The following is a 115343-nucleotide window of genomic DNA, read 5'->3' as shown; positions in this document are numbered from 1 at the left end:
ACCCGCTTCGGAGCCAAGGACGCCAAGGACGCCAGCTGCTTGGCGACCAGCACGGGATGGCGCCCCGGCAGAATCGCGACCGAGGTGCCGACTTTCAGACGGCTGGTGCGGGCCAGCGCGAACGCCATCCCCACCGTCGGATCCACGGCCGGCGCGAAGACCAGTTCGGAGAACCACAGCGAATCGACCCGCGCGGCCTCGAGCCGATCCACCAGCGCCGCCAGATCTTCCGGATCGGCCGCCGAACCCGTACCCACCCCGAACCGGATCTTCACCTCGCCATTGCTCACAAGCCTGCACAACAGCCGCATCGGGATCGATATTTCGGCCGAGTCCGGCGCCTTCACCCGCGGCGGGTGATCCGGTTGCGCCCTGCCCGGCGGCACAATCGGTCGGATGAGGACTTCGTCGCGGTCGCGCTGTGCCCGCATGCTGGGCGTGCTCCTCGCGGTATGGGCCGGGGTCTGGTCGGCGCCGTCGGCCGGTGCGCAGGCCGCGCCCGATTCACCGCTGTGCGCCTGGCGGTTCATGTCGAACAGCACGGTGCTCAATGTGGCGTTTCCGGATGCCAACGCCACCTACTGGGTGCTGCCGTATGCGCTCGGTCCGGGCGACTCCATCGAATTGTCGGGCAGCTACCCCGCCGCGCGCTACTTCTCGCTCAATACCTACGGCACGAACTTCGATACCGCGGATACGTTGCGGGACAACCAGATTGCCCCCGATCCGGGCAGCGCCAATCCGTTCGCCGCACCGACGGCCGCGCCGGATACGCAGCGGCGCTGGCACGCTCGACTGGTCACCGGCGCAGCAGACCACGGCCGCAACGAAATTCGGGCGTTGCCCGCCGCGCAGAGCGCGCCCATCGGATTCCTGATCATCCGGGTCTATGTGCCGACCGACCCGACTTCGGCCGGCGGTGGGGTACCACTGCCCGATGCGACGCTGACCGTCGCCGGCGCGACCGTCACCAGGCAACCGTGCAGCCGGGTCTTCGACCCCAGCGCCTATCCCGGCCCCCTCGCTCAGGCCGCGACCGCCGGATTCGACCAGGTCATCGCCGGGGCCGCGGCGGGCGCGTTCCCGGGCAACGTGCCCGAGGCCACGTTCGTGAATCCGGCGAGCACCTCGGGGCTGTTCCCGAACGGCGACAACAAATACCTCGGGGCGGGCCTCACCTATCAGCCGGGCCGCCTGGTCGTGGTGCGCGGCAAGGCGCCGGATTTCCCGGATTCGCGAGCCGGACAGCCTCCGACCGACCCGGCTCAGCAGGTCCGATATTGGTCGATGTGCCAGAACGACCTGGTGACGCCCTATCCGGTCGTGGCCTGCGCGGCCGACTTCCAGACCCGGCTCGACGCCGACGGCTACTACACCTACGTCGTCGCGGCGCCGGAAGACCTACCGGCACACATGGATTCGAGTGTCACCGTGCTGCCCTGGGGCAGCACGCAGGTGGCGAAGAAGGTTCTCTTCCTGCGGAACATGCTGCCGAGCGAGAGCTTCTACCCGCAATCGATCCAGGCCTCACAGGACCGCGGCGGCGATCCGGCCACCACGATGGGCCCCTATTATCCGGTGGCCACCTACTGCACCACCGCCGTATTCGCCGCCACCGGAGCGGCCGGATGCTTCGGAGCGGGCCGCTGAATCGCCGGTCTCAGTTCTTGTCGTCGAGGCTGTCCAAGGTGGTCAGGATCGCCTCGACCGGGATGCGGCCGGCGGCGACGGTTTCGGCGCCGTTGCGCCGCAGAGCCACCGACAGTGGTGCGGCCCAGGTGTTTTCGTAGATCAGAACGGCGGCCGAACGCCCGGGGTGCAGCGCGGCGCCCGCCTCCCGCAGATCACCGTCGTCGAGTACACCCGTCGTCTCCTCGGCGAACAAGGCCACGCTCGCTTCGCACTCGAGCCCGATATCGGCGATATCGATGCCGGTCAGCGACCCGTCGCCCTCTTTCCGGAGGAACGCCAGATTCAGCACGCGGATGATGCCGCGGCCGACCAGATCGCGCAGCACCGGCAGGGCCGAGCCGTCCGGGGGGCGGCCCGCGGGGAATTCGATGACGAGATAGTCGATCGGACCCATCTCATCGATACCGGCAGCACTGGTCATCCGAGCACCTCATCCCTGGCCGGATCACCGGCGTGATTCGGCGAGACAGCAGCTGACGCCACGCGGTAAACGACGACCAGATCGGCCACCGGCGTGACACCTAATGATTCGAAGCCGGGCCGCTCGCGGATAAACCGGAATCTATTCCTGCACGCAAGCCGGTCGGACACGGTGTCTCATACGCGTCCCGAATCGCAAGTCCGGCCGGTGAATCCGCCGGGCGGACGCCGCCCGTTCACCCGGCTCGGCGACACCACGGAATTTCGCTCACGGTGAGTCTGGATGGTGGCAAAGCGCGTGTGGCGGCGAAGAATTCGCGTGACCGCGGTGTGGAAGGGGTAGTGGTGACGACGTCGGTGCCTGTGCGACTCGAGCACGCCGAAGACATACATCCGGGCGTCGACGTGCCGCTGCTCCGCGACGCCGTGCTGGCCGAGCGCACGCTGTGGACACCGGCCGAACTACACGAGCTCACCGCGGTGGTGGCGAGCGCACTGGCGACACCGCTGCTGGATATCGTGCGGTTCGACACCTCGCGGCGCTGGTGGACCCGGCTCGCGCTGACGATGGGCGTGGAACTGTGGCTGCTGTCGTGGGCGCCCGGGCAGGGCACCGAACCGCACGACCACGGGGGCGCGTCGGGGTCGTTCACCGTCTCGATCGGCGAACTGGACGAGGACTACCGCTACCCCACCGGCCCGGTACGCTCGGCCGGGCGCCGGGCCGGCGACACGATCGCATTCGGGCCCGAACGCGCCCACCAGCTGCACAACCGCAGCGCCCGGCCGGCCACCACGGTGCACGCCTGCTCGCCACCGCTGCGACCGGTCCGCGAATACCGGTCGCTGCGCGATTTCACCGGTGTGTGACCATGCCGGTAGCCCCCATCGCCCGATCGCCGAGGAGTGACGGTATGAGCGCCGAGGATCTGCTCGCACAGGCACGCGCCGGATTGAACCGCGTCGAGCCCGTCACCGCCGCGCACCGGTTGGCCGAGGGCGCGCTCGTGGTCGATATCCGCCCGCACGCCGACCGCCTCGCCGAGGGGGAGATCCCCGGCGCGGTCGTCGTCGAACGGATCGTGCTGGAATGGCGGCTCGACCCCGGCGGTTCGCATCGGCTCCCGGATCTGACGCCCGACACCGAGGTGATCATCGTCTGCAACGAGGGCTACGCCTCCAGCCTGGCCGCCGCCGACGCACAGCGTCTCGGACTGGCTCGCGCCACCGATCTGGTCGGCGGGTTCCGGGCGTGGAAGGCGGCCGGCCTGCCCGTGGCTCCCGGCGGCACCCCCGCCGTTCCGTAGCACCACCGACCGCCACCCGCCTCCCCGTACGGTTGCCACGACAACCACACGTCCGCAGCGCCGCGTCTACCTCCCGGTTCCCGGAATTCTTACACCTGCAAACGATCTGGCTGAGAATGTAGAGGGGCAAACGGAATTACGAGGAGTGCGATGACCAGGTGTGCGCATTATGTCGGAAGTGTTCCAGCCGAGTTGATGACCGGGGATGCTGCGGTGCTGCAGTGGTTCGCCGACCGCAGTGCGGGCCATCCCGTGACCGGACTGCCCTGTGACCTGGATCCGGACTGGATCCTCGACTACCTCCGCCGGCGCAGAGAGCACGAGGACGTCTTCGATGTCGTCCGCACCGGCGATTACTCCGACTACAGCGATTTCCCGAGCTACGGCCTTCGCCCGGGGGCGAAGCTGGAACCGCGGCACGTGGCGATGGACCGGCTCGAGCGCATCGGCGCCGTGGTAGCCGCCTTCGACGAGGTGCGTGCCGGGCGGCCCGAACTGGACGGGACGAGATTGCAACTGAGCCAACCCAATCCGCTGGATCTGGCGATGTTCGTCTTCGCCGGTGCGGCGGTGTCGAACGGCTTCCCGCTCGGCCCGGCACTGCGCCGCTCCGATCTCATCGTGGCCGCGCTGCGGCATCTTCCGGTCTTCACCGAGGCCGCACTGCAAGAGATCGCGGAGGTGAACGCGCGCTACGGCGATCGCGTGGTCTGGCAGGTCGAATCACCGTTCGCGCTGCTGGGCATGGTCAAGGCCGACCAGCTGGGCGCGAAATGGGCGGCGGCGCCGCTGCTGGCTCGCCAGCTGGCCGGGGTACTCACCGGCATACACGAGATCGGGGCACAGGCGGTGGTCCACCTGTGCTACGGCGATTACCAGCACAAGGCGCTGCTCAGCCCGCGTTCGCTGGCGCCAGCGGTCACCCTGCTGAAGCACACCGCACGCCGGCTGCGCGCAGCCGGCACTCCCCTTCCGGCAGTGCACATTCCGTGTGCGTTCGGTGCCGAACCCGCGCCCCAGGACGCCGCGTTCTACGCACCCCTGCGCCGGCTGGACCCGGACTGGAACGTCATCGCGGGGGTGGTGTCACCGGATTCCGCCGACGACAGCGCACACGCCCTGCGACTGTTCGAGCAGGCGGCCGGTCGTACCGCGTTCGGTGTCGCGACCGCATGCGGTCTCGGCCGCTGCAGTGTTGCGGACGCCCAGCGGGCTGCCGAGACGACCGCGGCACTGACCGCGGAGACGACCACCGGATAGCGCCCACGGCAGGAGTCGCGGTGCCTGCGTCAGTGCGCTGACGCAGGCACCGCGGCCTCGCGTGGACGCCCGTCGGCTCGCCGGCATACCGCAATGTCGTTCGGCCCCAAGGATTCTCCCGCACATGCCCGGCGACCAGGGCATACCCCGAAGGAGTCGTCGGAATCCGGCGGATGCCACGCGGGAACCGGACAAAGGCCTTACTCTGATTGAGTCGGTGGAAGTGGGGTGATGCCGGACGTGACCAACCGGGACTGCAAACCCGCATCGGTCCGTCGTCACCGTCTCTACCGCTTTGCTCGCCGAAAACGGCACTCACGTAACGCAACGTCGCGTCCCCTGTCGTGACCCTAGCCGCGCATCACAGACAGCGGCATTTTCGTACCCCTATCAGCTATCTTCTAGCTACGCACTGTCGGTATGAGCTTGCATCGAAACTTACTGTTTCCCTTGATGATTCAAGTACTACTGATAAACTGATTCCCCGTGCGCCGAGTTCGAGTTAACAAGCGGCTACGGAGGTTTCGGAGTTTGTCGTAGGGCATGCCATCCGGACTCGGTCCGGCAGCCGATCAGGCGCACCGTCCGTTCGTACGCAGTTCCAGGGAGTTGCTATGGGGAACAACGAAATTCCGCGCGTTCTGGTGGTAGGCGGCGGCCCAGCGGGGTCGACCGCAGCCGCACTGCTCGCACGGTCCGGAGTGCAGGTGACCCTCCTGGAGCGGGATACGTTCCCGCGCTACCACATCGGAGAATCACTGCTGGCCTCGTGCCTGTCCACGCTGCGGGTTTCCGGCGCCTACGACAGGGTCGCCGCGCACGGCTTCCAGATCAAACGCGGCGGCTACTTCCAATGGCAGAACGACACCTGGCTGCTGGACTGGTCCAAGCTCGTCGATGCCGAGGCATGGTCCTGGCAGGTCGACCGGGCCACCTTCGACGACCTCCTGCTGCGCAATGCCGCCGACCAGGGCGCGGAGGTCATCGAACAGGCGACCGTCAAGAACATCCTGTTCGACGGTGAGCGTCCGACCGCGGCGGAATGGGTCAAGGCCGGCGACGACACCGTCCACACCGCCGAGTTCGATTTCCTCGTCGACGCCACCGGCCGAGACGGGTTGCTGGCCAAGCACTTCGGCATGCGTCGCCAACATCCGGCCTTCCGCAACGTGGCGATCTGGTCCTACTGGAAGGGCGCACACCTGCACCCGGACAGCCCGGAGGGCGCGATCAACGTGGTGTCGACCCAGGAGGGCGGCTGGTTCTGGAACATTCCGCTCGCCGACGGCCGTACCAGCGTCGGCTATGTGATCTCGGCGCGGCTGGCTGCGGAGAAGCTGCGCGCGCACGATTCGCGCCAGTCGTACTACCTGGAGACCATCCGGGAGAGCAAGCCGATGTGCGAGATGCTCGAGGGTGCCGAGCAGATCGCCGATGTGCGGGCCGAACAGGACTACTCCTACGTCGCCGACCGGTTCTGCGGCCCCGGCTACGTCCTCGTCGGCGACGCCGCGTGCTTCCTGGATCCGTTGCTGTCCACCGGAGTTCACCTGGCGACCTATTCCGGGCTCGTGTCCGCGGCGGCGATCGCGACCACACTGCGCGGTGAGATGTCCGAAACCGATGCGCTGGCGTACTACGAGTACACCTACCGCCGCGGCTACACCCGCTTCCTCTCGCTGGTCTCACGGATGTACGAGCACTACATCGGCTCCGAGGAATACTTCGCGCACGCGCACAAGCTCACCGACGTCCACGACGGCGATTCGCCCGAGCAGTCGTTCACCCGGATCATGGCCGGCCTGACCGATGTCAGCGAGACCACGGGCGATCAGGACCGCACCGGCACCGAGGTCATCGTCTCCGAGGCGGAGCGCCTGCACACCGCCCCGGAGACCGACGGGGTCAACATCAAGTACATGGGCGGCCTGGATATGTCGCCGGTCTGGGACCACTGGCGCGATCCGCTGTCCGACACCACGATGGGCGAGATTCGCATCACCACGGAACCGGTGTTCGGCCTGACCACCCGCCCGCGCTCCGACGCCGAGCGCGAGGCCATGACTCTCCCGGTCCAACCGCCCCGCAAGGGTGCCGGCGCCGCTCTCTAGCGGTGACGTCACCAGGACTCCCGGTGCGAACCGAGACGTGGAGTCGACAGTGACCGTCACAGGATCCGTCCCCGGCCCGCTGAGCGAACCCACGCCCAGCGGGCCGGGCCCCCGGACGAACCCGGCCACGCAGATCGAGCGATTCCACCACCCCACGACCCGAACCCTGCTGTCGGGCACCGGCTTCACGACCACGGCGCTCGAACACATCCTCGAGACGACGCTGAGCGTGCACGTCCTGCGCCAGCAGCAGGTTCCGCCCCGAACACTGCCCACATTCATCGTCGACGAACTCCGGCTGCAGGATGCCGACGGCGCGCTGGTCCGGCGCTCCCGCCTGGTCACCCCCGCGCTGGCTACCGTCTCGCTCAATTACGTAGTGGCCGTGCCACAATCGGCTGCCGCCAGCGGAATCGACGATGTCCGGATGCCGATCGGCCACGGCTTGCTCACCCGCGGCCTGCCCCAGCACCGCCGCCTGCTCTGGGCGGGCATCAGGCGGTGGCCGGACGGCCGGCCCAGTGCGTCCAGGGCGTACATCATGACGCTCGGCCGCCGCCCCGTGTGCTACATCCGCGAAGTCTTCCATCCCGCGGTCGTCCCGCCCGCACACACGACGGGTCCGCTGCCGGAACCGGCTCTGCCGGATGATGTTTTCGAGGAGAACTGAGTGCCTGCTCCCACCATCACGGTCCTACTCGACTTGGTTCTCATCATGGCGGCCGCGCACCTGCTCGGATGGCTGGCCGAAAAAATCGGGCAGCCACCGGTCATCGGTGAGATCGCCGCCGGGATCCTCGCCGGTCCCACCGTCATCGGACACCACCTGTCCGCCACCCTGTTTCCCGAAGCCGGACGCTCGTATCTGACGCTGCTCGCCAATATCGGTGTGGCAGTGTTCATGTTCGTCGCCGGACTGGAACTCGATCGGGAGATATTCCGCGGCGCCCGGCGCTCGATCCCCGCGGTTTCCGCGGCGGCCTACGCGATTCCCTTCGCACTGGGCAGCGCGGTCGCGATCACCGTCCTGGCACGTCACACCACCGGCAATCGGTTGCACTTCGCGCTGTTCGTCGGCTGCGCGATGGCCGTGACCGCTTTTCCGGTACTGGCCCGAATCCTGCACGACCGCAATCTCGTTCGCACCGAGATCGGACAGCTCAGCCTGGCCTGCGCGGCGCTGGTCGACGTCGTAGCGTGGTCGGTCCTCGCCGTCGTCCTCGCCCTCGCGCACCCCGGTGGTGTCCAGTGGCGGCTCGTTCTGCTCCTACCGCTGGTCGGTCTGCTGTGGTGGTTCATCCGACCGTTGCTGGCCCGGATCTCGGAATCCGGTACCCAGCAGACGATGATCGTGCTCGGCGTGGGTGGGGCGCTCGGGCTCGCCGCGATCACCGAATGGATCGGATTGCATCTGATCTTCGGCGCTTTCGCCTTCGGTGTCATATTCCCGCGCGAACGCCGCCGGACGGTCGAGGCCGGTGTGCGAATCCTGTGCATCCTGCTGATGCCCGGCTTCTTCGTGATCGCCGGGCTGGCCGTGGATCTCGGCTCGGTCGACGCGACATCGATCGGCGAACTGATCGCGGTCATCGGGGTCGCGGTGGTGGGCAAAGTCGGCAGCGTCTATCTCGCAGGGCGGTTGACCGGGATGCAGTCGCGAGCGGCCGCCGCGGTGGCAGCGCTGCTCAACACCCGAGGTCTGACCGAGCTGGTGATTCTGAACGTGGGCCTGACCACCGGTCTCATCGGCACCCAGTTGTATTCACTGCTGGTGATAATGGCCCTGGTGACCACCGCGTCGACGGCGCCGATGCTCCGTCTGCTCGGCATATCTCGCGGCGACCGACCGTCCCGTCCGCCGCACGCACCGGACTCGGAGCGCGATCCGGACCTGGGCGCCGTGGCCGCGGCGGCGGCGCCCGATATGAGCGGAAAGCACTGACCCACAAGCACATCCGATCGACTCCGGATGCGGGTGGCGGCACCCTGCTCCCACGTTCGCAGACACCGTCGCCGCGTCGCTGCTATGTTGCTTGCGTGGGCGAACCGCCAGGCACCGTGAGCGCGACATGTGCCGCGCCCGCCGAGCTGTCGTCGAATTCCTGTTCCACCCGTCTGGAGTCCCGTCTTTGACCACACCACAGTCACCCCTTCCCGAGCCCTACACCACGGCGACCGGAATATGTCCCGTCCAGCACGGCTCGCCCTTCGATGCCGACGACGACCGATTCCCGATGTACACAGTCGAATTCGTCGCCGATCCACATGCCGCCTATCGAGAGATGCGACGGCAGTACCCCTCCCTCGTTCCCGTCGAGCTCGCCCCCGGTGTGCCTGCCACCCTGGTCATCGACTATGCCGTCGCGGTTCGCATTCTCAACGACCCGGACCACTTTCCCTCCGATCCGCGCACCTGGCAGAAAACCATTCCGCAGGATTCACCGGTGCGCCCGATGATGGAGTGGTATCCGGCGGCCCGGTACAACACCGGTGCGCCGCACGCCCGTTACCGCGCTCCGTCGGTCGCCGCGATCGACCACATCGACCTCCACAGCGTGCCCGCGATCGTGGAAAGGGTTGCCGTTCCGCTGGTCAACTCCTTCTGTGAGCAGGGATCCGCCGATCTCGTCATGCAGTACTCGTTCCCGCTGGTCCTCGAGGTCCTCAACCGGATGGTCGGCTGCCCGGCCGACATCGGGACCCGCGTCGCCAACGGCATGGCCGCCCGGTTCGACACCGTCAGAGGTCAACAGGGCATGGACATGCTCAAGGAAGCGCTGATGGAACTGATCGCGTTCCGGCGCGAGCAGCCGGGCGACGACGTCACCTCGCACCTGGCTCATCACCCGAACGGCCTCAACGACGTCGAGGTGTTCGCCCAGCTGATGTCCTTCTACGGCGCGGGCTTCGAGGCCCAGCGCAATCTCATCAACAACGCGCTGATGCTCATCCTCACCGATGAGCGATTCCGGTTCGGCGACATCCTCGGCCGCAACCTGTCCACCACCGACGCCCTCGACGAAATCCTGTTCAACGACCCGCCGATGGCCAACTTCTGCACCACCTATCCACGGCAGCCGATCATGATCGACGGTGTGTGGCTGCCCGCCGATCAGCCGGTCCTGATCAGCCTCGCGGCGTGCAACAACGATCCGAAGATCCGCGGCGAAGCCTCGAGCAGTATCGGCAACCGTTCGCATCTGGCCTGGAGCACCGGCCCGCACAGCTGCCCCGCCAAATCGGTGGCCTACCTGACGGTCCAGAACGCCATCGACCAGCTCTTCGACGCGCTGCCGGAAATTCAGTTGGCCGTCCCGGCCGCACAACTGGAATGGCGGCCCGGCCCGTTCCACCGGGCCCTGACCTCGTTGCCGGTCGTCTTCCCCAAATCGCCGCCCCTGCCCGTGATGTAGCCACCCTCATCGCCCGGCCCGGGCGACCGCCGCGACGGTCGCCGGGTCGGGTGGCGCCGTACGGGCGATTGCCAATAGTGGGACGCCCCGCAGGGCAAGACCTGTTGAGCTTGAACTCATTTGGTGGTTTCAACAGCGCACAGTGCCGCGCCGAGCTGTCGCGGCACGGCGTCTACGCCCCCATCACCGATCTCGGGCCGGTCGACCACTGCGGTGGCAATTGCCGTGATCGTCCGGGAGCGGCGACGAGTGGTTGTGCTCATACCCTGATCCCATCGGACCCGGAGCAGCCGAACAATCACTCGCAGGTGTGACAACCGAGGCCGGACTCACCGCGGGTACGACATCGCGACCGGTGCCGCCCCGATGGTAAAAGCCGTGGATCTCACCCGTGGGTACGGTGATCCGCAACCGGAGCGGCGACATCGGAATGTCGCGTGTGACGGGACAACTCAGAAGCAGTAGGGGAATTTGCACGTGGACGGATCGTTGGGGCCGAAGATCGCGGCTATCAGGCCGTTGATCAACACGTCTGCGACGCCCGACCCGGTGCTGATTGCGATGTCCTGTGCGCCGGCAACCGACGGGGCGGCGACCTCCGGCTGTGTTGCCCCGGCGGCGGCTGTCATCGGGGTGGTGAGGAGGATGCCTGCCGTGACTGCCAGCATCGTCTTTCGAGTAATCATGGGATCCTTCGTTCGAATGTCGGGTGATGCGGGGTCAAGGGAGTGACCTGAGGAGGGCCGCTCCCAGACGGTTCGCTTCGGCGCAGGGTTCGCCTTCGCCGGTCTGGACGCGTGCATTGCGCACGGCGAGCACGATGCTGCCGAAAGCGGCCGGCGTTCCGGTGTAGCAACCCAGCTTGTTCGTGTCCTGCACCGCGCGAAACACGACCGCGTCTCGGCCGTAGTACTGAGTCCTGCGCACGTCGTTGTACTTACCGGAGGCGAGCTGATCGTCCAGGGCTTTATCGGAGGCGGTGACGACCAGTTCGTAGGACTGATCGGCGGATTGCCACTTGCATACGCGCGCGGCCGGGTTCCCGGCGTCGGCCACACGGGTCTTGGAGGACGTGTCCACACCGGCCGCGCTGAGCGCGGATTCCGACAGCGAACACGCGTCCCACACGGACTCGGTGATGGGAGCCGTTGTGGTGGAAGGGTTTCCCATTGCGATGGTGGGGGCCGTCTTGAGAGGGTTGCCAACTGCGGTGGTGGGGGGTGCGGTGTTCACCGCCGTGCCGCAGGCTGCGAGCAGCATCACGGCTCCACATGCTATTGACGCGAGACGGCTCCCGGGCCCGCCCCAACGCCCCTTTGGGAGTGGACGAACCTTCCACGTTCTCGGACTTGCGGTCTGCTCGTCGGACGATCCTTCAACTCCGGTAGCTGACCCAACTGCCCCCAAAAGGTGGGGGTGTTTCAGGGGCTGCGAGATGATCGCTTCCCGGCCGTAAGCGAACGGCGTAGGCCGGGCGGACCAGCCCTGCCGATTTTTGTCGGTGCCTGCCGGCAAAGCCGAATCCTTTCCGTGGCAATCGTTTCCTGGAGCGGCTGGCCCGGTCAGTGCGGAAGCCCGTTGGGAAAGCAGACAGGCCGCCAGATCGTTCCGCAGGCGAGGTTGTTCAGATCGGCCGAACCACTGGCAATTCCGCTGTTTGCGTTGGCCTGCGTCTCGCTCGCCTGGGGTCCGATCGGTGTCTCGGCCTGCGCGGGAGCGATAGACACCAGAACGGCACCAGTCAATAGCGCAGCAGGGACGACCGCGCGATGTACTCGAAACATTTCAGCCCATTTTCTCACGTGGGATCCGGTCAAGGAGATGACCTTGATGACGTATCGAGCGGTCGGCCCCTCTCCGTTAACGCATCCAAACGACTTGCGTCACAGTTGGATCGGTGTGCCGTCAGGTGAGTTGGACGAGTCACCCGAGTTCTGGATCGGGTTCGGTCAGCAGACGCCGGCACTTGACCGTGCAGGAGGATTCGAATGAAGCAGTCCAGATTCGTGCTGCCGGTACTCGGACCCGGCGCGGGCGTCACGCAAGGCGGCGGCACCGCGCCGACCAACGAGCGGGCCGTGTTCACCGCGGTGGTGTTCGTACCGGCCAGTGGGTGTGCGTGGCGGATGCTGCCGCCATCGTTCATCGACTGGTCGCGCGCGGTGATCGACGCGGGGCCCGTCGTTTCCCAGATCTTTCCCAAATTTTCCCACGCACCAGAACTGGCGCTGAACGTCGACCGAGCGGTCCGCCGCGAGACGCCGGGGGCAGCGGGTACCGTCGCGTTCGCCTGTGCTGGTCGGTTCGATTTATCAGGGAAGTTGTGAGCGCGGCCGGGCACTCTGCTATGTTCTCTGCACGCCCAGATGGCACCGGCCGGTGTAGTTTAGTGGTAGAACATCAGCTTCCCAAGCTGAGAGTGCGGGTTCGATTCCCGTCACCGGCTCTCTTTCTCTCTCCCCCGCGATACCGTCCATCGGCTGCGCGATACCGCCTGCGGGCTCACGAACGAAATCCTTTGTCGCCCATAAACATCGGCCACCGGCGAACAACCGGCGGCCGATGTCCCTCGTCCGGGGTCGTCAGCTGACGCCGAGGTTGATACCGAACGCCAACTCGATCCACCGCAGGGCGGCGGTGAACGCCGGGTACCACCTACCGCGGAGACCGAAACGAAGGGTTCGTACCGGGTCGATTCCGGCGGAGAGGTTAGGCGGGGCGAATCGTGGCTACCCCTCCGGAGGTGCCGGGTGCCGTGGACGACTGCCGGCCGGGTTGATCGGCCGGTCCACGGCACGTGACTGTCGCACCGACCGTGACCTGTGACGACGGCGGAAGGAAACCGGACAGATGCTCATGCTCACGCCCACTGCCATCGAGGCCGTTCGCACCATCACCTCCGCGGACGGAATGCCCGACGATGCCGGATTGCGCATCTCCTCGAACGACGGCGCCGAGACGCTGCAGCTCGCAGTAGCCGCGGGGCCGTCGGAGCAGGACCAGGTGCTCAACGCGGAAGGCCCGCGCGTCTTCCTCGACGAGCAGGTCGTCGACTTCCTCGACGACAAGATCCTCGACACCGGGCTGGGCCCGGACGGGCAGGGCACCTTCGTGCTCGCCCAGCAGGACCCGAACACCGCGGGGCGCTAGGCCGACGCCGATTCGGCTTCCGCGGCCGAATCGGCGCCCTCCCCCGCCGACTGCCGGACCGAGCTAGTCCGGCCAGATCGGCGTGCGCTTGTTCAGAAAGGCATCCATACCCTCGCGGGCGCCCGGCAGCTGGGATGCGGCGGCCATGACCTCGAGCGCGATCGCGTAGGCGTCGTCCTCCGGGCGGTCCAGCTGGGCGTACAGCGTGCGCTTGCCCAGCGCCTTACTGGCCCGGCTGCCCCGGGTCGCCCTGGTGAGCAGCTCGGCGACTGCCCGGTCGAGATCGGCGTCGGGGACGGCTCGGTTGATCAGCCCCCAGTCGGCGGCGGTGTGGGCATCGATCGGGTCCCCGGTGAGGGCGAGTTCCATCAGGCGTTTGCGGCCGATCGCCCTCGCCACGGGAACGGCCGGAGTGTGGCAGAACCAGCCGCCCTTGCCGCCCGGGAGGGCGAAGCCGGCCGATTCGGCGGCGACGGCCAGATCGCAGGAGGCGACCAGCTGGCATCCGGCTGCCGTGGCGAGGCCGTGAACGCGCGCGACAACGACCTGGGGCACGGATTCGATGGTCGACATGACCTCGGTGCACAAGGTCAGCAGATCGCGCACGCCGAGCAGGTCACGGGCGGCGACATCGGCGAAATCGTGCCCGGCGGAGAAGACGGGACCGTTCGCGGCCAGAACGATCCCGCTCGCATCGCTGCCGCCCGCCCAGCGAAACGCGGACAGCAGCTCCCCGAGATGATCGGCCGAGAGCGCATTGCGCCGGTCCGGCCTGTTCATGGTGATCCGAACGGTCTCACCGTTGCGCTCGACGAGCAGGTACTGGTACTCCGCTGTAGCCATATCCCCACGGTAGATCGGTCCGGCCGCGGTGGGGCCTGCGAACCGGTCGAGCGCCCGGTGATCGTGCCGTGGATCTACTGCGGGGCCGCGACGCAGGTCGTGGCGATCTTCTGGGTCGCCGCACGCGCCTTGTCGGAGTCCTCCTTGCTCAGGCCACCCATCGAGCCGTCGGTCACCTGGGCATTGCTGCCGGGCTTGGTCATCTTGCGCAGGCCGTCCTGCGAAATGCCTTCGTCCACATAGAGTTTGGCGGCGCAATCGGCGAGTTTCGCATCCTTGAGGCCGCTGGACTGCAGAGATTTCGACAGGTCGGCCTGGGTGATGGTCGGCTCCGAATCCTTGTCGGAACCGCACGCACCCAGAAGCGGCAGGGCGATGCAGACGGCGGCGATCAGCGAAATCCTCAACTGTTCCTCAATTCTCAGGCGTATCAGCTATGGCGCGTTCCGGTGGAACCGGACACGAACCGCGCAGGTGATACTGCCGCATCACGCGGCCGGACAACAGTCCGAGTCCTGCGAACACGGAGCGTTCACAACGGCGCCGCTCACGGATCCATCGGCCGCGATTGCGGCGACCTCTGTTGGCGTAACGCCAATGATTGCTAGGGTGTCCCCGTTCCTCGTCGGCGTCCGATCTCGGTGCGGGAGTTTCGAAATGATGTTGAACCATCACCGGGTCGGCACCGGTGAACCGCTGGTCCTGATCCACGGCGTCGGCAGTCGCTGGCAGGTGTGGGAACCGGTCATCGACACGCTGGCGGCCCACTTCGACGTGATCGCGGTCGACCTTCCCGGTTTCGGCGGGTCCGACCCGCTACCGCACACCACGGTGGACACCCTCACCGACGCTCTGCACGCGTTCCTCACCGAACAGGGCCTGGAACGACCCCACCTTGCCGGCAATTCGATGGGCGGTCTGATCGCGCTGAACCTCGGCGCGCGCGGTGTGGCGAGTTCGGTGACCGCGTATTCACCGATCGGCTTCTGGTCCGATGCCGGGCGCATCTGGTGTCAGCAGGCGCTGGGCCGCGCGGCCACCCTGGGCCGGGGACTGCGCGCGCAACTGCCCGCCATCCTCGGCACACCGGCCGGGCGGACCGCCTTCCTGAGCATCGTCTTCGGCCGGCCGTGGGCGCTGGACACCCGGACCGCGGTCGAGACCGTGGACGGCGTTCTCGATGCCCCCGGATTCCGTTCGGCCCTGGCCTCTTTCGACCAGGCGCGGCTGCGCGACGGTGGCCGCCTGGCTCGCATCCCGGTCACGATCGCCTGGGGCAACCGCGACATTCTGCTCACCTATCGGACCCAGAGCCGGCGGGCGCGGCAATGGCTTCCCCAGGCCCGGCACATCACCCTGGCGGGCAGCGGCCACACCCCGTTCTACGACGACCCGGCCGGTTGCGCGAAGATAATCCTCGAGCAGGTGCCTACCGGCGGGTAACCGCGGGGGCCGACCCCGATCAGCACGGAGTGAGCGATGAGCGACGTATCCCTGACCTTCGACGGTGATCGTGCCTACGTCGAACTCGACCGGCCCGACAAACACAACGGGCTCACCATCGACATGTTGAACGATCTCGTCCGGGTGGCGCGGGTGATCGGAAAGCGCGACGAGATTCGCGCCGTGATCCTCGCCGGCAATGGGCCCAGTTTCTCCAGTGGTCTCGATATCGCGAAGGCAACCGGCGACCCGCTGAGTATCGTGCGCAATTTCCTGCCCCTACCGTGGCTGGGCACCAATGCTTTCCAGGAGGCGTGCTGGGCGTGGCGGCGGCTGCCGCAGCCGGTGATCGCGGCGGTGCACGGCCATTGTTTCGGCGGCGGATTGCAATTGGCCCTGGCCGCCGATTTCCGTTTCGCCACACCGGATTCCGATTTCGCCGTGATGGAAGTCGCGCACGGCCTCGTTCCGGATATGTCGGGCGCGGTCACGCTGTCGCGCCTGATCGGCGCGGACAAAGCCCTCCTGCTGACCATGACCGCCGATCCCGTCGACGCCGCCTATGCCGCACGAATCGGACTGATCACCGAGGTGAGCGAGGATCCGCGCGCCGAAGCCGAGAAATTGGCCGATCGCATCGCGGCCCGCCCGGCACCCGCCGTCGCCGCCGCCAAACAATTGTTCGAGCGCACCTGGCACGCGGGCACCCGCCGCACCCTGGGAATCGAACGGGCGACGCAGATACCACTCCTGGTCCGGCAAGCGCTCGGCCGTCGGTAGATTCGACAAAGGGACACACCGCCGACCCGGGATTTACCCGAAAACGCGAGAAGGAAACCCATTTATCTGCGATTCGCTGTTAGCATTTGCACACTTTGCCAGCGAAGCCGGTGAACGGGGGCGCATCGGCGAGAACGGGAAGGGCTGCATTTGTCCAAGACCGTATCCGTCCTGCTGTCCGCGTTAGCGGGCGCCTCGGCCGTGCTTCTGACCGTGACCGCGCCGGCGGCCGCCAACCCGAATGCCATCAATCCGATTCCGGTTCTCAACGGCACCACCGGATTACCGAATCTGGTCGGGCGTTCGCGAGCGATATTCCAGGTCACCGGAATGGCCAGCCCGAACGCCACCGAGAACTACAACGTCCTCGGCACCGACCTGGGAATCATGTGGGACAACGGTCGCGGCGAGATGCTCACCGCCTTCGGCGATACCGCCGGCGTGGGGCTGCCGAATCTGCTGGCCGGCAGTTTCTGGGCGTGGCGCAGCAATATCCTGGTGCGCAGTCACACCCAGGATCCCTCGGGCGGCATCTATTTCGACAGCGCCGTGCGCGACGTGTTCGGCCAGGCGCGGGATCTGATCCCCAGTCCCAAGATTCCGTTCATCGAGATCAGCCGCATCCCGACGGCGGGAATCTCGGTGAACGGCGTGCAGTACATGAGCCTGATGTCGGTGAAGAGCTGGGACGACGTCGGCCAGTGGACCACCAACTTCTCGGGTCTGGCCGCCTCCGCCGACAACGGGGAAACATGGGCCGACCTCGATTTCACCCGCCGGCCCGACGAGGGCGGCAATGCCAACTTCCAGATGAACGCCTTCGTGAAGAGCGGCGGCTGGGTGTACGAATACGGCACGCCGTCGGGCCGCAATCACTTCGCCTACCTCGCGCGCGTGCGGGAGAACGACATCCAGAATCTCGCCGAATACGAGTACTGGGACGGCGGGGCGTGGCGTAAGAACGATGTGAACGCCGCCCGCCCGATCACCGGCGGGGTCGGCGAGATGTCGGTGATGTGGAACGACTACCTCGGGCAATTCGTCATGCTGACCACCGATCCGTGGAATTCGGTGGTGATGCGCCGGGCGCCTTCCCCGGAAGGACCGTGGAGTCCGCCGGAGGTGCTGATCGATACACGTGAATTGCCCACCGCGTACGCCCCCTCGATCTTCCCGTACCAGACCGGGCGCGATCTGTATTTCCTCACCACGGTGCACAGTCAGTACAACGTCGTTCTCATGCGCACGACGCTGTAGATCGCCTCGGATACCCGGCGCCCGGCCCCGTTGCACTCGGCCGGGCGTCGCGCTGTAGCTGGCTAGACTCGCCCCATGGACGCCGCCGAGTGGGACGAGCGCTACGCGCAGAGCGAGTTGGTGTGGGGTGCACCGCCGAACGCGACGGTGGTGGAACACATCTTCGGTCTGGAGCGGCGCATTCGGCTGGTGCCCGATGCGCCCGGTGAAGCGCCACCCGAACTGCCGCGCGCCCTGGACCTGGCGTGTGGGGAGGGACGGCACGCGCTCTGGCTGGCCACGCACGGCTGGCAGGTGCGAGCGGTCGACTTCTCCCAGGTGGGCATCGACAAGGGCCGCACGGTCGCCTCGCGGCTGTCACGTTCGGTGCGCAGCAGGATCGATTGGGAATGCGCGGACGTCACCGATCTGGCCGGTGCGGGGATCGACGGCCCGTTCGAACTGATTCTCGCCGTCTACATTCATCTGCCCGCCGACCAGCGGCGCAGCCTGTTGCTCGCGGCGGCCGAGCGGCTGAGCCCGGGCGGCACCCTCCTCGTCCTCGGCCACGACACCACCAATATCGCCGACGGTTACGGCGGACCGCAGGATCCGGCGATCCTGTTCACTCCCGACGACGTGGTGGCGGATCTCGCTGCGGCAGAACATATTCGGATCGACACGGCGCAGCGGGTGCTGCGCGAAACCGAGGGACGCGACGCCATCGACGCCCTCGTGGTGGCCACCGCGATCGTGCCCGATCTGGAGGAGCAAGCGACGGCCACCCCGGACGCGTGATCCGGGGTGGCGACGCCTCACAGTCCGGCGCTGCCGGTGGGTAGCGGCGCCGGTCCGTGGGACTGTGCGGGCGGATCCGTCCGATCGTCACCGAATCGGTCGCGGCCGAACCGGTCACGGCCGAACCGGTCGTATCCGAACCGGTCGTATCCGAACCGGTCGTAACCGAGCGAGTCGTATCCGGACCGGTCGAAGCCCGAGCGGTCACGGCCGAACCGGTCGTATCCGGACGGGTCGAAGCCCGAGCGGTCGCGCCCGAATCGGTCGACACCCTGGGCGTTGAACCCGTCGGAGCCGAAGCCGTCGGCGCTGCACGGCGGGGCGGCGCCACACGGAACGCTCGCCTGCGCGGCACCCGCTCCGGCGACGGCGATACCGGCCGCTGCGAGGACAGCCAGTGCGAAACCGGGCGCGGGACGACGAGCGGCGCGAATCGGGCCTGCGATCATGGATCTGTCTCCTCTCGAAATCCCGACCACAGCCGAAATTACCTCCGCCACGGCGGCCCGGCATCGGGGTATTCCCGGAGATGGAACCTGAGATTCGATGATCCACAGGCCTTTTCGCACCGATCAATCCATGTCCGCCCATCGCCGCAGCCACGGCTCCACCGTCCGGGCGATGAGATCGAAGCCACTGCGAAACGAATGGGGCTGGCCCGGAATCACTTTCACCTCGGCCGCATCGGCGGAGTCCGGAATTCCGAAGGGATCGCGTTCACCGTTGATCACCACCACATCGGTGTGCGCGGACGCCGCCAACAGCTCCTCGCGCCGCGTCTTCTCCGGCTTACCGGGCGGATGCAGCGGAAACGACAGCGCCAGCACACCTGTGGCGTCGGCTTCGACGGCGGTCCGGCAGGCGACCCGGGCGCCGTTGCTGCGCCCGCCCTGGATCAGCGGTATCCCGGGCGCCCGCTCGCGCAGGGCCGAGACGATCTCCAACCACGCCGCATCCTGCACGGTCGCCGAACCGGGCGCCCGCCGACCGGCGACCCGGTACGGCTGAATCACCCGCGCGACCACCCCGCCCAGCGCTACCGCGCGATCGCGGACTGCCAGCAGATCCCCGGCCTCCACCCCGCCGCCGGAACCGTGGGTGAGCAGCAGCAGAAACCGATCGCCGGCATCCCGGTCGATCTCCACCTCGGCGTCCCCCGCAGCTGTCTCGATGCGCACGGTGTCCACGGTAATCCCCGCTCAGCCAGGGCCTGCGACGCACCGGAAGCCGATATGACTCATCCCGGTGTCGATCATCTGCGGGCGACGCGCGGCGGGCCGGTACCGGCGGCAGTAGCTGTCGGCGCAGAGAAACGAACCGCCCTTGATCACCTTGCGCGGCACCCGGAACTGCGGTTGGCGCGGGTCGAAACTCCGCTCCTGATCCCCACCCCGCGGATTCCGCGGGACGCAGCATCCGCCGCCGCCCGGATGGCGCTCGGCGTACCAATCGTCGGTCCATTCCCACACGTTGCCGGCCATATCGAACAGGCCGTAGTCGTTGGGCGGATAGGAACCGACGGCAGCCGTGTGTCCGTAACCGCGGTTAGGACGCCAAGGGAAGTCGCCGTGCCAGTAGTTCGCGAGGCGTCGGTCTCCGGATTCCCCCTCCTCGCCCCAGGTGAATTCGGCGCCCTCCACACCGCCGCGGGCCGCTGCCTCCCACTGCGCCTCGGTCGGCAGCGCCCGGCCCATCCATGTCGCGTAGGCGGCGGCGTCCTCGTACGCGATATGCACTACCGGATGATCGGGCCGGTCGGCGATCGACGACCCGGGCCCCTCGGGATGCCGCCACGAGGCGCCGGGCGTCCAGCGCCACCACAGGTTCAGATGTCGCAGGTCGACCGGGCCGGCGGTCCGGGTGAACACCATCGAGCCGGGTTGCAGATTCTCGACCGGCGCTCCCGGAAAGTCGGCGGGATCGAGCGGACGCTCGGCGACGGTGCGGTACCCGGTGTCGGCGACGAACCGTTCGTACTGGCTGTTGGTGACCTGCCGAGTTTCGATGGCGAAGGCGTCCACGGCCACTCGATGGGCGGGCCGTTCCTCCGGATAGTGGCGGTCCGAACCCATCGTGAAGGTCTGTGCGGGTATCTGCCGCACGTCGGTGGCGGTCGAAATATTCACGGGCCGTTCCTACGAATCGGATGTGAAGATCTGCGCCCAGTCATTTTTCATGCTGACCACCGTCCAGTCGTTGCGACGCGCGTGCTCGAGCGCATTCTCGGCGCCGGCGACGTAGTCGAATTCCCGGTCCGCGTCGTCGTGCAGGATGAGCATGCGCAACGACGGCGCGCCCGCGAGTTCGGAGAACGACAGCATGGGCAGATCGCCGTTGGAATTGCCGACCGACAGAATGGGACGGCGGCCGATCCGGCTCCAGATTCGGACCGGTTTCTCCGGCCCGTCGTCGAAGAAATCCATCGCGGATTTGTAGAGCAGGTCGCTGCGGCCTTCCCGTTCCCGATAGGTCAACCCGAGCGCACTGCCGATCACCCGCTCCGGCGGCACCCCGTAGAGATCCCCCGCGACCGGGCGCAGGAAATCCCGATCACCACCGGAAGCGATGTAGGTGGTGAATTCGCTGTCGCGCAAATACCACAGCAGTTCGACCATCGGAGCGAAACCGCAGCCGTGATACGGGCGGCCGAGGGTCGGGTGGTCGGCATGGGAGAAGAATGCCGCCACCCGCGCGTCGTAATCCTCGACACTGATCTCACCGAACGCGCGAGTTACCGCGCCCATCAACAACTTCAGATCGGCGTCGTCACCGTGGTAGTGCTTGACCATCGCCGTGCCGAGCCACTGCAGGTCCTGCTCGTAGGCCGCGCGCCACGGCTGTTGCGTGCGCAATTGCGGTTCCTGCTCGGCCATTTCGGCCAGTCGCCGGATGGTGAAGTCGAGCTGAATCGGCATCGGCTTCTCACACCACAGGGTGCCGTCGTTGTCGAATACCGCTATCCGCGCGGACGGTTCGACATAGTCGGGCCCGTCCCTATCGGTGACGCGAGCGACGAAATCGACGATGGCCGAGGTGGTTTCACCGTCGTTCCATGATTCCAGCGACACCGCCATGGTCAGTCCCGGGCGAGGAAGTCGTGCAGTTTGGCGACCGCCTGGTTGATGGTGAAGGTGGCCGGTTCCTGGCGCGGCGGAAATTCCTTGAACGTGTCGAGGAACGCCGTCGCGATGGCCGTCCCGTAGAAGGCGATGTAGTCGTGGTCGAGGAACCAGTCCCAATAGGTGTTGGAGGTGACGTCGGCTCGCTCGAACGGGTCGGTGCGCAGATTGAACAGTTTCGGCACACGCAGCGGGGTGAAGGGTTCGGCCCAGATTCCGAGCGTGCCCTGCTTGCGCTGCTCCATGAACACGATCTTCCAATTCTCGAACCGGATTCCGAGCACATCGCAGTCGTCGGAGAAATAGACCATGCCACGCCGCGGGCTGTGTTCGACCTCGCCGGTGAGGTACGGCAACAGGTTGTAGCCGTCGATGTGGACCTTGAAAGTCTTGTCCCCCACCGCATGTCCCTGTTCCAGCTTGTCGACGATATCGGGTTCGCCGGCCGCGGCGAGCAGCGTCGGCAGCCAATCATGGTGCTGCACTATGTCGTTGGAGATGGAACGGGCGGCGATGTGGCCCGGCCAGCGGATCACCTGCGGCACCCGGAACGCACCCTCCCAGTTGGTGTCCTTCTCGCTGCGGAACGGGGTGGTCGCGCCGTCGGGCCAGGTGTTGGCGTGCGGGCCGTTGTCGGTGCTGTAGATGACGATCGTGTTGTCGGCCAGGCCGAGTTCGTCGAGGGCATCGAGCACGCGGCCCACATTGCGGTCGTGGTCGATCATCGTGTCGTGGTACGGCGACTGCCAGAACCCCGCCTGCCCCACACTTTCCAGCTTGGTGTGCGTGCGCAGATGCATGTGCGTGAAGTTCAGCCAGACGAAGAACGGCGTGCCCGCCCGCTGCTGACGGGTGAGGAAGTCGACGCAGGCCTCGGCCACATCCTCGTCGATCGTCTCCATCCGCTTCTTGGTCAGCGGCCCGGTGTCCTCGATGCGTTGTTTGCCGACGCGCCCGAAGCGCGGGTCCTCGGTGGGGTCGTCCTCGTCGGTCGCCCACGAGTGCAGCACCCCGCGCGGGCGTTGCAGGTCGTACAGCCGCGGGTAGGCGTCCTTGTGCGGATAGTCCGGCAGCTCGGGTTCCTCCTCCGCGTTCAGGTGGTAGAGGTTGCCGAAGAACTCGTCGAACCCGCGCACCGTCGGCAGGAATTTGTTGAGGTCGCCGAGGTGATTCTTGCCGAACTGCCCGGTCGCGTAACCGAGCGGTTTCAGCAGTTCGGCGATGGTCGGATCCTCGGGAGACAGACCGATGCCCGCGCCGGGCACTCCGACCTTGCTCATCCCGGTGCGGTAGACGCTCTGCCCGGTGATGAAGGAGGCCCGCCCGGCCGTACAGCTCTGTTCGCCGTAGGAGTCGGTGAACCGCATGCCTTCCTCGGCGAGCCGGTCGATATTGGGCGTGCGATAGCCCATCAAGCCGTCGCTGTAGCAGCTGAGATTGGTGATACCGATGTCGTCACCCCAGATGACCAGGATGTTCGGCTTCGAATCCGGCACAGCGGCCTCCTTCGGCGCAGGTGAACTACCCTGCCGAAACCCTGCCCGCGACCACCCGCGGGCACCTCACCCGCGACGGGTGATTGCGGTGAGCCGGCGACTGCGTGTTCATCTCGTCACATCGCCCGGTCAGCGCTTTCCAAGCCCATTACCCATCGGTAATATACGCTGTAAGTTACCCGCGAGTAGAAGGCGGATATTCCGTTCGACTACCCGGTGTGGAGACACATGGGCGGGAACGGCACACACCGACCCGCACCGACTCAACGGAGAGTGAGTAACAGAGATGGGCCATTACAAGAGCAACGTCCGCGACCTGGAGTTCAACCTCTTCGAGGTGCTGGGCATCGGCTCGGTGCTGGATTCCGGCGCCTACGGTGACCTGGACACCGACACGGTCAAGAACATCATCGACGAGGTACGCCGCCTGGCCGAGGGCCCGGTCGCCGAGTCCTTCGCCGACGCCGACCGCAACCCGCCGGTGTTCGACCCCAACACCCACAGCGTCTCTATTCCGGAGTCGTTCAAGAAGTCCTTCAAGGCCTACGAAGAGGCCGGCTGGAACAAGGTCGGCCTGAACGAGGAGCTGGGCGGCCTGCCCGCGCCGCGTTCGGTGGTCTGGGCCCTCAACGAGATGATCCTGGGCTCGAACCCGGCCGTCGCGATGTACGCCGCCGGTGGCCCGTTCGGCCAGATCTTCTGGAACAACGCCACCGACGAACAGAAGAAGTGGGCCGAGATCGCCGTCGAGCGCAACTGGGGCGCCACCATGGTGCTGACCGAGCCCGACGCCGGCTCCGATGTGGGCGCCGGCCGCACCAAGGCCATCCAGCAGGAGGACGGCTCCTGGCACATCGAGGGTGTCAAGCGGTTCATCACCTCCGGTGACTCCGACGACATGTTCGAGAACATCTTCCACCTGGTGCTGGCCCGCCCCGAGGGCGCCGGCCCGGGCACCAAGGGCCTGTCGCTGTTCTTCGTGCCGGAGTTCCACTTCGACTTCGAGAACCTGACCCTGGGCGAGCGCAACGGCGTATTCGTCACCAACGTCGAGCACAAGATGGGCCTGAAGGTCTCGGCCACCTGTGAGGTCACCTTCGGTGGCCACGGCGTCCCGGCCAAGGGCTGGCTCGTCGGCGAGGTCCACAACGGCATCGCGCAGATGTTCGACGTGATCGAGAACGCCCGAATGATGGTGGGCACCAAGGCGATCGCGACCCTGTCGACCGGTTACCTGAACGCGCTGGACTACGCCAAGCAGCGTGTGCAGGGTGCGGATCTGACTCAGATGACCGACAAGACCGCTCCGCGCGTCACCATCACCCACCACCCGGACGTGCGCCGCTCGCTGATGATGCAGAAGGCCTACGCCGAGGGCCTGCGCGCGATCTACCTCTACACCGCCGCCCACCAGAACGAGGACATCGCTCAGCTGGTCTCCGGTGCCGACAAGGACCTCGCGTTCCGCGTCAACGACCTGCTGCTGCCGATCGTCAAGGGTGTCGGCTCCGAGCGGGCCTACCAGTACCTGACCGATTCGCTGCAGACCTTCGGTGGTTCCGGCTTCCTGCAGGACTACCCGATCGAGCAGTACATCCGCGACGCGAAGATCGACTCGCTGTACGAGGGCACCACCGCCATCCAGGCGCAGGACTTCTTCTTCCGCAAGATCGCTCGCGATCGCGGCGTGGCGCTGGCCCACGTGGCCGGCCAGGTGCAGAAGTTCATCGAGTCCGAGGCCGGCAACGGCCGCCTGAAGGGCGAGCGCAAGCTGCTGGCCACCGCGCTCGAGGATGTACAGGCCATGGCCGCCACCCTGACCGGTCACCTGATGGGTGCGCAGGAGGACGCCAAGGAGCTGTACAAGGTCGGCCTGGGTTCGGTCCGCTTCCTGATGGCGGTGGGCGACCTGCTGATCGGCTGGCAGCTGCTGCGTCAGGCCGAGGTCGCCATCAAGGCCCTCGACAGCGGCGCCACCGGTTCCGACGAAGCCTTCTACAACGGCAAGGTCGCCGTGGCTCAGTTCTTCGCCCGCAACGTGCTGCCGGAGCTGACCTCCACCCGCACCGTGCTGTCCAACCTGGACAACGACGTGATGGAGCTCGACGAAGCGGCCTTCTGATCGCCTCCTCGTCCACCACGTGAACACAGCGGCCCCGCCTCCCGCCTTCGGGAGGCGGGGCCGCTGCCGTTCCGGGTCCCGAATGCGAAGGGGCTCCGGGTCCCGAATGCGAAGGCCCGGGCAGCGATCCGGACGGCACGCCCGGACCGCCGGTCCTGCACCGGAATCGAGACCGGGTAATAATGTCGGCACTGGAGTGCCCCGGGGTCTGGTGCGCCATACATAAACCGAGACAACCGAGACAACGCCGTGCCGCGCCGATGTGACGAGAGTTTCGTCGGCATGTAGCACGCCGTCCGCCGAGGGCAGGCACAATACCCACGGCGCGACTCATGGAAGGAAATTCGGAATATGAGACGACTGTCCGCACTGGCGGGAGCTTGCGCGGCGGTCGCGCTGCTGGGCCTGACGGCATCGCCGGCCGGAGCCGACCCGAACAACATCAATCCGATTCCCGGACTGAACGGCATCAACGGATTGCCGCAGCTCCCGGGCCCGACACAGGCGGTCTACCAGGCCACCGGGATGGCGTCGCCGAACCGGACCCAGAACCAGAACGTGCTGGGCACCGACCTGGGCATCATGTGGGACGACGGGCGCGGGCAGATGATCACCGCCTACGGCGACACTGCCGGCCTCGGCGTGCCGAACGTGCTGGCCGGCAGCATCTGGGCGTGGCGCTCGAACGTGCTGTTCCGCAGCCCGGCCGACGCGGACCCGGCGGCGGGCGTGAACTACACGAGCTTCGTGGACAATCCGCTGCCCAGCCCCAAGATTCCGGGCATCGAGATCAGTTTCATTCCGACCGCGGGCATCTCGGTCAACGGCGTGCAGTACATGTCGATGATGTCGGTGCGGGAGTGGGGCCCGGACGGACACTGGGACACCAACTTCTCCACCCTGGCCGTCTCCGGTGACGACGGCCAGACCTGGGCGCAGCTGCCGACCACCCGCCGCGGCAACGAGAACGGCTTCCAGAGTTTCCAGCAGAACGCCTTCCTGAAGGCCGGCGGCTACGTCTACAAGTACGGCACCCCGGCGGGCCGCAACCAGCCCGGATTCATCTCGCGGGTCAAGGAAGCCGATATCGCCAATATCGACGCCTACGAGTACTGGGACGGCGGCGCGTGGAAGCCGAAGGACGCCAACGCCGCCAAGCCGATCGTCGGCGGCGTGGGCGAGCTGTCGGTGCAGTGGAACGCGCATCTGGGCCAGTACGTGATGCTGACCACCGATCCCTTCGACTCCGTGGTCATGCGGACCGCGCCGAACCCGGAGGGCCCGTGGAGTGCGCCGCGCGTCCTGATCGACGTGCGCGATCTGCCGACCATGTACGCGCCGATGATCTACCCGTATCAGACGGGCAGCGACCTGTACTTCCTGCTCACCATGCACAACCAGTACAACGTCGTGCTCATGAAGGCGCCGCTGTAGAGGTGCGGGAGCCGGAGGCCGCGAGGACATGAAGACGGCTCCGTGCGGTTGCCGGGTCGGGGGTCTGGCAACTGCACGGAGCCGATCTGATTATCGGGACCGGGCCCGGGGTGTTACACGATTCGTTTCGACACCGGAGAAATTTTCGATCGGGGCAGCGGGGACAATCGAGAGCGGTGGCGGTGCAGGGCGCTGGTCTCCCGCCGCGGTACAGCAGCAAGCAGAGCTCGGACCTGCCGAAGCTCGGACGACTCTAGGAGAAGAGTATGCAGCTGGGAATGATCGGGCTCGGCCGAATGGGTGCCAACATCGTGCGGCGCATCGTCAAGGACGGTCACACCGCGGTCGGATACTCCCGGCACGAGGACCAGATCAAGGAATTCACCGACGAACTGGGCGACAGCTTCCAGGGCGCGACCGACTACCCGGCCTTCGTCGCGCTGCTCGAGAAGCCACGCGTGGTCTGGGTGATGATTCCGGCCGGTGCGACCGGCGCGGTCATCGACCGGATCGCCGAACTGCTGGAACCGGGCGACATCATCATCGACGGCGGTAACAGCCGCTACCACGAGGACATCGAGCGGGCCAAGGCCCTGGCGCCCAAAGGCATTCACTACCTCGACATCGGCACCTCCGGCGGCGTGTGGGGGCTGGACCGCGGCTACTGTCTGATGATCGGCGGCGAGGCCGAGCAGGTCGCCCATCTGGAACCGCTTTTCCAGTCGATCGCACCTGGTGTCGACGCCGCCGAGCGTACCCCCGGTCGCACCGGTGAGCCCTCTCCCGCCGAACAGGGCTACCTGCACTGCGGTCCCGCCGGTGCCGGACATTTCGTAAAAATGGTGCACAACGGCATCGAATACGGCGCGATGGCCGCCTACGCCGAAGGCCTGAACATCCTGCACAAGGCCAATATCGGCAAGGAACTCGACGACGCGCATTCGGCCGAGGTGTCCCCGCTGGAGAATCCGGAGTACTACCAGTTCGACATCGACGTGCCGGAGGTCACCGAGGTGTGGCGGCGCGGTTCGGTGGTCGCGTCCTGGCTGCTGGATCTGACCGCGGCCGCGCTGCACGCCGATCCCGACCTGACCAGCTTCGGTGGGCGAGTGTCGGATTCGGGCGAGGGACGCTGGACCATCCACGCCGCGATCGACGAGGGTGTGCCCGCCCCGGTGCTCTCGACCGCGCTGTACGAGCGGTTCTCCTCGCGCGGTGAGGCGCTCTACGCGGACAAGGTGCTCTCGGCCATGCGCAAGGCGTTCGGCGGGCACAACGAGCTGCCGGGCACGTAGCCGCAGGCGCAGTTTTCGCGCCCGGTTCAGCTCAGGCTTTCGACGGCTCGGCCGACCATGTCCAGCGCCGCCAGTGATCCGAAGGTGAGCAGGTAGCCCAGTCCCCAGAGGAATGCCATGATGTCTCCGCTCAGTCGAATTGCCGGTCGAGCCAGTCGATGGTCTGCATGCCGAACAGGTCGGTGCCCCAGCCGTAGAGGTCGGTGAGCATGGTGACCATCGAGCAGTCCGTGGGCTGGTAGGTGACGTCGGTGCCCTGCGCCCGGTAGGTCTCGGCGAGATCGCGCGAATCGGCCGCCGGGACCAGCGACATCGGCGAATCGTCCTTCGCGCACGAGGCGATCAACACCTTGGACTTCGGCGCACCGGACCGGCCGAGCCGGTTGTCGTCGAACACCGGCTGGAACGCCGGCTCGTCGGCGGGACTCAGCTCCGAGTCGAACATCGCCCGCAGCGGAACGAACGGCATGCTGAAGTACGCGTCCTGGCATTGACCGCGGAATACGTCGGCCACCGCCCGGCCGGCCTGGTTCAGCTTCGAATCCAGCCGCATCTCAGGATATTTCGACTCCAGCCCGAGCAGGGTCGCGAACGCGAAGCCGGAACCCACCGATCCGTCGGCGACTCGCATGAAGTTGCGCGGGTCGACCACCATGCCTTCCAGCACAGTGGATTTCACATTCAGCTCGGGCGCGTAGGAGGGTTGCAGTTCGGCCGAGAAGCCGGCACCGACACCGCCACCGGCGATCCCGAACAACGCGACCTGAGCCTGCGGGTTCAACCCGGCCTCGGGGAAGTTCAGCGCCGCGCGGGTGCCGTCGAGCTGAGTGTGCGCGGCGTATTTACCGGCGAAGACCCCGTGCGGGGCGCGGTCGGCGTCGTTGCCGACGTCGGAGATCATCACCGCGTAGCCCTTGCCGAACATCAGCGCCAGCGGGCCGAGCGCCGACCAGGACGCGCCGTCCAGCGGATCGCCACCGGTCCACTGGGTGCTGGGATGGCAGTTCCAGCCGACGCTGTCGTTGGCCTCCTGATAGGAGACGACGTGTTTCTCGTGCGCGGGCTTGCCGTCTCGCGGAATCATCAGGATTCCGGTGCTGATCGCCGGAGTGCCACCGTCGCGTTCGGTGGTGACGTACATCAGCTTCCAGGCGTCGAGATTCGCCGGCTTCACACCGGTGAACATCACGTCGACCTTCTCGGCCTTCAGCACCGTGCCGGGCTTCTCCGCACCGGTCAGCGGCGGTTCCCGATAGAACGGATCGTCGGCCCGCAGCGCCTGGAATGCCTCCTGCGGGCTCGCCGGGGTGGCGCCCTGGAGCGAGCCGACGACGAATCCGTTGAACACCTGATTCGGAGTGGGTGTCTGCGGCGCAACGGTTTCCGCGCCGGCGGTTCCGGACACTCCGGCGCCGGTGGCACAGACCAGCGCAAGGGCGGTGGCCGCCGCCACTGTGTACTTCCTCATCAGTCCTCCTGGCCCGCCGGTGTGACCGTCATTTCCTGTGCCGCCGAACCCAGCAGTTGCGGGATGTTCAGCAGCGGCCGATGGGATTCCAGCTGCACGTCGTACGGGGTTCGCAGCGTGGCTTCCAATGCGGGCCAATTGTTTTCGACCTGCCACTTGTATTTGGGCAGCAGTTCGGTGGTGATGTAGTCCCAGCGGTCGTCGAATGCCGACCAGTTCCAGCTCGGCAGCGGCAGGCCGAGGATCATCGGGCGGCCGTCGGCGCCGGTGAAAGGCACGCGCACGGGCCGGAATTCGCGGGGCGGTACGACACCGGCCACCGACGGCGAACCGGCGGCGCCGCTGAGGTAGGTGATCGCCGCACCGACCGGCCCCTTGTAGTCGCGCACTTGGTCCCACTGCGCGCCGATCGCCCACTGTTGCTCCCGGCGCAGCAGGACCGCATTGCCGGCGGCGATCCGATCGCGCGTGCCCGAGGCCACATCGCGCCAGGCATTCATGATGTCGGCGCCGAACAGTCCGGCCCGCTCGAATTCCGCGAGCGCGGCGAGACCACCGGTGACGTAGGCGTCGTGCATCGGCATCAGGTCGGAGAAGATGTTCTTCTGCATTACCAGGATCATGCCGAGAATCCAGTGCAGGTCGTCGGGGGTGATGCGCGGTGCCGCGGCGGCCAGCGCACGTAGTCCCTCCGGCAGCATCGCGACCGCCTCCGGGCCGGCCGTGCGCTGGACGGCGCCGAGGACGGTATGTGCGGCATCGGCGATACCGGGCAGGTCGTAGAGGGTTCCCGTCAGTTCGGCGTCGACGAGGCCGCCACCGAAGTCGGCGCCGACCTGACCGCTCATGCCGGCCCACTGCAGTTCGCGGTGGCCGAGTTGCAGATTCTCGTAGTAGCGATAGGACTTGATCAGATCGTCGCGGTTGGCCTCGACGCCGGTCCGCGGATCCCAGCTGCGCAGGTCGATACCGGCCTTCTCGGTGGCATCCACCAGCCAGTACTGATACAGCAGCGCGGCGTACCGGGTCGGCGTCACGCCCTCGGCGCGCGCCTCGTCGAGCAGGCGGCCCAGTTCCGCGCGGTCGTAGGGCAATTCCGGATTCACCCCACCGGGCGAGTGGGCGGCATCGCGATTGACCAGCGGCAGGTCGAGATACCGATCGAGATCGGATGCGGCGACGGCCGGGGCGGCGCCGAGTGTGCCCAATCCGACGACCGCCGCGAGAATCAATCCGGCGCCGCGCGCAATTGCGCTGATACGTATATTGTCTCAGCCCTCCGATATCGGTTCGATGATGGATCGGCAGATTTCCGCCGGGATCGGTAGCTAATCAATAGCCGAAAGCAATAGGACGCGATTTCGCCCGCTACCAGGGCGGGAACGATCCACGAATACTCGACAACCAACTCCGGACCGTAAGGTTACCGGGAGATTACCAATCGCGGCTGCTGCCGCCATCCGATCCCGACCGGAGCAGCCGTCGACATTCTGTTTCTATTGCCGGATGGAATTAGCTGGTAGTTGACCGTTTATTCGGACTGCGACGGTTCCGAAAGCAGTCCGAGGCGAACGCCAATCGGATGACCGATATCACAATTCGATAACTCCGGTATTACCGGCGGAGGTGTTTTCCAACCATCGACAACGTGGGACGCGGCGGGCGGAACGAGTTCCGGCGGCCCGGGCCCGGTGTGCGGCTTCCGGGGCAGGGATGCGGTCGGCGACCACGGGTAGGTTCCGGCGCCTCGAACGGCTACGGTCGGTCCATGCGCAACGTTGCCGGGATCGTTCTCGCAGTAGCCGCAGTCGCCCTCGCGGGGTGCTCCGGCGGTGGCGGCTCCACCTCCACCACCACGACCGGCCCCAGCTCCGCCCCGGGCACGACGAACGCGACGGGCGCCACCCCCGCGACCACCACCACCGGTAACCAGCAGGACTGCGCCGCAGGCTATCTCGCGCAGTTCACCACGCGGCAGAAGCTGGCGCAGCTGCTCACCGTGGGCGTCAAGAACGCCGCCGACGCCGAACAGGTGGTGCGCGGGGAACAGGTGGGCGGCATCTTCGTCGGCAGCTGGACCGACCAGTCCATGCTGTCGGGCCAGGGCCTCGACCAGGTGAAGGCCGCCGCGCGCACACCACTGATGGTGACCATCGACGAAGAAGGCGGCCGGGTGTCGCGGTTGCAGAACCTGATCGGGCAGGCGCCCTCGGCCCGGGTCGCCGCGCAGACCATGTCGACCGACGAGTACTACCAGCAGAGCCTGGCCCGCGGGCAGGCCATGAAGAAGCTCGGCATCACCGTCGACTTCGCGCCCGACGTGGATGTCAGCGACGAGCCCGACGACGCGGTGATCGGCGACCGGTCCTACTCGCAGGATCCGCAGGTCGTCACCGAATACGCCGGCGCCTACATCCGGGCCATGCACGATGCCGGTGTCGGCGCGGTGATGAAGCACTTCCCCGGCCACGGGCACGGATCGGGCGATTCCCACACCGGCGCGGTGCGCACACCCCCGCTGGATCAGATGCAGCAGGTGGATCTGGTGCCATTCCGGAACCTGATCGACTCCGGCGCCGCGGTGATGGTCGGTCATCTGGACGTTCCCGGGCTGACCACGCCCAACGTTCCGGCGAGCATCAGCCCGCAGGCGATGGCACTGCTGCGCCAGGGCACCGGCTACAACGCCAAGCCCTACGACGGCCCGATCTTCACCGACGACCTGAGCGGCATGGCGGCCATCACCGCCCGGATGGGGATCGAGGACGCGGTAGCCGCCGCCCTGGAAGCCGGCGCCGACGACGCGCTGTGGATCAGCACCGACGCCGTCAGCTCGGTACTCGACCGGCTCGAGCAGGAAGTTCGCGACGGGAAGCTGACCATGAAGCAGGTCGACGATTCCGTCCTGCGGGTGGCCAAGTACAAAGGCATCCAGCTCCCCTGCTGAGCCCGGCTTCAGCGAATCGGTGGCAATTCGTTGTTCTCCGAAACTTACCTTGGAGTAAGATAGGGGTTTCGATATGGGCTAGGAGTGTGGATGGCAGGCGGAACGAAGCGGCTTCCCAGGGCGGTTCGTGAGCAGCAGATGCTGGACGCCGCCGTCGAGGTCTTCTCCCGAAAGGGATATCACGACACGTCGATGGATGCCATCGCGGCCGAGGCCAAGATCTCCAAGCCGATGCTGTATTTGTACTACGGCTCCAAGGACGAACTGTTCCGGGCCTGCATTCAGCGCGAGAGCGCACGGTTCATCGAGGCCGTCGCGGTGGCCGGCAACCCCAAGCTCACCCCGCACGAGCAGCTGCGGGCCGGGCTCGAGGCATTCCTGTCCTATGTGGACAACAACCGGCTGTCGTGGTCGGTGCTGTACCGGCAGGCCCTCGGGCAGCAGCCGTTCGCCTCCGAGATCGCGAACAGTCGCGAGCGCATCATCGAACTGACCGCGAAACTGCTCGAGTCGAGTGCCAAATATGCCGAGCCCGGAACGGATTTCGACATCGTCGCGGTGGCGGTGATCGGCGCGGGCGAGGCGATCGCCGACCGGATCGCCAGCGGTGAGGTGGATGTCGCCAGCGCGGTCGACCTGCTGGACAATCTGGCCTGGCGCGGTCTGGCCGGTAAGAAGAAGGCCGAGTAGCACCGGCGAATCGCGCGGTCCGAGTTGCGCGGCGCCGTCGGCACCTGCCAGAGTGCGGATTGCACAGACGGCCGGATTGCCGATGCGGCCGCCGATTCTACGGGGCGGAATTGTTCGGACTTCTCACGCCGTGCGCGCACAGCGCGGCGAAATACGGCCTGGACGCGGCAGATTGGCGCACGCATATGTGCGGACTGTGCCTGGGCCTGCGCGACGGGCACGGCCAATTGGCCCGCACCGCGACGAATACCGATGCGATCGTGCTGAACGTCCTGACGGAAGCACAGGCCGGCGAGTCCGCGCGAACCACGGCCGGACCCTGCGCGCTGCGCGGCATGCAGCGCGCCTCGGTCGCCGCGGCCGAATCCCCCGGGGTGCGGCTCGCGACCACCGCGTCACTCCTGCTGGGAGCGGCCAAGATTCGCGACCACGCCGACGACGGCGATGCGGGCCCGCTGGTCCGTCGGCCCATGCGGAAGGTGGCCGATCGCTGGTTCGCCTCGGCGCGCACGAACGCCGCCGACATCGGGCTGGATATCGAACCGCTGATCGCCGCGATCGGCCGCCAGGCGGAACTCGAACAGGCGGTGCAGATTCACACGGCGCGCGGCGGGCAGATTCGCACGGCGCGCGGCGGGCGACCGCGTTTGCAGGCGGCACACGGGCGCGGGGCTGCCGGGGCCGATTCCCCGGGCTCCGACGTCGAAAGTGGTACGCGGACAATCGGTTCCACACCGGCCGCGCTTCTCGCCACCCTCACCGAGCCGACACAGATGTGTGCCGCGGAACTGTTCGCCCACAGCGCGGTGCTGGCGGGCCGACCGGAGAACACGCCGGCTCTCCGAGATGCCGGATGGCATTTCGGCCGCATCGCTCACCTGGCCGACGCCATCGAAGATCTGGACGACGACCGCCGCCGGAATCGCTTCAACCCGCTGCTCGCGAGCGGAGTGAGCGCCGAAGAGGCGCACGACCTGCTGCGTGAATCCGACGCCGAAATCCGCCGCGCGCTACACCAGGCGAAGCTCGCCCACGTTCCCGCCGTCCGCTGGCTGCTGCTCGATCCGTTGCGCGGTGTCGTCCGGAAGCTGGGCCGAGCCGCGGCCGTAGCATGCGGCGACGCGAAAGCTGCCTGCGGCTGCGGAAAACGCGGCGGCCGAACGCTTTCCGACGGCGCCGTTGCCGACGCCGCAGTACAGTTCCTGGGCTACCCCGTGGCAGCCGGGCACATTCGGCCCTCGGCAGCCGCAGCGGCGGTTACGGCGCAGCAGCCCTATCAGCCGAATCCCTACCAGCCCGGGACGTATCCGGCGCCGCCGCCGTATCAGCCGAATCCCGTTGGGCCGCAAGTGGATCCGTCACCCTACCCCGATCAGGGACCGTATCCCGCGAGCCCGGTGCAGCCCTACGACATTCCGCCGCCGTTCGGCGATCGGCCGCCGAGCGATCCGTATCCGCCCTCGGACGAGCCGCCGCACGAGCCCCCGCGACGGCCCACCTTCTGGCAAGGCGTCGGGATCATCTGCGGGGTGTACTGCACCGGATACGCCTGCTGTGGCGGGCATCGGCGGCCGTGCAGCGGTGAACACCGGGATGCCTGGATACAACGCTGCGACTGCGATTGTGACGACTGCTGCGACTGCGAGGGCTGTGGCGATTGCTGCAGCTGTTGCAACAGTTGCGGCGACTGTGACTGCGATTGCTGCGGCTGCGACTGCAACTGCTGATCCGGCCGCCGATCGCCGGCCGGAACGGCGACAGCCGCCCACCTTTTCGCCTCCGCCACATATCGAATCCCCCATGCGATCCGATATGCGGCCGCCGAGAAGGTGGGCGGCTGTTCGTGCCGTTCGCTGCTCAGCGCAGCGTCGCGGTCAGATGAGGGTAGCCCTTCTTCGGATGTTTCAGCGACAGATCCCAGCCCTCGGCGGTCTGGTCGGCGTAGACGTTGACCGTGGACGGGAGCAGGATCGGCTTACCGAATTTCACCGCGTACGACGTCTTCGCGGGCACCCGGCCCTCGATCACGCCGAGGATCGCGGCGGCCGACCACATGCCGTGGGCGATGGAGCGCGGGAAGCCGAAGGCCTTCGCCCCGAGCGCCGACATGTGGATCGGGTTGCGGTCACCGGAGGCGGCCGCGTAGCGATGGATCATCGCCTGGTCGACCTTCAGCGTGCGCAGCGGCGGCGGAGGCACCTCCTCCGGGGGCGGCGCGGCCTTCGGGCCACCGGACAACGAGGTGCGCTGCTGGTGCAGGAAGGTCGTGACCTGCCGCCACACCAGTTCCCGACCCACGCTGATCTCGCTGATCGCATCGACCAGCAGACCCTTCGGGTGCTCCCGCAGATTCTCCACGTGGGCGCGGATGTCGAGCGGTTCGCTGACCGAGATCTCGCGGGTGCGCTCGATCAGATTCTCAGCGTGCACCGCGCCGACCGCGACGAACGGGAAGTCCCGGGCCACCACCAGCTGCATCACCACGGGAAAGGTGAGCACGAACGGATAGGTCAGCGGCAGGGAGTCGCCGAAGCGCAGCCCGGTCGCGTGGCAGTAGGCGGCGAGGTGGTCGGGATCGACGCGGACGCCGTTCCACTCGACCGCGCGGTCCGGAATCTCGGACTTGCGCGCCGACACCAGCGGCAGCGGAACGGCACCCAGGGCGGCCTTGAGATACAGGCTGCCGGTCTTGGGCGGCTCGTTCAGCGAGATGGTCTGGGTTGCCACGTCAGGCTCCGATCATGGCCTGGCCGCAGACGCGAACGATGTTGCCGTTCACCGCATTCGAGGCCGGGCTGGCGAAGTAGGCGATGGTCTCGGCGACGTCGACGGTCTGCCCGCCCTGCAGCAGCGAGCTGAGCAGCCGGCCCGCCTCGCGGGTGCCGACCGGAATGGCGGCGGTCATCGCGGTCTCGATGAAACCGGGGGCGACGGCGTTGATGGTGATGCCCTTCTCGGCCAGCTTGGGCGCCTCGGCGTTCACCATGCCGATGACACCGGCCTTGGAGGCGCCGTAGTTGGTCTGGCCGCGGTTACCGGCGATACCGGCGATCGAGGACACGTCGATCACCCGGCCGCCCTCCTTCAACGCACCCTTGGCCACCAGGCCCTCGGTAATGCGGTGCGGCGCGGCGAGATTGACGTTGAGCACGGCGTCCCAGCGGGCGGCGTCCATGTTCGCGAGCAGCTTGTCGCGGGTGATGCCGGCGTTGTGCACGATGATGTCGACGCCGCCGAAGCGCTCGGTGGCGAATTCGGCGATCTTGTCCGCGGCGTCGGCAGCGGTGACGTCGACCGCGAGCGCCGTGCCGCCGACCTTGTTGGCGGTCTGCGACAGCGCCTCACCGGCGGCCGGGATGTCGGCGACGATCACGGTGGCGCCGTCGCGGGCGAACACCTCGGCGATGGTGGCGCCGATACCGCGGGCGGCGCCGGTGACCACGGCGACCTTGCCGTCGAGCGGCTTGGTCCAGTCGATGCCGGCCACGGCGTTGTCGTCCTTGCCGACCCGGAAGACCTGGCCGTCTACGAACGCCGACTTGGCCGAGAGGATGAAGCGCAGGGTCGACTCCAGACCCGTGGCGGCCGCGGCGGCCTCCGGGTGCAGGTAGACCAGGTTGGCGGTGGCGCCGCGCAGGAGTTCCTTACCCACGCTGCGGGAGAAACCCTCCAGCGCGCGCTGCGCGATCTGCGCGTCGACGCTGCCCGCGAGTTCCGGCGTGGTGCCGACGACCAGCACGCGGCCGGAGGGGGCGATCGAGCGCATGGCCGGCTGGAAGAACTCGAACAGCTGCGACAGTTCCTCCACGGTGCCGATGCCGGTGGCGTCGAACACCAGCGCGCCGAGCTTCACGCCCTGGGTGGGGGCGTCGACGAAGGTGTAGTCCGACAACAGGGTGCGCGCGGCGTCGGCGACGCGGCCCTTACCGCCGAGCAGGACCGGGCCGGGCAACGCCGGCTCGCCCGGGGTGTAGCGGCGCAGCTTCTCCGGCTGCGGCAGGCCCAACTTGCCGGCCAGGAAGGCGCCGGGGGCGGAATTGACGAACGAACCGTAAAGGTTGGGAGCACCCTTGCTCTTGCTGGCTGCCACTGTTCCTACCTTCTCCTTGTGTCGAATGTGGACGATCTGGACGTCTGCCGTTTCCGTATTTCCCCACTACCCCGCGCGTTGTAGCCCACATCTTCGGGGTACGGTGTCGACAATTAACTTACTCCAGAGTAAGTTTAATGTAAACCGACGGAATCGCCGGCAATACAGTCGGCCGGGTTACCGGCTTCGTCCCCAATATGCGGCATTCCCGGCTCCGGCCCCAGAAAACCCGACGAGACAGTGCCTACCCACCCGCCGGCTCCGCAACCTCCGCCGGCCCGACCGTCCCCCAAGGAGACTCGAGTGACTACCAAAGCCCGTTCGGCGAAGACCGCACCATCGAGCAGCCGGGCCGACAAGGCCAAGCAGGCCAAACCTGTCGCCGTCCTCGGCGGTAATCGGATCCCGTTCGCTCGCTCCGACGGCCGTTACGCCCGCGCCTCGAACCAAGACATGTTCACCTCCGCGCTGAACGGCCTGGTCAGCCGATTCGGGCTGCAGGGCGAGCGGCTGGGCATGGTCGTCGGCGGCGCGGTGCTCAAGCGCGTCGGCGAGCACGGCATGGTCCGCGAGAGCGTGCTGGGCAGCGAACTGTCGCCATACACCCCCGCCCACGATCTGCAACTGGCCTGCGGCACGGGCCTGCAGTCGATCGTCACCGTCGGCGACGCCATCGCGCTGGGCCGGATCGAGGCCGGTATCGGCGGCGGTACCGACACCACCTCCGACGCGCCGATCGGCGTCAGCGAATCCATGCGCGAATGGATGCTCGACGCCAACCGGGCGCGCAACAACAAGGATTACGTCAAGCTCGTGGGCCGGCTGCGCCCGAGCATGGTCGGCATCGAGATCCCGCGCAACGCCGAGCCCCGCACCGGCCTGTCGATGGGTGACCACGCGGCGATCACCGCCAAGGAATTCGGCATCGCCCGCGAGGCGCAGGACGAACTGGCCTACCTCTCGCACAAGAACATGGCCGCCGCCTACGACCGCGGCTTCTTCGACGACCTGGTCACCCCCTTCCTGGGCCTGACCCGCGACGACAACCTGCGCCCGAACTCCTCGCTGGAGAAGCTGGCCACCCTGAAGCCGGTGTTCGGCAACAAGCTCGGCGACGCCACCATGACCGCCGGCAACTCCACCCCGCTCACCGACGGCGCCTCCGCGGTGCTGCTGGGCAGCGAGGAGTGGGCCGCCGAGCGCAACCTGAAGCCGCTGGCCTACCTCGTCGACAGTGAAGTCGCCGCGGTCGACTACGTCTGGGGTCCGGACGGCCTGCTGATGGCGCCGACCTACGCGGTGCCGCGCCTGCTCGCCCGCAACGGCCTCACCCTGCAGGATTTCGACTACTACGAGATCCACGAGGCGTTCGCCTCGGTCGTGCTGGCCACCCTGCAGGCCTGGGAATCCGACCAGTACTGCAAGGAGCGCCTGGGTCTGGACGGAGCCCTCGGTGCGATCGACCGCACCAAGCTCAATGTCAACGGCTCCTCGCTGGCCGCCGGGCACCCGTTCGCCGCCACCGGTGGACGTATCGTCGCCCAGACCGCGAAGCAGTTGGCGGAGAAGGGTTCCGGACGCGCGCTGATCTCCATCTGCGCCGCCGGCGGCCAGGGTGTGGTCGCGATCCTGGAGCGTTGATCCGCGACTTCACTTCGGTGACATAGGAATTCGACAACCGGGGACAGCGCCGGTTCGGCTACGGCCGAACCGGTGCTGTTCCGTATTCGGGCAACACGGTGACAGTCAGCGCGGCGAGTCGCTCGGGATCGGCGACGACGTCGTAGGCGGTGACCCGGTCGCCGCGCACGGTGACGAGCAGGACCGCGGCGAGACGCCCGGCAGGGGCGACGACGACACCGACCGCGCCGTCGATCAGCGCCACACCCGCGACCTGGGAACGGTTGCGCAGCAAGACGGTTTCCTCGGCCACGGCGGCGGCGCCGCGCACGACCGACGCGATGCCGGCCGGCAGGACCGCCGGGTCCGCGGTGCGCACGACATCGGGCGCGAGGACCGCGAGCAGGGCACCGAGGTCGCCGGCCCGTGCCGCCGACAGAAATGCGGTAACCACCTCACGATGACGGGCGAGTTCGGCCGGGGGCATCGAGCTGTCGCCGCGCACCCGCTGCCGGGCGCGACTGGCCAGCTTCTTCGTCGTCGCCGTGGTCCGGCCCACGATCGGGGCGATATCGCCGAACGGGACGGCGAACATATCGTGCAGTACGAAGGCGATGCGCTCGTCCGGGCTCAGCGCATGCAACACCACCAGCATCGCGCGGCCGACCGAATCGGCCAGCAGCGCTTCGGGTTCCGGTTCGGTGAAGGCGCCGGACCGAGAGCCGGCCTCGGTGCCGGCGGAGTCGAGCGCGGCGGATCGGTCCATGGGGTCGACGAACTCTTCCCGCCGGGCGGTCCGGGAACGCAACTGGTCCAGACAGATTCGCGAGACGACGGTGGTGAGCCACGCCGCGAGATTGTCGATCCCGAGCCCGTCCGCCGCACGCCCGTCCACCGCAGACCCGTCCGCAACACCTCGCTCACCGCGCGTCGTCTCGGTCGCGCTCGCGGCCCGATCGAGGCGCAGCCAGGCTTCCTGCACCGCGTCCTCGGCCTCGTGCAGCGAGCCCAGCATGCGGTAGGCGATATCGCGCAGCAGGCCACGGTGTCGTTCGAAGCGCCGCGCCAGCTCGTCCCGATCGCGCACCGGTCACCTTTCTCGGTCGCCGCACGTCGAACTCGATGTGGGACGGATTCGCCCTGTTCGCCCGCGCAGTGGGCTCGGCCCACACCTTCACCATCGCAGATCAGGGCGCCGAACGAGCAGGAGGGTGTCATGCACACCGCATACGTGACCGTCACGATCGTCGCCGCCGTGGTCGTCTTCGTGGCGACCGTCGTCGACATCGTCAACCCGGATTGGGTGCGCGGAAATATGCGCAGCTACGGGGTACCGGACTGGGCGTTGATGCCCTTGGCGGCGATCAAGGCCGCGGGTGCGCTCGGGTTGCTGGTCGGCCTGGCGATCCCGGCGATCGGCATCGCCGCGGCCGTCGGCCTCGTGCTGTATTTCGTCGGCGCGGTGATCACCATCGTGCGGGCGCGCTGGTACGCGCATCTGCCGTATCCGATGCCGTGCCTGGTCCTGGCACTCGCTGTCGCCTGCCTGTTCCCGATCGCCTGAACCGGCCGGGCGTTCTACCGTAAAATCTCGTGTCGGACGGGCAACACGTCGCCGATCGATGTGGTGCCCGAACGCTTCTTCACTGAGCTCGACGTGATGGTTGCTGCCGCGTGCAGTGTCAGCGCGGCGCAGAGTAGGCCGGATCGACATCCTGGGCGGACACCGCCGAGGCGATCCGGCCACGATCAGCGAGGAACCGTGGAATGGCACGATATTTGCTGGCCGCGAGTCCCATACCCGGTCATGTTCTGCCGCTGGCCACCGTCGCGGGCGAGCTTCGGCGGCGGGGACACCGAGTCCGATTGCTCACCGGAGCTCGATTTCGCGAACTCGCGATCGAACACGGCGTGCCGGCGGCGGAATTGCCGGGCGCGGCCGATGTTCGTCCCGTGGCTTCGAGAGCGGGCCGCGGGCTCGGCCGGCGTCTGCGGGTCGGCCGGGCGGAACTGAGTTCGATCTTTCTCGCGCCCCTCACAGCCCAGTACACAGCGCTGTCCTCCGAGCTGGCCCGCGGGCATTTCGACGCCGTGCTGGTGGATTCGATGTTCAGCGGTGCGATACCCCTGCTCGTGTCCGATGCTCCCCGACCGCCGGTGCTGGTGTGCGGTGTCGGACCGCTCACGCTCTCCAGCGCCGATTGCCCGCCGTTCGGTGTGGGATGGCAGCCACGGGCCGGGCGCGACTACACGCGGATGAATCGTTTCGTGCACCACGTACTGTTCCGCCCGTCGCAGGCGAGGTTGAATGCGATTCTTGCCGAACTCGGCATGCCGCCGGCCTCGGTCTACCTGCTCGATTGGCCGATCCTGGCCGACCGGATACTGCAGTTCACCGTGCCCGGTTTCGAATATCCTCGGCGCGATCTTCCGTCCACGGTGGTGTTCACCGGACCGATTCCGGCGTCGGCGGACGGGCTCGAGGCGTCCCCCGACTGGAAGTCCGTCGGTGACCACCGCCGGGTCGTACACGTCACCCAGGGCACCTGGGACAACGGCGATCCCGATCAGCTGCTCCGGCCCGCGCTGGCAGCGCTGGCGCGGCGCCCGGATCTGGTCGTCGTGGTCAGCACCGGCGGGAAGGACGCGAGCCTGGGCCCGCTGCCCGCGCATATTCACGTGCGTGATTTCGTTCCGTACGCAGAGTTGCTGCCTCACGTCGACCTCGTGATCACCAACGGTGGTTACGGCGGGGTGCACCATGCGTTGCGTCACGGCATCCCGGTGATCGTCGCGGGTGACACCGCGGACAAGCCGGAAGTCGCCGCGCGCGTGGCGTATACCGGCGCGGGCATCGATCTCGGTGGCGCCGCGCCCGCACCGGCCGCGGTCGCGGCGGCGGTGGACCGCGTTTTCGGCGACACCGGCTATCGCGTGGCGGCGCGTCGATTGGCGAGGGAAATCGCACAGCACAAGCCCTTCGACACCATCGAGTCCGTACTCGCGGACACGACCACGGGTGTGCGGCCCCGAGGGGAGGCGTTGTGACCCGCACCGAACTCGAGGCGGCCGGCATCACCGATCCGCGACTGCGTGACTCGTACCGATATTGCCGATCTCTCAACGCTCGCCACGGCAAGACGTTCTTCCTGGCAACCAGATTGCTCGCGCCCGATCAGCGCCCCGCCGTGCACGCGCTGTACGGATTCGCCCGCCGCGTCGACGACGTACTCGACGAATTCGATCCGGCCTGGACCGTTCACCGCCGCGAGGCGCGTTTGACGCAGTTGGCAGCGCAACTCGAGGCCGGTGACGGCGATGCCGATCCGGTGCTGGCCGCGGTATTGGATACCGCCGAACGGCATCGCATCCGCGCCGATTTGTTCCAGGCATTCCTGGCATCCATGCGCCTCGATCTGACAGTCACCGACTACCCGGACCGGAAGGCGCTCGACCGCTATATCTACGGGTCGGCAGAGGTGATCGGGCTGCAACTGCTGCCGATACTGGGGACCGTCGGCCCCGCGCCGGCAGCCGAGCCATATGCCGCCGCCTTGGGAAAGGCCTTCCAGCTCACCAACTTTCTGCGCGATGTCGACGAGGATCTGGCGCGCGGCCGGATCTACCTGCCCGCGGACGAACTGGCGGCGCACGGCGTCGACCGCGATCTGCTGATGTGGTGCCGGAAACAACGGCACAGCGATTCCCGGGTGCGTGACGCGCTGGCCGAGCAACATGCCCGCACCCGGGAAATATATGCCTACGCTCGGGGCGGGATCGAACTCCTGGCACCCCGTTCCCGCCCGTGCGTGGCGACGGCTCTACAGCTCTATTCGGAGATTCTGGATCGCATCGAACGCGGCGGGTTCGAAGTCTTCGGGCAGCGCGCCACCGTCGGCAAGCTTCGCCGGGCGTATGTCGGTGCCACCGGTCTGGCGCACGCGCAGTGGGCCCGCCGCCGGCCGGAACGCGGACACAGGATCAACGAACGACGGTAGGAGTCGGCATGGCGCATTGGCATTACCTGTTCCTCCTCATGGCCTGTCTGGCGCTGACCGCGCCATTGGAATGCTTCGGCCGCGGCGTGTATCGCCGGCCACGATTACTGGCGGCCGCGCTGATACCGCCCGCTCTGCTCTTCCTGACCTGGGATCTGCTCGCGATCGCCGGTGGCGTATGGAGTTTCGACAGCCGTTACCTGGTCGGCATCACCCTGCCGGGCTCGATACCGCTGGAGGAAGTGCTGTTCTTCCTGGTTGTTCCGATCTGCGGACTCTTCACCTTCGTCGCCGTCGAAGCGCTGCTCGGCAGCGAACGAGGCCGGCGCCCGGCACTGCGAGGCAGACGATGAGCGTCGGAATACTCGCGTACACCGTGCCCGCTGTCGCGGCGGTGCCCGCGGTGTGGGTCGCCGAATGGACCGTGCTGCGCACCGGATTGCTGCGGCGCCCCGCCTACTGGATATCGATGGTCATCGTGCTCGGCTTCCAGATACCGGTCGACGGGTGGTTGACGAAGCTCAGCGCGCCGATCGTGCTGTACAACCCGGACCACATACTCGGGATCCGGTTTCCCTGGGATATCCCGGTGGAGGACTTCTTCTTCGGATTCGCACTGGTCACCGCGGTATTGCTCTGCTGGGAGCGGGCGCGGCAACGGCAGGAGGGATCGCCGTCATGAGAACCCGGTCGGCTCACGACGGGCTGGGGCGGGATCCGCGGCGGGTCCGGCTCCCGGCCGCGCCGGGACGAATGGATGTCGGCGCGGGCGGGCAGCCGCGACCACGGGTGGCGGTGGTGGGCGCGGGCATCGCGGGTCTGGCCGCGGCCACGGGCCTGGCCGAACGGGGATTTCGAGTCGATGTGATCGAACGCGAGCGATATCTCGGCGGACGCGTCGGCGGATGGACCGAGACGCTGCCCGACGGTAGCGCGCTCGCCATGAACCGGGGTTTCCACGCCTTCTTTCCGCAGTACTACAATTTGCGAAAGCTGTTGTCGCGCAGCGATCCCGGGCTGACCAGGTGGCAACGTGTCGACGACTATCCGCTGATCGACGCGCAGGGCCGCCGGGACGGTTTCCGTCATCTGCCCCGCACTCCTCCCTGGAACGCGGTGGCGTTCGCGTTGCGCAGTCCCACCTTCCGGCTGCGCGACCTGATCCGGATGGACCCCTCCGCGGCGGCACCGCTGGCCGCCGTGTCGGTACCGCGGATCTATCGGCAACTCGACGACGTGGACGCCGATACCTTCCTGCAGCGCATCAATTTCCCGGTTGCCGCGCGGCATCTGGCCTTCGACGTCTTTTCTCGCAGCTTCTTCGCCGCTCCCCAGCAGATGTCGGCAGCCGAACTGGCGACGATGTTCCACATCTACTTCCTGGGCTCCAGCGAGGGTTTGGTCTTCGACACGATTCGGGACAATTTCGATGTGGGCCTGTGGAATCCGCTGCGGGACCATCTCACCGCGCCGCACGTCACCGGACGTCCCGGCCGTGTCGATTTCCACACCGGCGTCAGAATCACCCGGATCGACACCGACGGCCCCGGTTTCCGGCTGCACGCCGACACCGGGTCCTGTCTGTCCGCCGATGCCGTCGTACTCGCCACCGACGTGGCCGGTCTGCGCGACATCGTCGCCGCGTCACCGGAATTGGGGACTGCCGAATGGCGCGAGCGAGTCGCCGCATTGGCGCTCGCCCCGGCCTTCGTCGTCCATCGGCTCTGGCTGGACCGGCCGTTGCGCCGAGACCGACCCAGCTTCCTCGCCACCGGCAACCTCAGCCCGATCGACAACATCAGTGTCGTCGATCGCTACGAGAGCGCCGCTGCCCGATGGGCCCGGCAACGAGGCGGCAGCGTCGTGGAACTGCACGCCTACGCGGCTGCGCCCGAACTACCCGGCACATCGGTGCGGGAGGCGGTGCGAGACCGGCTGTGCGCGCGACTGCACGAGATCTACCCCGAATCCAGGCAGGCGCGCGTCGTGGCGGAACGCACGCTGTGGCGCCGGGACTGCCCCCGTTTCGCGCCGGGCGATTTCGCCAACCGGCCGGAGGTCACCACCCCGCACCCGCGGTTGATGCTGGCAGGTGACGGCATACGGGTGGATCTTCCGGTGGCCCTGATGGAACGCGCCGCGACGACCGGTTGGCTCGCGGCGTCGACGTTGGCACAACACTGGCGGGCAGCCGGTCATTCACTGCAGACGGTGCCCAACCGTGGCCGCTCGGCCGTCCTGCGCACCCTCGCGCTCCGGGAAAGGAATTCGTCGTGAACCATCGGCTCCAGCTCACCGGCCGGGTGAGGAACCTTCCACTGCGACGTTTCGCCGCCGAAGAGTGGTCGCGACAGCGGCCCACCTACCGCGACGCCGATCCTGCTCTGATCGACGCGACACTGGACTGGTCCCAGCGATTGCCCAGCGGAAACTGGTACGTGTTCGCGGCGAGTCGCGCGATCCGGGCGGGGCGGCCGTTCGGCACGACCGTCGGCGGTGTCGAGATCGTCGCCTGGCGAGACCGCGACGGCAGCCTGCTGGTCGGCCCCGGCGCATGCCCCCACCTCGGTGCGTCGCTCGCGACCGGCCGGGTCGAGAACGGCACCTTGATCTGCCGCTGGCACGGCCTGCGGATCGGCGCCGACGGCGGGCCGCGGTGGTCACCGTTCCCCTGCCACGACGACGGGGTGCTGGCCTGGGTACGCCTGGACACCGTGGGCGGGCACACACCGACCGAGGCGCCGGTCGTGGGCGCCCGGCCCGACGACACCACGGTGCACGCGGTCAATCGGTCGACGGGCATCTGCGAGCCGAGCGACATCATCGCCAACCGGCTCGATCCGTGGCACGGCGGATGGCTCCACCCGTACTCCTTCACGCGCCTGGATGTCACTCGGACGCCGCCGCGCGAGCACCTCGGCGAGGACGATCATCGCTTCCTGCTCACCGTCACCTTTCGCGTCACCCGCGGTCTCGGCGTTCCGGTCGAAGCGGAATTCACCTGTCCCGACCCGCGCACGATCGTCATGCGCATCGTCGGCGGCGAAGGCGCGGGCAGCGTGGTGGAAACCCACGCCACCCCGCTCGGCCCGGGCCCCGACGGCCGGCCTCGCACCGCGGTGATCGAAGCGGTCATCGCACACTCGCCTCGCCCCGGTTTCCGGCACGCGCACCGCGCTCTCCCGGTGCTGCGCCCGCTGATCAACCACGCGGCGGCTCGCCTCTGGCGCGACGACCTGGCCTATGCCGAGCGCCGCTACGAGTTGCGCACCCGCCGGTAGCCTCGCGATTGCGGCGCCGCCGCACGCCGGCCCGGTCGTCGTGCCCCGGTCGTCGTGCTATGCCGCGATGCGCTCCACCGCTGCCACGACCTCCGACAGCAGCGGCAGCGATTCGTCGCGCTGGGGCGCGCGCGCCCACCACCGGCCCTCATGGGTGTGCCGCCCGAATCCGGTGGGCAAAATGACATTGCTGCGATGGGATCCGATATCGACACCGTGGCGTTCCAATCGCAGTGTCCGGTCCACATCGGGATATCCGTCGAATACCGCGATAAACGTTCGACGCGGCGGGTGTTCACGCACGAGCACCGGCCCCGGAATCCCACGCACGGTCAATTCACCGAGTACCAGCGCACCGAGCGGTTCCGGCGTATTCACCGCGGCGACCGAGTCGCCGAGAGGTAACACGACATATCCCGGCGAGGTGACGCGCACGTAGGGTAATCCGAACAGCTCGCGGTAGGTGTCCGCCCAATCCTGTGGCGTAGCAATCTCTTTCAATCGCACGATGCACCTCACTCACTGTCCATCTCCCGGCGCCGTGCCCCGGCTCCGTTCGTCGGTTGTTCCAGTGAATACCGGAAATCACAGCAGTTACACGTGATTCGGTGAATCACGCGCGAATTGTCAGCCACGAGTGAGGTTCAGCACACAGTCCGGCCGATTCGGACCGAATGGTCGCATTCGGTCCGCACCGAATCCGGTGACGGAACGGAACGGTTTCGAATCGAATCGGCGAATACCGATCGACATCCCGCATTTACGCTGATCGCCCGAGTACTCTCGGGGCCGCGGGTAGTCCCCGCATGCGCACGGCACGGATGTCCGGGAGGTCGGCATGACTTGCGACTTGATGCTCATCGCGTACGACGGATCCGAGAATGCGAAGCGGGCCGTGGAATATGCGGGGCGATTCTTGTCCGCGCCCAAGGCGGTCGTGCTCACCGCATGGGAGCCGATGGTGCGCCAGGCCGCGCGGCTGTCCGGACTTTCCGGTGTGATGCAGCCGGAATGGCTCCCGGACGAGGAGATCGAGGATATCGCCTACGTCGACGCGAAACAGATCAATGCCGAGGGCGTACGGCTGGCCAAATTGGCGGGATTGAATGCGGAGCCCCGTACCGCCGAATGCACCTCGACCATCTGGAACGCGATCGTCGACGTGGCAGACGAGCTGAATGTGGACATCATCGTCGCCGGTACGCGCGGTTCCACCGGCATCCGCGCCCTCCTGCATTCGAGCGTGGCGGAGGCCGTGCTGAAACACTGCCATCGGCCGATTCTGCTGGTGCCGCCGGGAAAGGAACCGATACCGGTCAGCGATCTCGCCGGTCAGCTGTGAGGGTGCCGTCCCCTTCACATGAGTCTGCCCACGTGAGATCTGCGTCGCTACCCGGGCGCCGCCGCTTCCGCACACGACTATCGTCGGGAAACTATGGACGGCTTTCTGCTCGCACAACCGGGGGGCGTGGTCCGTACGACCGGCATCCGGCGCGCATTCGACGATGCGCGGCGGGCAGCGACGGCCCTGCGCGACGGTGCGGCGGAACTGATCGTCGGCGCGATCCCGTTCGACCCGGGCGATGCGGCCGCGCTGTGTGAGCCGCAGCAGGCCCAGCACAGTGCGGGCCCGTGGCGTCCGGCCGCCGTTCCGCCCCTTCCCGAGGTCCGGGTCGTCGCGGAAATTCCCAGTCCGGCAGAGCATGTGGCCCGGGTGACGAAACTGCTGGAGCAGCTGTCGGATCCGGCGCAGCCGCTGCGCAAGGTGGTCGCCGCGCGCTCGTTGATCGCCGAGGCGGACCAGCCGCTCGAGCCCGAGGTGGTCGCCGCGCACCTGCTGGTACGCCATCCTCAGGCCAACGTCTTCGCCGTCGATCTGACGCCCGCCGGCCGGACCGGCGCGCACCTGGTCGGCGCCACACCGGAGGTGCTGGTCGCCCGGCACGGTGACACCGTCACGCTGCGTCCGCTGGCCGGAACGCTGCCCCGGCACGCCGATCCCACCGTCGACGCCGAACGGTCGCGGGAGCTGTTGGCCAGTACCAAGAATCGCGACGAACATGCCTTCGTCATCGAGTGGATCCGGGAACGACTCACCCCCGTGTGCGCCGAACTCGCGATCCCGGACGGCCCCGAGCTGATCAACACCGCCGAGGTCTGGCATCTGGCCACACCCATCACCGGACGCCTGCGCGATCCCGCCACCACCGCGCTCGATCTGGCCCTGCTGCTGCATCCCACGCCCGCGGTCTGTGGCACCCCCACCGACCTCGCCCTGCGGACCATCACGGCGTACGAGGAGCCGCGCGGCTTCTACGGCGGTGCGGTCGGCTGGTGCGATGCGCGCGGCGACGGCGAATGGGTGGTCGCGATCCGGTGCGCCGACGTGTCCGCGGACGGACGCACCGTGCAGGCCTACGGTGGCGGCGGCATCGTGGCGGCCTCCGACCCGCGCACCGAACTCGACGAGACGACCGCGAAACTGCGCACCCTGTTGAACGGGCTGGCCTGCCCGGTACCGGACCAGCCGAGCTGATCGCAGCTGCTCGGAAGGCCGCTCGAGAACCGTTCGCCCGGCGGGTTGCCGTGCTGCGTGTCTCTCGGGGCGCGTCCATGTTGTAGGTTGGCTCGCAAGACGCCTGTGTCGATGTTGGGAGTACGCGATGAAGTTTGCCGTCCCGGGGGTTGCGAGCGCCGTCGCCGGAGCGCTGCTCGGTGTGATCGCGGTGTTCATTGTCGTGACGGCGACGGCGCAGAACTCGCGGCCCGAGATAAGTCATGGAGACGCCTCGTCGTCGCTGCTGAACAACGTTGAGTACGGCGCTCGCTGACGCTGCGCCGACCGCTGCCTCTTCCGCCGACTCTCTCTCCTCGGCCGGCGCACCACTGGGCCGGCGTTGGTTCGCCGGTACCGTTCTCGTCGCCTTCCTGCTGACCTTTCTGCAGGCGCCCGGTAACACCGTCGCCGACACCAAATACGACCTCGCCCAGAATCCGGTCGGATTCCTGCAGCGTGCCGCCCACCTGTGGAGCAGTCAGGCGCCGATGGGCCAGGTGCAGAACCAGGCCTACGGATATTTCTTCCCGCACGGCGCCTTCTTCTCGCTGGGCCATGTGCTGGGCCTTCCGGCGTGGGTGACGCAGCGGATCTGGTGGGCGCTGCTGATCCTCGCCGGCTTCTGGGGCATCGTCCGGCTGTGCGAGGTGCTGGGCATCGGCACCCGCGGTTCCCGGGTGATCGCGGCGGTCGCGTTCGCACTGTCGCCGCGGGTGTTGACCACGCTCGGATCCATCTCCTCGGAAACCCTGCCGATGATGCTGGCTCCCTGGGTGCTGCTCGCACCGGCGGCCCTGGGTGTGGTCGGGATGCCGCGCATCCATGCCGCCCGGTCCGGATGGCGGCGATTGCTACCGCACCGGCCGACCGCCGAATCGGTCTCGATGCGGGGTGCGACCTCGCCGGCGGCGAGCGCCCTCACGTTGGCGTTGATGGGATCGGTCAACGCGGTCGCGACCGTGGCCGCCTTCCTGCCCGCGGCACTGTGGTGGGCGTCGTATCGCCCGAATCGGACCTGGTGGCGGTTCACCCGGGCCTGGATTCCGCTGCTGATCCTGGGCACCTTGTGGTGGGTGGTGCCGCTGCTGGTGCTGGGCAAGGTGAGTCCGCCGTTCCTGGACTACATCGAATCCTCCGGCGTGACCACCCAGTGGGCGTCGCTGGGCGAGGTGTTGCGCGGCACCGACAGCTGGACGCCGTACGTCTCACCGGAGCGGATCGCGGGTGCGGTGCTGGTTACCCAGCCCGCGGCGGTGCTGGCGACGGGCGTGCTCGCGGCGGCCGGAATGGCCGGGCTGGCGCTGCGTTCCATGCCGGCGCGCGGTCGGTTCACGCTCGTCCTGATCGCCGGCCTGGTCGGCATCTGCGCCGGATACGCCGGACAGCTGGGTGGCCCGTTCGCCGAATCGGTGCGGATCTTCCTGGATTCCGGCGGCGCCCCGCTGCGCAATGTGCACAAGCTGGAACCACTGATCCGGATCCCGCTGGTGATCGGGCTCGCCCATCTGTTGCGACGGGTGCCGCTGCCCGCCTCGGTGCCGATGCCGGTGTGGCGCAGCGCCTTCGCCCATCCCGAACGCAACCGGATGGTCGCGGTGGCGGCGCTGCTGCTGGCGGCGCTGGCGTTGTCGACCTCGCTGGCGTGGACCGGCAAACTCGCCCCGCGCGGCGCCTACGACAAGGTGCCGGCGTACTGGCAGCAGACCGCGGACTGGTTGGCGCGCAATGCTTCGGACACCCGGGCGCTGGTGGTGCCCGGAGCACCGTTCGGCAGTCAGATCTGGGGCCTGACCCGCGACGAACCATTGCAGGCCCTGGCCCGCACGCCGTGGGCGGTTCGTGATGCCGTGCCGCTCACGCCGCCGGGCGCGATCCGGGCGATGGATTCGGTGCAGCGGCTGATCGCCGACGGCCGGCCCTCGACCGGGCTCGCACCGACACTGATCGATCAGGGCATCGGAATTCTGGTGCTGCGCAACGATCTCGACCCCGATACCTCCCGCTCCACCCGGCCGATGCTGGCGCACGCGGCGATCGAGGGTTCGCCCGGTATCACCAAGGTCGCCGAATTCGGCAACCCGATCGAGGTGGGCCACGGTGACGGTCTGGTCGCCGACGGTGATCTGCGCCCGACGTATCCGGCGATCGAGATCTACCGGGTGAGCGCCGGCGACCGCGGTGACCCTGCCGAGATTCGCAGTGGTCCCGGCGCTCCGGCGAGTTTCCCGGGGGCACGGACGGTGCCGCTGCCTTCGGTTCCGGTGGTACAGGGCGGGCCGGAAGTGCTGGAACGGCTGCGTCGCAACGACTCCGACGCGAACGGTCCCGCGCTGCTGGCCGCCGATGCCGCACGCGCCGGACTGACTCCGGTCGCGACCACGATCACCGATACCCCGATGGATCGGGAGGCCGATTTCGGACGGGTGGACAACCACAACTCGGCGCTGCGCGCGCCCACCGACGCCCGTCGCACCCACAACCTGGTACCCGACTACCCGGTGCCCGGCGCGCAGCCGGTGCAGGGACAGTGGTCCGGCGCGACCGTCACGGCGTCCAGTTCCGCGGCCGATGCCACGCAGCTCGGCGGAGCGGCGCCCGGCAGTTCGACCGCCGCCGCCTTCGACGGGGATCCGAGCACGGCGTGGTTGAGCACCAGCGCCGAACACGCTGTCGGGCAATGGCTGCGACTCGACCTCGACCATCCCATCGAAGCCGGTGCACTGCAGGTGACCACGAGCCCCGCCGCGATCGGCGACCCGGTGAAGTGGATCGAGGTGCGCACCGCCAACGGCACGGTGGCCGCACGGATATCGGAACCCGGTGCGCCGGTGTCGGTTTCGTTGCCGCCTGGCCGTACCGACTGGCTCACCATTACCGCGACCCGCACCGAGAACGGCACCGGCGGTGGGCAATTCGGCATCAGCGAAGTTCAGCTGTTCGACTATTCGAATCGTGACGCGCCGACGCCCGTGACGATTCGCCACCACACGGTGCTACCGCCCGTTCCGGCTGGAACGCCGGTACGCGGCTGGAATCTGGGACAGGAATTTCCCGGCCGCAGCGGATGTTTCGATGCGCCGGATCGGGTGCGCTGCAGTAAGGGCCTCGCGTTGCCCGCCGAGGAGCCGGGCGCCTTCGAACGCACTCTCGGTGTCCCGGACCCGATGACGGTCGCACCACGGCTGACCCTGCGCACGCGACAGGGCCCCGCACTGGAAGGCCTGCTGACCGATCCGGAGCGGCCCATCGCCCGCGGCAAGGCCGACGTGGGCGATCTGCGCGGTTCGGCCTTCGCTGCGACCGACGGCGATCCGCGCACCAGCTGGATCGCGCCCGAGGACACCGTGCGCAATCGCACCGGCGCCAAACCGACACTGACGATTCAGCTGCCGCGACCGGAACTGGTGACCGGCCTCGAGGTCACCCCGCCGATGGGCGCACTGCCCGCGCGACCGACCTCGATCGCGGTCAATCTCGGGGACGGGCCGCAGGTTCGCGAGGTTCCACCCGCGCCGAAGGGACGCGATCCGGAGGCGACGGCCGATTCACCGGGCCGTACCTCGCCGACCGCCACACCGCCGCGCAACGCGCCCGCCCCGGAGCCCAAGTCGACCGACACCCCCGCGCCGATGTCGGCGCCGCCGACTCCGGTGCGGCTGGAGTTGCATCCGTACGTCACCGACCACATCGAGATCAGCATCGATACCTGGAAGCCGGTGCTGGACCGGACCGCTCTCGGGCTCACCCAGGAGCAACCGCCGGGCCTGGCGGAGGTGTCGGTACTCGGACCGGACTACCCCGCGCCCGCCCCCGGCGATCGGCCGGTGACCGTCGACTGCGACCACGGCCCGACCATCGCGGTCGCCGGGCGGGTACTGCACACCAGCGTGACCGCGACGGCCGATGCGTTGCTCACGGGAAAGCCGGTGTCCGCCACCGTGTGCGCGCCCGCCGACGGCGGCGCCCCGGGGACGGTCGACCTCCCCGCCGGTTCCGTCGACGTCACGGTCGCCCCGACGGAACTGTTCTCGGTCGACGAACTGCGCTTGGACAACACGGCTTTCGCGGCCGACGGCGCCTCGCCCGAATCCCTCGCTCCGGGCTCGCCCGAAGACGCGGGTCGCCCGGCCGGCATCGATGCGCCGGCCGGCGATCGCCTGCTGGTCCTGCCGCTCAGTACCAATGTCGGCTGGACCGCGCACACGGGGGACGGCCACGCGTTGCGGCCCGTCGTGGTCGACGGGTGGAAGCAGGGGTGGGTGATTCCCGCCGATGCGCACGGCCCGGTAACCGTGGGATTCCCGATCGACCGCTGGTATCGCCTGGCCATCTTCGGCGGATTGCTGTTGCTGATCCCGCTGGCGCTGCTGGCCCTGCCGGTTCCGAGACGACTGCGTAAACGGTTGTGGCACAACGACGATGGTCACCGCGCGGCCGAACTGCCGACCGACGAGACTACGCCGCTCCCCGCAGCGGGCAGAACACCCGGCGCCCCAGTCCTGTCGGCGGCCGAGTCGCCCGCCCCGGCGGACGGCGAACCCGCGACGACCTACGACCCACCACCTCGGACCTGGAACAGTTGGTGGCTGGGTGCGGCCGGTGTGTCGATCGCCGCGTTCCTCATCTCCGGTCCGATCGGAACACTCTGCGCTGCCGCAGGTTTGGTTGCGGTGCGGCTGCTGCCGAAGGCGCCGCTCGTTCTCGCGGTCCTCGCCGGGGCCGGAACGCTTCTGGGTGAAGCCGCGCTCTCGACCGGGCCATGGCGTTCGACCGAGGCCTATATGGGTGGCTCGCTGTGGACGCAGTTCCCGGCGCTGGTGGCGGTGGTCGCCGTGGGCGTCGCCGCACTGCCCGCGCGCGCACCGATCCGGCGGGCGCGTTCCACTAACCGAACCGGCGTTTGACCCACTGCCGCACCGGTTCTTCGACCAGCGCGTAACTCGCGGCGGCCAGCGGCATCGTGAAGGCGACCGTCAGCGCCAGCACATGCAGGAACCCGCCGTTGAACGGGATGAATCCGAAGATCGGGAACATCATCGCCAGCACCACCAGATGCCAGATGAAGATGCCGTAGGACCAGCGTCCGATCGTCAGCGCCAGGCGGCTCTCCAGAAAGCGGTGCCGCGCGACACCGACCACGAGCGGGGCGAGCAGGCCGAAACAGATCAAGGCCCCTAGACCCATTTTCATCGCGTACTGCCACGCCGCGGCGCGGGCCAGTCCGGCGGGACCGGCCAGATCGGTCGCCGACAGCGCGAACGCGACCGCGGCGACCGACCACATCAGTCGGCGGTCGCCGAGCGGGCGTTGCCAGCGCGGGGTCACGTCCCCGCTGCGGGACCGCGCGGCCAGGACCTCGGCCACTTCGGCCAGCACCATGCCGGCCGCGAACCACGGCAGATATCCGGGCAGCCAGTTGTCGGCGTGGATGGCGTCCGGGGTCGGCACCGGCAGGAAATTCCAGCCGAGGCACAGCAATCCCATCGCGGTCACCGCGAACACCCGCTGCCGTGCCGCCGAGCCGCGCAACCGGACCAGCGCCCAGGCCAGCAGCGGCAGCATCAGATAGAACGCCACCTCCACCGACAGACTCCACATCTGGGTGAGACCGTCGGTCAGGGTCAGCGGAACGAACACCTGCACCAGGATCAGATTCGCCCCCCATACCCGCAGTCCGGCCGAATGTGCCGCCGACGGCAGCAAAGTGAGCGCCACGCAGACCACGACCCAGTAGGCGGGCAGGATGCGAGCGGCCCGGTGCAGCAGATAGCGCCCGGCCCGAGGGGCAGTGCCCAGGCCGCGGGCCGCTGCGGCGTGCGGGCGCCACAGCAGGAAACCGGAGAGACCGAAGAATACGGCGACGGCCATGTCGAACCGTTCCCACACCCGCCCGATCACCGGCGTCGCGGTGGCGCCGGTCTGGAAGGCCACGTGCGTCAGCACCACGCCGAGGGCGGCCAGTCCGCGCAGCCCCTCCAGCGCGGGAACGAATCTCCGGGTTCCGGGAACCGGCGGAGCGGGACGCGACGCCGCGGCAACCGGCACGTCGGTGCTGGATGTGGCGATTTCTGGCGTTGCGGTCATCGCGATCCAGTGTGCCCTGCCGGGTTCGCCGGCGCCTCGTGCGGCTCCCCGCGCCCGCGGACTCGAACCGCGACTCGCCGGACACTCGTACTTTTCGGAGTGTTTTCCGCACTCAGCTCGCCAGGTTAAGGTGCCGGACTGTTAGTGTCGGGGCTCACGAGTGCTTGTGTTATGACCGCACCCGGTTATGAGCGCACCCGGACGAGGCTTGTTCGACGACGAGGAGAGTTTGCATGGCACTCAGTGCCGGTACCAAGAGGACGGTGGCCTGCCTGCTCGTGGGACTCGGTGCGCTGTTGATCGTCGCAGCGATACTGGTCCCGACGTATGGAGTGAGCCAATTGGCCAAAACTCCCCTCGACCTCGAGATCACCACCATCGCATCCAACAAACCCGACGCCCCGAGCGAGGTGCTGGATTCGAAAACGCTCCTCACGGGCGAGGGCCCGGCGGTGGTCGACAAGAACGTCGGGCTCATCTCGCAGCGCTTCCTCACCGTCGAGGAACCGTCCGGCAAGACCAACATGACCATCCAGGCCGGTCAGACGCTGCGCCGCAAGGACAAGACGGGCGACACCGGCCTGCTGTCGGCGATCATCGACCGCGTCACCATCAACCGCAAGACCGGCCAGCCGATCGACGACGACCCCAACGGCTCGATCGCCACCACCGTCGACAGCAAGGGCAACAGCGTCGCGGATCCGGTGCAGCACACCGGTCTCCAGTACCGCTTCCCACTCGGAACCGAGAAGACGACCTACCCGTACTTCGACATCAACGCCCGCAAGTCGTTCGATATGAAGTTCGTGGAGGAGACCGAGATCAACGATCTGAAGGTCTACCACTTCCACCAGCAGGTGCCGGCCACCGATCTGTCGAAGGTCACCTCCTCGCCGACCAACCGGCTCACCTTCCCGGCCGCGAAGTGGGGCGTCCCGGGCGACGGCGACATCACGATGAACCGCTACTACACCAACACACGTGACGTGTATGTGGAGCCGCAGACAGGCACCGTCATCAACGGCTCCGAACAGCTGCATCAGTACTACGCGCGCAGTGCCGACAAGCCCGAGGTCACCGCGATCAACACCACGCTGACCTTCGATCCCGACACCATCCGCTCGCAGATCGACGAGGCCCGCAAGTACATGGATCAGCTGTCGCTCTACGGCCGCACGCTGCCGATCATCTTCAGTGTGCTGGGCGCGATCTCGCTGATCGTCGGCCTGATCCTGGGACTGCGCGGTGGCGACGGCACCTCGAAGCCGGGCCGTCTGGTCAAGAAGCCGCAGACCACCCCGCCGAGCGACAAGCCGGGGCAGGCGTTCTCGGAGGCTCCGACGCAGCAGATCGACATCAGTAAGAACCGATAGGTCTTCCGCTCGCACAGTGGCTCCCCGGTTGTCGGACCGGGGAGCCACTGTCGTATTCCGGGCGCTACCGTGCGGCCGGCCGAGCGGCGGGCTGCAGGCGGAAGGTCAGGGCCTCCATCAGGGTCTTGCGCTGGGTCTTCTGCACCGCCGCGATCCGCCACCGGCCGTCGGATTCGCGGACCACCGTGTAGGTGGCGAGTTTGCCCAGTTACTTCGCCTGCCCCTTGGCCGATTCGCCGCGAGTGACGACCACGGCGGTATCGCTGCCGTAGTGGCGGATCTCGACGACGTCGACGGTGAGCCGCGACAGCGATCCCAGCGAGGTCTTTCGGCGCTATCTGAGTTCGGTGGTGCTGCATGCCCAAGCGGGGGCGAAAGCGGTCGGGCTCGGGGCCACCGACCTCTACGCGCTGAACATCCTGGAATTGAGCGGCGCGATGACGCCCGGCGAACTCGGCGCCCGCACCGGGCTCACCACCGGACCCACCACCCGCCTGGACAGCGCCCTGGCCCCCGCGCGCCGCCGAATCGGCGAGATCGTGCGCGGCTACACCCCCGAACAGCGGGAATTGCTGTTCGACTATTTCGCGCGCGCGGCCGAGGCGTACCAGCGCGCGGCCGAGGACATCACCGCCGGGGACGTCACGGGAATCGGACGCACAGGCCGCGCCGACCCAGGCGTCACTCGGCCGACAACGGCGAAAGCCGTTCTTCCACAGTAACGTCGGTGGCAGCGCGCGGGTCGCGGCGTACGGTCCGGATGACGACGGCGACCACCAGCGCGGTGACCGTCGCGGCGACTCCGGTGGCCAGCGCGATCAACACGGGCAGGCTGCGCACGAACGGCACGGCGACGCCCACTTCGACCGCCAATCCGATCCAGATCACGACGGCCGGCGCCGTGCGGTCGGCGGCGATGGCCGACAGCAGGGCTCCCTGCAGCACCGCCAACAGCGCGCCGGCGAGCGCGAACAGCCACAGCAGATCCTGGATCGGCGCGTAGTCACGCCCGGCGAACAACGGGGCCAGCGGCGCCAGCACGGCCGCACCCGCCACGGCGACCAGCCCGACCGCCCCCAGCACGCCGAGCGCGGAACGCAGCGCGCGGACGGAATGCTGCGGTTGCGCCATCCGCGGATACAGCACGACGCCGACGGCCTGCGGCAGCCAGAACGCGATCTTGGTGGCGATCGCACCGAGGGCGTAGCGGCTGGCGTCCGCCTCGTCGAGCACGATGCGGGCGACGATCAGATCCGCGGACGAGAGCGCCATCAACGCGGCTTGGACCTGTGCGGCACGCAGGACCGCGCCCACGCCGGCGGCCCGCACCGCCCCGACCCGCGCACCGGTTCCCCGCGTCTCGCCGGCGACCGCGGCCTCTGCGACTTCGGCCGCGTCCGGCGGCAGCGGGTGCGAGCCGGCATCCCTCGCCGAGAGTGCGAGGCGCGCGATCCGGTTCGCCGCAACGGTGGCCACCAGCAGGCCGAGGGCAGCACCCCAGAGCGCGACAGCGGCACCCGCCCCGACGGCCAGCGCGATCAGCGCCGGAGCTACCCGGGCGATCGCCGAACCACCGAGAACGATTGCGAGCGAACGAAATCGGTTCGTTCCCTGCAGAATGCCCTGCTCCCCGGAGAGCAGTACCAGCACCGGCGCCGCGATCAGCGCCCCGCCCGCGGCGGATGCCGGCACGTGCAGCAGCACCGCGACGAGGGGTATGAGCGCGAGTGCGACAACCGCCACGATCAGCGCGCAGCGCCGGGTCAAACCGCGCACCGTCGCCACCGCGGCGCCGCGCACCAGCTCCCGTGCGACCACATTCTGCAGCGCCAACGCCGGCACCGCGGCCAGCAACTGCACGGCCAGCAGGCTCGCGAAGGCGCTGTAGCCGGCCACGCCCAGCCAGCGCCCGGCCAGCAGTTGCAGCAGATAGCCGGCGATATTCGCGGTCATGGCCCCAGCGGTCACCAGGGTCATATCCGCGACCACGGGTAGACGGCGCAGGGCAGGCATCCCGCCATGCTCCCACCTCGTCGCCGCCCGGAACAGCCGAGGCCCTCGGTACGCCGTCGGGCGGCTGTTTTCAGTCGTCGTCCGCCAGCTGGCGCCGCACGTCGAGCAGATGGTGGCGGACCTCGTGGACGGTGTGGACCGCCACCCAGCGCAGTTCGCGCTCGACGCGATCGGGGTAGTTGTACAGAACGCGGCGGTCCCAGTCGTCCTCGGCCAGGCGGTCGAGCACATTCGCGAGCAGTCGCGCCGACACGAGCAGTTCCTGCGCCACGTCGGCGGGATCCTGGTCGGCGTAGCCGTCGTGATCGGCACGTTCGTCGCGGCCCATGGTGAGCAGGGCCGGGCGGTCGGTGCGGCGCGCCAACAGGATGCGTTCCCGCTGCACGAGCAGGACGTCGCGGACGTGGCAGCCGTACTCGAGCGGCGACCACAGCTGCGGAAGGCGGCGACGCTCCGCGTCGGGGCAGTCGTTCAACGTCGCCGCCAGCTCGGTGACGCCCGCGACGATCGCGCCCGCGGCCTGCGGCGAGTCGACCGGCCGGTACTCGAAACCGCATTCGGCGCATCGATCCATGAACAACCCCTCATCTCGCCGCGTTGACACCATCTCACTGAGACCATATCTTTAGTATCAACGATACGGTCTCAATGTGAGGGTTGGATATGTCGATCGAAGCGAACAAGGACGTCATTCGCCGATTCATGAAGGTCGGCAACGCCGCGACCAGGGATCTGGCGGCAATCTGGGACAGCTTCACGCCGGATTGCGCCTTCCCGACCCTCGCTGCCCGTACCGGTCGCGCCGATTTCACCGTGCAGGACTACCGCACGTTCCTGCTCGACTACTTCCGCGCGCTTCCCGATGCCACCTTCACCGTGGACGAACTGATCGCCGAGGACGACCGGGTCTGGGCCCACATCACGATCCGCGGCACCCATTCCGCGGAATTGCGCGGCGTCCCCGCGACCCACCGCCCGGTGGAGTACACCCAGCTCGGCCTCTACACGATTCGCGAGGGGAAGATCGCTCGGGCTCGGGCGGTATTCGACGACGTGACGTTGCTGCGCCAGATCGGCGTGCGAGTTTAGGAGCACCGGACGGGCGACCGCCGCCGGCATCGCGGCCGACGTAGGGTGACTCAGCGTGACCGGGGCTCGAGAACACGGCGACGACACCAGAAGCTCGCAGCTGCCTTCGGCCGCCGAGCCGAGGTGGGCTCGGATCGTTCCCGTGGCCTACAGCCTGGCGCTCGCCCTGATCGTGGTCGGGCCGCTGCTGAGGCCGGGTTATCTACTGCTGCGCGACGGCGTGAGCACGCCCCGGTCGTATCCGACCGATGCGGCACTGGGCCTGGGCGACGCGGCGCCGCGAGCCGTGCCACAGGACGGATTGCTCGCGGCACTGTCGGTGGTGGTGGACGGCGGGATCGTCGTCAAGGCCATCCTGGTGCTGGCACTCACGGCCGCCGGATGGGGTGCGGCCCGGCTCGCGCACACCCTGCTGGGGGTCTCCCTGGCTCCCCGGCTCGTCGCCGCGACGGTCGCGATCTGGAATCCCTATGTAGCCGAACGGCTGCTGCAGGGGCATTGGAGCTTGCTCGCCGGCTACGCGGCACTGCCCTGGACCGTCGTCCTCGGACAACGGATACGGACCGGCGGCGCCCGGGAGCCGGCCGGTGAGGGAGCGGAGCGGACCACCGACGATCACCGGCCGCGTCGGGGGCTACCGGTCGCCGCCGCGCCGTGGTCGATGCTGGGCGGCGTCCTCGCCGCGGCGGGTTTGACCCCGACCGGTTCGCTGCTCGCGGGCCTGCTGGCGATCCTCACGGTGGGCCGGCGCAATGCCGTCGGCGCGGTGGCGCTGTGGCTGGTGAGTGCCAGTCCGTGGCTGGTGGCCACCGCACTGTCCGGTAGCGGGGCCGAACCGTCCGATCCGGCGGGCGTGGCGGCCTTCGCCGCGCGGGCCGAACCGGGGCTCGGCACGCTGGGGAGCCTGGCCGGACTGGGTGGGATCTGGAACGGCGCGGCGGTACCCGGCTCCCGGACAACGCTTTTCGCGGTGTTGTCGACTCTCGTCCTGCTGGCGATCGTCGTCTCGGGCGTGCGCGCGGTGGCAGCCCGGGGTGAACGAGCCACGCGTTATCCCCGGCGGATGTTGCTGGTACTGGCCGCCGTCTGCATCCTGCTGCCGGCCCTGGGGGCGACGGGGTGGGGGCTCGCCATCGGCGAATCCCTGATCGCGCGCATCCCCGGCGCCGGACTGCTGCGCGACACCCAGAAATACGTCGCCCTTGCCATGCCCGCGTACGCCCTGTGCGCGGCGGCGGGCTGTCGCGCGCTCGCCGCACTCGGCCGCCGACACACAACGGAGATCGCGAAACAGACTGCGCCACAAGCGGACCCGACGAATACGAGCAGCCCGTCGGCAGCGCCGTCACCACGAGCGGCGGATGCGGACCAACCGTCGAACGGTGGTGGCGAGCCGGTGCAGGCCGAACCTGTTGCCGCGCAACCGCTTACCGCCCTGCTGTTCATCGCCGCGCTGATCCTCACCCTTCCCGACCTGGCATGGGGAGTGGGTGGAGCACTGCGACCGGTGCACTACCCGCCGGCGTGGCAGCGGGTCGCCGCGGTGGTCGACGGTCCCGGTGACGTCGCCGTATCTCCCGCGGGGATGTTCCGCGTATTCCCCTACAGCGGACGGGTGCCGGTGCTGGATCCCGCGCCGCGCATGCTGCGGTCGGATGTCCTGCAGACAGGGGTGCTGCCGGTCCGGGGCCGAGTGGTGGCGGGCGAGGGGGCACGGGCCCAGCGAGTGGAGGACCTGCTGCTCCGGGGAGCGGCGCCCGCCGACCTCGCCGCCCACGGCGTCGGGTGGATTCTCGTCGAACATCGCACGCCGGGAGCGGTCGGTGATGCGAAGACCACGCTGGGCGCACTACAGCCGGTGTACTCCGACGCCGATCTGACGCTGTACCGCGTACCGGGCGCACGGGACGTGGCCAGGGCCACCGCCACCGACCGCACCGTAGCCATCGCCGCACACGCGCTCTGGGCCGCTCTGCTCCTGGCCGGCATCGTCGCGGCGCTGGCCGACAGGCGACGGAGGAGATGATTCGCACCGATCGACAGGCGTGCCGTCGGCCGGCAGATATCGTCTGCTGATCAGCGGAGAGTCGGGGTGACGCAGTCGTCTCGCAGCGGCGCCGACGTGGCTGCGGCCAGCGTCGCACGTCCCGTCACCAGCCCCGAGATGAATCGCCCCCGGGCGGCAGCGGCCAGGACCTCACCGACGCCGTTACCCGTCTGCTCCCAGGAGAACTCGCGAGCTCGCGTACGAGCCTTCTCCCCCATGACAATTCGCGCCTCGGAGTCGGCGAGCAGTTCCCCGACGGTCTCGGTGAGCTGGCTGGAGTCGTCCACCAGCACCCCGGTCACGCCGTCGACGATAGAGTCGGTGAGCCCCCGTGAACTGCGGTAGCCGATGGTCGGGACGCCGTGCTGCGCGGCCTCGATCACCGCGAGACCCCACCCTTCCTTGCGGGAGGGCAGCACCTGAACCCAAGCGCGGGAGAGCAATTCGTGCTTGCGCGCTTCGTCGACGAAGCCGTGGAAATCCACCGCGTCGGCGATACCCGAGCGATGCGCGCGGTCTTTCAGATTATCGGCCCACCAGCCGTCGCCGATCACGTCCAGGCGCAGACCGGGCAGGCGGTCACGCAGACCCGCGACGACGTCGAGCGCGTCCTCGATCTGCTTGTGCGGCACCAGCCTCGACAGCACGACGATGCTCGGATACGGGGTGCGGGTCGATTCGCCACCGGTCGGCGCTTGCGCGGGTACGGGTTCGGCACCGTTGCGCACCACCGCGATTCGCGTCGCATCGACCCCGAGCGAGGCGAGCTCCTCCGCGGAGGGCAGCGATACGGTCAGATATTGGTCGCGCCGATGGACCCGCGGCGACAGTCGCGATTCGATCCACCAGCCGATCCGCCCGACCACACGACCCGCCACCGGCCACTGCTCCCGATGGCCGTGGTGCACCAGGACCACCGAGGGCGCCCCGGAGACCGTCCGGGCGAAGAACGGAATGCCGTTCTGGGTGTCGATCACCGCGTCCGGCCGCACTCCGCGCAGCGGGCCGAAGCCCAGCCGCCCGGCCGCGATGGCGGCCAGCGCGCGCGGATAGACGGTGAAGCGCCCGCCGGCCCGGCTGATCTCGATGCCGTCGATACGCTCCCGGCGCGGCGCGCCCGGATAGTGCGCGGTCCGCAGCGTCACCTTCACCCCGCGCGCCGCCAGCTGCGCACCCACCTGCTCGAGATACCGCTCGCTCCCGCCGCCCTGCGGATGTCCGGTATCGCGCCAGCACAGCAGCAGGACTTCCCGCACGTCCGCGCTCGGGTGGGCCTCGTTCTCGCCGCCGCCGGGCCCACAGAGCTGCGCCACGGCAGCGCGCTCGCGAGGGCCGATTTCGGGCACGGCAGTTCTCCAGATCGTTCACGTCGGACGACAGTGGGGTCCACCATAGCCGCCGACGGCCGTTCCGGGTCGCTGCGGTGGCCGCATAGACTGGCGCGGCCATGCTTCGATCCGACGCAACCGGACCGCGTCCCCGCTTCGCGCGCCGGGCCACCCTTCGCCGTTCACTGCGCCTGTTGGGCAGTTTCCGCTTCGAACAAACCGATCCGGCGCGGTTCTACGGCGGGATCGCCGCCGATACCGCCGACCTGATCGCCGATTTCTATCGCGATCTGACCGGCCGGGACCTCAGCGGCACCGTGATCGTCGACGTGGGCGGGGGCCCCGGCTACTTCGCGGACGAATTCGCGGCGGCGGGCGCGCGCTATCTGCCGATCGAACCCGATCCGACCGAAATGCACGCCGCCGGGCTCACCGTCGCCGGCGCGGTCCGCGGATCCGGAATGGCGCTGCCCATCCGCGACGACGCCGTCGACATCTGTCTTTCCTCGAATGTCGCCGAACATGTGCCGCAGCCGTGGGTGATGGCCGACGAGATGCTGCGTATCACCAAACCGGGCGGTCTGATGGTGCTGTCCTACACGGTGTGGCTCGGACCGTTCGGCGGGCACGAGACCGGCCCGTGGCACTACCTCGGCGGTGAGTTCGCGGCCCGGCGCTACACCCGCCGCACCGGAAAGCAGCCCAAGAACCGCTTCGGCAGCTCCCTGTTCGCCGTCAGCGCCGCCGACGGGCTGCGATGGGCGCGCGAAACCGGCGGCCGGGCCCGGATCCTCGCCACCTTCCCCCGCTACCACCCGCGCTGGGCGTGGTGGGTGACGCGCATACCGGGCGTGCGGGAACTACTGGTCAGCAATCTGGTCGTCGTCGCGGCCAAACCCCTCCGCTGAGCCGCATCCGGATCTACTCGGGCCGATCTACTCCAGCCATCCCCGCCGACGGGTGCGCCGCGCCGGTTCGCTCCACGGCGGCTCCTGCATGGCCAGGCCGACGGTTTCCAGCGGGGTCAGGCCGACGCGGTCGGCGAGTGAGCGGACCGCCGCCACCGCCTCGGCCGCCTGCAGCGCCGCCGTCGCCTGTTCGAGCGTCAAGGTCCGGCCGGGCAGAAAGGACACCACCCAGCCCCCGGTACCGACGGACCTTGCCTGATGTGGGGTCTGATCACTGGTCATCAGCGATCGGCCGACCACGTGCACCGCCATGATTCGGACTCCCCTGCGATTGCATTTGTAAAATCGTCCGGCAATGTTGCTCTAAGCATGCTCTGCAATCACAGGAAACGCAATAGTGCGTTTTGCGAAAAGCGAACCGCGAGGTAGGATTTCGCGCCTCCCGGCTGGGCGATCGGTCCGGGATGTCCGCTGCGCGCAGTACGTGACGCCAGGGACTGTGCGCCGAATCAATTCTCGGACAAGCGAACTCGCAGCACCGGCTGCGGATTTTCGTGCGGGCGCGGCGCGGCGAGGTCGATGTCGACCTGCCATCCGGGTGGAAGTACGGCCTGCAACCGGGCTGCGGCACGCTGCAGCGGCGTACTCGCCGCCGTCGGCGTGAAATCCACTTCCGGATCGGCCCACCGCGCGCCGGCTAATCCCGAGACAGCATCGAACCCGAGTTCTGTCATGCCTACACCCACCTCCCACATACCCCGACCGGTCGGCCAGACAACGGAATCCACGAGCACCTGCAAGCAGTCAGTTCAGCCGAGTAGTTAATTCCCCGCAACCACGGGGAGTATTCGTGAGATGCAGAACACAATCAGAATAGGACAAGCGCGCCATTCCGCACGCGGAACCGCGGAAATGACGAGCCGCCCGCCCCGTCGCAAAGACGGTGCGGGCGGCTCGCTTTCGTCGTTCGGTGAACGGCGTCGTCCGACTAGCCCAGCCGCTGCTTGAGCGCCTCGAATTCGTCACGCACGCCCGAGGGCAGCTTGTCGCCGACGAATTCGAACCACTCCTCGATCAGCGGGATCTCCTTGCGCCACTCGTCGAGGTCGACCTTCAGCGAGGCGTCGACGTCGGCGGGGTCCACGTCCAGGCCCTCGAGGTCCAGGTCGCCGGCGGTGGGCACATTGCCGATCGCGGTGGCCTCGGCCTCGGCCTTGCCCTCGATCCGGTTGACGATCCACTCCAGCACGCGGGAGTTCTCGCCGAAGCCCGGCCACAGGAAGCGGCCGTCGTCGCCGCGGCGGAACCAGTTGACGTAGAAGATCTTCGGCAACTTGGTGGCGTCGGCGTTCTTGCCCAGGTTGATCCAGTGGTTCATGTAGTCACCGACGTGGTAGCCCATGAACGGCAGCATGGCCATCGGATCGCGGCGCACGTTGCCGACCTTGCCCTCGGCGGCGGCGGTCTGCTCGGAAGACATTGTGGCGCCCATGAATACGCCGTGCTGCCAGTCGAAGGACTCGGTCACCAGCGGGATCGTGGTCTTGCGGCGGCCACCGAACAGGATCGCCGAAATCGGCACGCCCTGCGGGTCGTCCCACTCCGGGGCGAGGGTCGGGCACTGCGACATCGGCGTGCAGTAGCGCGAGTTCGGATGCGCGGCAAGCGTTTCGGTCTCGCGCAGGTACCAGTCGTTACCCTTCCAGTCGATCAGGTGGTCGGGCTCGCCCTCGAGTCCCTCCCACCAGACGTCGCGGTCGTCGGTCAGCGCGACGTTGGTGTAGACGGTGTTGCCGGCCTCGAGCGTGGCCATCGCATTCGGGTTCGACTTGTGGTTGGTGCCGGGGGCGACACCGAAGAAGCCGAACTCCGGGTTCACCGCGTACAGGCGGCCGTCCTCGCCGAAGCGCATCCAGGCGATGTCGTCACCCAGCGTCTCCGCGCGCCAGCCCGGCACGGTCGGCTGCAGCATCGCCAGGTTGGTCTTACCGCAGGCGCTCGGGAAGGCGGCGGCGACGTAGTAGTTCTTGTTCTCCGGCGAGATCAGCTTGAGGATCAGCATGTGCTCGGCCAGCCAGCCCTCGTCGTGCGCCATCGCCGAGGCGATGCGCAGCGAGTAGCACTTCTTGCCCAGCAGCGCGTTGCCGCCGTAGCCCGAACCGTAGGACCAGATCTCGCGGTCCTCGGGGAAGTGGGTGATGTACTTGGTGTCGTTGCACGGCCAGGGGACATCTGCCACGTCGCCCGTCAAAGGCGCACCGACCGAATGCAGCGCCTTCACGAACGGGCGATCGGTGCCCAGCTTCTCCAGCGCGGCCTTGCCCATGCGGGTCATCACGCGCATCGACACCACAACGTATTCGGAGTCGGTGAGCTCGACACCCAGCTTCGGGTCCGCGGCGCCCAGCGGGCCCATGCAGAACGGCACCACGTACATGGTGCGGCCCTTCATGCTGCCGCGGTACAGCTCGGTCATGGTGGCGCGCATCTCGTTCGGGTCGACCCAGTTGTTGGTCGGGCCGGCGTCGGCCTCGGCGCGCGAACAGATGAAGGTGCGCGACTCGACCCGGGCGACGTCGGAGGGGTCCGACAGCGCGAGGAAGGAATTCGGCTTCTTGTGCTCGTTGAGCTTCTGGAAGGTGCCGGCCTCGACCAGTCGGGTGGTCAGCCGGTCCCATTCCTCATCGGAACCGTCGGCCCAGACGACCCGCTCCGGCTGGGTGAGCTCTGCGACCTCCTGCACCCAGGCGAGCAGTCCGGCATGCTTGGTCGGCGCGGTGCCATCGGATCCGTGAAGACCAGGAATGGTCGCTGAGGTCATGAAAACTCTCCTGAGATGAGCGGCGGGCCAGAGAGCTGCCGAAACAGCTTTCAACACCAGGAAGGCCGCCGTTGGCTGTGGACATCCGCCCGGCTCGCCGAACAGCACGCCCCGGCTGGGCGGCGTACGAGAACGAGACGGACACCCGGATTCCTTAAGTAAAGAGGTTAACGCGGTGTGACGGTCGGTACGGAATGGGGTTGCTCACTCGGGACCCGGTCGAAACCTTCCCACCTCACCAGGACCGCAGCTGTGCGGAACCGGCAAACCTCGACGGGGCCGGATCAACCGGCGACCGCGGCCCGCAGGATCGCCAGATCGCGTTCGCATGCGGCCACTCGAGCAGGCTGTTCGGCGGCCGCGCGGCGCAGTTGCCCCTCCAGCTCCACGACCCGGCGATCGGCCTCGACCATGCGGGCGGTGCTCGCGCGCACCACCTGTTCGGTCAGCTCGGACTCGGCCTCCACCAGGGCCGTCGCCACCCGCTGCTCCAGCTGGGCCTTCACGTTGACCAGCACATCGGTCACCCATTGCCGCAGATGTGCCCGATCGGCCAGATGTCCCCGGGCCCCCACCACCCACCACGCCACGCCCGCGCCGAGGGCCAGGGTGACCGGCACGGTGGCGTAATCCAACGCCGGCACCAGCGACAACGGCGCAACGATCAACCGGCCGAGGCCGAAACCCGCCGATGCGCCCAGGGCGATCATCAGCCGATCCTCGACGCCACGGTGGCGGCGCTCCGGATCGGGCCCGACCCGGGGTGCGGGATCGGTCGGCGGAGCCGGCGGTGAGGCAAGCGTGGGCTGTGGTTCCGATCCCGCCACGGCCTCGATCTGGCGGGCGAGTTCGGCCAGGCGGTGACGGACCACGCCGTCGAGTTCGGCGGTGGCCTGATTCACCGCCGCCTGCAGCAGATCTGGATAGCCGCGCACCGAGCGGCGGTCGAGGCGGTCCAGATCGGCACGGGCGGTGGCGTTCACGGTGCGGACGCGGGCGCCGACCTCGTGCGTCAGATCGACCCGGGCCAACTGCAGCCGATTGCGCAGGGCGGCCAGGGCCTGGGCGCGGCCACCGTCGCGCCCGGCCAGCGCGGCGGTACGTTCGGCGCGCAGGGCGGCGACCGCGCTGCCCGAGCGCAGCGCCTCGATCTGGCTCAGCACCCGGGTGCGGGTGTCGGCGAGCACCCGAGCGGTGACCTCGGCCAGTTGCTCGGGGCCGACCCGGGCCCCGACGGCGGCGCTGAGCTGGGCGTGCAGGGCGGCCAGGCCGGAGCGGTCCAGCAGCGCGGCGTCGCCGCTGCCGCGCGCGGCCACGGCCAGGCGCGCCGAGACCGGGAGAATCTCGGGCTCGGCGCCGAGCGCCCGGGCCAGCATGGCGGTATCGCGATCCAGTACCGAACGCCAGTCGGGATGGGCGTGAATGCCGTTCATGGCGAACAGCATTCGCGTTCCCACCGCCTGCAGGCGGGCGACCGGATCGAGCAGTGCGGCGCCGACGGCGGCGCCGGGGTCCACCAGCACGAGCGCCACCGGCGGTCCGCTGCCGGGGCCGAAATCGGTGGCGGCGACCAGGGTTGCCGGGTCGGTGACCGGATCGGTGAGCGCTACGCGCGGTTCGAAGCGGGACAGTTCGGTACGCAACAGGGTGGTGTTGGCGTCGTCGGGACCGATGACTGTCACCGACACCGGTTGCGTCGCAACGGCTTCCGCATGCATCGCCGCGACTCCATTCGGCGCGACGGGATTCGGGCCCGGTTCGGCGGGAACCGCGCGCAGCAGCGCGCCGCCCTGCGGATTCCATCGCTCGACGACGGCCAGCACCTCGGGATCCACCCCGCCCGCCCGCCGACTGTTCAGCTCGGCCGGCGCTCCGGGTACCTCACAGTCCGGCACTACTCATCCGCTCCCACATCCGCATATATCCGTTGTGCAGCCGGATCGCGGCGCGGCGAGCGGCGGCCGGCATATCGCTGGCGGCCACCGCGCGCCACCGTTGCGCGCGAACCAGCGCGTCGTCGGCGTCCGCCGGTGTCGCCGACGGATATCCGGCCGCGAGATGACGGACCTCCGGGCGAGCCAGTCCGGCCTGCAGCGCGGTCCACAGCGCCTCGTCACCGGCCAGATAGTCCTCGATCAGGTCGCGGGCGCGCCCACCGTCACCCTGCGGGATCGCGCGCGCGGCGATGCGAGCCAGATCGTCGAGCAGATCACCGCCGCGCAAGGCCGCGATCTGCTCGTAGCGCTGGTGCAGGCGCGCGTGCACGGGATCGATCCCACTCACGGCATGCAGCAGCTGCAGCAACTGCTGCGGTCCCAACTCCGGTTCGTGACGCAGTGCGGCCAGGGCGCAGCTCACCCCGTGCAGGCCCCAGCGCTCCAGCAGCGCCCGGCGATCGGCCACATCGGGCCCGGCCGATTGGTCGACGAACAGTTCCGGGGAGAGCGTGAGCGCCGCGCCGCCACCGGCCGCGTGGCGGCGCAGCGTGCGCAGATCGTCGTCGCTCGGTGTGCCGGCGCGGGTGCGCACGGCCAGTTCGGCGACCATCGGCGCCACCGCAACACCCAGCACATGCGCCGCCTGATCGGCGGCCACCACCGCATCGCCCCAGCGCGAGCCCACGGCATCGGCCTTGTTGAGTACGACCATCGTGGTTTCGGGCCGCAGGGATTCGAGGACGCGACGATCGGCGGCCTGCAGCGAACCCGCCAGCACGTAGACGACGAGATCGGCGTCGAGCACCGGATCCGGCACGCCCGGCTGATCCACCGGCGCGGTCTCCTCCGCCGACATCAGGGCCAACGCCCGCAACAGCGTCGATTTCCCGGCGCCGGCCCGGCCGGTCACCTGAATCCGCAGCGGCCGCCGGAAGGCCACGGCCGCGCTCGCCAGCTGATCGGCGACGCCCGGGGCGGATCCGGCGCCGACGCGCACCGTGGCGATGAGTTGCTCGAGTTCCGGTGCGGGCCCGCCGTGGTCGTTCACGAAGCCCGGCGAAGCGCTGGTTGCAGTGGCTCTCGACACGGGTGATACCCCCTTCCAGCGGAAAATTCTGTCAGAAGACGCGGCGGTTGTCGGCACCGACCGGATTTTCACCGGCGCGCCCGATCGTCGTTGCGCCACACAGCGATGTGTAATCGATCACACGAAACCGCCTGCCCGAGCTCGCGACCGGCGACGATGGCCTGCGGCTCGACCATCACCGCAGGTGAGCGGTAATTGGCGCGGGATTGGGAATCTCTCCGGTGAAACGGTGGTTGTGGCTGTGTCACAGCATAATTCGACAGTGGTGAACTATCGGGTCACGGATTCGATCACCTACGCTGAAGCCGCCGGCGGCACCGCCGGTGCGCGGCCCCGGCGGTGTGGACCCCGGTCGGCCGTGCGCCCGTGCGCCGGCCCCGTGGATCCGAAGGAGGTTGCGATGAGCGTCAACGTCGACGTCATCGGTAACGACGGCGCCGCCGTCGCGACGAAGAACGAACGGCCGTTGCCGCCGTCGCAGGACCCCTTCTATCGCGCACCCGCCGACGCGGCCGCGCACGCACCCGGAACCGTTCTGCGCAGCCGGCCCGTGCAGATCGCGCTGCTGGGCCTGATTCCGCAGCGTGTGACGGCGTGGCAGCTGCTGTACCGCAGCAACGATCTGCACGGTGACGCCGAGGTCGCGGTGACCACGGTGCTGCTGCCCGCCGATGCCGATCCGGCCGAACGCCGCCCGCTGCTGGCCTTCGAATCGGCGATCGACGCCGTCACCGAGCGTTGCGCTCCCTCCTATGTACTCCGCCGCGGCGCCGTCGTCCCCGGCTCGATCACCCAGCTCGAACTGCTGCTCGTCGCCAACGCACTGCGCCGCGGCTGGGCGGTGAGCATCGCCGATCACGAGGGACGGGACGGCCGTTTCGGCGCGCCCCGGGAACCGGGCTACCGCTCGCTCGACGGCATCCGCGCCGCGATGCACTTCCGTCCGCTGGGGCTCGGTACCGACACCCCCGTGGTGGTCTGGGGCTACTCCGGTGGCGGGATGGCCGGCTCCTGGCTGGTCGAGATGGCTCCCACCTATGCGCCCGAGCTCACCATCGCCGGTGCAGTACTGGGCGCGCCGGTCGGCGATCCGGGTGAGGTGTTCATCCGGCTGAACGGTGGCCGGTACGCCGGTTTCCCCGCCATCGTGATCTCGGCGCTACGCCAGGTGTATCCGGCGCTCGAGGATGTGCTCGACAAGCACATCACCAGCTCCGGGGAACGCCTGCTGGAACGCGCGGCTCAGCTGCCACCGATCGTCGCGCTCGCTCGGCTCGCCGGCCACGACGTCAGCAAACACCTCGATCACCCACTGGAAGAGGTATTGAGCACCCCCGCGATGTGCGACATGTTCGACGATATGCGGCTCGGGAAGCACACCCCGCACTGCCCGATCCTGGTGATCCAGCCGCTGCACGATCGCATCATCCACGCCTCGTGTATCGATGCGCAGGTCGAGCGCTATCGGGCGGGCGGTGCCACCGTCGGTTACCTGCGCGACCGGCTGAGCGACCACTTCACGTTGTTACCGCTGGCTACGCCGCTGAGCCTGGACTGGCTGGCCGACCGCATCGCCGGCCGCCCGATCACCGACGCCGACACCGAGACCCGGACCGTCTGGTCGGTGATGGCGTCCCCGTCGCGCTGGCGCGGACTGTTCGAGCTGGCCGGCACCGCGGGCCGGATGATCCTGGGCCTGCCGCTGGGCAGGCAGAGCGAACCGGAACTGCCGCAGACGCAGCCGCTCGCCGCCTGACGCCGGGCTCCGCGCCACCTCGGCAACACTTCTGACCCGGGTTTTCCCTCCTCGACGCGGTCGATTGCGGCCCTGATCATCGAATACTGGACAATGGACGCCGTGAACGACGCCGCGAACGACACCGCTGGTAGCGACGGGGCCGGAGGCGGCAGCTTGCGTAACCACGCAGGCCCCCGCGAACAGCGCGAAGATGCAGCTGGTAGCGACGGGGCCGGAGGCGGCAGCTTGCGTAACCACGACGGCCCCTCCTCCGACCGTGAGCCCTCTCGCCTCTACCCGCGGGTAACCAGCTTCCGCTCGCGTCGTGGCGCGTTGACCGCGACCCAACAGCAATCCTGGGAGCGGATGTGGCCGCGCATCGGCCGCGAGGTGAGCGACGAGCCACTCGACGCCGCCGCCTGGTTCGGCCGGACCGCCCCGCTGATCGTCGAGATCGGCTGTGGCACGGGGACCGCGACCGCGGCGATGGCCAAGGCCGAGCCGCAGTTCGACCTGATCGGCATCGAGGTGTACAAGCCGGGTCTCGCCCAGCTCGTACAGCGGATCGAGCGGGAAGGCATCGAGAACATCCGGCTGCTGCGCGGCGATGCCGTCGACGTCCTCGAGCACATGATTGCCAAGGATTCGCTAGCGGGCGTGCGTGTCTTCTTCCCGGACCCCTGGCCGAAGGCTCGCCACCACAAGCGCCGACTGCTGCAGCCCGCGACGATTACCCTGATCGCCAGCCGGCTGCAGCGTGGCGGCATTTTGCACGTAGCCACCGACCACGCCGGCTACGCCGAACATATCGCCGAGGTGGGCGCGGGAGAACCGCAGCTCGTAGGCCTGAACGAGGCCACCGGCGGCGATGCGGAACACCCCGGAACCGATACGGTGATCGGCCTGGAACGCCCGGTGACGAAGTTCGAGAGCAAGGCGCATCGAGCCGGAAGCGCCATCACCGAGTTCATTTGGGGGAAGATCTAGATATGAGTCTCAGGGAGATGGCCCAGCCGGCCGACGAGGTTGCCGGAACAGTGCGCGGCGACGAATCGGACGTCGTCGCCGGCGCGGCGGCCCCCGCGACGCCGGTCGCCGAGCCCGCCGGTGTGCGGCGGGTGCTGCTGGTGTGGGACGCACCGAACCTGGATATGGGCCTGGGCGCCATCCTCGGCGGCCGTCCCACCGCGGCCTACCGGCCGCGCTTCGACGCACTCGGCCGCTGGCTGCTGGCGCGTACCGCCGAGTTGTCCGCCGGCAGTACACAGCGCATCGAACCCGAGGCCACCGTCTTCACCAATATCGCCCCCGGGACCGCCGATGTGGTGCGTCCGTGGGTCGAGGCGCTGCGCAACGTCGGTTACGCGGTCTTCGCCAAACCGAAGATCGACGAGGATTCCGACGTCGACAGCGACATGCTGGCACATATCCAGTTACGCCGCGGCGGAGCCGGTCTCGCGGGGATCATGGTGGCCTCCGCGGACGGTCAGGCCTTCCGCGAACCGCTCGAGGAGGTCGCGGCCACCGGGGTTCCGGTCCAGGTGCTCGGATTCCGCGAGCACGCGAGTTGGGCTGTCACGTCCGATATCCTCGATTTCGTCGACCTCGAGGACATCCCGGGTGTGTTCCGTGAACCGCTGCCCCGGGTCAGCCTCGACTCGCTGCCCGACGAGGGAGCCTGGCTGCAGCCCTTCCGGCCGCTGTCCGCACTGCTCACCTCCCGCCCCGCTCAAGGAGTCGCTTAGTGTTCACCCGCTGGGGCGAGCTGGTCCACAGGTTCCGCTACACCGTGCTGGGTGTAGCGGTGGCCGCGCTTCTCGCCCTGGGGGCGTACGGGTTCGGTCTGGAAAACCATCTGAGCTCCAGCGGCTGGTTCGACCCCGGTGCGGAGTCCTCGCAGGCCGCGGTGCTCAAGGACCAGGTCTACGGCCGCGATCACATGTCCGATGTGATCGTGCTCTACACCGCGCCCGACGGTAAGACCATCGACGATCCGGAGTTCGGGCGGAAGATCACCGACAATCTCAACAGCCTGCCCAGGGACCATCCGGACCAGATCAGCAAGGTCAACGTCGCCTACTGGAAGACCGAGACCGGCGACTGGAGCGCCTCGGCCACCGGTAGTAAGGACAAGAAGTACGCGTTCGCGTCGGTCGCCATCAAGGGTGACGACGACACGACCACGATGAACAACTATCGCGCGGTCAAGAACGCCTTCTACATCCCGGGCGTGGATGTCCAGCTGGCGGGCATGCAACCGGTGGCGGGCACGCTGAACGACACCATCGCCTCCGACCAGAAGCGCATGGAGATGCTGGCCATTCCGGCCGTCGCGATCCTGCTGTTCTTCATCTTCGGCGGTATCGTCGCCGCGGCCCTGCCGCTGATCATCGGCGGTCTCACCGTCCTCGGCGCCAACGGCATCGTCATGGCGATCACCCATGTCACCGAGGTGAATTCGTTCGTCGGGGCCGTGGTGTCGATGATCGGCCTGGGCTTGGCGATCGACTACGGCTTGTTCATAGTCAGCCGGTTCCGCGAGGAGCTGGCCGAGGGCTACACCACCCGCCAGGCCGTACGCCGATCGGTGATGACCGCGGGGCGTACGGTCACCTTCTCGGCGACCATGATCATCGCCGCCAGCGCCGGCATGCTGCTGTTCCCGCAGGGCTTCCTGAAATCGGTCGCTTACGGCACCATCGCGACCGTGCTGCTGGCCGCGCTGGCCTCGCTCACCATCCTGCCCGCGTTGCTGTCGATCCTCGGACCGCGCGTCGACGCGCTGGGATTCAAGCGGTTCCGCAAGACCAAGACCGCCGAAGAGGTCGAGAACGGTTTCTGGGGCCGCACCACGCAGTGGGTGATGAAGCATCCGCTGAAGGTGGCGGTGCCGCTGTGCATCATCCTGCTGCTGCTGATCATCCCGGTGAAGAACCTGAAGTTCGGCGGTATCAGCGAAACCTATCTGCCGCCGGACAATCCGACCCGCATGGCGCAGGAGAAGTTCGACGAGATCTTCCCGCTGCGCCAGACCGACCCGATCCAGCTGGTCATCACCACGCAGAACACCGGCGAGATCAAGGCCATCCTCGACGAGGCCAGTGGCGCACCCGGACTCACCGATCCGTTCGGTACGCCGGGCATTCCGCCGAACGGCTCCGATGTCTGGGTGTCCGAGGCGACGATGGCGCCGGACGCGAACGTCGAGGACACAATCGCCTATCTGCGCTCGATCAGCGTGCCCGACGATGTGGATCTGATGGTCGGCGGCCAGCCGGTGCTGATGCAGGACAGCATCGATTCGCTGCTGGATCGCATGCCGCTGATGATCGTGCTGGTCGTCTTCGTGACCACGCTGCTGATGTTCCTGACCTTCGGCTCGCTGGTGCTGCCGATCAAGGCGGCGTTGATGAGCGCGCTGGGGCTGGGCTCCACGCTCGGCATTCTGACCTGGATCTTCGTCGACGGCCACGGCGCCGGACTGCTCAATTTCACGCCGCAGCCGATCATGTCGCCGGTGCTGGTGTTGATCATGGCGGTGATCTACGGCCTGTCCACCGACTACGAGGTCTTCCTGCTCTCCCGCATGGTGGAGACGCGCGCCCAGGGCGCGAGCACCACCGAGTCGGTGCGCTCCGGAACCGCGCAGACCGGTCGCATCATCACCGCCGCGGCACTGATCCTGCTCGTGGTGGTCGGCGCGTTCGCCTTCTCCGATCTGGTGATGATGCAGTACATCGCCTACGGCATGATGGCCGCGCTGTTCATCGACGCCACCGTGCTGCGCATGCTGCTCGTTCCCGCGACCATGAAACTGCTGGGTGACGACTGCTGGTGGGCCCCGGCCTGGATGAAGCGCATTCAGCAGCGCATCGGCCTGGGCGAACCCATCCTCGACGACGAGCGTCCCGGCACCGGCGAGGTCGTCGACCTGGTCAAGACGACGCCGGTCACCGATCCGGTGACCATGCAGCTGCCGCAGCTGCCCGACGGGACGCCGAAGGGCCCGCGCAAGCCGCGGCGGTTGAAGTTCCTGCGGGTCGACCCGGAGGCGCCGACCGAGCAGTTGGATCGCATCGATCCGGCCGCGGCCGGCACGTCCACGCGCGCGACTCGCGCCAAGAGCCCCGAGGCGCCTCGGTCCGAAGGCTCCGAGTCGTCGGCGTCGCGGACCGCGCGGTCCAAGGCGGGCGCCGGAGAGTCGACGGAATCGCGAGCGAAAGCCGTTGCTCCCTCGGAGGCCCGGGCAGCGGAAACCGATTCGTCGGCGTCGGAGAAGCCGGTTAAGGCCGAGAAGTCGGAAAAGTCCCCGAAGCGCAAGCGTTTCGGCCGCCGCCGGTCGGACTCCGGCGCAGATGCGCCGTCGGCCGATTCGGGCAATGCCTCGTCCGGCGACAGCGATGCCGACGCCTCGGACGGCACCGGGAATCAGGCACCGCCCGCCGCCTCGGCCTCTGCCGACGCCGCCCCGGTCCGCACGCCGTCCGGTCCGGAGGCCGGGCCCCCGACAACCCCGCCGCAAACGCCCGGCATCCGATCCTCCCGCGTGCTGCCTCCCTCCGGCCGCCCGCAGCCGCCTCGGACCCCCGGCGGTCCCGGTGTCATCGGCGAATCCGGTGTCATCGGCGGTTCCTCCGCCGCGGAGGAAGCGGTCCGGGGCGCGGGAACGCCGGAACCGGCCCGCTCGGCCGATGCCGGCAGCACTCCCGGCGTGCTCGGCGCGGCCCCGATGCCGGGGCGCACCCCGCCGAATCCGGGACAAGCCCCGTCGCGGACTCCCGAACCCCAAGCGCCGCAAACACCGTCGGCACCGCCCTCGGTCTCGCTGCCCGGTTCGGATACCGCCCCGAACCGTGGCGTGGTGCGGCCGCCGCAGGTCGTCCGCCCCGGTATGCCGCCCCGGACGGTGCCCGCGCCGGACACCGCTCCCGACGCCACCGATTCCGTGCCGCCGACCGCTCCGGTCGGCACCACACCGCGGGTGCTGCCGCCGAAACCGGCGAAGGTGCCGCCGCATCCGTCGGTCCGCGCCCAGCTTTATCGTCCGGACGCCCCGCCGTACCACCCGGGACAGCCTCCCGCCCAGGGCGCCGGGCCGGCGCCGGACGCCGGTCGGCCCGGCCACAGCGGACCTCCGGCCGCTCCCGAGGGGCCCGGTCGCTCGCAGCGAGTTGCCCCCGAAGGCCGCCCTCCGGCCGTGCAGCCGCCGCGGCGCATCCCGCCCGACGGCATGCGGCATTCGCCTACGCGGACAACGGAATCCGGGCCGGGCAGTGTGCCTCCCGCCATGCCCCGGGAGCCGAAGGACACCGATGCGACCCAGGAGCTGCACGAGTCGGCGAATCCGGGCAACCGGCCACCGGCCGGCGGCCACAACGCACCGGCTCCGGGGCCCCGAGGCGACGTCGGCTCGCCGCACGGTCCGGGCTCGATGGGCACCGGTGAGGCCGGAGGTCCGACGGCGCCCGAGCCCGGGAATTCCACGGCCGCGACCGAATCCGATGCGTCCGGAAACCCGGCCGACCACCCCGACGCACCGGGTGACGACAACCGCAACAACATCGAACAGTGGATGGCCGATCTGCGCTCGTCCCGTCGTCGCCCCGAGCCGGAACCGGCCGATCCCGACGACGAGGGTAAGCATCGCACCAGCGGCCGCACGGTGAGCGTCAACGAACTGCTGCGCCGCCAGAACCGCGATTGATCGACTGCGCGGGCCGGTGGCTTCGTACCGGCCCGCGCCCGCGGCTCGCGGCTCTACGATGCCCCCATGCTGAACACCGCGCGGATCGAGGCACGCATCCCCACGCAGGATCTGGAACGGGCGAGGCGTTGGTACGCCGAGAAGCTCGGTCTGGAACCCGTGGAGGAGCGCCCGGGCGGGCTGCGCTATGAGGGGGCGTCAGGGGTCTTCTGCCTCTTCGCGTCGGCCGGTGCGTCCGATGGTTCCTTCACCCAACTGGGGTTCTACGTCGACGATATCGAGAGCACCGTGGCCACCCTGCGAGAGCGCGGCGTGGTCTTCGAGGAGTACCCGGGCACCGTCGGCGGGATCATGAAGATCGAGGGGAACTACCCCAGTAAGGGACGCGCGGAACGGGGTGCGTGGTTTCGCGACAGTGAGGGAAACATGATCGGACTCGGCGAGGTCGTCGAATAGCGATCAGAACCCCGACATCAGCTTCTTCCACTGCACGCCGAACGGATGCTTCGCGGTGATCGAGCTGAACCGGCTGCGCCCGTGCACGATGATGTGCAACGGTCCGATCGGCGGCCCGGTGCGCACCTTGTTGTTGGCGCTGGAACCGATCAGCTCCACGCCGTTCAGGTCGACGGTCGCCTCGCCGGGCAGGATCATGGTCAGCGAGCTGCAGAAATCGTCGACCCGGATCTCGACCACCTGGGTCGACATGACGGCCTGGGTGAAATCCAGGGTGACGCCCGACAGATAGCTGTTGACGTACAGCGAGGGCGGCACCTGCCACGGCCCCTTGCGGGTGACGCCGGACAGGCGCGGACGAATCGCGGTTTCGGCCTCGGTGCGTCCGGCGGGGGCACCCCACCGCCACGTCTGAGCCGGTCCGGGCGAGGCGGTCGGCTGGGCGGGATTCGGTTGTCCCGCAAGGCGAATCCCGGGCAGGTCGATCAGGACGGCGTTGAGTTCGCCGCGCGTCTTGGCCGCCAGCGCGGTGTCCATCCGCTCGCTGAACTCGCCCAGCGACAACATGCCCAGCCCGACCGCGCGCTGCAGCAGGGTCCCGACATGTTCGCGTTCGGCATCCGATACTCGCAGGTCACGGTCGCCCACGGCTCCCCCGGTTCCCGCGGACCCCGGGGCGGAAACGGTCTCACCACCCATGTTCACGAGGCTACCGACGCCGCGGCCGCAGCACATCAGGGCAATCCCTGATCCGGCCCCTACTCGAGGCCCTGTTCGATGGCGTACCGGGTGAGTTCGACCCGGTTGCCGAGCTGCAGTTTGCGCAGCGTCGCCTGCACGTGGTTCTCCACCGTGCGATGGCTGACGCTCAGCCTGGTCGCGATCTGTTTCGCCGACAAACCCTTCGCCACCAGCCGCAACACCTCGGTTTCGCGGTCGGTGAGGACGGGGCGCTCTGTGCTCCTACCGGCCCCCGCCCCGGCGATGCGACGGAATTCGCCGAGCACCACACCGGCCAGGCCGGGCGTGAACACCGCCTGGCCCGCGGCCGTCGCCCGCACCGCGTCGATCAGCTCGGCCGCCGACGCGCTCTTGACCAGATAGCCGGTCGCCCCGGCCTTGACGGCCTCCAGCACATCACCGCGTTCGTCCGAGGCCGAGAGCACCAGCACCCGGCTGCGCGGCGAGACGCGGAGCACTTCCGCGGTGGCCTGGGCTCCGCTGCCGTCGGGCAGTTGCATATCCATCAGGACGACGTCCGGTCGGACCGCGACGGCCCGGCGCGCGGCCGTGCCCGCGCCGTCCGCCGTAGCCACCACCCGGAAACCGGCTTCGGTGAGATCGCGGGACACGCCGTCGCGCCACATCGGATGGTCGTCGACCACCATCACCGAAACATCTTCTGCCGCCCCGTCTTCCGATGCCCTCATCGTTGCTCCCCGTCACGTGGAATCCGGAATTCCCATTCGGCGCCGTCGGCGGTGTCGAGCAGTTCGGCGGTGCCGCCCAGCGCCTCGATCCGCCCGACGATCGAATGCGAGACGCCCATCCGCCCCTCGGCGGCCGCGGCCGGCAGCCGGCCCTGCGCGATCCCCGGCCCGTCGTCGCGCACACTGACCACCACCGCATCGGCCATATCCTCCAGCAGCACAAAGGCTTTCGCCTCGGCGCCGGCGTGCAGCGCGGTATTGGACAGCGCGGCACCGACGGCGGCGGCGATCTCCCGGGCGGTCCGTGCCCCGATCGTCACCGGCTCACCGGGCGCGGAGACCGCGATCGACGGCGCGGCGAAGGCTCTCAGCAGCGAACGCAGGTCCGCGCGGGCGTCGAGACCCGAACCGTCCCTGCCCTGTTCGGAGATCAGCACCCGGAGCGCGACTTCCTGTTCGCGGGCACGATCCGCCAATTCGGCCGTGCGTCCGCCGATTTCACTGCCGCGCCGGCTGATGTACGCGAGGACCTGCAGCACCCCGTCGTGTACTTCGCGGGCGAGCCGTTCGCGTTCGGCGGTGGCGGCGGACAACCGCATCGCCTGCTCGAGGTGCCCCTGCGCGCGCCGCGCCGTCGCGGCCGCCAACCCGATGGCCAGCCCGACCGAAACCAGCACGGGCGCGGTCGCATCCGACCACAGATCCAACTCCCACTGTTCCCGCACCACGATGCTCACCACCGAAATCGCCAGCCCCGCGAGCACGCCGCCGAGCGCACCCCATTCGATCGCCGCCGACATCACCGCATTCGCCACCCACAGCGTGGTCGGCAGGGTCTGATGCCCGTGGTACCAGGGGTAGTCGGCGACCAGCCGAGTCGCCGCCATCAACCCGACGGCGACCGCCAGGTCGCCGATCACCACCGCTCGCCGCTCCCACCCGGTGACCGACCAGCGCGACAACCACAGCGCCGAGACGACCGACCAGAGCACCAGCATCCCGATCAGCACCCAACTCAGCGGCTGCCGCTCGTACGACGACACGGAGGCGACCTGCTGGCCCACCGCGTAGAGCATTGTGACCAGGCGAAACACCTGCGCCGCCCGCCACAGCGGCGCGGTCGCGGCCGTCGGTCCCGGCGCGGTCGAGTCGGCGGGCGGCGTGCCGCCCGCGGACTCAGCCCTCGTCCGCATCACCGCCGTCCGCATCGGACCCCGAGTCAGCCCGGCGGTAGCGATCCGGCTCCGGCCGGTCCGGATCGGCGTGGAACATCGGCTCCCCCGGTTCCCCGGTATTGAGTTCCTGATACAGCTCTTCCGGACTGCCGACCAGCAACGAACGGATCGCGGTGTTCATCACCGCGACGAACGGCACGGCCAGCAGACCGCCCGCGATACCGGCCAGCACCACGCCCGCCGTGATCGCCAGCACCACCGCCAGCGGATGGATGCGCACCGCGCGGCCCAGCAACAACGGTTGCAGCACATGGCCTTCCAGCTGCATCACCGCCACGGTGATGCCGAGCACGATCAGCGCGGTGACGAAACCCTTCGTCATCAAGGCCAGGAAGACCGCGATGAAACCCGCGAGCAGGGAGCCGACGATCGGGACGAAGGCGCCGATGAACACCAGCGATGCCAGCGGAAGGGACAGCGGCACACTGAGAATCGCCAGCCCGGCGCCGATGCCGATGGCGTCGACGGCCGCCACCACGACGGTGGCGCGCACGAATCCGATCAGCGTGCCGAAGCCGAGCCGCCCGGCGGTGCGCACCCGTTCACGTTGCGGGGTGGGCACGATCCGGGTCACGAAGTTCCAGATCTGGTCGCCGCCGTAGAGGAAGAAGATCAGGATGAACAGCGTCAGGAAGGCGCCGGTCAAGAATTCGCCGATCGCCGCGGCGGTGGTCAGGGCACCGCTGGTCAGCGAATCCTGATTGGCCTCCAGGGTTTTGATGATCGTATTGCCGCCGTTGCGGATCTGGTCGTTGCTCAGATGCAGCGGACCGTTGATCAGCCAGTCCTGCACGGTGTGGATGCTGGTCTTGAATTCGTCGGTCAGCTGCGGCACACCGGTGATGAACTGCTCGATCACGAAGGTGAAGATTCCCGCCAGCAAGCCCAGCGATCCGACCAGGGCCACGAATACGCCGATGCCGCGCGGCATTCCGAGGCGTTGCAGCAGACCCACCAGCGGCGAGAGCAGCGCCGCCGCGAGCAGGGCGATCGCGACCGGAATGACGACCGTGGTCAGCTTGTGCGCCAGGTAGGCGACCGCCAGCACTGCCACCAGGATGATCAACAATCGCCAGCACCATTCGGCGCCTTGACGCACCAGTGGATGCACCGAGTCGGCCGCGCTGCGCTCGCGCCCGCGATCGGGTGCGCTTCGGCTCGAAGCCGCCGATGCGACGCCCGCCGGGGCAGGCTCGGCCGGATTCCCGGAGGTCTTGCTGTCCCCACTCACGCCGCGAGCCTAACGGCCGGGGACGCAACCGGCACGTGTCCGCTCCGCCCGAATCCGGTGACCTACGACGCGCCCCGCTAGATTGGTCATCGTGTCAGCGCCCCTGGAAGCGGTCAAACAGACCATGCGAACGCGCTGGCCGCTGTACCTCGCATCGATGCTGGCGGCCAATGCCTTCGGTGCGGTCCTGGTCTACGCGTTCATTCAGTACGGGCTGCCCGCGCCCGAGGGCACACCGAACGGGTTGCGGCGCGCCGGCCTGCTGCTTCCGGCGCTGGTCTTCGCGATCGGCGGATTCCTGAGCGTCACCGCCTCGGCGTTGATGCTGCGCCCGGTGATGCGCTGGCAGATGCGCGGCGGTCCGCCCAGTCGCCAGGAACAGATGGCCGCCTTGCACGCGCCGCTGCGGCAGTCCATCCTCCACCTGCTGTTGTGGCTGGTGGGCGGTGCGGTGCTGGCCGCGCGGATCATCGTGGAAACACCCGAGCTCGCGGGTGCGGTGATCGTCACCGAATGTATGGCCGCCACCATCGTGTTCGGCTTCACCTACATGCTGGGTGAACGAATTTTGCGCCCGGTGGCCGCGCACGCGCTGACCACCGGCACCTTCGATCACACCCTCACCCCCGGTGTCGGCACGCGCATGGCGATGACGTGGGGCATGGGCACATTCGCGCCGACCATCGCGATCGTGCTGCTGTGCGTCACCCAGATCACGTCGCAGGTGCATTTCTCGGCGCAGTCGCTGGCCATCTCGATTCTGCTGCTGTCCGGTGTGGTGATCATGCAGGCGCTGGCGCTGTCGATGCTCACCGCGTCGAGCATCTCCGACCCGGTGCGGCAGCTCTCCCGAGCGATCAACCGGGTGCAGGGAGGTGCGCGCGATGTCCAGGTCGAGGTGTTCGACGGCAGTGAGATCGGCCTGCTGCAGGTCGGTTTCAACCGCATGATGGAAGAGGCCGCGCAGCGCCGCGAACTGCAGGAACTGTTCGGCCAGCACGTCGGCGAGGAAGTGGCCCGCCGCGCGCTCGAGTACGGCACCGAACTGGGTGGTGAAACCCGGTTCGTGGCCGTGTTGTTCGTGGATATGGTCGGCTCCACCGCCACCGCCGCCGAGCGGCCGCCCACCGAGGTGGTCAGCCTGCTCAACGAATTCTTCCGGGTGGTGGTCGATGTGGTCGACCGGCACAACGGCCTGATCAACAAGTTCGTCGGCGATGCGGCGCTGGCGATCTTCGGTGCGCCACTGGACCGTCCGGACGCGCCGACCGCCGCGCTGGCCGCAGCCCGCGATCTGCGCGAGGCGCTGCGCGAGGTGCAGGGCCTGGATATCGGCATCGGTGTCTCGGCCGGGCTCGCCGTCGCCGGAAACATCGGCGCCGCGAATCGCTTCGAGTACACGGTGATCGGCGATCCGGTGAACGAGGCCTCGCGCCTCACCGAATTGGCGAAGGAACATCCGGGCCGCGTCCTGGCCTCGGGCAGCGCCCTGTACTTCGCGGACGACGACGAACAGAAGCAGTGGATCTCCGGCGACGAGGTGCAATTGCGCGGTCGCCGCCGCAAGACCCGGCTCGCGTGGCCGAAGGCTCTCGGATGAGCCGCTGCCGCCTTCGGGCCCGACCCCACTAGGCTGGGCGTCGTGACGGCCCACGCTGAACCCGGCGGCGAACCGGCGCGGCCCGCGCGGCGCAGGTTCCGCTGGTTGAAATGGGCCCTCGGCGTTGCCCTGTCGGCGTTGCTGATCGCCGAGGGCATATACCTGTGGCCGCGCCTGCACGATTCCTGGCGCAACCTCACGGAGATCCACTGGGGCTGGGTCGCCCTGTGCGTCTGGATGCAAGCGTTGTCGATGAGCGGATTCGGCCGCATCCAGAAACGCCTGCTGCGCGCGGGCGGGGTCGACGTCTCGCAGCGCGCCTCGGTATCGGTCGTCTACGGAGCCACCGCGATGTCGGTGTCGCTGCCCGCCGGCCAGGTGTTCTCCACCGCATTCACCTATCGCCAGACCCGCCGCTGGGGTGCGAGCCCGATCGTCGCGTCCTGGCAGCTGCTGATGTCGGGCGTGGTCGCGACGAGCGGCATGCTGCTGCTCGGCGTGGGCGGCGCGCTGCTGGTCGGCAATCGCATCGGTCCGTGGAAGCTGGTCCTCACGCTGGGCGCGGTGGCGCTGCTGGTGTGGGCGGGCAAATACATATCCGGTAACCCCGGTGCGCTGCAGGCGCTGGTGCGCCGCGGGGTGCGGCTGGTCAACCGAATCCGGCGCCATCCGGCCGATGCCGGACTGGCGCACGTCGACGAGGTGCTGCGACAGCTGGAATCGGTGGATGTGCACCGGCGGGATGCCGCGTGGGTGGCGTTCTGGGCGGTCGTGCATCGGCTCGGCGATGTGGCCTGCCTGGGTGCGGCCTGCTACGCGGTCGGCGCCGATCCGCGCTGGGCGGGCCTGCTGATCGCCTTCAGCGTGGGCAAGGCGGTCGGCACGATTCCGTTCGCACCCGGTGGCATCGTCTACGTCGATGCCACCCTGATCTACAGCCTCACCGCCGCCGCGGGACTGCCGGCGGCGCAGGCGGTGGCCGCCGCCTTCGTCTACCGCATGGTGAGTTTCATTCTCGTCGCGATCATCGGCTGGATCGTTTTCGTCTTCCGCTTCCGCAATCCGCAGCTCGGTGATGCGCAGTTCGAGCAGGAATTCGAACAGCGCTCGGCCCTGCTCGCCGAACCCCGCCGCGCCGACAGCGGCGCGAACCGGCCCCTTCGGGAGGGCGATTCGCCCGGACCGGCCGAACCCGACGGCGAACCGCAGCCCTGAGCGGTCCCGGAATCCGGCTGCCGCACCGCTGTCACTACCCTGGCGACCGTGAGGAAATGGCTGCCGCTGCTGATCGATGTCGTGCTGGTGATCGTGTTCTGCGCGATCGGCCGGCGCAGCCACGACGAGGCGGTGGCGGCGGGTCTGCTGCGCACGGTCTGGCCGTTCGGCGCCGGTCTGCTGATCGGCTGGGTGATTGCTCCGGCGATCGCCGGCCGCGGGCGACTGTCCGACGCGCTCGCACGATTCGACGGATCGGCGGTGTGGCCGACCGGCGTGGTGGTGTGGTTGTCGACGCTGATCGGCGGCATGGTGCTGCGAGTGATCAGCGGTCAGGGCACCGCGGTCAGCTTCGTCATCGTCGCGGCGACCGTCCTCGCGATCTTCCTGCTGGGCTGGCGCGCGGTGTGGATGCTCGCCGCCCGGCGCATTCGAGTCACCGGCGCATCCGTGAACTGACGCCCGCGACCGCTACTTGTTGTCGTCCGGCGTGGCGAGCGACTGCAGCATCCGCGCGGCCATCCGGGAGGTGGCATCGCCGCTGTCGATATCGTCGATGTGGATGGCGAAGGCCAGGTCGCCGGCATTGGCGAGCAGCCATCCGTCCGAACCGGCATTCGCGGTGAAGGCGGTGACCCCGGCATAGCGGGCGACCGTCACCTCCTGCGGACTTCCGGTCGCGTCGTGCAGCATGCCGCGCAGCTTGTCGACCACATCGCCAGGGAGCGGTTCCAGCTTGGCCTCGGTGGTGCCGGGCCGGCCGATCTCGATCATCGGCGGAGCCACCGATCCCCGCGCGATCGTGGCCGCGGCGATCGCCATCCCGAACGGGCTGGCCAGAATCGGATCGTTGGTGCCCTGTTTGACCTGCTCGACGCCGCGACCGCCGATCGGCAGCCGGCCCGTGGTCTCGTCGAGTCCGGGCACCTTGAACCCGATGCCGACGCCCAGCATGGCCGCCGCCTCGGCCGCATCCTGCACCGAAACGTCCTGCGGCGCCTTCTTCTTCACGATCGAGGCGACCGCCTTGAACAGGTCCATCGCACCACCGACCGGATAGGTGGCGGTGAATGCGGGCGCGCCCTGGGCGCTGGCGTAGTTGTTCTGGGCCGCCGCGACCACCGCACCCGTGGAGGGCTGTATCGCCACGATCGAGGCCGCCGTACCGACACTGACCACGGCGTCCTCGGCCGCACGCTGCAACTTCTGGTCCATCGTGGAGGCGATGTCCGGTCCCGGCGGACCCTGATATCCGGCCAGTTGGGTGACCATGCGGCCGTCGGGCTCGAACAGCTGCACACCCCAGCCGGCGTGCTGATCCCGGTTCTCCTGCCACACCTTCTGCAGCGCATCGGTCATGGGCGACCACACCCGGCGGTCGGCGACGATCAGCCTCGGCTGCTTCTCCATCACCACGCCCGGAATCGAGGCCATCCGAGGCTCGAGAATCGCGAAATCGTCCTCACGCAGGCTCACCGCGGTGATCGGCTTGCCCTGCGCGCCAGCCAGCTGCTGCATCAGCGAGGCACCGGTGATCAGCGGCGCGACCGGCGCGATGGCATCGGCCAGGGCATTGGTGGTGCCGACCGGATCACCCGTCTTGGTGGGATCCACCTTGATGACGTTGATGGTCTGCTGGGTGAGCAACGGCCGGCCGTCGTTGTCGTTGACCTTCGGCGCCGGCGTCGCCTCGGTGCGGACGAGCTTCACCGACCGCTTGTAATCCAGTTGCGGCATGACGACGGTGGGGTCCCAGGAAATCCGCCAGCCGATAGCCAGCTTGCGGATATTGCCCTGCAGATCGTAGCTCCAGTCCTTACCCGGCCCGAAGTTCCAGGCGGCCTTCAGGTTGAACATCGCCGAATCGCCGTCGAGGCTGATGAACTGAACCAGCTTGTAATCGGGCTTACCGGGCTGGAGTCCGTCGAACATCGACTTCAGAGTGCTCTCGGCACCGGAGGGGTACGAGGTCAGTGCGGCGGCGCCGGCTGCATCGCGATCGTCCATTAGCTGGGTGAAATGCTCGACGACCGCTTCGGGTCCACTCGGCGTGCTGTGAAAATCGCACGACCCCATCACGATCGCTACGGCAGCAATTGCGGCCAGTGCCACTGCGCCCCGAACGCGAAAGCGGCGGGATCCCCACACATCCATGTCGCCCACTCTTCACTCTTGTCACTCCAGCAACAAGACCAACGGTACCCGAAGGAGTTGCCCGCGGTCCCACCTAGGCACCGACCGCATCTTCCATGCTCAGCGACCACAATAGTGCCCGATCACCGACATCCGTTGCAGCCGGTCGGCGAAATCGGCGGACGTGTTCGGAAGCTTCCCCTTTCCTCCGACAGCGAAACCCGCCGTGCCGTTATGCGGCGTAATCTTGTAATCACAGTTACACAGGAACTTTCGCAGTGAGGAAACATCATGAGACACGGACACGGACGTGGATTCGGGCGGCCGGGCGGCTGGCAACAAGCGGATCTTCCGGACGCCGCCGACGCTCCGGACTGGTTCGCCGGAAGGTTGCCGAGCGAGTGGTTCAGCGGTCCGGCGACCATCGAGATCGACCGCGACGAGATCGTGGTGATCGGGGAACTGGCGCTGCCGGCACCCGAATCGAGCGAGGACGAGGAAGCCGGATCCGAACCGTCTCCCGCGACGGTGGACGGCCTGATCGCGCGCTTCCGCGAATCGACCCGGCCGGCACGCATGCAGATCGCTCAGGAGGCTCAGGCGCGCTACGGCCGCAATGTGGCCTGGGGCGTCTCGGTCAACGGGGAACGCACCCTGTTCACCCATCTCTCGGTGCCGGTGATGACGCGGCTGCGCCAGCCCGAACGCAAGGTGCTCGATACGCTCGTCGACGCCGGGGTCGCCCGCTCCCGCGCCGATGCGCTCGCCTGGACGGTGAAATTGGCCGGTAAGCACGCCGAGGAGTGGTTGGCGGAACTGCGGTCGGCGATGCGCAAGGTGGACGACCTGCGAGCCGAGGGGCCGCGCGGCCTGTGACCGGGCTAGGGTACCGGTCATGGCACCGATTCTCGTGCTCAACGGCCCGAATCTGAATATGCTCGGCACCCGCCAGCCCGAGGTCTACGGCTCGGACACCCTCGACGACGTGGTCGAGCTGTGCCGGGAGACCGCCGCCCGCTTCGATCGCGAGATCACCGCCTATCAGTCCAATTCCGAAGGGGCGTTGATCGATCGGATCCACGCCGCGCGCGGGGTGGAAGCCGGGATCGTGATCAATCCCGGCGGCCTGACCCACACCTCGGTCGCCCTGCGCGACGCCCTGGTGATTCCCGAGGTGCCGATCGTGGAGGTGCACATCTCGAATGTGCACGCACGCGAGGAATTCCGGCACCATTCCTACATTTCGCCGATCGCCACCGCGGTGATCGCCGGGATGGGGATCCGGGGCTACGCGACGGCGATCGAATTCCTCTGCACCCGTTGATCTTTCGCTCAGACTCCGTCGCGCAGTAGCCGGTACATCGGCAGTCCGGCACCGGCGGCGACCACCTTCTCCCACAGCTCCCGCACGGTGTGCGACAGCGTGGCGTCCACACCCACCTCCGCGCTGGTCTCGACGACGTGGGCCGCACCCGCCACCATCATCCGGGCGGCGGCGTCGTCGCCCCAGCCGCCGGACTTCGCGGCGGTGGCGTATTCGGCCATGAAGAAGGGGAACGCCTCGGCGGAGCGTTGCGCGAAGGGCAGGAAGCGGTCGATGTCGTGCCCGGCGCGTTCGACGACGGCCAGGGCCTGGTTGTAGCCGATCAGCCAGGGGTGGAACAGCGTGAGCAGAGCCTGGTAGAACAACTGCGCCAGCCCGTCGTCGGCGCCGAGGTACTCCGGTGCGCTGAGTGGGCGCAGCAGGTCGGCATGGGCGTCGAAGACCTCGCGCGGACCGCTGTAGAAGATGTAGGACGCCGGATGGGTGATGTTGTCGCCGGCCGACATGAACCCGCCGGACAGGAACCGCGCCCCGTGCGAGCGCACCCATCGGGCGCCCGCGCGGGTGCGCTCCGGCGAATCGGAGGACAGGTTCACGATCACCCTGTCCCGCAACCGTTCCGGAGCCAGGCCCAGGACGTCGTACATGGCGGCGTAGTCGGTGAGGCTCAGGATGATCACCTCGTTGCGCTCGAGCGCGTCGGCCACCGACTCGGCGCGCCGGGCGCCCAGTTCCGCCATGGCCTCGGCTTTGTCGGCGCTGCGATTCCAGACCGTCACCTCGGTGCCGACGGCCAGCAGCACGCGCACGATCGCCCGGCCCATCGGGCCCAGCCCGATCACCGTGACGGAGGAACGTTCGGACATGGTGTACTCCTTGCTGTTTCGAAGTTCTTCCGATCGGCGCCGGATTCGATCGTCACCGGGATCCGCGTCCGGGGCAATAACGCACGTCGACGTGCGGTTGCTTACCTCGAAGTTCGAAAAATGGTCAGGAGGCCGAGATGGCGAACGACAGTGATGCAGATCACTCGGTATGTGGGATGTCGGTGGCCATCGATGTGGTCGGCGGCAAGTGGAAACTGCACCTGATGTGGGTGCTGGGCGAGGGCCCGCAGCGTTTCGGCCGCATTCGTGCCCTGCTGCCCGGGGTGAGCGAGAAGGTGCTCACCGAGAATCTCCGCCATCTGGAATCCCACGGCGTGGTCCGCCGGGAGGTGTTCCCCGAAATCCCTCCGCGCGTGGAATATTCGCTCACTCCCTCGGGGATCGACTTGGCCGCGGCCCTGCGCCCGCTCGAGCAGTGGGGTGAACGGCGCCGCGACGGACTGCTCGACACCGCGACGGCATGAGGGCGGGTCAGCGCAGGTAGTCGCGCGCTATCCGGGCACCGACTTCTTCGAGCAGGCGCGCGGCCTCGGCGATCGATCGAACCGGATCGGATTCGAGGTCGCTCAGCGGATAGCAGCGGGCGAAGCCCGCGGCGCGCAGTCGCTCCCGACTCAGCGCGCAGCGTCCGGCGACGGCGACCACCGGCACACCCGCGGCGGCCGCAGCGACTCCCGCGGGCGCCTTCCCGCGCAACGTCTGCTCGTCCACCGCCCCCTCGCCGGTGACCACCAACTCCGCGTCCCGGACCCGACCGGCGAAATCGATCAGCTCGAGAATCACCTCGATCCCGGACCGCTGCCGCGCCCCGAGCACCGCCATGGCCCCGAATCCGGTACCACCCGCGGCGCCCGCCCCGGGATGCCCGGCCAGGTCGGCGCCGCGCTGATGCCCGTCCCCCGTCCGGAACGGGCGACCCCTCGCGTCGACCAGATGCGCCCAATGCGCCAGGATCGCTTCGAGTTCGGCGCACTGCCGGGGCGAAGCGCCCTTCTGGGGCGCGAAAACTGCTGCCGCGCCGTCCGGCCCGAGCAGCGGGTTGTCGACGTCCCCGGCGAGTACGAAGGCCGCATCCCGAGCGGCCGGGTGCAGATCGGAGTGGTCGAGGTATCGTGCGCGCGCCAGTTCCGCTGCCCCCGAACCGATTTCGACGCCGTCCTCGTCGAGGATGTGCAGCCCGAGCGCTTGCAGCATGCCCGCGCCGCCATCGGTGGACGCGCTGCCGCCCAGTCCGAGCACGACCTCGCGAATGCCGTGGTCCAGGGCGTGGCGGATCAGCACCCCGAGCCCGTACGTGCCCGCACCCATCGGATCGGTTCGGCCGCTGGGCAATTCGACCAATCCGACCGCTGCGGCCAATTCGACCACGGCCGTATTCCCGCGCACCGCGTAGCTCGCCGAATGCGGCGCACCCGTCGGCCCGACGGTGTCGACCGGTACCCGCTCCCACCCGGCGGCGACGAAGGCGTCGACGGTGCCGTCGCCGCCATCGGCCACCGGCACCTGGTGAACCTCGGCGGCCGGCGCCACGCGCGCGATTCCGGCCGCGAGCGCCGCGGCCACCCCCGGCGCCGCCAGCGACCCTTTGAACTTGTCCGGCGCCACCACTACCCGCCGCGCCATCGCAACCCCATTCCTCCGGCGAGATCGAACTCCGGTCACCGTACTGCGCCGCTCCCCCGGGAGCCGACGCCCAAGGCCGCCACAGCGGTGACCGTGGCGTCACGGCATGGGCGCCTGATCCACGTGATCGATGTTCACCTCGCCGGTACGCAGGTACCGGACCACGGCGTCGTCGAGCGGAGCGTTACCGCGACCGAAGGTGCCGTGGTCGCCACCGTCGACGGTGATCAGATGTCCGCGCAGGGCCGCCGCCATCGCGGGACCGCCGGGATACGCGGTCACCGCGTCGTTGCGACTCTGCAGTACCAGCGGCGCGGTGGCCAGGCCGTGGTCGGCGATCGGCGTCGGCTTGGTCACGGGATCCCAGTCGGCGCAGGCCAATCCGCTGCGTACCAGATCGGCGCGGGCGTCGAGGGCGTTGCCGCCGGAGGCGACGATGGCGGCCGCCGAGCCGATGGCGTCCCACCGGGCCGGCACCGCGTTCTCGTTGCAGGTGATCGCGGAGAACACCGCCTGGCCGGTCGGGTCGGTGGTGGCCACGCCCGCGATCGCGCGCATCCGCCGCAGATCGCCGGGTTGCGCATTCGCCTCGGCCATCGCCTGCGCCAGACTCGGCCAGAAGCCGCGGGCGTAGGCGGCCACGGTGGTCGCCGATACCAACGGCACCTGGGCCGACATGCCGCCGGAGGTCAACGCGCGCACCAGATTCTGGGCCTTGCCCATCTCCTCCGCGCCGGCGTTCGCGCCCGCGCGTGCCACGGCCGGCAGCGGTGCGGGCAGCTCGCGCGGCAGGTCGGCCGCCGACACCGGGGGCGGGGTCAGGTTGGCGTACCAGCCGCCGCCCTGTGCCGACACCAGCCGCACCCAGGTCTCGTACACCCGCAGCGCCGAATCGCCCAGGTGATAGACGTTGTCGTGCTGGGCGATCCAGCCGAACAGGTCGTCGAGCCGCTGTTTCCCCGCGAGCTGCTGCTGTGCGAACTGTTCGGTCCACACCCACTGCGGGTCGACATTCGAGTCCAGCACCATCCGGTCGACATGCTGCGGGAACAGCGCCGCATAGACCGCGCCCAGATAGGTCCCGTAGGAGATGCCGAGGAAGTCGATGCGCTCCAGCCCCAGCGCCGCGCGCACCGCATCCATATCGCGGGCCGTGGTCTCGGTGGTGATGGTCCGCAGGTAGCCGGGCTGGGCGGCGTCACATGCCTTCCGCAGTGATTCGCGCTCGTGGTCACCGTCCTGCGCGATCTCGGCCCCGCAGGTCAGCGGGGTCGACCAGCGCAGTCCGCGCGGCTGTACGGCCACCAGGTCGTAGTGCTCGACCAGTTCCTTCGGCAGTTGGGCCAGCCGGACGCCCCAGTAGTCGAGGGCGTCCGCGCCGGGTCCGCCCGGATTGGCGAAGAGAGTGCCGTAGCGCTGCCCGCTCGCGCGAATTCGGCTGACGGTCACCTCGATTCGCGAACCGTCCGATGCGGCGTAGTCCCTCGGCACCGGGATCGACGCGCAGCGCGTCGGCCGCCCGTCGCCGACGGAACCGGCCGGGCACGTCCCGAAATCCGGCTCGGCATGCGCGGTCGCCGGCGCCAGCGCGGCGAGCACCGCCGTCAGTACCGCAACGGTGGCCGATCGCGCCGCCACAGGTAGTCCCCGTCGTCCCATCCGCGCCGTCTCCCCGTCCGGCCGGTCGACGGCCGTCGTCGCATCGAGCATCCGACCACTCGAGCCCCTGCATTGTCGCCAGCCGCGCCGGGTGCGACAACTCGAACCACGTCCGACACGGGGAAGGATGTCGGCGTAGCCGCGCACCGTCTGCGATCGACACGCTCTAGGCTCAGCGAATGACGCAGGGTGCGCAGCAGAACATCGAGATTCGAGACAACTCACAGCTCGACCGATTCGAACTGTATGTCGACGGACAGCACGCCGGGGTGGCCGCCTATCAGGACACCGCCTCCGAGCGCGCCTTCGTGCACACCGAGATCTATCCGCAGTTCGAGGGCCAGGGCTACGGCCGTCTGCTGGTGCAGGGTGCGCTCGACCGGACCGTGGAACAGGGCTTCGGCATCCTGCCGCTGTGCGCGATGGTGCACCACTTCGTCGAATCCCGGCCGCGCTATCTGGCGACGGTGCCGCAATGGGCGCGGGAACGATTCGGCCTGCCGCAGTAGCCGGCGGGTGCATCGGGGTGGGCGCTTCGGAACCGAACCGCGAATCACGCACCACTAAACACAGCGCGCGCCCCGCGACGGTGCGATGATGACTAGCGTGGCACGCGCAGAGGAACACGGCGACCGCCCGAGACGTGAATCCCGGTACGAGGAACAGGCGGTGCGGCCCGGCACCTTGCTGGTCTCGGCAACGGAGCTGGTCGAGCCCACTTTCCGGCGCACCGTGATCTACATCGTCGAACACAACGATGCGGGCAGTCTCGGTGTCGTCCTGAACCGCCCGAGCGAAACCGCGGTGCAGGACGTGCTACCGCGTTGGGCCGATCTCGCGGCCGGGCCCCGCACGCTGTACGTGGGCGGGCCGGTGAAGCGCGATTCGGCACTGTGTCTGACCACGGTCCGCGTCGGGGCCTCGATCGAGGGCATCCGCGGGCTGCGCCGCGTGGACGGTCGCGTGGCGCTGCTCGATCTGGACTCCGACCCCGATTCGATCGCACCGCTGGTCGAGGGCATACGCATCTTCGCCGGCTATGCCGGATGGACCTTCGGTCAACTGGAGGGCGAACTGGAACGCGGGGACTGGATCGTGTTGTCGGCGTTGCCGTCGGATCCGTTGGCGGGACGCACCGATCTGTGGGCGCACGTGTTGCGCCGGCAGCCGCTGCCGCTGTCGCTATTGGCGACACACCCCATCGAACTAGAACGCAATTGATTACGTATCCACGGAGTGTGGTCCCCCAACGCTCGCCTCGACCGAGGCGGCGGATACGCCCGGTCGGCGCCCATGTCTGACTCCGCGATCCCCCCCGTCGACGCGGCGCCCTCCCGGGCGCATTTGTTGCGGGTGCTCTACGACGAACACGCACCGACGCTGTGGCGGTACACCTACAGCCTGGTCGGCGATGCCGGACGGGCCGAGGACATCGTGCAGGAGACGTTGTTGCGGGCCTGGCAACGTCCGCAGGTCCTCGACCAGTCGACGGCCTCGGCGCGGGCGTGGTTGTTCACCGTGGCCAGGCATCTCGCGGTCGACGAATTCCGCAGTGCGCGGCATCGGCGCGAGTACGGCACCGACACGCCGCCCGAACAGGCGGCTCCGGACGAGGCGGAACGCGCAGTGGACAGTTGGGTGATCACCGACGCGCTGGCTCAGCTCAGCTCCGATCACCGCGAGGTGATCGTGCGGGCCTACTATCGCGGACTGTCGACACACCAGATAGCGAACGAATTGGCGATTCCCGAGGGCACCGTCAAATCCCGGATGCACTACGGGATGCGAGCGTTGCGTTCGGCCCTACAGGAGATGGGGGTGACGAAATGACATCGGCCGACACCGCGTCACACGACGACTATGCGACCTGGGATGCACCGTATGTGCTCGGCGCCCTCGCTCCCGACCAGCGGCTCGAATACGAGGCGCATCTGTCCGAATGCGCCGAATGCAGGCTCGCCATCACGGACCTGTCGGGCTTGCCGGGACTGCTCAGCCACGTTCCCGGTGACGTCGCTCTCTCGCTGATCGACGACGGGGCCGCCGCAGACCATGCCGGCAGTTTCGGCGACGCCGGGTTCGACGCCCTGCTGAACCGGGTGCGTGCGAGCGAAGCCACCACCGGCGGCGCCGGAATACTGCCCTTCGAAGCGCACGGCACCGGCCCGGCCACCGAGACGGGCACGACCGCACCCGACGCGGGCACTTCGGCGGTCCGCGAAACCCCCGCCGAAGACCGGCGCATCGAGCCGGAGCAGCCCCCCGCCTCGCTGGCAGCGGCGCGCGAGCGCAAGCGCAGCCGCAGCGGTCCGTGGCTCGCCCTGGCCGGTGCGGTGGCCGCCGCCGCGGCCGCGGTCGCCATCACCATCCCGATCACCGTCGCGCACACCCAGCACAACAATCCGCCCACCGCCGAGCAGGTCGTCACGGAGCGGCAGATGGATCAGGTGATCCCGTCTCCGATCACCGCGAACTTCACTCTCACACAGCTGAATTCGGGTACGCGGGTGAACATGTCGTGCAACTACGCGCCCTCGGATACCGACTACACCTGGGACGGCGCGCTGTGGGTGGTGCACACCGACGGCACGCAGTCGAGGGTGGCGCAGTGGTCGGCACATCCCGGCCAGACGGTGACCGCGGACGGCATCACCTCGGCCCCGGCGGACAAGATCCAATCGGTCGAAATACGTTCGAGCACAACCAACCAGGTGTTCCTGCGCGGAACGGTGTGAGCGGCCGCCGTCAGCCGATCCGCCGGGAATCGATATCGCCGTCCACCGCGATTTCGCCGGCGATATCGGATTTCCACCGGCGCGCGGCCCGCCGCAATGCCCGCGCGTCCCGTCGCAGGCGGCCGGTCAAAGGCAGTTTCGACAACGGCTGGCCCGCCGAGATCCAGCAGCGTGTGCTGTCGAACTGGCACAAGTACGGGTACCGCTGATCTCACTCGAGATTGCGCGCGCTGCGGCGCGCTGTTGCGCGCCGCGGCTCGGCTTCACAGCAGGACGAGGGTGGTGCACAGGGCGGCGAGGGCGAGCGCCTGCAGGCCGACCCGGTAACCGAGGATGCTCTCCCATTTGTCCTGCAGCGCACGGGCATCGGCGGGGATGACGCCGGTCTGCGCCGCGTGCGTCTGGGCGGTGTTGATCGGCTTGGCGATCCGCGCGTAGAGGCCGAGCCAGCTCAGCAGCGCCAGCAGCGCGATCCCGGCCGCCACCGCGGCACCGGTGGCCCCCGCCACGACCGCGATGACGACGGCGAGCACGGTGCTGATCACCCCACCGGCGCCGGCGAAGGGCATTCGCCGGTCGCCGTAGTAGTGCCCCCATCCGGCCGAGACGGTCATCGTCGCGTCGTCGAGTTTGCGATAGACGGGTCGGAAGATGAGGGTGGCGGCGACATCGGTGCCGTAGACGATGGCGTTGGTGAGAACGGCCAGCACGGTGAGCACCTGCGCGGATGTGGTCAGCATGGGAAGACTCCTAGTCATCATCTAGCGTTGCTAGCTTCTGTGGCAACAGTAGATGAGTTCGACTAGTTTGTCTAGCGATGCTAGAAAATTTACCACCCCACTCTGACCGGAAGGTCGGCGCACCGATCCCCCGCGGCATGCACGGGCGACGGGCGCGGCCGAGGCACCGGCTCGGCACGGCCGCCGAAGGCGTGCAGTACCGCGGCATCGGCACGCGGATCACCGACCGCGATCCGCGCACTGCCGTCGGGGTAGCCCTTGGCCGCGATCCCCGCGCCCGCCAGCGTCTCGTGGGCCGCGGCCCCGGGCAGGTAGAGAAAGTTGCCGCGGCTGCACGGCACGGCGAAACCCCTGTGCCGCAAAGCGGTTCGCAGCAGTTCGCGTTCGGCGGTGATATCGGCGATCCGTTCGGCGAGCTCCGCCGAGGCGGCATAGCAGGCGCGCACGGCGGCGGCGGCGTAGTCGGGCATGCCGAACGGAAGCTGCAGTCGCCGCACCCGCGCGATCAGTTCCGGCGCGCCGAACGCATAGCCGATACGCAGTCCTGCCAGGCCGTACGCCTTCGAAAAGGTGCGCAACACAAGGAGGTTGGGATAGTGCGCGACGAGTTCGCAGGGGTCGATCGTTTCGGCATCGGCCAGGAATTCCACGTACGCCTCGTCCAGGATCACCGGAACATGCCGCGGCACACCGAACAGGAAAGCCTTCAGCTCCGCGGCGGGCACCACGGTCCCGGTCGGATTGTGGGGGCGGCAGATCGCGACCAGTGCCGTGCGCTCGTCCACCGCCCGGGCCATCGCCGTCAGCCGCTGCCGTCCGCTCGCATCCAGGGGAACTCCCACGACGTCCAGACCCGCCATGGCGGCCATGATCGGATAGCCGTCGAAGGTCGGAGTCGCGAACACCATGCGCCGCCCCGGCCCCGAGACCGCCTGCATGATCTGCAGCACCACACCGGTCGCCCCCGCGCCGACGACCACCTGATCGGGGTCGACGCCGAGGTGCGCGGCGATCACGGCCGGCAGCCGCCGGGGCACGAATTCCGGATACCGATTGGCGCCGCGAATCGCCTCGTTCACCACCGCGAGCACCGAAGGCAGTGGCGGAAAGGGGTTTTCGCTGAGTGTCAGATCGAACCGCGGCGGCGGTATCGGCTGCGTCACCGCCGGTTCACGGGCGGACGAGTCCATCACGCCGCACCCCAGCGCACCGCGGCCGCGGCCGCGAAATCCCCGGCATGGGCGAAGGCCGCCAGCAGCACCACCGACCCGTTGCGCAACCGGCCGGCCCGGTTCTCGATATCCAGGGTCACCGGAATGCCGGCGGCGAACAGATTTCCGCACCGATCGAAGGAATCCGGATGCCGTTCCGCGGGCAGTTCCAGCGCATCGTGCCAGTTCCGCAGGAACAGCCGATTCGGCTGATTGGTGACGAAGGTGTCGATATCGCGGCCTTTCACGCCGATGCGGTCGCATACCGCGAGGGCGAGTTCCGGGACCAGCCGGTTGCCGCGCGCGAAGACCTTGGTCACCTTCGATTCGGTGAAACTCACGCAGCCCTGTCCTTCCCCGGGCTCCCAGTACTTGCGTTCGGAGCCGGTAGAGAAATCCATATCCCCGGCGAATTCCGGGAAGGTGCGGCATTCGATATCGAGGATCGGCGCACTGTTGTCCTTGACCAGCAATCCCACCCCGCAGCCGTCCCCCGGCACCGGCGCCTGCGCGAGTTTGCGAATCTCGGTCTGGGTGAAGACCGGACCCGCGGTGTTCTGCGTCGTCGCGATCAGGGCGGTGCGGGCGTCGGTCGTCTGCAGAATCATCCGGGCCAGCATCATCATGTGGATGAATGCCGCGCAGCCGCCGTTGTGCACGTCGAACACCCATTTCGGATTCATCCCCAGCCGCCGCGCGACCTCCGGCCCGGCGCCCATGACCGGATTGTCGGGGAGCTGAGTATGGGTGAGCAGCACGTCGATATCGGCGAGCGTGCCGGCGCCGTGCCGTTCGATCAGCGGCGCGACCGCGCGTTCGACCATATCCACGGCGGTTTCGTCGCGGCCCTTGTGGTGGCGACCGTGCGGCGCGCGGAACATGACGTTCTTCGCCATCCGCTCCGAACGCGAGAATTGCGTGAAGTATTCGGTACCTACCGGCTCACCCGGCAGATAGCAGGCCACATCGACCAGACTGACCGGTGCCAGCCGCAGGGCGGGATCGGTGAAATCCATCTCGGCGTATCCTCACTTCATCCACTCGGGGGTGATCGGAAGTCCGTGCGCGGCACGGTATTCGGCGATCGCTTTCAGGTTGTCCAGCTCCAGCCGGTGTCCGGCGGAGAACATCTCCCAGAAATCGCCGACCCAGACCTTGCGGTCCGCCGGGGCCTTGTCGGGATAGGGATTCGCGTCGTAGAACGGGTGCCGGCAATTGGTCCACAGCACCACCGATCCGGGCTTGTTCAACACCACCTGGGCGTCGACGACCCGCATCAGATAGATCATCCACAGGTGTTCACCCTGATCCCACGCACAGTGGTAATCCACGGTCATAGCATCCGGATTGGCCTCGGTGCGCGTGAAGATCCGGGTGTCCTTGCCCAGCCGGTCGTAGGATTCCCACAGCCCCGGGGTGGCGGTTTCGGTGAATCCGCGCAGACTGTAGGTCCACTCCTCCAAACTCTGTGTGTGCGAGAGGTATTCGTACAGTTCGCGCGGGGGTGCGGCGATATAGTCCTGCACCGGGCAGAATTGGCCGAAGATCTGGTCGTGGGGATAGACCGAGCGCAGCATATCCATGATGATCGGCGTGGTCTCCTCGCGATCGGAATTCTCGATGCGCAACAACCCGGGAATTGCGCGGTGCGGAAGATCGGGAATATCGCTGAGAGCGGGTGGGGTGCTGATGGTCACGGATTCCTCCTCGATGCGGACAGGAAGGGGATGAACGGCGGTATCTCGTCGGGATCGCAATCGATGGAAACGAACGAGGGCCCGGGCGTTTCCAGGCAGTACGACAGCACTGTCGCGAGCTCGGCCGGCGTCGCCGGCGAGAAGGAGGGCAGATCCGGGAACATCGCCGCCATGCCGGCTCCCAGATGTGCCTTGTGGAATCTGTTGAAGCTGTAGCGATCTCCGTAGAACAGTTGCTCCCGGGTCACGCACATGGCATGCGCGGAATTGTCGAGTACGACGAAGGTCACCGGCAGCCCGTACTGGATCGCGGTGTGGATCTCCATGCCGTGCATGTAGAAGGCGCCGTCGCCGGCCACGACCACGGTGCGCCGCTCGGTCCCGTCGTCGCGGAGCCGGCGGGCGAAACAGGACCCGATGGCGGCGCCGAAGGCGTAGCCCATACCGCCCATACCGAGGGCGACGACGAAGCGGCCTTCGCGTGGCGGGCGGAGATGATGCACCACCGATGCCCCGGTATTGCCCGCGTCGGCGAAGACATCGGTATCGGAATGCAGTGTGCCGTTGAGTGTTTCGACGATGTCGCGATAGCGCAGGCCCGGTCCGTCCGCGGGCGGCACCGGCAGCGGGTCCGGCGTCCGCGGGCGCCGGGGATCCACCCGGTGCACCCGGCCCGCGCCGGCACTCAGCGCCGACGTGAGTTCGCGGAGTGTGGCGGCCAGATCGGTGCTGGTGGCGTGAACCGCGGGGAGGTAGGGCGGCTCGCCGCCGACCGACGCCGTCGACGCGCCGAGCACCGATTCCAGTCCGGCGCGCGCGGTGACCGGCATCCGGGTGCCGACCAGCAGGCACAGGGCGCTGCCGTGCAGGGCGTCGGCCAGTTCGGTATGGCCCATACTTCCGGCGACACCGAGAAATCCTTGTTCGGTGCAGTCGTACACATCCTTGGCGTCCGGCGCGACGCCGACCCCGGCGTCGAGAACCGCTGCCAGATCACGCAGTTCGGCACGAGCATCGTCGCGGGCGACCTGCGCGCCCGCGATGATCACGACCTTGCCGACCGCCCGGGCCGCCCGCAGCCCCTCCAGGAGCCGCTCGATACCGGCGTCGTCCCGGCCGTGTACCGGACGCGGTGCGACGAACGGGCCGGCGCGAAGTTCGGCCTGCTGAACATCCTTGGGCAGCAGCAGAACCGCCGGTCCGCCCGCTCGGGCGGCCGCGACGGCGCGCGAGAGATGGTCCGGAAGCGAGGCGGGCGTCTCCACCCGTGCGCAATACAGCGCGATCGTGTCGAAAAGTTCGGCGGCGTCGAAGGTTCCGGCTCGGCCGCTGGAATCCTGGAAGGCGCCTTTACCTTCGAGGCCGGTCGGCGCCTGCCCCACCAACGCGAGCACGGGCACCCGGGAGGCGTGCGATTCCGCCAGTCCGGCAACGAGATTCATCGCTCCACCACCGGAGGTCGCGCAGACGACGCCGAGACCCGCGGTGGAACGGGCATAACCGTCGGCCATGGTTGCGGCGGCGAATTCGTGTTTGGCCACCACCGCCGTGATCCGGTCCGAGGCGTCGTAGGCCGCGTCGTAGAGATCTTCGATGTTGGCGCCGTCGACGCCGAAGATGTGTCGCACTCCCATGTCCGATACGGCCTGCACCAGGTAGTCGACCAGTCGTGACGGCATCGCCGCTCCTTCCCGTATGGGTTCCGAAGCCGGCCGCGCTGCCGGACCGAACGCACTCAGCGGGGATACGAAGCACGCACCCGACCGGTTCACCGTTCCCGCGCGCCTTCGCAAAAGGATCCTCTTGTTTGTGCGTATACATCTACGTATAGTTGGGCCATGCCGAACAAGACCGTGTATGTCTCCGACGACGATCTCCCCCTGTTCCAGCGCGCGCAGGAGCTGGTCGGCGGCAATCTCTCGGGTGCGATCGTGACGGCACTGCGCCGATACATCGAGCTGGAGGAGGGGCGGCTGCAGGGATTCGACGAGATCGTCCTGCGCGTCGGCCACAACGGCGCCCGGCAGGTGCGATTCTCGGGGGTGCTGCTCACCGAGTCGAGCGATATGGGCGACGAGCGTTTCGAGCGCATTCGCGTATTCCGCACGCGCAAGGGCAAATTCGTGCTGCACCGGCAGCGTTCGGAATGGACCGACTACCCGACCGACACGAACTGGCTGAAGGATCTGACCAATTGGCGGCGGATGCTCGGCGTCACCGATCCGGACTGGGGCGAATTCACCATGGACATCTACGACTCACCGGCCGACCTGAAAGGCAGGGTTCCCGACAAGCTGTACAACCGCATCAGCGACCTGACCGAGCATCCGCAGATCGAGGATCTCGACATCTGATCGACCACTTCGAGCCGAACTAGCCTCGGCCGCACGACAACTCGATATCGACCCACCTTGTCCGCCGAAATCCCGCGGACACGGCTCGGTCGACGCATGCATTCATCGCAATCTTATTATGAAAGGACGACCATGAGTTCACCGGCCATATCGGTCACCGGTCTGCGGAAATCGTTCGCCGACCACGTGGTGCTGGACGGTATCGATCTCACTGTCCCGGAGGGCAGGATCTTCGCGCTGCTCGGCCCCAACGGCGCCGGCAAGACCACCACCGTCCACATCCTCGCCACCCTGACCCGGCCCGACGACGGCAACCTGCGCGTCGGGGGCCACGACCCGGTCACCGAACCCGATGCCGTCCGCACCGCCATCGGCGTGACCGGGCAGTTCTCGGCGGTCGACGAACTGCTCACCGGCCGCGAGAACCTGCTGCTGATGGCGGATCTGCACCATCTGCCCCGTGGCGAGGGCCGGCGCATCGCCGACGACCTGCTGACCCGCTTCGACCTGCTGGACGCCGCCGACAAGGTGGCCGGGAGCTACTCCGGCGGTATGACGCGCCGGCTCGACCTGGCGATGACCCTGGTCGGCGAGCCGCGCATCATCTTCCTCGACGAACCCACGGTCGGCCTCGATCCACGCAGCCGGCGCGGGATGTGGGACATCATCCGCGAACTGGTCGCCGACGGCGTCACCATCTTCCTCACCACCCAGTATCTGGAGGAGGCCGACCAGCTCGCGCATCGGATCGCGGTGCTCGACCACGGCCACATCGTCGCCGAGGGCACGCCCGAACAGCTGAAACGCCTTGTGCCGGGCGGACATATCCGCCTGACCTTCGGCGACGAGGAACAGCTGCGCAGCGCCGCCGAACTACTCGGTGGAACGACCACGGACTCGACCCTGGCGGTGCCAAGCGACGGCGGCGTCGCCTCGCTGCGCGACGTTCTGGACCGGCTCGGCCGCGCCCGCATCGAGCCCGAAAGCCTGTCGGTGCACACCCCCGATCTCGACGACGTCTTCCTCACCCTCACCGGCCGCACCGCACCCGAGAAGGAATCCGCACGATGACCACGCACACCCTCGCCGACTCCCGCACGATGCTGCGCCGGAACCTGGTGCACGCCAAGCGTTATCCCGGCATGACGATCAGCATGTTCATCATGCCGCTGGTGATGTTGCTGATGTTCAACTACATCTTCGGTGGCGCACTGGAGAAAGCCACCGGCGGCAGTTACATCGACTACCTGGTCCCCGGCATGATGCTGATCATTCCGGCCTATCTGGTGGTCGGGGTCGCGGTGGCCATCGCCTCGGATATGACCAAGGGCATCGTGAACCGGTTCCGGACCATGCCCATGGCACATTCCTCGATCCTCACCGGCCAGGTCGCCGGGACCGTGATCCAAGGCGTGCTGGGTGTCGGCCTGATGGTCGCAGTCGCGGCGCTCATCGGCTTCCGTCCCGATGCCACCGTCGTGGAATGGCTCGCCGCCTTCGGCCTCATCGCCCTGGTGATCTTCGGATTGGCATGGCTCGGAGTGGGTTTCGGATTGGCCGCCAAAACACCGGAGAGCGCGAGCAATACCCCGACTCCGCTGATCTTCCTCCCCTTTCTCGGCAGCGGCCTGGCTCCCACCGACACCATGCCCGCCGGTGTCCGGCAATTCGCCGAGTACCAGCCCTTCACGCCCCTGACCGAAACGCTGCGCGGACTGCTCATGGGCACGGCCATCGGAGGCAACGGCATCGCGGCGGTGGCCTGGTGCGTCGGCTTCGCGGTGGTCGGTTATCTCTGGTCGCGCTCGCTGTTCCGCCGCAAGACCAACTGAGCTACCACCCAGTGATTAACGGACATACCGGTCGAAACCCCGTCGTCCTCGCGTGAGAACGTAGGAACGAGGCCGATCGGGCCCGGGCCGGTGCCATCCGGCCCGGGCCGTCGGCGCAGTCGACGACCGGAAGGAGTGCGTCCATGGCCGCCCTGGACGAGAAGCTGCAGGACATCTATGCCGAGGTACTGCAGCGCAACCCCGGTGAATCGGAATTCCACCAGGCCGTGCGCGAGGTCCTCGACAGCCTCGGACCGGTCGTCGCCAAACATCCCCAGTACGTCGACGCGGCGGTGATCCGGCGGTTGTGCGAGCCCGAGCGGCAGATCATCTTCCGCGTGCCGTGGGTCGACGACAGCGGCACGGTGCAGATCAACCGCGGTTTCCGGGTCGAGTTCAACTCCGCGCTCGGCCCCTACAAAGGCGGCCTGCGGTTCCATCCGTCGGTCTATCTGGGCATCGTCAAATTCCTGGGATTCGAGCAGATCTTCAAGAACGCGCTCACCGGAATGCCGATCGGCGGCGGTAAGGGTGGTTCGGATTTCGACCCGAAGGGGCGGTCGGACGCGGAGGTGATGCGCTTCTGCCAGTCCTTCATGACCGAGCTCTACCGGCATATCGGCGAGCACACCGACGTTCCGGCCGGTGATATCGGCGTGGGCGGGCGCGAGATCGGCTATCTGTTCGGCCAGTACAAACGCATCACCAACCGCTACGAATCCGGCGTGCTCACCGGCAAGGGGCTGAGCTGGGGTGGCTCGCAGGTACGCCCCGAGGCGACCGGATACGGCACCGTCTTCTTCACCGAACAGATCCTCGACCGGCGCGGCGACAGCTTCGAGGGCAAACGCGTGGTGATCTCCGGCTCGGGCAACGTCGCCATCTACGCCGTGGAGAAGGTGCACCAACTGGGCGGCACCGTCGTCGCCTGTTCGGACTCCTCGGGCTACATCGTCGACGACAAGGGTATCGATCTCGAACTGCTCAAGGAGATCAAGCACGACCGGCGCGGGCGCATCCACGAATATCCCGACATCGCCCGTGGCTCGGCGTATTTCGTGGATTCCGGCTCGATCTGGGCGGTGCCCTGCGATATCGCGCTGCCCTGTGCGACGCAGAACGAACTCAACGGCAGCGATGCCCGCCGGTTGATCGAGAACGGCTGCGCCATCGTGGTCGAAGGCGCCAATATGCCCTGCACCCCCGAGGCATCCCGGTTGCTGGTCGACGCGGGCGTGACCTTCGCACCGGGCAAGGCCGCCAATGCGGGCGGGGTGGCCACCAGCGCACTCGAGATGCAGCAGAACGCTTCCCGCGATTCGTGGAGCTTCGAACACACCGAACAGCGCCTCGAGACGATCATGCGCGGCATCCACGACCGCTGCCTCGAGACCGCCGAAGAGTACGGGACCCCGGGCGATTACGTCGCCGGTGCGAACATCGCCGGTTTCACCCAGGTCGCCGACGCGATGCTGGCACTGGGGATCGTCTAGGGCTCGGCGGGACCGCTGCTGTAGGCCATCATCGGGATATGCCCGTGCCTCGACGTTTCCAGCCCAATCCGCCGCCGGCCGTCGGTACGCGCAGCCGGGTGCTGATGCGGCTGGGGGTGGCGCGGTGGCAGTTCCTGCTCCGGCAGACGATCGTCGAACCGGGCGGTGACAGTGGTTGGCACTATCACGACGGCACGCTGTTCGTCCTGGTCACCGGCAGCACTCTCGACCATCCCGGCACCGACTGCGTCCCGGTCGCCTATCGCCCGGGGCGGATATTCCGCGAGCCCGCCGGCGCCGCCCACGCCCACACCGCCCGCAACCGCACGCGAAAACCCTTGCGGCTCACGGTGTTCTACGTCCTCCCGGCCGGTAGGCCGCTCTCCCGCTCGATCCCCGCACCGGAGTGCGACCCGGACCGACGATAGGACGTGCGCCTGCCTGGTATCAGCTCGCGAGCTCGCGCAGCAGGCCGGGGAATTCGGTGAGATCGCGCAGGACGACATCGGCACCGGCGGCCCGCAGCTGCGCCGCGTCACACGGACCGCTGGTCACCCCGACCGCATACGCCGACGCCGTGCGGGCGCCGCGCATATCGCCGATGTGGTCACCGACGTACACGCTCGCCTCGTGGTCGCGCAGGGCCTGGGCCTTCTGTTCGGCCCACAGGTCGCCGATCACGGCGTCGGCCGGAATGTCGAGGTGGGTGAGGTGCAATTTGGCGTTGGGTTCGTATTTTCCGGTGACCACGATCACGCGGCCGCCCAGCGCCCGGACCGCCGCTGTCGCCGCGCGGGCGCCGGGCAGTTCCACCGTGCCGGTGATCGCGAAATCCGGATACATGGCCCGATACATATCGGCCACCGCCGGGACGCGGTCGGCGGGGAACCAGTTGGCCAGCTCGTGCTCCAGCGGCGGCCCGAGGCGGGTGACGACCAGATCGCTGTCGATGGGGGTGCCGGTGCGTCTCGACAGCTCGCGATAGCAGGCGCGGATGCCGGGACGCGAGTCGATCAAGGTCATATCGAGGTCGAAGCCGACCGTGAGCGGGCCTGTCATACCGGACGGCCGGACGCCGGACGGATCAATTGGCGGGCTGGCAGGCGTCGCGCAGTGAGCACGCACCGCAGGAGTTGCCACAGCCGCCGACCTCGGCGGGCGCGAGCCCCGCGATCGCGTCGTTGGCCGCGTTGACCCCGGCGCCCAGCGTGAACAGGGCCACGACCAGTGCCACCGCGGCGGCAGCCAAGCCCACCCATACCGTCGCGACCAGCGCGATCGCACCGGCGGCGGCCAGCAGCAGACCCGCACCGACCGAGGTGGGCCCGGCGACGCGGTTGGCCACGCGATACGCCTCTTCGGTGCGGAGGGCTTCTTCGGTGTGCACACCGAAGAACCGATTGGGTGGCAGGGTGCCGGTCAGCCCGAGCACGCCCGTGACAACGGCCACGGCCGCCGGCAGAAACAGGAGGAGCGCGACCACGAACACCCGGAATACGGTACTCCGGTATCAAAACCGGGCGCCCGCGGGGCTCGCCGCCGCCGCGAACGGCCCGCTCACCCCTTTTTGGGTGCTGACGTGCGCACGCTCTACCCTGAGTGACGACGTTGTCCACAGACGTTCACCAGGGGAACTCGGCGACAAGAAGGCAGGACCGTGCAGGACACTCGTGCAACCGATACAGCCGGCGCATCGACCGGCCGGGGTGACGGGCCCGAAAGCAGCCTGCCCACGCTTCCCGGAACCGATGTGCCCGCCCACCGCTACAACGCGGAACTGGCCGGCGCCCTGGAGAGCAAATGGCAGCGGGTGTGGGCGGAGCGCGGCACCTTCCACGCGCCGAATCCGGTCGGCCCGCTGGCCGGCGAGACCCCGGCCGACAAGCTGTTCATCCAGGACATGTTCCCGTATCCGTCGGGTGCGGGTCTGCACGTCGGCCATCCGCTGGGCTACATCGCCACCGATGTGTTCGCGCGCTACCACCGCATGCACGGCCGCAACGTGCTGCATGCGCTGGGTTACGACGCCTTCGGCCTGCCCGCCGAGCAGTACGCGGTACAGACCGGCGCGCATCCGCGGGTGACCACGGAATCCAATATCGCGACCATGCAGCGCCAGCTGGACCGGCTGGGCCTGGGCCACGACCGGCGCCGCTCGTTCGCGACCACCGACCCCGAGTTCTACAAGTGGACGCAGTGGATCTTCCTGCGCATCTACAACGCCTGGTACGACACCTCGGCGAACAAGGCCCGCCCGATCGCGGATCTGGTGGCCGAATTCGCCGCGGGTGAGCGACCCACCCCGGACGGTCGCGCGTGGGCCGAGTTGTCGCCCGCCGAACAGGGCGAGGTGCTGGACTCGTATCGCCTGGTCTACCAATCGGATTCGATGGTCAACTGGTGCCCCGGACTGGGCACCGTGCTGGCCAACGAGGAAGTCACCGCCGACGGCCGCAGTGAGCGCGGCAACTTCCCGGTGTTCCGGAAACGCCTGCGGCAGTGGATGATGCGCATCACCGCCTACTCCGACCGCCTGGTCGACGATCTGGACCTGCTGGACTGGCCGGACAACGTGAAGGCCATGCAGCGCAACTGGATCGGGCGCTCGCGTGGTGCCGAGGTCTCCTTCGGCGCGAACGGGGAGAACATCGAGGTCTTCACCACCCGGCCCGACACCCTGTTCGGGGCGAGCTATGTGGTGCTGGCCCCGGAACACGAACTGGTGGACCGTCTGGCCGTCGCGCAGTGGCCCGCCGACGTCGACCCCCGGTGGACCTTCGACGCCGCCTCGCCGGCCGAAGCCGTTGCGGCCTACCGCAAGTCGATCGCCGCCAAGTCCGATCTGGAGCGGCAGGAGAACAAGGAGAAGACCGGCGTCTTCCTGGGCGCCTACGCCACCAACCCGGTCAACGGGGCGCAGCTGCCGATCTTCATCGCCGACTATGTGCTGTCGGGCTACGGCACCGGCGCGATCATGGCGGTACCCGGCCACGACCAGCGCGACTGGGAGTTCGCGCGGGCGTTCGGCCTGCCGATCGTGGAAGTCATTGCCGGAGGCGACATCTCGGAGTCCGCGTATTCGGGCGACGGCCTGCTGGTGAACTCCGACTACCTGAACGGGCTGGACGTCGAGACCGCCAAGGCCACTGTCGTCGAGCGCCTGGAACGCGACGGCCACGGCAAGGGCACCATCCAGTACAAACTGCGCGACTGGCTGTTCGCCCGCCAGCGTTACTGGGGCGAGCCGTTCCCGATCGTCTACGACGAGCAGGGTGCGGCGCATCCGCTGCCGGAATCCATGCTGCCGGTGGAACTTCCGGAGGTGCGCGACTTCGCGCCGGTCACCTTCGATCCGGACGACGCCGATTCCGAACCGTCGCCGCCGCTGGCCAAGGCCACCGATTGGGTGACCGTCGAACTGGATCTGGGCGATGGCGTGAAGACCTATCGCCGCGACACCAACGTGATGCCGCAGTGGGCCGGTAGCTCCTGGTATCAGCTGCGCTACACCGACCCGACCAATACGGAGGCGTTCTGCGCGCCGGAGAACGAGCGCTACTGGCTGGGCCCGCGCCCGGCTGAACACGGTGCGAACGACCCCGGCGGCGTGGATCTGTACGTCGGCGGCGTGGAACACGCTGTACTGCATCTGCTGTACGCGCGGTTCTGGCAGAAGGTGCTGTTCGATCTGGGTGAGGTGTCGGGCCCGGAACCGTACCGGCGCTTGTTCAACCAGGGTTACATCCAGGCCTTCGCCTACACCGACGAGCGCGGCACCTACATCCCGGCCGCCGAGGTGGTCGAGCGCGACGGCAAGTTCTTCTGGACGAACACCTCCGGCGTGGAGATCGAGGTCTTCCAGGAGTACGGCAAGATCGGCAAATCGCTGAAGAACGCCATCTCTCCCGACGAGATGTGCGATCTGTACGGCGCGGACACCTTCCGGCTGTACGAGATGTCGATGGGCCCGCTGGACACCTCGCGTCCCTGGGCGACCAAGGATGTCGTCGGCGCGCACCGCTTCCTGCAGCGGGTGTGGCGCCTGGTGGTCGACGAGGAGTCCGGGGCCGCGCGGGTCACCGACGCCGAGCCGGCCGATGCCACCCTTCGCCTGCTGCACAAGACGATCGACGGGGTCGACGCCGACTACGCCGCCCTGCGCGACAACACCGCCGGCGCGAAGCTGATCGAGCTGACCAACCATCTGACCAAGCAGTACCCGCAGGGCGCCCCACGCGCGGTGGTGGAACCGCTGGTGCTGATGCTGGCCCCGATGGCCCCGCATATCGCCGAGGAACTGTGGGAACGCCTGGGCCACACCACGGCGCTGGCGCACGGGCCCTTCCCGATCGCGGATCCGGCACTGCTGGTGGAGGATTCGGTCGAATATCCGATCCAGGTCAACGGCAAGGTCCGCAGCCGGGTCAGCGTACCGGCGGACGCCGATGCGAAGGCGGTGGAGGCCGCGGCGCTCGCCGACGAGAAGCTGCTGGAATTCCTGGCCGGCAAGACCCCGCGCAAGGTCATCGTGGTCCCCGGCAAGCTGGTCAACGTCGTCGCGTAAGTCCTTCCCGCGCTGGGCATTTCAGCGCGGCGGCAGCAGCACGTCGTCGAGGGTGACCATCGAGAGGTGGCGCTCGCGGATGATGTCGACCAACCGGCCGTAGCAGTGTGTGACGGCCGGATGGTTGGCGTGACCGATGACGATCGCCTGCGGGTTGAAGTACTTCGCGGCCATCTGCATCAGAAAGTCCTCGGTGACGATCGAGGAGTCCGACAGCGAACCGAACCACAGCGTCGGCACCGTATACCCGAGATCGGCGGCGACCCGGTCCACCGCGGCGTTGTGGTACCCGTAGGGCGGTCGGTAATAGGGCGTTCCGTCCACGCCGAAGTTGTTGTGCAGGAACGTTTTCGTGCGACGGAGCTGGTCGGCGACGGCGCTGGCGGAGATCTTGGTGAGCGCGGGATGATCCCAGGTGTGATTGCCCAGCTGGATCTGCCCGGACTCCACCAGCGGGCGCAGCGCGTCCCGGTGCACGGTCCACGAGTCGTAGGCGCCGGTCACGAAGAACGTGAAGCGGGCGCCGGTGTCGCGCGCGAAGCGGATATACGTCGGCCGGCACCGCCGAGGGCGCCCGATTCGGGCCGGCCGACAGCACCGACTCAGCGGGCGATCGGGCGCAGCACGATCTCGGTCGGGTGCGCGTCGCGTGGCGTCTCGACGGCGTTGCGGACGGCCCGGGCGACCGTCGCCGCGGTCAAGAACTCGTCGGGGTTGTAATCCCGCTGTTCGGAGGCGACGATCGCGCGCTGCATCTCGGTGTCGATGCGTCCCGGGTGGACGGAGGTGACACGCAGGCGCGGTTCCTCGAGCCGCAGCGCGTCACCGAACGCGCGCAGACCGAATTTGCTCGCGGCGTACACACCCCAGTGCGGATTGGCGCGCAGCCCGGCACCCGAATTGATCAGCACCACATGGCCGCCGGCGGCGCGCAGGGCGGGCAGCAGCAGCCGGGTCAGCTCGGCGACGGCAATCAGATTGGCTTCCAGCGTATTTCGCCACAGCTCGACCGACGAGTCGGCGATCGACCCCAGTTCGGCGATGCCCGCGTTGTGCACCAGCACATCCAGACGGTCGATCGGCGCCGTCGCCGCGGGCAGCGCGGCGTAATCGGTCAGATCGACCGGCCACGGTTCGGCATCGGGAAGTTCCGTCCGGATCTTCGCCAGCGATTCCGCCGAACGCGCGCCCAGCAGCAGTCGATGCGTCCCCGCGAGCTCCCGCGCGATCGCGGCTCCCAATCCCCGGCTGGCGCCGGTGATCAGCGCGGTCGGTAGATCCTGCGCGGCAGTGCTTTCCGAAGATGCGGCCATGTGCTCACCGTAAACCCCGCGCGCCCGCCGCAGCGCTACGCACCCGGGCCGGGCGGACGATCGCACGGGCGGGTCCGGACAATTGCACCGCCGCGACCGGACATCTGTCGTCCATCGGTGGCGAGCCGATGCCGATGGGTGTAATCCAGACTCGAGCAACCGGTTCACAGCGGCGGGCGGGGGACGGACACCGCGCATGACACAGAACGAGGCGATGAGGGTGGACACTGCCGAACAGGTGACCGGACCGGACCATGCCCCCGCGGCGGCCGCTGTGCGGCACGCGACGCCCGGGCGCCGCGCATATCTGAAGGTGACGTCGCAGAATAGGGAAATGAACGGTCCCGGCTTCACCCCCACCCAGCTGGCTGCCCGGGCCGCCTATCTGCTCCGCGGCAACGATCTGGGGACCATGACCAGCGCGGCGCCCAAGCTCTACCCCCATATGTGGAGCTGGGACGCCGCCTTCGTCGCGGTCGGCCTGGCCCCGTTGAGTGTGGAGCGCGCTGTCGTCGAACTCGACACTCTGCTCTCCGCGCAATGGCGCAACGGGATGATCCCGCACATCGTGTTCGCCAACGGCGTGGACGGCTATTTCCCGGGACCGAGCCGGTGGGAGTGCCGTCGGCTGGCGGCGAACGCCCCCGCCGGTGTCGACACGTCGGGCATCACCCAGCCACCGGTGCACGCGATCGCGGTCCAGCGGATTCTCGACCACTCCCGGCGCCACGGCCGCACCACCCGGGCGGTCGCCGCGGAATTCCTGGATCGGCGCTGGGTCGATCTGATGCGCTGGCATCGCTGGCTGGCGCATGCCCGCGACCCCAAACAGCACGGCCGGATCACCCTGTATCACGGCTGGGAGTCCGGGATGGACAATTCGCCGCGGTGGGATCGCGCCTACGCCAATGTGGTGGTCGGCGACCTGCCGCCGTATCGGCGCGCCGATATCGACGTGGTCGACCCGGCGCAGCGTCCCACCGATCGCGAATACGACCGCTACCTGTGGCTCGTGGAGCAAATGCGTCGGTGTGGCTACGACGATTTCCAACTGGCCTCGACGATGAGCTTCGCCGTGGAGGACGTCTTCGTCACCGCCGTCTTCGCGCTGGCGTGTGAGGTGCTGGCCGGAATCGGGGAGGACTACCGCATGCCGCACGCCGATGTGCGCGAGCTCTACGAGTGGGCCGACTATTTCCGCGCCGGCGTGATCGCCACCGCCGATCCGCGCTCCGGCGCCGCGCGCGACTTCGACCTGCGCACCGACGAATGGATCGGCACCGAAACGCTGGCCATGTTCGCGCCGCTGCTGTGCGGCGGACTGCCGCGCGCCACCGAACGCAGTCTGCTGCGCCTGTTCGAGGGGCCACGCTTCTGCGGCCACCCCGATCTGCGCTACGCGCTGCCGCCCTCGACCTCGCCGGTGTCGAAGGATTTCCGCCCGCGCGAATATTGGCGCGGGCCGGTGTGGCCGGTGATGAGCTGGCTGTTCTCCTGGGTCTTCGCCCGCCGCGGCTGGGCCGAACGGTCCTTCATGCTGCGTGCGGAAGGTTTGCGGCAGGCGGGCGACGGCAGCTTCGCGGAGTACTACGACCCGTTCACCGGGGATCCGCTGGGGAGCATGCAGCAGTCGTGGACGGCCGCCGCGGTCCTCGACTGGCTCGGATGAGTCACGCGTAAACACTGGTCACAAGCGCCTCGGCTGCCTACTCTCGTAGCCATGTATCGACGCACCGTGGCTCGTCCGAAAGTCCGTCGCTTCACCGCAGCCCTGCCGCTGCTCGCCGTTGCCGGCATATTCTCGGCAACCGGTATCGCCTCCGCCGGACCCACCGGGCCGGACGTGTCGTCCTGGCAGCACATCGACGGCCGTCTGATCGACTGGTTCGCGGTCCGGGCCTCCGGGCACAACTTCGCCATGGTGAAGGCCACCGAGGGGCTGAACTACGTCAATCCCTATTTCGTCCCCGACAGCCTGCTGATGCGCGCGGCCGGGGTGGCACGCGGGACCTATCACTACGCCCATCCGGATCTGCCGCCGGAACCACAGGCCGCCCTCTACGCCGCGGTCGTCCTCGGCCAGAACGGCCCACTGGATCTGCCGCCGGTCCTCGATATGGAGAATTCCGGCGGGCTGCCCCCGGCGGAACTGATCGATTGGACCCATCGCTATCTGACCACGGTGCAGGCATTGACCGGCCGGGTGCCGATCATCTACACCTATCCCCGGTTCTGGCAGACGGCGATGGCCGATTCCGATCAGTTCCACCAGTACCCACTGTGGATCGCCGATTATCGCGGCAACGCCCAGCCCGAGGTGCCCGGCGGCTGGCCGGCGTGGACCTTCTGGCAGACCACCGATTCCGGCAGTGTGCCGGGTATCGCGGGCAATACCGACCTCAACGTCTACAGCGGAGCGCAGGGCAATTTCGCGCAGTTCGCCAATATGCCGTTCAGCGGCAGCAGTTCGGGCAGTTAGAGGATCTGGGACAGAAACTGTTGCAGGCGTGGGGTTTCCGGATCGTCGAAGAGGCGGTCCGGAGACCCCGACTCCACCACCTTGCCCTGGTCCATGAATACCACGCTGTCGGAAACCGAACGGGCGAAACCCATTTCGTGGGTCACCACGATCATCGTCATACCGCCGGAAGCCAGATCCGCCATCAACGAGAGCACACCCTTGACCAATTCCGGGTCCAGGGCCGAGGTCGCCTCGTCGAACAGCATCAATTCCGGCTTCATCGCCAGTGCGCGAGCGATGGCGACACGCTGCTGCTGTCCGCCGGACAGATTCGCCGGGCGGGTATCGGCGCGCGCCGCCAATCCGACCGCCTCGAGTTGCTCCAGGGCCAGCGCCCGCGCCGCTTCCTTGCTCAGGCCGCGCAATTTCCGCGGTCCCAGGGCCACGTTCTCCGCCACCGTCTTGTGTGGGAACAGGTTGAAATGCTGAAAAACCATTCCGATGCGCTGGCGCAGCCGATCCGGATTTTCCCCCAGCACCGAAACCCCGTCGATCAGCACATCGCCGGAATCGGGCTCGTGCAGGCGGTTCAGCACCCGCAACAGGGTGGATTTTCCCGAACCGGACGGGCCGATGACCGTGGTGGTGTGCCCGGCATCGACGTGAATGTCGACGCCGCGCAGCACCTGATTGTTGCCCAGGGTCAGATGCAGATCGACGCCGGTCAGCGAGGAACTGGTGCGCACGCCGTTGGCATCCTGGTCGCTCACGCCGTTGGCATCCTGGTCGCTCACGCTCCGCGTCCTTCCGTGATGACAGCCTGGTCGATTTCGTCGGCGGCGGCTTCGGCGCGGCCGGTGCGCAATCGGCGGTCGATGTAGTTCACCAGATGGGTGAGCGGGATCGTGAGCAGCAGATAGACCAGGCCCGCCGCGACCAGCGGTGACAGATTTCCGGTCTGCGAATTCAGGTCGCGGCCGACGGCGAACAGTTCCCGCTGGGAGGCGAGCAGGCCGAGGAAGTAGATCAGGGAGGAATCCTTGATCAGCGCGATGAACTGGTTCATCAGCGCCGGCAGCACTCGCCGCACGCCCTGGGGAATCACCACCAGCGTCATCGACTGCCGATAGCCGAATCCGATGGCCCGCGCGGCCTCCAACTGTCCCGGCTCCACCGATTGAATGCCCGAGCGGAAGATCTCGCCGATATAGGCCGAGGCCAGCAGGGCCAGCGCCACCGCGCCCAGCCAGTACGGATTGTTCCCGGTGATCCCCTTCACCACCGGGCCGATGCCCAGGCCGATCAACAGGATGATCACCACCGCCGGCAAACCGCGGAAGATGTCGGTGTAGACCCGGGCGGGCCAGCGCAACCAGCGGGTGCGAGAAATGCCGGCCACCGCGAGCAGAATGCCGATGAGCGTGCCGAGCACGCCCGAAACCAGCGCCAGAATAATCGTATTCGGCAAGCCGGTCTTGAACAGTTCGGGAAATGCCTTGCGGTACAACGACCAATCGAAGAACGTGTCCTTCAATTGTGCCAGGGTAGATTTCGGGGCGTTCTGCTGATCGCTGTGCCGATGTTCGGCTGCGATCTTCTCGAAGTCCGGAAGTTGCGGCATCGGAGCCGATTTGGAGCCCGGTTTCCAGCCCGGCGGCAGCGGCCGCGGCACCCAGTCGGAATAGAGCTTGGCGTAGGTTCCGTCGGCGATCACCGCGTCCAGGCCGGAATTCAGTGCGTCGATCAACGGCTGGTTGGACTTGCGCACCGCCCAGGCGGTGAAATTGTCCAGGCTGAAGGTGTTCTGCACGATCGAGGTGGGATCACCCGGTTTGATCGCACCGGTGGCCTGCTGCGAGGGCGCGACCCAGGCGTCGATCTGCCCGGTCTTCAGATTCGCGTAGGCGGTGTTGTAGTCGGGGAATTTCACCGCGTCCAGATGCAAGGTGCCGGTGACGTATTCGTCCTGCACGGTGCCCTGCACCACGCCGATCCGCACGCCCGGTTTCAGATCCGAAAACCCCTGGATCGCACTGCCGTTGGGCACCACGAGCGAGAAATAGCCGAAATCGTAGCCGTTGGTGAAGCCGACCTGCTGCCGCCGGGCATCGGTGGTGGTGATGCTCGACGATCCCACGTCGAACCGGCCGGTGGCGACCAGCGAGAGCAGCGAGGCGAATTCGGTGCCGGAGAACTGCACCCGGAGTCCGAGTTTCGCGCCGATCGCCTCGAGCAGTTCGTTGTCGAATCCGGTGAAGGTCCCCGACGGATCCACGCAGATACTCGGCGGCGCGTCCGAGAGCGTGCCCACGCTGAGCACCCCGGGCTGGGACAAACCGAGCTTGGTGATGTCGATCGAACTCAGCGGCGCGGTGGTCGCGGTGGTGTATCGATCGGTGCCGGCCGTCGCACCGCTCGCCAGTTTCGTCGGCGCGGGGGAGGCGGCCGACGGTCCGGGGGGTGCGCACAGGTTCGAGGCCTGCGACGAACTACCGCCATCGGAGCTGCAGGCGACGGCGAACAGCAGCATCATCGCCGCCATCAGCGCGATCAGCGCACGCGGGCGCGAGACGGGCAAACGGGCCATAGCCGAGAACCCTAGCCGGGCCGGTAGGGCCCCGAGGGCGGCGACGCGGGTGCACGGGCCGCCGCCCCTGCCACATCGCCCGGCGGAAATCGAATCCCACTGATTCGATCCGGCGGTGCTCGATCAGGCGGTGTTCGATCAGGCGATACCGGTCACGGACTCCGGATTGAAGTTGTCGCGCCATGCGACGGCCTGCTCCACCACGCTCAGGTCGTAGTCGGGCCCGCCGACGCCCACGGTGAACAGGGTCGCGCCGGCTTGCACCAGCCGCTCGGCCTGTTCGGCGCCGGGCCAGGACACCGACCGCTCGATCCGGTTCGCATCGGTGCCGACCTCGGCGCAGTGCTCGGCCAGAATCTTCGACTTCCGTTCCAGCGCTTCGATATCGGCGAAACTGTGCCAGATGTCGGCGTATTCGGCGACCAGTCGCAACGTCTTTCGCTCACCACCGCCGCCGATCAGGATCGGAATGTGGCGCGTCGGCGCCGGATTCAGTTTCGGCAGCCGGGCGTCGATGCGGGCGAGATATTCCTTCAGCAACGCCAGACGTGTTCCGGGCGTGCCGAATTCGTAGCCGTACTCGTCGTAGTCCTTCTGGAACCAGCCGGCGCCGATGCCGAGGATCAGCCGGCCGCCGGAGATGTGGTCGACGGTGCGGGCCATATCGGCGAGCAGATCGGGATTGCGATATCCGCCGCCCGTCACCAGGGCGCCGAGTTCGACTCGTTCGGTCTGCTCGGCGATCGCGCCGAGCATGGTCCAGCATTCGAAGTGAGCGCCGTCGGGATCGCCGTAGAGCGGGTAGAAGTGGTCCCAGTTGAAGACGATGTCCACGCCCGCATCCTCGGCCCGGCGCACGGCATC

105 protein-coding genes, 1 tRNA gene and 2 pseudogenes (2 of these 108 running past the window's edge) are annotated in these 115343 nt (G+C 68.1%); 62 read left to right on the top strand and 46 right to left on the bottom strand.

Going from position 1 to position 115343, the window contains the following annotated elements; genetic code table 11:
* On the bottom strand, positions 1 to 275 hold the 5' portion of the coding sequence (locus tag IG65_RS0108450) for a TIGR03854 family LLM class F420-dependent oxidoreductase (protein WP_030514285.1). The gene continues 604 nt to the left of window position 1, outside the view; only the first 275 of its 879 coding nucleotides appear in the window; it begins with the start codon at positions 273 to 275; its stop codon lies beyond the left edge, outside the window.
* Between the two features lie 121 nt (positions 276 to 396).
* Between IG65_RS0108450 and IG65_RS0108445 the strand changes: the two genes are divergently transcribed.
* The gene (locus tag IG65_RS0108445) at positions 397 to 1650 is read left to right on the top strand and encodes a hypothetical protein (RefSeq protein WP_369801492.1); all 1254 of its coding nucleotides are present in this window, start codon (positions 397 to 399) and stop codon (positions 1648 to 1650) included.
* Between the two features lie 10 nt (positions 1651 to 1660).
* On the opposite strand, the gene IG65_RS0108440 is transcribed toward IG65_RS0108445, so the two are convergent.
* Positions 1661 to 2113 carry a DUF6325 family protein gene (locus tag IG65_RS0108440; RefSeq protein ID WP_030514283.1) on the bottom strand — a complete coding sequence of 151 codons (453 nt, stop codon included), beginning with the start codon at positions 2111 to 2113 and terminating at the stop codon, positions 1661 to 1663.
* 344 nt (positions 2114 to 2457) lie between these two features.
* On the opposite strand from IG65_RS0108440, the gene IG65_RS0108435 reads away from it, so the two are divergent.
* The 7 genes from IG65_RS0108435 to IG65_RS0108405 all read left to right on the top strand — a co-directional run bounded on the left by IG65_RS0108435 (position 2458) and on the right by IG65_RS0108405 (position 10203).
* On the top strand, positions 2458 to 2982 hold the full coding sequence (locus IG65_RS0108435; RefSeq protein WP_030514282.1) for a cysteine dioxygenase family protein: 525 nt from the start codon (positions 2458 to 2460) through the stop codon (positions 2980 to 2982).
* Positions 2983 to 3026: 44 nt separating this feature from the next.
* Positions 3027 to 3419: a rhodanese-like domain-containing protein gene (locus IG65_RS0108430; RefSeq protein WP_030514281.1), complete on the top strand. Its 393-nt coding sequence runs from the start codon at positions 3027 to 3029 to the stop codon at positions 3417 to 3419.
* Positions 3420 to 3614: 195 nt separating this feature from the next.
* Entirely contained in the window at positions 3615 to 4679 is a 1065-nt protein-coding gene (locus IG65_RS0108425; protein WP_030514280.1) for a hypothetical protein, read from the top strand.
* 614 nt (positions 4680 to 5293) lie between these two features.
* Positions 5294 to 6790 (top strand): NAD(P)/FAD-dependent oxidoreductase, encoded by a 1497-nt coding sequence (locus IG65_RS0108420; RefSeq protein WP_030514279.1) that lies wholly within the window; start codon positions 5294 to 5296, stop codon positions 6788 to 6790.
* 49 nt (positions 6791 to 6839) lie between these two features.
* Entirely contained in the window at positions 6840 to 7460 is a 621-nt protein-coding gene (locus IG65_RS0108415) for a hypothetical protein (RefSeq protein ID WP_030514278.1), read from the top strand.
* Complete coding sequence (locus IG65_RS0108410; RefSeq protein WP_051755548.1) at positions 7461 to 8732, top strand: cation:proton antiporter; 1272 nt, start codon at positions 7461 to 7463, stop codon at positions 8730 to 8732.
* 187 nt (positions 8733 to 8919) lie between these two features.
* Positions 8920 to 10203: a cytochrome P450 gene (locus tag IG65_RS0108405; protein ID WP_051755547.1), complete on the top strand. Its 1284-nt coding sequence runs from the start codon at positions 8920 to 8922 to the stop codon at positions 10201 to 10203.
* 452 nt (positions 10204 to 10655) lie between these two features.
* Here IG65_RS0108405 and IG65_RS0108400 read toward each other — a convergent pair whose 3' ends face one another.
* Positions 10656 to 10871 (bottom strand): hypothetical protein, encoded by a 216-nt coding sequence (locus IG65_RS0108400; protein WP_156055530.1) that lies wholly within the window; start codon positions 10869 to 10871, stop codon positions 10656 to 10658.
* Positions 10872 to 10923: 52 nt separating this feature from the next.
* Entirely contained in the window at positions 10924 to 11466 is a 543-nt protein-coding gene (locus IG65_RS0108395) for a DUF3558 family protein (protein ID WP_156055529.1), read from the bottom strand.
* 725 nt (positions 11467 to 12191) lie between these two features.
* On the opposite strand from IG65_RS0108395, the pseudogene IG65_RS39000 reads away from it, so the two are divergent.
* The 3 genes and pseudogenes from IG65_RS39000 to IG65_RS0108380 form a co-directional block, all read left to right on the top strand.
* Positions 12192 to 12347: pseudogene (locus tag IG65_RS39000) on the top strand (transposase); the annotation flags it as partial.
* 231 nt (positions 12348 to 12578) lie between these two features.
* Positions 12579 to 12649, top strand: a tRNA-Gly gene (locus IG65_RS0108385).
* 404 nt (positions 12650 to 13053) lie between these two features.
* Positions 13054 to 13353 (top strand): hypothetical protein, encoded by a 300-nt coding sequence (locus tag IG65_RS0108380; RefSeq protein ID WP_030514272.1) that lies wholly within the window; start codon positions 13054 to 13056, stop codon positions 13351 to 13353.
* Between the two features lie 63 nt (positions 13354 to 13416).
* Here IG65_RS0108380 and IG65_RS0108375 read toward each other — a convergent pair whose 3' ends face one another.
* Both IG65_RS0108375 and IG65_RS0108370 read right to left on the bottom strand, forming a co-directional pair.
* Entirely contained in the window at positions 13417 to 14196 is a 780-nt protein-coding gene (locus tag IG65_RS0108375; RefSeq protein WP_030514271.1) for an enoyl-CoA hydratase-related protein, read from the bottom strand.
* 74 nt (positions 14197 to 14270) lie between these two features.
* Positions 14271 to 14603, bottom strand: a complete 333-nt coding sequence (locus tag IG65_RS0108370; protein ID WP_030514270.1) for a hypothetical protein — start codon at positions 14601 to 14603, stop codon at positions 14271 to 14273.
* A 250-nt stretch (positions 14604 to 14853) separates the two neighbouring features.
* On the opposite strand from IG65_RS0108370, the gene IG65_RS0108365 reads away from it, so the two are divergent.
* From IG65_RS0108365 to IG65_RS0108350, 4 genes are all read left to right on the top strand, one after another.
* Complete coding sequence (locus IG65_RS0108365; protein WP_030514269.1) at positions 14854 to 15639, top strand: alpha/beta fold hydrolase; 786 nt, start codon at positions 14854 to 14856, stop codon at positions 15637 to 15639.
* 36 nt (positions 15640 to 15675) lie between these two features.
* Complete coding sequence (locus IG65_RS0108360; RefSeq protein ID WP_030514268.1) at positions 15676 to 16419, top strand: crotonase/enoyl-CoA hydratase family protein; 744 nt, start codon at positions 15676 to 15678, stop codon at positions 16417 to 16419.
* A 150-nt stretch (positions 16420 to 16569) separates the two neighbouring features.
* Positions 16570 to 17676: a DUF4185 domain-containing protein gene (locus tag IG65_RS0108355; RefSeq protein ID WP_030514267.1), complete on the top strand. Its 1107-nt coding sequence runs from the start codon at positions 16570 to 16572 to the stop codon at positions 17674 to 17676.
* Positions 17677 to 17751: 75 nt separating this feature from the next.
* On the top strand, positions 17752 to 18453 hold the full coding sequence (locus IG65_RS0108350; RefSeq protein WP_051755544.1) for a bifunctional 2-polyprenyl-6-hydroxyphenol methylase/3-demethylubiquinol 3-O-methyltransferase UbiG: 702 nt from the start codon (positions 17752 to 17754) through the stop codon (positions 18451 to 18453).
* A 17-nt stretch (positions 18454 to 18470) separates the two neighbouring features.
* Here IG65_RS0108350 and IG65_RS34495 read toward each other — a convergent pair whose 3' ends face one another.
* From IG65_RS34495 to IG65_RS0108325, 5 genes are all read right to left on the bottom strand, one after another.
* Positions 18471 to 18902: a hypothetical protein gene (locus tag IG65_RS34495; RefSeq protein WP_030514265.1), complete on the bottom strand. Its 432-nt coding sequence runs from the start codon at positions 18900 to 18902 to the stop codon at positions 18471 to 18473.
* A gap of 123 nt (positions 18903 to 19025) precedes the next feature.
* Complete coding sequence (locus tag IG65_RS0108340; RefSeq protein WP_030514264.1) at positions 19026 to 19631, bottom strand: alpha/beta family hydrolase; 606 nt, start codon at positions 19629 to 19631, stop codon at positions 19026 to 19028.
* A gap of 21 nt (positions 19632 to 19652) precedes the next feature.
* A complete protein-coding gene (locus tag IG65_RS0108335; protein WP_051755596.1) occupies positions 19653 to 20525 on the bottom strand; it encodes a formylglycine-generating enzyme family protein in 873 nt (290 codons plus the stop codon).
* 63 nt (positions 20526 to 20588) lie between these two features.
* On the bottom strand, positions 20589 to 21527 hold the full coding sequence (locus tag IG65_RS0108330; RefSeq protein WP_030514262.1) for an HAD family phosphatase: 939 nt from the start codon (positions 21525 to 21527) through the stop codon (positions 20589 to 20591).
* Between the two features lie 2 nt (positions 21528 to 21529).
* Positions 21530 to 23068 carry an arylsulfatase gene (locus IG65_RS0108325; protein WP_030514261.1) on the bottom strand — a complete coding sequence of 513 codons (1539 nt, stop codon included), beginning with the start codon at positions 23066 to 23068 and terminating at the stop codon, positions 21530 to 21532.
* A 286-nt stretch (positions 23069 to 23354) separates the two neighbouring features.
* Here IG65_RS0108325 and IG65_RS0108320 point away from each other — a divergent pair, with 286 nt between their 5' ends.
* The 3 genes from IG65_RS0108320 (at position 23355) to gnd (ending at position 27919) form a co-directional block, all read left to right on the top strand.
* Positions 23355 to 25190, top strand: coding sequence for an acyl-CoA dehydrogenase (locus IG65_RS0108320; protein ID WP_030514260.1), 1836 nt, complete (start codon positions 23355 to 23357; stop codon positions 25188 to 25190).
* Between the two features lie 351 nt (positions 25191 to 25541).
* A complete protein-coding gene (locus tag IG65_RS0108315) occupies positions 25542 to 26624 on the top strand; it encodes a DUF4185 domain-containing protein (RefSeq protein ID WP_030514259.1) in 1083 nt (360 codons plus the stop codon).
* 266 nt (positions 26625 to 26890) lie between these two features.
* Entirely contained in the window at positions 26891 to 27919 is a 1029-nt protein-coding gene (gene gnd / locus IG65_RS0108310) for a phosphogluconate dehydrogenase (NAD(+)-dependent, decarboxylating) (protein WP_030514258.1), read from the top strand.
* Positions 27920 to 28049: 130 nt separating this feature from the next.
* Here the strand turns inward: gnd and IG65_RS0108300 are convergent, their stop codons facing one another.
* Both IG65_RS0108300 and IG65_RS0108295 read right to left on the bottom strand, forming a co-directional pair.
* The gene (locus IG65_RS0108300) at positions 28050 to 29387 is read right to left on the bottom strand and encodes a lipase family protein (RefSeq protein ID WP_030514257.1); all 1338 of its coding nucleotides are present in this window, start codon (positions 29385 to 29387) and stop codon (positions 28050 to 28052) included.
* Entirely contained in the window at positions 29387 to 30619 is a 1233-nt protein-coding gene (locus tag IG65_RS0108295; protein ID WP_231509092.1) for a hypothetical protein, read from the bottom strand. The genes IG65_RS0108300 and IG65_RS0108295 overlap by 1 nt, the downstream gene beginning before the upstream one ends.
* 536 nt (positions 30620 to 31155) lie before the next feature.
* Here IG65_RS0108295 and IG65_RS0108290 point away from each other — a divergent pair.
* The 3 genes from IG65_RS0108290 to IG65_RS35755 all read left to right on the top strand — a co-directional run bounded on the left by IG65_RS0108290 (position 31156) and on the right by IG65_RS35755 (position 34751).
* Entirely contained in the window at positions 31156 to 32334 is a 1179-nt protein-coding gene (locus tag IG65_RS0108290; protein WP_030514255.1) for a glycoside hydrolase family 3 N-terminal domain-containing protein, read from the top strand.
* Between the two features lie 90 nt (positions 32335 to 32424).
* Positions 32425 to 33024, top strand: coding sequence for a TetR/AcrR family transcriptional regulator (locus IG65_RS0108285; protein WP_030514254.1), 600 nt, complete (start codon positions 32425 to 32427; stop codon positions 33022 to 33024).
* A gap of 110 nt (positions 33025 to 33134) precedes the next feature.
* Entirely contained in the window at positions 33135 to 34751 is a 1617-nt protein-coding gene (locus tag IG65_RS35755; protein ID WP_051755542.1) for a DUF5685 family protein, read from the top strand.
* A gap of 130 nt (positions 34752 to 34881) precedes the next feature.
* Here IG65_RS35755 and IG65_RS0108275 read toward each other — a convergent pair whose 3' ends face one another.
* Together IG65_RS0108275 and IG65_RS0108270 are read right to left on the bottom strand one after the other, a co-directional pair.
* Positions 34882 to 35751 (bottom strand): MaoC family dehydratase, encoded by an 870-nt coding sequence (locus IG65_RS0108275; protein WP_030514252.1) that lies wholly within the window; start codon positions 35749 to 35751, stop codon positions 34882 to 34884.
* Position 35752: 1 nt separating this feature from the next.
* A complete protein-coding gene (locus IG65_RS0108270; protein WP_030514251.1) occupies positions 35753 to 37114 on the bottom strand; it encodes a 3-oxoacyl-ACP reductase in 1362 nt (453 codons plus the stop codon).
* A gap of 303 nt (positions 37115 to 37417) precedes the next feature.
* Here IG65_RS0108270 and IG65_RS0108265 point away from each other — a divergent pair, with 303 nt between their 5' ends.
* Positions 37418 to 38755, top strand: a complete 1338-nt coding sequence (locus tag IG65_RS0108265) for an acetyl-CoA C-acetyltransferase (protein ID WP_030514250.1) — start codon at positions 37418 to 37420, stop codon at positions 38753 to 38755.
* 58 nt (positions 38756 to 38813) lie between these two features.
* Here the strand turns inward: IG65_RS0108265 and IG65_RS0108260 are convergent, their stop codons facing one another.
* A complete protein-coding gene (locus tag IG65_RS0108260) occupies positions 38814 to 39821 on the bottom strand; it encodes a sigma-70 family RNA polymerase sigma factor (protein ID WP_030514249.1) in 1008 nt (335 codons plus the stop codon).
* Between the two features lie 129 nt (positions 39822 to 39950).
* On the opposite strand from IG65_RS0108260, the gene IG65_RS0108255 reads away from it, so the two are divergent.
* The 7 genes from IG65_RS0108255 to IG65_RS0108225 all read left to right on the top strand — a co-directional run bounded on the left by IG65_RS0108255 (position 39951) and on the right by IG65_RS0108225 (position 46013).
* Complete coding sequence (locus tag IG65_RS0108255) at positions 39951 to 40298, top strand: DoxX family protein (RefSeq protein ID WP_030514248.1); 348 nt, start codon at positions 39951 to 39953, stop codon at positions 40296 to 40298.
* A 203-nt stretch (positions 40299 to 40501) separates the two neighbouring features.
* On the top strand, positions 40502 to 41782 hold the full coding sequence (locus IG65_RS0108250) for a glycosyltransferase (RefSeq protein ID WP_030514247.1): 1281 nt from the start codon (positions 40502 to 40504) through the stop codon (positions 41780 to 41782).
* A complete protein-coding gene (locus IG65_RS0108245; RefSeq protein ID WP_030514246.1) occupies positions 41779 to 42732 on the top strand; it encodes a phytoene/squalene synthase family protein in 954 nt (317 codons plus the stop codon). Before IG65_RS0108250 ends, IG65_RS0108245 begins: the two co-directional genes overlap by 4 nt.
* A gap of 8 nt (positions 42733 to 42740) precedes the next feature.
* Entirely contained in the window at positions 42741 to 43085 is a 345-nt protein-coding gene (locus IG65_RS0108240; protein ID WP_030514245.1) for a lycopene cyclase domain-containing protein, read from the top strand.
* The gene (locus IG65_RS0108235; protein WP_030514244.1) at positions 43082 to 43414 is read left to right on the top strand and encodes a lycopene cyclase domain-containing protein; all 333 of its coding nucleotides are present in this window, start codon (positions 43082 to 43084) and stop codon (positions 43412 to 43414) included. The genes IG65_RS0108240 and IG65_RS0108235 overlap by 4 nt, the downstream gene beginning before the upstream one ends.
* Positions 43411 to 45009 (top strand): FAD-dependent oxidoreductase, encoded by a 1599-nt coding sequence (locus IG65_RS0108230; RefSeq protein WP_030514243.1) that lies wholly within the window; start codon positions 43411 to 43413, stop codon positions 45007 to 45009. Before IG65_RS0108235 ends, IG65_RS0108230 begins: the two co-directional genes overlap by 4 nt.
* Positions 45006 to 46013: a Rieske (2Fe-2S) protein gene (locus IG65_RS0108225; protein ID WP_030514242.1), complete on the top strand. Its 1008-nt coding sequence runs from the start codon at positions 45006 to 45008 to the stop codon at positions 46011 to 46013. Before IG65_RS0108230 ends, IG65_RS0108225 begins: the two co-directional genes overlap by 4 nt.
* 57 nt (positions 46014 to 46070) lie before the next feature.
* On the opposite strand, the gene IG65_RS0108220 is transcribed toward IG65_RS0108225, so the two are convergent.
* Positions 46071 to 46520, bottom strand: coding sequence for a hypothetical protein (locus tag IG65_RS0108220; RefSeq protein ID WP_146100745.1), 450 nt, complete (start codon positions 46518 to 46520; stop codon positions 46071 to 46073).
* A 331-nt stretch (positions 46521 to 46851) separates the two neighbouring features.
* Here IG65_RS0108220 and IG65_RS0108210 point away from each other — a divergent pair, with 331 nt between their 5' ends.
* From IG65_RS0108210 to IG65_RS0108195, 4 genes are all read left to right on the top strand, one after another.
* On the top strand, positions 46852 to 47355 hold the full coding sequence (locus IG65_RS0108210) for a universal stress protein (RefSeq protein ID WP_030514240.1): 504 nt from the start codon (positions 46852 to 46854) through the stop codon (positions 47353 to 47355).
* Between the two features lie 93 nt (positions 47356 to 47448).
* The gene (locus IG65_RS0108205; protein WP_030514239.1) at positions 47449 to 48549 is read left to right on the top strand and encodes an isochorismate synthase MenF; all 1101 of its coding nucleotides are present in this window, start codon (positions 47449 to 47451) and stop codon (positions 48547 to 48549) included.
* A gap of 127 nt (positions 48550 to 48676) precedes the next feature.
* Positions 48677 to 48844: a DUF2613 domain-containing protein gene (locus tag IG65_RS36735; RefSeq protein WP_081879341.1), complete on the top strand. Its 168-nt coding sequence runs from the start codon at positions 48677 to 48679 to the stop codon at positions 48842 to 48844.
* Positions 48825 to 53474 (top strand): alpha-(1->3)-arabinofuranosyltransferase, encoded by a 4650-nt coding sequence (locus IG65_RS0108195; RefSeq protein WP_197039802.1) that lies wholly within the window; start codon positions 48825 to 48827, stop codon positions 53472 to 53474. The genes IG65_RS36735 and IG65_RS0108195 overlap by 20 nt, the downstream gene beginning before the upstream one ends.
* Here IG65_RS0108195 and IG65_RS0108190 read toward each other — a convergent pair.
* Complete coding sequence (locus tag IG65_RS0108190) at positions 53455 to 54654, bottom strand: acyltransferase (RefSeq protein ID WP_036523665.1); 1200 nt, start codon at positions 54652 to 54654, stop codon at positions 53455 to 53457. The two genes, IG65_RS0108195 and IG65_RS0108190, sit on opposite strands and share 20 nt — an antisense overlap.
* Positions 54655 to 54887: 233 nt before the next feature.
* Here IG65_RS0108190 and IG65_RS0108185 point away from each other — a divergent pair, with 233 nt between their 5' ends.
* Positions 54888 to 56027 (top strand): DUF3068 domain-containing protein, encoded by a 1140-nt coding sequence (locus tag IG65_RS0108185; RefSeq protein ID WP_030514236.1) that lies wholly within the window; start codon positions 54888 to 54890, stop codon positions 56025 to 56027.
* Between the two features lie 296 nt (positions 56028 to 56323).
* Positions 56324 to 56749 (top strand): MarR family winged helix-turn-helix transcriptional regulator, encoded by a 426-nt coding sequence (locus tag IG65_RS0108175; protein WP_063833548.1) that lies wholly within the window; start codon positions 56324 to 56326, stop codon positions 56747 to 56749.
* Here the strand turns inward: IG65_RS0108175 and IG65_RS0108170 are convergent.
* Entirely contained in the window at positions 56709 to 58040 is a 1332-nt protein-coding gene (locus IG65_RS0108170; RefSeq protein WP_036523662.1) for a hypothetical protein, read from the bottom strand. The two genes, IG65_RS0108175 and IG65_RS0108170, sit on opposite strands and share 41 nt — an antisense overlap.
* A gap of 70 nt (positions 58041 to 58110) precedes the next feature.
* Positions 58111 to 58614, bottom strand: coding sequence for a DinB family protein (locus IG65_RS0108165; protein ID WP_030514233.1), 504 nt, complete (start codon positions 58612 to 58614; stop codon positions 58111 to 58113).
* An 89-nt stretch (positions 58615 to 58703) separates the two neighbouring features.
* On the opposite strand from IG65_RS0108165, the gene IG65_RS35750 reads away from it, so the two are divergent.
* Positions 58704 to 59129 carry an ester cyclase gene (locus IG65_RS35750; RefSeq protein WP_051755535.1) on the top strand — a complete coding sequence of 142 codons (426 nt, stop codon included), beginning with the start codon at positions 58704 to 58706 and terminating at the stop codon, positions 59127 to 59129.
* 100 nt (positions 59130 to 59229) lie between these two features.
* Positions 59230 to 61155: a hypothetical protein gene (locus tag IG65_RS0108155; protein ID WP_197039805.1), complete on the top strand. Its 1926-nt coding sequence runs from the start codon at positions 59230 to 59232 to the stop codon at positions 61153 to 61155.
* A gap of 50 nt (positions 61156 to 61205) precedes the next feature.
* On the opposite strand, the gene IG65_RS0108150 is transcribed toward IG65_RS0108155, so the two are convergent.
* Positions 61206 to 62432 carry a glycosyltransferase family 4 protein gene (locus IG65_RS0108150; RefSeq protein ID WP_030514230.1) on the bottom strand — a complete coding sequence of 409 codons (1227 nt, stop codon included), beginning with the start codon at positions 62430 to 62432 and terminating at the stop codon, positions 61206 to 61208.
* Between the two features lie 191 nt (positions 62433 to 62623).
* On the opposite strand from IG65_RS0108150, the gene IG65_RS0108145 reads away from it, so the two are divergent.
* Positions 62624 to 63412: a bifunctional 2-polyprenyl-6-hydroxyphenol methylase/3-demethylubiquinol 3-O-methyltransferase UbiG gene (locus IG65_RS0108145; protein ID WP_030514229.1), complete on the top strand. Its 789-nt coding sequence runs from the start codon at positions 62624 to 62626 to the stop codon at positions 63410 to 63412.
* Positions 63413 to 63439: 27 nt separating this feature from the next.
* Here IG65_RS0108145 and IG65_RS0108140 read toward each other — a convergent pair whose 3' ends face one another.
* The 5 genes from IG65_RS0108140 to IG65_RS0108120 all read right to left on the bottom strand — a co-directional run bounded on the left by IG65_RS0108140 (position 63440) and on the right by IG65_RS0108120 (position 69257).
* The gene (locus tag IG65_RS0108140; RefSeq protein WP_030514228.1) at positions 63440 to 63724 is read right to left on the bottom strand and encodes a hypothetical protein; all 285 of its coding nucleotides are present in this window, start codon (positions 63722 to 63724) and stop codon (positions 63440 to 63442) included.
* 197 nt (positions 63725 to 63921) lie between these two features.
* Positions 63922 to 64146, bottom strand: coding sequence for a hypothetical protein (locus tag IG65_RS34480; protein ID WP_036523660.1), 225 nt, complete (start codon positions 64144 to 64146; stop codon positions 63922 to 63924).
* Between the two features lie 254 nt (positions 64147 to 64400).
* On the bottom strand, positions 64401 to 66233 hold the full coding sequence (locus tag IG65_RS0108130) for a phosphoenolpyruvate carboxykinase (GTP) (protein ID WP_030514227.1): 1833 nt from the start codon (positions 66231 to 66233) through the stop codon (positions 64401 to 64403).
* A gap of 284 nt (positions 66234 to 66517) precedes the next feature.
* A complete protein-coding gene (locus tag IG65_RS0108125; RefSeq protein WP_231509091.1) occupies positions 66518 to 68128 on the bottom strand; it encodes a hypothetical protein in 1611 nt (536 codons plus the stop codon).
* Positions 68115 to 69257 carry a hypothetical protein gene (locus IG65_RS0108120; protein ID WP_231509090.1) on the bottom strand — a complete coding sequence of 381 codons (1143 nt, stop codon included), beginning with the start codon at positions 69255 to 69257 and terminating at the stop codon, positions 68115 to 68117. Before IG65_RS0108120 ends, IG65_RS0108125 begins: the two co-directional genes overlap by 14 nt.
* A gap of 400 nt (positions 69258 to 69657) precedes the next feature.
* Here IG65_RS0108120 and IG65_RS0108110 point away from each other — a divergent pair, with 400 nt between their 5' ends.
* The 5 genes from IG65_RS0108110 (at position 69658) to IG65_RS0108090 (ending at position 77155) form a co-directional block, all read left to right on the top strand.
* Positions 69658 to 71013, top strand: a complete 1356-nt coding sequence (locus IG65_RS0108110; protein WP_030514224.1) for a lipase family protein — start codon at positions 69658 to 69660, stop codon at positions 71011 to 71013.
* 156 nt (positions 71014 to 71169) lie between these two features.
* On the top strand, positions 71170 to 71982 hold the full coding sequence (trmB, locus tag IG65_RS0108105; protein ID WP_369801493.1) for a tRNA (guanosine(46)-N7)-methyltransferase TrmB: 813 nt from the start codon (positions 71170 to 71172) through the stop codon (positions 71980 to 71982).
* Between the two features lie 2 nt (positions 71983 to 71984).
* On the top strand, positions 71985 to 72740 hold the full coding sequence (locus IG65_RS0108100; RefSeq protein WP_030514222.1) for an NYN domain-containing protein: 756 nt from the start codon (positions 71985 to 71987) through the stop codon (positions 72738 to 72740).
* On the top strand, positions 72740 to 76699 hold the full coding sequence (locus tag IG65_RS39750) for an MMPL family transporter (RefSeq protein WP_156055527.1): 3960 nt from the start codon (positions 72740 to 72742) through the stop codon (positions 76697 to 76699). The genes IG65_RS0108100 and IG65_RS39750 overlap by 1 nt, the downstream gene beginning before the upstream one ends.
* Before the next feature lie 66 nt (positions 76700 to 76765).
* A complete protein-coding gene (locus tag IG65_RS0108090; protein ID WP_030514220.1) occupies positions 76766 to 77155 on the top strand; it encodes a VOC family protein in 390 nt (129 codons plus the stop codon).
* Positions 77156 to 77158: 3 nt separating this feature from the next.
* Here the strand turns inward: IG65_RS0108090 and IG65_RS0108085 are convergent, their stop codons facing one another.
* From IG65_RS0108085 to IG65_RS0108070, 4 genes are all read right to left on the bottom strand, one after another.
* Positions 77159 to 77803 (bottom strand): DUF1707 domain-containing protein, encoded by a 645-nt coding sequence (locus IG65_RS0108085; RefSeq protein WP_030514219.1) that lies wholly within the window; start codon positions 77801 to 77803, stop codon positions 77159 to 77161.
* A 110-nt stretch (positions 77804 to 77913) separates the two neighbouring features.
* The gene (locus IG65_RS0108080; RefSeq protein WP_030514218.1) at positions 77914 to 78543 is read right to left on the bottom strand and encodes a response regulator transcription factor; all 630 of its coding nucleotides are present in this window, start codon (positions 78541 to 78543) and stop codon (positions 77914 to 77916) included.
* A gap of 38 nt (positions 78544 to 78581) precedes the next feature.
* Complete coding sequence (gene macS / locus IG65_RS0108075) at positions 78582 to 79778, bottom strand: MacS family sensor histidine kinase (protein ID WP_197039801.1); 1197 nt, start codon at positions 79776 to 79778, stop codon at positions 78582 to 78584.
* Complete coding sequence (locus IG65_RS0108070) at positions 79762 to 80931, bottom strand: AI-2E family transporter (protein ID WP_036523739.1); 1170 nt, start codon at positions 80929 to 80931, stop codon at positions 79762 to 79764. Before IG65_RS0108070 ends, macS begins: the two co-directional genes overlap by 17 nt.
* A 244-nt stretch (positions 80932 to 81175) precedes the next feature.
* On the opposite strand from IG65_RS0108070, the gene IG65_RS0108065 reads away from it, so the two are divergent.
* From IG65_RS0108065 to IG65_RS0108055, 3 genes are read left to right on the top strand one after another with little or no spacing between them, the layout of a single operon-like run.
* Positions 81176 to 82651 (top strand): adenylate/guanylate cyclase domain-containing protein, encoded by a 1476-nt coding sequence (locus tag IG65_RS0108065; RefSeq protein ID WP_030514215.1) that lies wholly within the window; start codon positions 81176 to 81178, stop codon positions 82649 to 82651.
* A 42-nt stretch (positions 82652 to 82693) separates the two neighbouring features.
* Entirely contained in the window at positions 82694 to 83866 is a 1173-nt protein-coding gene (locus IG65_RS0108060; RefSeq protein ID WP_051755531.1) for a YbhN family protein, read from the top strand.
* Between the two features lie 48 nt (positions 83867 to 83914).
* Positions 83915 to 84325 carry a DUF3054 domain-containing protein gene (locus tag IG65_RS0108055; protein WP_030514213.1) on the top strand — a complete coding sequence of 137 codons (411 nt, stop codon included), beginning with the start codon at positions 83915 to 83917 and terminating at the stop codon, positions 84323 to 84325.
* A 12-nt stretch (positions 84326 to 84337) separates the two neighbouring features.
* Here the strand turns inward: IG65_RS0108055 and IG65_RS0108050 are convergent, their stop codons facing one another.
* Entirely contained in the window at positions 84338 to 85942 is a 1605-nt protein-coding gene (locus IG65_RS0108050) for an NTF2-like N-terminal transpeptidase domain-containing protein (RefSeq protein WP_231509102.1), read from the bottom strand.
* A gap of 348 nt (positions 85943 to 86290) precedes the next feature.
* Between IG65_RS0108050 and IG65_RS0108045 the strand changes: the two genes are divergently transcribed.
* Positions 86291 to 86875, top strand: a complete 585-nt coding sequence (locus tag IG65_RS0108045; RefSeq protein ID WP_030514211.1) for a hypothetical protein — start codon at positions 86291 to 86293, stop codon at positions 86873 to 86875.
* A gap of 19 nt (positions 86876 to 86894) precedes the next feature.
* Entirely contained in the window at positions 86895 to 87323 is a 429-nt protein-coding gene (gene aroQ, locus IG65_RS0108040; RefSeq protein ID WP_030514210.1) for a type II 3-dehydroquinate dehydratase, read from the top strand.
* Between the two features lie 8 nt (positions 87324 to 87331).
* On the opposite strand, the gene IG65_RS0108035 is transcribed toward aroQ, so the two are convergent.
* Positions 87332 to 88234, bottom strand: a complete 903-nt coding sequence (locus tag IG65_RS0108035) for an NAD(P)-dependent oxidoreductase (RefSeq protein WP_255359450.1) — start codon at positions 88232 to 88234, stop codon at positions 87332 to 87334.
* 92 nt (positions 88235 to 88326) lie between these two features.
* On the opposite strand from IG65_RS0108035, the gene IG65_RS0108030 reads away from it, so the two are divergent.
* On the top strand, positions 88327 to 88674 hold the full coding sequence (locus IG65_RS0108030; RefSeq protein ID WP_030514208.1) for a helix-turn-helix domain-containing protein: 348 nt from the start codon (positions 88327 to 88329) through the stop codon (positions 88672 to 88674).
* A 7-nt stretch (positions 88675 to 88681) separates the two neighbouring features.
* On the opposite strand, the gene IG65_RS0108025 is transcribed toward IG65_RS0108030, so the two are convergent.
* Positions 88682 to 89833, bottom strand: coding sequence for a glycerate kinase (locus tag IG65_RS0108025; RefSeq protein WP_030514207.1), 1152 nt, complete (start codon positions 89831 to 89833; stop codon positions 88682 to 88684).
* A 99-nt stretch (positions 89834 to 89932) separates the two neighbouring features.
* Positions 89933 to 91543, bottom strand: a complete 1611-nt coding sequence (locus IG65_RS0108020) for an alpha/beta hydrolase (protein WP_231509089.1) — start codon at positions 91541 to 91543, stop codon at positions 89933 to 89935.
* Between the two features lie 128 nt (positions 91544 to 91671).
* Between IG65_RS0108020 and IG65_RS0108015 the strand changes: the two genes are divergently transcribed.
* From IG65_RS0108015 to IG65_RS36730, 5 genes are all read left to right on the top strand, one after another.
* Positions 91672 to 92001 carry a GNAT family N-acetyltransferase gene (locus tag IG65_RS0108015; protein WP_030514205.1) on the top strand — a complete coding sequence of 110 codons (330 nt, stop codon included), beginning with the start codon at positions 91672 to 91674 and terminating at the stop codon, positions 91999 to 92001.
* Positions 92002 to 92089: 88 nt separating this feature from the next.
* Complete coding sequence (locus IG65_RS0108010; RefSeq protein WP_081879338.1) at positions 92090 to 92713, top strand: YqgE/AlgH family protein; 624 nt, start codon at positions 92090 to 92092, stop codon at positions 92711 to 92713.
* Between the two features lie 72 nt (positions 92714 to 92785).
* On the top strand, positions 92786 to 93322 hold the full coding sequence (locus IG65_RS0108005; protein ID WP_051755530.1) for a sigma-70 family RNA polymerase sigma factor: 537 nt from the start codon (positions 92786 to 92788) through the stop codon (positions 93320 to 93322).
* A complete protein-coding gene (locus IG65_RS39660) occupies positions 93319 to 94227 on the top strand; it encodes a zf-HC2 domain-containing protein (RefSeq protein WP_036523652.1) in 909 nt (302 codons plus the stop codon). The genes IG65_RS0108005 and IG65_RS39660 overlap by 4 nt, the downstream gene beginning before the upstream one ends.
* Positions 94224 to 94436 (top strand): hypothetical protein, encoded by a 213-nt coding sequence (locus IG65_RS36730; protein WP_081879337.1) that lies wholly within the window; start codon positions 94224 to 94226, stop codon positions 94434 to 94436. The genes IG65_RS39660 and IG65_RS36730 overlap by 4 nt, the downstream gene beginning before the upstream one ends.
* 54 nt (positions 94437 to 94490) lie before the next feature.
* Here the strand turns inward: IG65_RS36730 and IG65_RS0107990 are convergent, their stop codons facing one another.
* The 5 genes from IG65_RS0107990 to IG65_RS0107970 all read right to left on the bottom strand — a co-directional run bounded on the left by IG65_RS0107990 (position 94491) and on the right by IG65_RS0107970 (position 99554).
* Complete coding sequence (locus tag IG65_RS0107990) at positions 94491 to 94967, bottom strand: hypothetical protein (RefSeq protein WP_030514201.1); 477 nt, start codon at positions 94965 to 94967, stop codon at positions 94491 to 94493.
* A gap of 89 nt (positions 94968 to 95056) precedes the next feature.
* The gene (locus IG65_RS0107985) at positions 95057 to 96157 is read right to left on the bottom strand and encodes an aminotransferase class I/II-fold pyridoxal phosphate-dependent enzyme (RefSeq protein ID WP_156055526.1); all 1101 of its coding nucleotides are present in this window, start codon (positions 96155 to 96157) and stop codon (positions 95057 to 95059) included.
* The gene (locus tag IG65_RS0107980; protein ID WP_051755528.1) at positions 96157 to 97194 is read right to left on the bottom strand and encodes a 3-oxoacyl-ACP synthase III family protein; all 1038 of its coding nucleotides are present in this window, start codon (positions 97192 to 97194) and stop codon (positions 96157 to 96159) included. The genes IG65_RS0107985 and IG65_RS0107980 overlap by 1 nt, the downstream gene beginning before the upstream one ends.
* A gap of 12 nt (positions 97195 to 97206) precedes the next feature.
* Positions 97207 to 97875, bottom strand: coding sequence for a hypothetical protein (locus tag IG65_RS0107975; protein WP_030514198.1), 669 nt, complete (start codon positions 97873 to 97875; stop codon positions 97207 to 97209).
* A complete protein-coding gene (locus IG65_RS0107970; protein ID WP_030514197.1) occupies positions 97872 to 99554 on the bottom strand; it encodes a thiamine pyrophosphate-binding protein in 1683 nt (560 codons plus the stop codon). The genes IG65_RS0107975 and IG65_RS0107970 overlap by 4 nt, the downstream gene beginning before the upstream one ends.
* Before the next feature lie 159 nt (positions 99555 to 99713).
* On the opposite strand from IG65_RS0107970, the gene IG65_RS0107965 reads away from it, so the two are divergent.
* The 5 genes from IG65_RS0107965 (at position 99714) to IG65_RS34470 (ending at position 103982) form a co-directional block, all read left to right on the top strand.
* Positions 99714 to 100229 carry an EXLDI protein gene (locus tag IG65_RS0107965; protein WP_030514196.1) on the top strand — a complete coding sequence of 172 codons (516 nt, stop codon included), beginning with the start codon at positions 99714 to 99716 and terminating at the stop codon, positions 100227 to 100229.
* Between the two features lie 132 nt (positions 100230 to 100361).
* A complete protein-coding gene (locus IG65_RS0107960; protein WP_030514195.1) occupies positions 100362 to 101300 on the top strand; it encodes a daunorubicin resistance protein DrrA family ABC transporter ATP-binding protein in 939 nt (312 codons plus the stop codon).
* Positions 101297 to 102061: an ABC transporter permease gene (locus tag IG65_RS0107955; RefSeq protein WP_030514194.1), complete on the top strand. Its 765-nt coding sequence runs from the start codon at positions 101297 to 101299 to the stop codon at positions 102059 to 102061. The genes IG65_RS0107960 and IG65_RS0107955 overlap by 4 nt, the downstream gene beginning before the upstream one ends.
* A 143-nt stretch (positions 102062 to 102204) precedes the next feature.
* On the top strand, positions 102205 to 103554 hold the full coding sequence (gene gdhA, locus IG65_RS0107950; RefSeq protein ID WP_030514193.1) for an NADP-specific glutamate dehydrogenase: 1350 nt from the start codon (positions 102205 to 102207) through the stop codon (positions 103552 to 103554).
* A 38-nt stretch (positions 103555 to 103592) separates the two neighbouring features.
* Entirely contained in the window at positions 103593 to 103982 is a 390-nt protein-coding gene (locus tag IG65_RS34470; protein ID WP_036523650.1) for a cupin domain-containing protein, read from the top strand.
* 19 nt (positions 103983 to 104001) lie between these two features.
* On the opposite strand, the gene IG65_RS0107940 is transcribed toward IG65_RS34470, so the two are convergent.
* Entirely contained in the window at positions 104002 to 104613 is a 612-nt protein-coding gene (locus IG65_RS0107940) for an HAD family hydrolase (protein WP_036523647.1), read from the bottom strand.
* 25 nt (positions 104614 to 104638) lie between these two features.
* On the bottom strand, positions 104639 to 105037 hold the full coding sequence (locus IG65_RS0107935; protein WP_231509088.1) for an SdpI family protein: 399 nt from the start codon (positions 105035 to 105037) through the stop codon (positions 104639 to 104641).
* Positions 105038 to 105280: 243 nt separating this feature from the next.
* On the opposite strand from IG65_RS0107935, the gene leuS reads away from it, so the two are divergent.
* Complete coding sequence (gene leuS, locus IG65_RS0107930; protein ID WP_030514189.1) at positions 105281 to 108118, top strand: leucine--tRNA ligase; 2838 nt, start codon at positions 105281 to 105283, stop codon at positions 108116 to 108118.
* A 21-nt stretch (positions 108119 to 108139) separates the two neighbouring features.
* Here leuS and IG65_RS0107925 read toward each other — a convergent pair.
* Both IG65_RS0107925 and IG65_RS0107920 read right to left on the bottom strand, forming a co-directional pair.
* Positions 108140 to 108667, bottom strand: a pseudogene (locus IG65_RS0107925) (polysaccharide deacetylase family protein); the annotation flags it as partial.
* Between the two features lie 53 nt (positions 108668 to 108720).
* Positions 108721 to 109431, bottom strand: a complete 711-nt coding sequence (locus IG65_RS0107920) for an SDR family oxidoreductase (protein ID WP_051755525.1) — start codon at positions 109429 to 109431, stop codon at positions 108721 to 108723.
* Positions 109432 to 109765: 334 nt separating this feature from the next.
* Here IG65_RS0107920 and IG65_RS0107915 point away from each other — a divergent pair, with 334 nt between their 5' ends.
* Both IG65_RS0107915 and IG65_RS0107910 read left to right on the top strand, forming a co-directional pair.
* On the top strand, positions 109766 to 111100 hold the full coding sequence (locus tag IG65_RS0107915; RefSeq protein ID WP_030514186.1) for a glycogen debranching protein: 1335 nt from the start codon (positions 109766 to 109768) through the stop codon (positions 111098 to 111100).
* Positions 111101 to 111151: 51 nt separating this feature from the next.
* A complete protein-coding gene (locus IG65_RS0107910; RefSeq protein WP_030514185.1) occupies positions 111152 to 111910 on the top strand; it encodes a glycoside hydrolase family 25 protein in 759 nt (252 codons plus the stop codon).
* On the opposite strand, the gene IG65_RS0107905 is transcribed toward IG65_RS0107910, so the two are convergent.
* The 3 genes from IG65_RS0107905 to IG65_RS0107895 all read right to left on the bottom strand — a co-directional run.
* Positions 111907 to 112638: an amino acid ABC transporter ATP-binding protein gene (locus IG65_RS0107905; RefSeq protein ID WP_030514184.1), complete on the bottom strand. Its 732-nt coding sequence runs from the start codon at positions 112636 to 112638 to the stop codon at positions 111907 to 111909. The two genes, IG65_RS0107910 and IG65_RS0107905, sit on opposite strands and share 4 nt — an antisense overlap.
* 44 nt (positions 112639 to 112682) lie before the next feature.
* The gene (locus IG65_RS0107900; protein ID WP_030514183.1) at positions 112683 to 114479 is read right to left on the bottom strand and encodes an ABC transporter substrate-binding protein/permease; all 1797 of its coding nucleotides are present in this window, start codon (positions 114477 to 114479) and stop codon (positions 112683 to 112685) included.
* A 138-nt stretch (positions 114480 to 114617) separates the two neighbouring features.
* On the bottom strand, positions 114618 to 115343 hold the 3' portion of the coding sequence (locus IG65_RS0107895) for an LLM class F420-dependent oxidoreductase (protein WP_030514182.1). 69 nt of this gene lie beyond the right edge of the window; 726 of the gene's 795 nt are visible here — the last part of the coding sequence; its start codon lies off the right edge, out of view; it ends in the stop codon at positions 114618 to 114620.

It is taken from the genome of Nocardia sp. NRRL WC-3656, assembly GCF_000720265.1.
In the GTDB taxonomy this organism is placed as follows: Bacteria; Actinomycetota; Actinomycetes; order Mycobacteriales; family Mycobacteriaceae; genus Nocardia; species Nocardia nova.
This window is presented reverse-complemented; position numbering and strand designations above follow the sequence as displayed.

Bases quoted from the DNA above. Each gene is read 5' to 3' on its own strand.
- IG65_RS0108445 (WP_369801492.1), top strand. From the start codon at position 397: ATGAGGACTTCGTCGCGGTCGCGCTGTGCCCGCATGCTGGGCGTGCTC.
- IG65_RS0108440 (WP_030514283.1), bottom strand. From the start codon at position 2,113: ATGACCAGTGCTGCCGGTATCGATGAGATGGGTCCGATCGACTATCTC.
- IG65_RS0108430 (WP_030514281.1), top strand. From the start codon at position 3,027: ATGAGCGCCGAGGATCTGCTCGCACAGGCACGCGCCGGATTGAACCGC.
- IG65_RS0108425 (WP_030514280.1), top strand. From the start codon at position 3,615: ATGACCGGGGATGCTGCGGTGCTGCAGTGGTTCGCCGACCGCAGTGCG.
- IG65_RS0108420 (WP_030514279.1), top strand. From the start codon at position 5,294: ATGGGGAACAACGAAATTCCGCGCGTTCTGGTGGTAGGCGGCGGCCCA.
- IG65_RS0108400 (WP_156055530.1), bottom strand. From the start codon at position 10,871: ATGCTGGCAGTCACGGCAGGCATCCTCCTCACCACCCCGATGACAGCC.
- IG65_RS0108380 (WP_030514272.1), top strand. From the start codon at position 13,054: ATGCTCATGCTCACGCCCACTGCCATCGAGGCCGTTCGCACCATCACC.
- IG65_RS0108375 (WP_030514271.1), bottom strand. From the start codon at position 14,196: ATGGCTACAGCGGAGTACCAGTACCTGCTCGTCGAGCGCAACGGTGAG.
- IG65_RS0108365 (WP_030514269.1), top strand. From the start codon at position 14,854: ATGATGTTGAACCATCACCGGGTCGGCACCGGTGAACCGCTGGTCCTG.
- IG65_RS0108360 (WP_030514268.1), top strand. From the start codon at position 15,676: ATGAGCGACGTATCCCTGACCTTCGACGGTGATCGTGCCTACGTCGAA.
- IG65_RS0108350 (WP_051755544.1), top strand. From the start codon at position 17,752: ATGGACGCCGCCGAGTGGGACGAGCGCTACGCGCAGAGCGAGTTGGTG.
- IG65_RS34495 (WP_030514265.1), bottom strand. From the start codon at position 18,902: ATGATCGCAGGCCCGATTCGCGCCGCTCGTCGTCCCGCGCCCGGTTTC.
- IG65_RS0108335 (WP_051755596.1), bottom strand. From the start codon at position 20,525: ATGGGTTCGGACCGCCACTATCCGGAGGAACGGCCCGCCCATCGAGTG.
- IG65_RS0108330 (WP_030514262.1), bottom strand. From the start codon at position 21,527: ATGGCGGTGTCGCTGGAATCATGGAACGACGGTGAAACCACCTCGGCC.
- IG65_RS0108320 (WP_030514260.1), top strand. From the start codon at position 23,355: ATGGGCCATTACAAGAGCAACGTCCGCGACCTGGAGTTCAACCTCTTC.
- IG65_RS0108315 (WP_030514259.1), top strand. From the start codon at position 25,542: ATGAGACGACTGTCCGCACTGGCGGGAGCTTGCGCGGCGGTCGCGCTG.
- gnd (WP_030514258.1), top strand. From the start codon at position 26,891: ATGCAGCTGGGAATGATCGGGCTCGGCCGAATGGGTGCCAACATCGTG.
- IG65_RS0108300 (WP_030514257.1), bottom strand. From the start codon at position 29,387: ATGAGGAAGTACACAGTGGCGGCGGCCACCGCCCTTGCGCTGGTCTGT.
- IG65_RS0108290 (WP_030514255.1), top strand. From the start codon at position 31,156: ATGCGCAACGTTGCCGGGATCGTTCTCGCAGTAGCCGCAGTCGCCCTC.
- IG65_RS0108285 (WP_030514254.1), top strand. From the start codon at position 32,425: ATGGCAGGCGGAACGAAGCGGCTTCCCAGGGCGGTTCGTGAGCAGCAG.
- IG65_RS0108255 (WP_030514248.1), top strand. From the start codon at position 39,951: ATGCACACCGCATACGTGACCGTCACGATCGTCGCCGCCGTGGTCGTC.
- IG65_RS0108250 (WP_030514247.1), top strand. From the start codon at position 40,502: ATGGCACGATATTTGCTGGCCGCGAGTCCCATACCCGGTCATGTTCTG.
- IG65_RS0108240 (WP_030514245.1), top strand. From the start codon at position 42,741: ATGGCGCATTGGCATTACCTGTTCCTCCTCATGGCCTGTCTGGCGCTG.
- IG65_RS0108235 (WP_030514244.1), top strand. From the start codon at position 43,082: ATGAGCGTCGGAATACTCGCGTACACCGTGCCCGCTGTCGCGGCGGTG.
- IG65_RS0108230 (WP_030514243.1), top strand. From the start codon at position 43,411: ATGAGAACCCGGTCGGCTCACGACGGGCTGGGGCGGGATCCGCGGCGG.
- IG65_RS0108210 (WP_030514240.1), top strand. From the start codon at position 46,852: ATGACTTGCGACTTGATGCTCATCGCGTACGACGGATCCGAGAATGCG.
- IG65_RS0108205 (WP_030514239.1), top strand. From the start codon at position 47,449: ATGGACGGCTTTCTGCTCGCACAACCGGGGGGCGTGGTCCGTACGACC.
- IG65_RS36735 (WP_081879341.1), top strand. From the start codon at position 48,677: ATGAAGTTTGCCGTCCCGGGGGTTGCGAGCGCCGTCGCCGGAGCGCTG.
- IG65_RS0108190 (WP_036523665.1), bottom strand. From the start codon at position 54,654: ATGACCGCAACGCCAGAAATCGCCACATCCAGCACCGACGTGCCGGTT.
- IG65_RS0108185 (WP_030514236.1), top strand. From the start codon at position 54,888: ATGGCACTCAGTGCCGGTACCAAGAGGACGGTGGCCTGCCTGCTCGTG.
- IG65_RS0108170 (WP_036523662.1), bottom strand. From the start codon at position 58,040: ATGCCTGCCCTGCGCCGTCTACCCGTGGTCGCGGATATGACCCTGGTG.
- IG65_RS0108165 (WP_030514233.1), bottom strand. From the start codon at position 58,614: ATGGATCGATGCGCCGAATGCGGTTTCGAGTACCGGCCGGTCGACTCG.
- IG65_RS35750 (WP_051755535.1), top strand. From the start codon at position 58,704: ATGTCGATCGAAGCGAACAAGGACGTCATTCGCCGATTCATGAAGGTC.
- IG65_RS0108145 (WP_030514229.1), top strand. From the start codon at position 62,624: ATGCTTCGATCCGACGCAACCGGACCGCGTCCCCGCTTCGCGCGCCGG.
- IG65_RS0108140 (WP_030514228.1), bottom strand. From the start codon at position 63,724: ATGGCGGTGCACGTGGTCGGCCGATCGCTGATGACCAGTGATCAGACC.
- IG65_RS34480 (WP_036523660.1), bottom strand. From the start codon at position 64,146: ATGACAGAACTCGGGTTCGATGCTGTCTCGGGATTAGCCGGCGCGCGG.
- IG65_RS0108130 (WP_030514227.1), bottom strand. From the start codon at position 66,233: ATGACCTCAGCGACCATTCCTGGTCTTCACGGATCCGATGGCACCGCG.
- IG65_RS0108110 (WP_030514224.1), top strand. From the start codon at position 69,658: ATGAGCGTCAACGTCGACGTCATCGGTAACGACGGCGCCGCCGTCGCG.
- IG65_RS0108100 (WP_030514222.1), top strand. From the start codon at position 71,985: ATGAGTCTCAGGGAGATGGCCCAGCCGGCCGACGAGGTTGCCGGAACA.
- IG65_RS0108090 (WP_030514220.1), top strand. From the start codon at position 76,766: ATGCTGAACACCGCGCGGATCGAGGCACGCATCCCCACGCAGGATCTG.
- IG65_RS0108080 (WP_030514218.1), bottom strand. From the start codon at position 78,543: ATGGTGGTCGACGACCATCCGATGTGGCGCGACGGCGTGTCCCGCGAT.
- macS (WP_197039801.1), bottom strand. From the start codon at position 79,778: ATGCGGACGAGGGCTGAGTCCGCGGGCGGCACGCCGCCCGCCGACTCG.
- IG65_RS0108065 (WP_030514215.1), top strand. From the start codon at position 81,176: ATGCGAACGCGCTGGCCGCTGTACCTCGCATCGATGCTGGCGGCCAAT.
- IG65_RS0108050 (WP_231509102.1), bottom strand. From the start codon at position 85,942: ATGGGGTCGTGCGATTTTCACAGCACGCCGAGTGGACCCGAAGCGGTC.
- IG65_RS0108045 (WP_030514211.1), top strand. From the start codon at position 86,291: ATGAGACACGGACACGGACGTGGATTCGGGCGGCCGGGCGGCTGGCAA.
- aroQ (WP_030514210.1), top strand. From the start codon at position 86,895: ATGGCACCGATTCTCGTGCTCAACGGCCCGAATCTGAATATGCTCGGC.
- IG65_RS0108030 (WP_030514208.1), top strand. From the start codon at position 88,327: ATGGCGAACGACAGTGATGCAGATCACTCGGTATGTGGGATGTCGGTG.
- IG65_RS0108025 (WP_030514207.1), bottom strand. From the start codon at position 89,833: ATGGCGCGGCGGGTAGTGGTGGCGCCGGACAAGTTCAAAGGGTCGCTG.
- IG65_RS0108020 (WP_231509089.1), bottom strand. From the start codon at position 91,543: ATGCTCGATGCGACGACGGCCGTCGACCGGCCGGACGGGGAGACGGCG.
- IG65_RS0108015 (WP_030514205.1), top strand. From the start codon at position 91,672: ATGACGCAGGGTGCGCAGCAGAACATCGAGATTCGAGACAACTCACAG.
- IG65_RS0108010 (WP_081879338.1), top strand. From the start codon at position 92,090: ATGACTAGCGTGGCACGCGCAGAGGAACACGGCGACCGCCCGAGACGT.
- IG65_RS0108005 (WP_051755530.1), top strand. From the start codon at position 92,786: ATGTCTGACTCCGCGATCCCCCCCGTCGACGCGGCGCCCTCCCGGGCG.
- IG65_RS39660 (WP_036523652.1), top strand. From the start codon at position 93,319: ATGACATCGGCCGACACCGCGTCACACGACGACTATGCGACCTGGGAT.
- IG65_RS0107990 (WP_030514201.1), bottom strand. From the start codon at position 94,967: ATGCTGACCACATCCGCGCAGGTGCTCACCGTGCTGGCCGTTCTCACC.
- IG65_RS0107985 (WP_156055526.1), bottom strand. From the start codon at position 96,157: ATGGACTCGTCCGCCCGTGAACCGGCGGTGACGCAGCCGATACCGCCG.
- IG65_RS0107980 (WP_051755528.1), bottom strand. From the start codon at position 97,194: ATGGATTTCACCGATCCCGCCCTGCGGCTGGCACCGGTCAGTCTGGTC.
- IG65_RS0107970 (WP_030514197.1), bottom strand. From the start codon at position 99,554: ATGCCGTCACGACTGGTCGACTACCTGGTGCAGGCCGTATCGGACATG.
- IG65_RS0107965 (WP_030514196.1), top strand. From the start codon at position 99,714: ATGCCGAACAAGACCGTGTATGTCTCCGACGACGATCTCCCCCTGTTC.
- IG65_RS0107960 (WP_030514195.1), top strand. From the start codon at position 100,362: ATGAGTTCACCGGCCATATCGGTCACCGGTCTGCGGAAATCGTTCGCC.
- IG65_RS0107955 (WP_030514194.1), top strand. From the start codon at position 101,297: ATGACCACGCACACCCTCGCCGACTCCCGCACGATGCTGCGCCGGAAC.
- gdhA (WP_030514193.1), top strand. From the start codon at position 102,205: ATGGCCGCCCTGGACGAGAAGCTGCAGGACATCTATGCCGAGGTACTG.
- IG65_RS34470 (WP_036523650.1), top strand. From the start codon at position 103,593: ATGCCCGTGCCTCGACGTTTCCAGCCCAATCCGCCGCCGGCCGTCGGT.
- IG65_RS0107940 (WP_036523647.1), bottom strand. From the start codon at position 104,613: ATGACAGGCCCGCTCACGGTCGGCTTCGACCTCGATATGACCTTGATC.
- IG65_RS0107920 (WP_051755525.1), bottom strand. From the start codon at position 109,431: ATGGCCGCATCTTCGGAAAGCACTGCCGCGCAGGATCTACCGACCGCG.
- IG65_RS0107915 (WP_030514186.1), top strand. From the start codon at position 109,766: ATGAACGGTCCCGGCTTCACCCCCACCCAGCTGGCTGCCCGGGCCGCC.
- IG65_RS0107910 (WP_030514185.1), top strand. From the start codon at position 111,152: ATGTATCGACGCACCGTGGCTCGTCCGAAAGTCCGTCGCTTCACCGCA.
- IG65_RS0107900 (WP_030514183.1), bottom strand. From the start codon at position 114,479: ATGGCCCGTTTGCCCGTCTCGCGCCCGCGTGCGCTGATCGCGCTGATG.